The following is a 109,326-nucleotide window of genomic DNA, read 5'->3' as shown; positions in this document are numbered from 1 at the left end:
TTGCTGCCCTCGACCTGGAAGCGATAGCGCATCTCCAGCGTGCGGCTGCCCGGCTCGACCTGAAAGTAGCGGCCGTCATCCAGCGCCTTGCCGTCCACCGCCAACGCCTGCAGCTGCGTTTCGCCATGCGGCTTGAGGTCGACCCAGGCCTGGCTGGGATCGGGCTTGGGCATCCACAGCGAACAACCGGCGAGGGGCGAAAGCAGCAGGGCAACGAGGAGAGCGCGCATCGGGAAGGCTCCGACCGGGCAGCAGGCGCCCGGCTAGCGAAACGAAAGCGAATGCCGGCGTGGGATTGCCATCCGCCGCGCGGCCTTTGTAGGGTGCCGACTGACCCGGCACGACGCCGGTTGCGACTCACCGGTTGATTCCCGATGCCGAAGCCCAACGCCGCCACCATCGACCACCGCGCCCTGCGCTGGGTTCCCCTGCTGCTTGCCGTTGGTCTGAATGGTTGCAGCTATTACAGCCAGCTGGCGGTCGGTCAGCTCGAGCTGCTGCGCCAGCGCGAGCCGGTCGCGCGGGTGATCGCCGATGAAACCCGCGACCCGGCGTTGCGGCAGCGCCTGACCCATGCGCTGCAGGCGCGCCGCTTCGCCAGCAGCGTGCTGGGCCTGCCGGACAACGACAGCTACCGGCTCTACGCCGACATCCAGCGGCCCTACGTGGTGTGGAACCTGTTCGCCACCGAAGCGTTTTCGGTGAAGCCGGTCGAGCACTGCTTTCCGATCGCCGGTTGCGTCGCCTACCGCGGCTATTACCGCCAGGGTGCCGCGCGCGGCGAGGCGGCGCGCCTGCAGGCGCAGGGCCTGGACGCCCACGTGGCGGGCGTCGAGGCCTATTCGACGCTCGGCTGGTTCGCCGACCCGCTGCTCAGCTCGATGCTGCGCCGTGATGACGAGCAGCTCGCCGCGCTGCTGTTCCACGAGCTGGCGCACCAGCGCCTGTACGTGCCCGGCGACACCGCGTTCAACGAGTCGTATGCCACCTTCGTCGAGCGCGAAGGGTTGCGCCAGTGGCGCCGCGCGCGCGGTCTGCCGCCGCTGGACGGCCAGGCGCAGCGGCAGTATCGCCAGCTGGTCGAACTGCTGCTGGCAACGCGTGAGCGGCTGGACGCGCTGTATGCCTCAGGCAAGCCGGAGACCCAGCTGCGGGCACTCAAACAGGCCGAATTCGCCCGGCTGCGGCGTGACTACCGGCAGCTGCGCGACGGCGCCTGGGGCGGCTCGCGGCGTTTCGATGGCTGGTTCGCGCGGCCGCTGAACAATGCCAGTCTGGTGCCGTTCGGCCTGTACGACCGCTGGGTGCCGGCGTTTGCCGCACTGTTCGAGCACAACGAGCGCGACTGGACACGCTTCCACGCGGCGGTCGCGGCGCTCGCGGCGGAACCGGCCGACGAGCGGGAAGCCACGCTTGCGCAACTGGCGGACTGAGCAAGCGCAACGGTGCCGCGTGCTACCGCGGCGCTTTGCGCCGAACGCGGTTCATGTATCTAAAAGTTGCGATATACCGTTCATCGGCGGCGATTCCCTCGACCGCTGAACGGTGCGAATCGTTTGCCGAAGCCTCCGGTCCTCTTTATTAGGTCGCCGATTCATACGGCGGCGATCCCTCATGCCTGATACCCACGCATAACCACGGAGGCTCCATGGAGACCCTATCCGGAATTTTCGACAACAAAGGCACGCCCCTGGAGAAGCAGAAGTTCACCTGGAAGGAAATGGCCGGCAAGCCGATCAGCAAGCTCGATGACGATGCCTTTACCCGTGTGCGCATCATCCTCATGAACGGCGTCGAGACCGATGCCCTGCGCCTTTCCCACGGCATCGCCCGCTTCAACAAGGAACTGCGCCTGCCGCTGGCGCAGATCCGGCGTACCGAGCAGCACCAGGCGACCATGATCAACTGGCTGATCGGCGCCGACCACTCGCCGCTGGAAACCACCGTGGCCTACGAACAGGTCGCCATCGAGGTGACCGCCGCCGTCGCGCAGAACGAGCCCGACCCCTACCAGGCTCAGACCTACCGCTTCGGCCTGCTCGAGGACTTCGACCACCTGTACCGCTACTCGGCGATGCTCGATCGCCTCGAGGGCAAGGATGCCAACAACATCCTGCAGGGCTACACCGACATCGTGCCGGGGCGGAAAACCTCCGAGCACCATCGCCATCCGGAAAACGACATCCGCGACAACTACGAGAAGAACAGCGCCGCGCTGATCACCAAGATCCACGCGGCGCTGATCACCGGCGCGGAATACCAGACCCACGACTACTACATGAACATCGGCCCGCTGTTCGCCGATCCGCTGGCACGCCAGCTGTACGCCGAGATCGCTTCGGTGGAGGAGCAGCACGTGACCCAGTACGGCGCGCTGTCCGATCCCAGCGAGAGCCACATCGAGAAGTGGCTGGTGCACGAGGCGATGGAGGTCTACATGTACGCCAGCTGCGCCGAGCAGGAGACCAATCCGCGGATCAAGGCCATGTGGGAGCGCTTCCTCGACTACGAGCTCGGCCACCTCAACGTCGCCTGCGAGTGGTTCAAGAAACTCGAAGGTCGCGATCCGGCCGAGATTCTCGCCGGCCCGCTGCCGAAGATGGTCGAGTTCAAGAGCCAGCGCGATTTCGTGCGCCAGGTGCTGGCCGCCGAGGTCAACCTGCGTACCGCCGGCCCGGCCTATGTGGACAAGGCCAAGGAGCCGCAGTCCTCGCTCGATTACCGCAACCACCTCGCCTCGGAAGGCCTCGCCTCGGACATCGTCTCGGCGGGTTACCAGTGGGCGCCGGGTGGCGAACTGATGCGCAAGGCTTCCTGAGGAGACGACCATGGCTACTGCAGCGAAAGTAGGAACCAACTTCACCGGCGTGCAGATGTCGCCGAAGGACACCAAGCGCCTGCTCGAGGCGGTCAACGAGATTCATCCGGACGTGCCGGGTGACGAGCACGGCATGCTGGTCGAGCGCGCCGAACGCAACGAAGAGGCCGACCGCATCGGCTCCGTGCCGGTGCCGGGTTCGGCCAAGGGCATGCTCAAGACCGGCTTCGACATGATGAAAGGCAAGAGCCCCGAGGTGTTCATCGACAAGCTCGGCGAGCGCCTGGCGTTCGAGCGCAACGGTGTGCGTCTGTACGAGGCGATGATCGCCAAGGCGCGCAACCTCGATTCCGGCAGCGCACTGGTGGACGAGTTGCAGCACATCCGTGACGAAGAGTTCGAGCACATGATGCTGGTGCACGCGGCGATGGAAAAACTCGGCGCCGATCCCACCGCGCAGACGCCCTGTGCCGATGTGGCCGGGGTCATGGCGATGGGCATCATGCAGGTGCTGACCGATCCGCGGACCAATATCCCGCAGTGTCTGAATGCATTGCTGACGGCGGAGCTGGCGGACAACGCCGCCTGGGAACTGCTGATCGAGCTGGCGCAGGCCGCGGGCCATCCGAACATCGGCGACAGCTTCGTCAAGGCCAAGACCCAGGAGGACGATCACCTGCTGAAGATCAAGACGCTGATGCGCCGCGATCTGATTCTGCAGACCAAGTAAGCGCGGCCCGAATGCAAAGCGCGGCTTTCGCCGCGCTTTGTCGTTTCTGCGGAGAGGAGGGCGCTCAGCGCTGCTGCTGCACCAGCGCGGGCAGCTGCTCGGCGAGCTTCTGCACCCGCAGCGGTGCGCGGATGAAGCCGTGCTGGCGACCGTCCGGGCCGATGATGACCAGATTGCCGCTATGGTCGACGGTGTAGTTTTCCTTGCTGGTGTCCGGCGGAATGAACGGGATACCGACGCCGTTGGCCAGCGTCTGGATGGCCTCCGGCGTGCCGGTCCAGCCGTGAAAACCGGCGTTGAAATAACCCAGGTATTCCTTGAGCTTGGCCGGCGTGTCGCGGTTCGGATCGACACTGACCAGGATCGGCTGGAGCTGCCCGCGCACCGTCTCGGGGAGCAGGCCGGAGAGCTGGCGCAGCTCGGCAAGGGTGGTCGGGCAGATGTCGGGACAGAACGTGTAGCCGAAGAACAGCAGCGTCCAGCTGCCCTTGAGCTGGTCGACCTGCACCGCCTGGCCATTCTCGTCGGTCAGGCTCAGCGTCGGCAGCGGGCGGCTCTGCGGCAGCAGCACGATACCGGCATCCAGCAGCTGGGTCGGGTCGAGCTGGCGCTCGCCATTGAGCACCTTGGAAACCGTCAGCCCGACGACCAGCGCGATCAGCGCAACGAGGATGAAGACGGTTTTCTGGATGCGGGTCATGGGCGTCCTGTGGGCGGCTGGGTGGCCTGTTCGGGCACTAGAAATCGAGCAGCAGATAATGATCAACCAGTAGCGCGATGAACAGCGCGAACAGGTACCAGATGCTGAATTTGAAGGTCTTGATTGCCGCATGTGGCCGGCTGTCGCGGTACAGCGCGATGGCCCAGTAGAGAAAGCGCGCGCCCAGCAACGCCGCGGCGACCAGGTACAGCAGGCCGCTCATGTGGATGGCGAACGGCATGAAGCTGACCGCCAGCAGGATCACGGTGTAGAGCAGGATATGCACCTTGGTGTAGTGCACGCCGTGGGTCACCGGCAGCATCGGAATGTTCACCTTGGCGTACTCGGCGCGGCGGTGGATCGCCAGCGCCCAGAAATGCGGCGGCGTCCAGGCGAAGATGATCAGCACCAGCAGCAGCGGTTCGGCGCTGATCTGGCCGGTCACCGCGACCCAGCCGAGCAGCGGCGGCGCGGCGCCGGCCAGCCCGCCGATGACGATGTTCTGCGGCGTCGCGCGCTTGAGAAAGCCGGTGTAGATCACCGCGTAGCCGATCAGCGAGGCGAGCGTCAGCCAGGCCGCCAGCGCATTGGTGAAGGCCAGCAGCAGCGCGAGTCCGGCGACCCCGAGGGCCAGGGCAAAGGTCAGCGCGGCCGCGGGTGACACCCGGCCCTCGGCCAGCGGGCGCTTGTGGGTGCGCGCCATCACCGAGTCGATGCGGCGGTCCACCACGTGATTGACCGCCGCCGCGCCGCCGGCACACAGCGCGATGCCGAGGTTGCCGAACAGCAGCACCGTCCACGGCACGCCGGCGCGGGTGGCGAGGAACATGCCGACCAGCGAGGTGATGAGCATCAGCAGCACCACCTTCGGCTTGGTCAGCTCCAGGTAGTCGCGCCAGCTGGCCTGGACGCGGCGTTCGCTGAGTACGGTGGCCATGGTGTTCTCCTTATGGTCGGGCGCCGGGCAGGTCGAAGCGGCCGGCCGTGGACGTCATCGATGCGGGATGTCGGGCGCGTGCAGGTTGGCGCAGGCGGTAGTTGATCTGCACCAGTACCAGCAGCAGCGCGGCGCCGCCGCCGTTGTGCGCTACCGCAACCGGCAATGGCAGGTGCAGCACCACGTTGGCGATGCCCAGCCCGACCTGCAGCGCCAGCGCGCCGAGCAGCAGCGCCGCGAGGCGGCCGAGGCCGTTGCGCCGCAGCAGGGCGGCGAGCGCCAGCAGCACCAGCGTCACGCTTAGTGCACCGAGCCGGTGGCTGACGTGGATCGCCGTGCGCGCCTCGCCGTAGAGCAGGCCGCCGAGGTAGTTGGGGCCGATGTCGTGATGGGTGAGGTTGAAGGCGTTGGCGAAATCCATCCGTGGCCACCATTCACCGTGGCAGGTCGGGAAATCGGTGCAGGCCACCGCCGCGTAGTTGCTGCTGACCCAGCCGCCGAGGGTGATCTGGCCGACCACCAGCAGCAGGGCGAATGCCGCGAAGACGCGCAGCCGACCGTCGACCGCGGCCAGCGGCAGCAGCGCGCCGGACAGGCGCAGGCAGAGCAGGAACAGCAGGCTCAGGGTGGTGAAGCCGCCGAGCAGGTGTGCGGTGACGACTTGCGGCCAGAGCTGCAGCGTCACCGTCCACATGCCGAACAGCGCCTGGGCGATCACCACGGCGAGCAGCAGCAACGGCAGCTTCACCGGCTGCCCCTGCTCGTTGCGGCGGCGCAGCGCCTGCAGCGCCAGCGCGAGGATCACCAGCCCGAGGCTGCCGGCGAAATAGCGGTGGACCATCTCGTTCCAGCCCTTGTGCACCTCCACTGGTGCGTCGGGAAAGCGTTCGGCGGCCAGGCTCTGCGCCTGCTCGCTCATCGGCACGCTGAGAAAACCGTAGCAGCCCGGCCAGTCCGGGCAGCCGAGGCCGGCGTGGGTCAGCCGCGTGTAGGCACCGAGCAGCACCACCACCACGGCCAGTGCGGTGGCGAACAGGGCAAGGCGGTAACCGGGGCGGGCCATCGGGTGCTCCTTGTGCCGGCGTCAGCCGATCTGCGAAATCTTCAGCAGGTACTTGAGGTCGTCGAGGATCGCCTTGCCGTCGGCCTTGGCGTCGTAGCGCAGCACCAGATTGCCGTGCGGATCGACGATCCACAGCTGCGGCGCGGCATCGCCGGCCGGCGTCAGTCCGTAGCGCTGCAGCTGCGGGTATTCGCGTGCCAGCCGCTGCTCGGCTTCGGCCGCCAGCGGCGCGCTGCTGGCCAGCGCATGGCCGGCGCGCGCCGCCTCGCGGGCCAGGCCGATATTGATCTGCCGCGCCAGATAGACCAGCCGCAGGCAGTCTTCCGCGCAGCCTTGCGGCGCGGTGACCAGCAGCTCCCAGCGTGTCGCGGCCGCCGGTGCCTGCACGCCGATGGCCGCACGGTTCTGCCCGTCGGCGACCAGCACGCCGTGGTAGCTGCGGCTCTGCGGCACCCAGAAACCGTAGCGGTACATCGCCGAGGCCAGCAGCATCGGCCCCAGCACCACGGCAATGATCAGCAGCAGTTGCAGACGCCCGCGCCCGCGGCGGGGCTCAGTGGCGTTCATGGTCGGATTCGTCGGGTTCATGCCGTGCTCCTCGTGCCTGATGCACGCCGAAATAGATGAACAGCGCCAGCAGCGCCGCGGCCAGGGCGAACCACTGCACCGCATAGCCGACGTGCTGCTGCGGACTCATGCTGGTTACCGGCCAGTCCGCGCGGTAGGCGCTCGGGCCGGGCTCCAGGCGCAGTTCGTGGGCCACGCCGTCGCGGCCGAGCAGCGCCCACAGCGCCGGAACATCGACGTGGCTGATCAGCCGCGGCCAGCCCTCGGCCATGCGCTCGCTGAAAACGAACGGTTTGCCCGGCGGCACGTACAGCCAGGCGGCGAGCTTGAGGGGCTGCTGCGGTGTGTCGAACTGCGGGGCGATGCGCCGGTCCGGCCAGGGCAGCCAGCCGCGGTTGATCAGCAGCCAGCGACCGCTGGGTTCGTCGTAGAAGGGCTGCAGCAGCTCCACGCCGACCTGGCCGTCGCGCGTGCGGCTGTCGAGCAGGAAGCTGTGCGCGGCATCGAAGCGCCCCTGCAGGTACACGCGCGCGTAGGCCTGCCCGGCGCTGCCGTCGAGCTGCTCCGGCGTCAGCGGCGCGGCCTCCTGGCGGGCCTGCTGGCGCTCCAGCAGCTCGCGCTTTTGCTCGCTGCGTTCCAGCTGCCAGAAGCCCAGCCAGACCAGCAGCGGCAGCAGCGCCAACACCAGCAGGGTCGGCAGCAGCCCCGGGCGGAAGCGGCTCATGGCCGGCACCCTGGAAAGTCGATATGGCTGGCTATAATCCACCCCCACTCCCCTCCCATCTAGGGCACCTCTAAAAACTACCTGCGTTGCCCTCGCTGCGTTGGAAACAGGCTCAAAATGCTCATTTACAACTCGTAAACTGCGCTTTTTCGCCTGTTTCCGCCTTGCGCTGGCTGCCTCGTCTACGTTTTTAGAGGTGCCCTCTGGAATCGCTCATGCTCAAGACGGCGATCGTTCTGTCGTTAGTGGCCACGCTGGTCAGTCTGTTCAGTGGCCTGTTCTTCCTGGTGCGCGACGAGGGGCGCCGCTCTCGCGTGGTCGCGGCGCTGTTCGTGCGCGTCTGCCTGGCTGCCCTGACCGTTGCGCTGATCGCCTGGGGCTTCTGGTCCGGCGAGCTGCGCCCAGGGCTGGCGCGCTAGATCACGTAGACGAAGACGAACAGGCCGATCCACACCACGTCGACGAAGTGCCAGTACCAGCTCGCCGCCTCGAAGCCGAAGTGGTGTTCGGCGCTGAAATGCCCGCGCAGGATGCGGATCAGCATTACCGTGAGGATGATCGCGCCCATCGTCACGTGCGCGCCGTGGAAGCCGGTGAGCATGAAGAACGTCGCGCCGTAGATGCCCGAACCGAGCGTCAGCCCCAGCTCGTTGTAGGCATGGATGTATTCCTCGGCCTGCAGGATCAGGAAGGCCGCGCCGAGCAGCACCGTCACCGCCAGACCGATCTTCAGCTGCTGGCGATTGTTCTTGCGCAGCGCGTGGTGCGCCCAGGTCAGGGTGAAGCTGGAGGACACCAGCAGGATGGTGTTGACGAGCGGCAAACCCCAGGCGCTGATGGTGCCTTCCGGCGCCGGGTAGAGTTTGGGATCGGGGTTGTTCAGCAGCGGCCAGCTGTACTCGAAGCCCGGCCAGAGCATGTTGCTGACGCCCTTGTCGCCTTCGCCACCGAGCCAGGGACCGACCCAGTAGCGCACGTAGAACAGCGCGCCGAAGAAGGCCAGGAAGAACATCACCTCCGAGAAGATGAACCAGCTCATGCCCCAGCGGAACGAGCGGTCCATCTGCGCGCTGTACAGCCCGGCGCGGCTTTCCTTCACCACCGCGCCGAACCAGCCGAACATCATGTAGGCGATCAGCAGCGCCCCGATGAAGAAGATCAGCGGGCCGCTGGATTCGGCGCGCTCGGCCTTCAGGTCGTTGAACCAGGTGCCCAGGCCGAAGAAGGTGACCAGCAGGGCGATGGTGGCGATGATCGGCCACTTGCTCTGCGCCGGGACGTAGTACTGCTCGTGGGTCTGGGTGTTCATTGCAGACTCTCCTTGGCCGCGGCCGTCGCCAGGGCGGCGACCGGTGGCTGGCGGGACGTGATGTCGAACAGCGTGTAGGCGAGGGTCAGGTGGCGCACATCGGCCGGCAGGTCGCGATCGACGATGAAGCGCACCGGCATCTCGATGCGCTCGCCCGGCTGCAGCACCTGCTGGGTGAAGCAGAAGCATTCGGTCTTGTGAAAGAACGCCGCGGCCTTCGACGGCGAAACGCTTGGCACCGCCTGGGCGGTCATCGGCTTGTCCGTCGGGTTGAAGGCGACGAAGCGGATTTCCTGACTGGCGCCCGGATGCACCTCCACCTGCGCGGCCAGCGGCTGGAACTCCCAGGCCATGCCCGCGGCGTTGGTGGCGAGGAACTGCACGCGCACCTGGCGCGCCGCATCCACCGTCTGCTTGCCGTCATAGGCGCCGGCGGTCTTGCCGTTGATGCCGAACGCCTGGCACATCACGTCGTAGATCGGCACCAGGGCGAAGCCGAAGGCGAACATCGCCGCCACCACCAGCAACAGACGGCGAACCAGACGCGCGGTGGGCAGTGACTCGCTCATCGACGGCTCCTCGGCAGGCGCCGCCCGCGTGGGCGGCCGGCGGCTGCGCTAGTCATGCTTGGGCCCCGTGCGGTGCTCGTGCAGGGTGTCCATGTCCGGCGGGGTGGTGAAGGTGTGATAGGGCGCCGGCGACGGCACGCTCCATTCCAGCCCTTCGGCGCCGTCCCACGGTTTGGCCGGTGCCGGCACGCCGCCGCGGATGCACTTGATGACGATGAACAGGAACAACAGCTGCGTGGCGCCGAACATGAAGGCCCCGATGCTCGACACCATGTTGAAGTTGGCGAACATCATGTTGTAGTCGGGAATCCGCCGCGGCATGCCGGCCAGACCGACGAAGTGCATCGGGAAGAACGCCATGTTCATTCCGACGAAGCTCAGCCAGAAGTGCAGCTTGGCCAGGGTTTCGTCGTACATGTGGCCGGTCCACTTCGGCAGCCAGTAGTAGGCCGAGGCGAAGATGCCGAAGATCGCGCCGGGCACCAGCACGTAATGGAAGTGCGCCACCACGAAGTAGGTGTCGTGGTACTGGAAGTCTGCCGGGGCGATGGCCAGCATCAGCCCGGAGAAGCCGCCGATGCTGAACAGGATGACGAACGCCACGGCGAACAGCATCGGCGCCTCGAACGTCAGCGAGCCGCGCCACATGGTCGATACCCAGTTGAACACCTTCACCCCGGTCGGCACGGCGATCAGCATGGTGGCGTACATGAAGAACAGCTCGCCGGTCAGCGGGATGCCGACGGTGAACATGTGGTGCGCCCAGACGATGAACGAGAGAAAGGCGATGGCGCCGGTGGCGTAGACCATCGAGGTGTAGCCGAACAGCGGCTTGCGGCTGAACGCCGGGATGATCGAGCTGATCGCGCCGAACGCCGGCAGGATCATGATGTACACCTCGGGGTGGCCGAAGAACCAGAACACGTGCTGGAACAGCACCGGGTCGCCACCGCCGGCGGCGCTGAAGAAGCTGGTGCCGAAGTGGATGTCCATCAGCATCATGGTCACCACGCCGGCCAGCACCGGCATCACCGCGATCAGCAGGAAGGCGGTGATCAGCCAGGTCCAGACGAACAACGGCATCTTCATCAGCGTCATGCCCGGTGCGCGCAGGTTGAGCACGGTGGCGATGACGTTGATCGCGCCCATGATCGAGCTGATGCCCATCAGGTGGATGGCGAAGATGAAGAAGGTCACCGATTCCGGCGCGTAGGTGGTCGACAGCGGCGCGTAGAACGTCCAGCCGAAGTTCGGCCCGCCACCCTCCATGAACAGCGTCGAAACCAGCAGGCCGAAGGCCGCCGGCAGCAGCCAGAAGCTGAAGTTGTTCATCCGCGGCAGGGCCATGTCCGGCGCGCCGATCATCAGCGGAATCATCCAGTTGGCCAGACCGACGAAGGCCGGCATCACCGCGCCGAACACCATCACCAGGCCGTGCATGGTGGTCATCTGGTTGAAGAATTCCGGCTGCACGATCTGCAGGCCTGGCTGGAACAGCTCGGCGCGGATCACCATCGCGAAGGTGCCGCCGAGCAGGAAGGCGCAGAAGCTGAACCACAGGTACATCGAACCGATGTCCTTGTGGTTGGTGGTCAGCAGCCAGCGCGAGAGGCCCTTGGCCGGGCCGTGGTGGTGGTCATGCCCGGCATGCCCATGATCGTCGATCACTGCACTCATCAGCCTGTCCTCTTACTGGGTGGCTTCTTCGGCCTGTTTGAAATCCAGCACGTCTTTCGGCGTGACCATGTCGCCCTTGGCGTTGCCCCAGGCGTTGCGCTCGTAGGTGATGACCGCGGCCAGATCGACTTCCGAGAGCTGCTTGCCGAAAGCCGCCATCGCGGTGCCCGGCTTGCCGTTGACGACGATGTTGAGGTGGCCGCTGACTTCGCCGGTGGCGATGGCCGAGCCCTTGAGCGCCGGGAACATCGGCGGCAGGCCCTCGCCAGTCGGCTGGTGGCAGGACGCGCAGTTGGTCTGGTAGACCTTCTCGCCGCGCGCGGAGAGTTCGTCGAGTGTCCACTCCTTGCCGGTCAGCTCCTTGAGCTTGGCGGCCTCGGCCTTGCGCTCGGCCATCCAGGCGGCGTAGTCCTCCTGCGACTTGACCTCCACCACCACCGGCATGAAACCGTGGTCCTTGCCGCACAGCTCGGTGCACTGGCCGCGGTAGATGCCGGGCTGCTCGACACGGGTCCAGGATTCGTTGACGAAGCCGGGAATGGCGTCCTTCTTCACCGCCAGCTCCGGCACCCACCAGGAATGGATCACGTCCGCCGCGGTGACCAGGAAGCGCACCTTGGCGCCGGCCGGAATGACCAGCGGCTGGTCGACCTCCAGCAGGTAGTGCTCGCCCTTGGGCGCCTGGTTGTTGATCTGCTCGCGCGGCGTGGTGAGGTTGCTGAAGAACTCCACGTCCTCGCCCAGATACTTGTAGTGCCACTTCCACTGGTAGCCGGTGATCTGCACATCGACGTCCGACTCGCTGGAGTCGTAGATGTGGATCAGCGTGCGCGTGGCCGGGACCGCCATGCCGATCAGGATCAGCAGCGGAATGATCGTCCAGAGCGCCTCGACCTTGGTGTTTTCGTGGAAGTTGGCCGACTCCTGCCGGCGTGAGCGACGGTGGGCGATCATCGAATAGATCATCACGCCGAACACCAGCGCGCCGATGACCACGCAGATCCAGAAGATCGCCATATGCAGGTCGAATACCGAGCGACTGACCTCCGTCGCCCCCGAACGCATGTTCACGTCCCAGGCGGCCTGCGCCTGGCTGACGAGCGTCGATAGTCCAAGCCCCATCCAGATGCATGGATGTCGAGACATTGCGGGTTCCCCTTATGATTCTTGTTATCCCGCCGACTGCCATCGCCACCGCCGAAAATCGTCTGGCCGGGTTGCCCCCGGATGCCAGCTACGTTTTCGATCAGTCCGATTTCGCCGCCGCACCGCCGCTATCGCGATGGTTACGCCGACGCCTGCACGCGCAGTCGGAACTTCAATCAGGTACGCCTACGAACGGAGTATAGACAGCCATCCCCGACTGGCAATTCAGGCATCGGGAGCGTCTGCCACGGGGGTTGTGGGGGCATCGTTCTTCTTCACACCACGCAAGTTCATCAGTGCCAGACAGATCTGCAGCACGATCAACGCCCAGGCCTGGGCGTGCCAGCCCCAGATCACCCAGAGCAGATTGCTCAGCAGAAAACAGCAGAAACCGATGAAGCGCCGCCCCGGGCGCAGCGAGCCGATCAGCCACGCGGCGATCACCGTGACGAGCATGGCCGGCCATTGCAGCAGATCGATCCAGTCCACAGCCCACTCCGATACGGGGGATACAGGAATTGGTGCGGCGGCTGCGTCAGTTAGTTCCTCGCCGCCCGGCCCGCGGACGCCGCGTCCGCCGGCGCCTGCACGTCGCCGACTCTGGCTGGCCACCGCCTCGCGTTGGGCAAACCTGTCCCGGCCTTGCCCTTTCGGTGGATAAGCAGAGCGTTATCCACCCTACGCGTACGCGGTCCGCTGGTAGGGTGGAAAACCGCGCAGCGTTTTCCACGCGCTCGCCGGCACCTGCACGTTGCCGGCTCTGGCTGGCCCCACCGCCTCGCGTCGGGCAAACACGCCCCGGCCTTGCTCCTTCGGTGGATAAGCAGAGCGTTATCCACCCTACGCGTACCCGGTCCGCTGGTAGGGTGGAAAACCGCGCAGCGTTTTCCACGCGTCCGCCGGCGCCTGCACGTCGCCGAACCTAGCTGGTCCCGCCGCCTCGCGGTGGGCAAAACGCCCCGGCCTTGCCCTTTCGGTGGATAAGCAGAGCGTTATCCACCCTACGCGTGCCGGTCCGCTGGTAGGGTGGAAAACCGCGCAGCGTTTTCCACGCGTCCGTCGGCGCTGCGCGTCGCCGGGGCGAGCCGTCAAAGCAGATTCATCTGCCGGCCGGGCGGGGCGAAACGGCTGCAGTCCAGACCGTGGTTCTGCTCGCGGCGGTTGAAGCCCAGGCGTCGGCAGGCCAGGCGGAAGCGCTGCGCCAGCAACTCGGCGAACTGGCCTTCGCCGCGCATGCGGCTGCCGAAACGGCTGTCGTTGCTGCGGCCGCCGCGCGACTGGCGCACCAGGCTCATCACATGCGCGGCACGCTGCGGGAAGTGCTCGGCCAGCCAGGCCTCGAACAGCTCCGCCAGCTCGTGCGGCAGGCGCAGCAGCACGTAGCCGGCCGACGCCGCACCGGCCTCGCGGGCGGCTTCGAGCAGGTGTTCCAGCTCCATGTCGTTGATCATCGGGATCATCGGCGCGCACATCACGCTGACCGGCACGCCGGCCTCGTGCAGCGTGCGCAGCACCCGCAGGCGCGCCGCCGGCGAAGCCGTGCGCGGTTCCATGATGCGTTTGAGTTCATCGTCCAGCGTGGTCAGGCTGACCGAGACGCTGACCAGCCGCTGCTCGGCCAGCGGCACCAGCAGATCGAGGTCGCGCAGCACCAGCGAGCCCTTGGTGATGATGTGTACCGGATGGCGGTAGCGCAGCAGGATCTCCAGCGCCTGGCGCGTCAGCCGCTGCTCGCGCTCCAGCGGCTGGTAGGCGTCGGTATTCACCCCTAGCGCGATCGGCTGCGGCACATAGCCCGGCTTGCTCAGCTCCGCTTCCAGGCGCTCGGCGAGGTTGGTCTTGGCGATCAGCTTCGTCTCGAAATCGATACCCGGCGACAGGTCCCAGTAGGCATGGCTGGGCCGCGCGAAACAGTAGATGCAGCCGTGCTCGCAGCCCCGATAGGGGTTCACCGAGCGGTCGAAGCCGACATCCGGCGACTGGTTGCGGGTCAGCACCGACTTGGCGATTTCGCGACGTACCTCGGTGGCGCGGGTCGGCGGCACGTCCTGCTGCCAGCCGTCGTCGTAGGCCTCGCTGCGGGTCGGCGCGAAACGGTTGTCAGGGTTGATCGCGGTTCCGCGACCGCGTGGTGTCTGAGGCAAGCCGGGCATGATTGGTCGCGTCTTTCTACTGTTCATTCGTACAGTATTTTACTCGACCATCCGCCTGCCAGTGCCATCCGATCGACGGTGCGCTGACCATCCGTCATTCGCGCCGGGAACATTTGCGCCGCGCCCGGGACAAACCAGTCTGGTCGGATTCCCCAGGGATGCCGGTACGCGTACCGGCCCGGCAGTACCGGCCAGGCACTCTTCATTTTCATCGGCTGCCGACACCCTCAGGAGCAGACCATGCAGACCTCCTTCCACACGCGGGAGAACAACTTCGACTTCCTGCGCTTCTTCGCCGCGGCGCTGGTGCTGTTCGCCCACAGCTACCCACTGGTCGGGCGACGCGGCGACGAGCCGCTGACCGTGCTGACCGGCTACGAGAAGGGCGGCTCGATCGCGGTCGGCATCTTCTTCGTCATGAGCGGCTACCTGATCGCCTCGTCGTGGCTGGCCAGCAGCAGCCCGCAGAGCTTCCTGCTCAAGCGCGCGCTGCGCATCTTCCCGGCGCTGATCGTCGCGGTGCTGCTGACCACCTTCGTTCTCGGCCCGCTGGTCACGCAGTTCGACCTCGCCCGCTACCTCGCCGCAGACGGCACCTGGACCTACCTGCAGAACATCCTGCTGGTGACCCGCTTCGAGCTGCCCGGGGTGTTCGACGGCAACATCTACCCGGACGTGGTCAACGGTTCGCTGTGGACGCTGCCGCTGGAAGTGCTGATGTATATCGGCGTGATGATCCTCGGGCTGACTGGCTTCCTCACGCGCCGGCTGATCTTCCTGCCGATCGCCGGGCTCGCCGTCGGGCATTTCTGGCTGCTGGGCAAGCTCGGCATCGATTCCTACTTCATCAAGAACATCTTCAAGCTCGGGCTACTCTACTACTCGGGCTCGGCGCTGTTTCTCTATCGCGACGACATCCCCTGGCGCGGCTGGATCGCGACGCTGCTGTTCGCGGCGCTGGTGGCGACGTTCCGCACCGACATCGGACAGCTGGTGTACTTCGTCGCGCTGCCGTACCTGGTGCTCTACCTCGCCTACGCGCCGCTGCCGTGGGTGTCGCGCTTCGGCAAGTACGGTGACTTCTCCTATGGCCTGTACATCTACGCCTTTCCGTTCCAGCAGCTCACCGTCTACCTGTTCGGCCCGCAGATCGGGGTGCTTGGTCTGTCGCTGATCGCGTTCGTACCGACGCTGATCTGCGCGGCGCTGTCCTGGCACCTGGTCGAGGCGCCGGCGATGAAGCTCAAGCGCCTGTTTGCCCGCGCACCACAGCCGGGGCGGGTGGCACGGGGCAGCGAGGGCTGATCCGCCGGCCCCAAGGGGGCATCGCGCTTTCCCTGAGAAAGCAAATATTTGGCGGTATTGAGCTGGCAGGATTGGGTGGGTCTGCCCGCTCGTTTAGGTTTGTGGTCTAGAGATCAGGCCATTACCGCGTGAGCTGGTGGTTCTGGTTTCGGCCACCCGGCCGAGTCACTTTCTCTTTGTTCGCGCGAAAGAGAAAGAAAGCGCGCCCGACATCCGGGTCTGGCCTGCGACCAGACTTCCCTCGCTCCGGCGCCGCTCCGGGGGCACGTCACGAAGGGACGTCCCTGTCCCTTCGTGACTCGCTCGGCGTCCTGCCTTGCGTCCCCCTGCGCGACGCCTCCACTTGGCCTCCTGACGGGATCGGAGCCCGAGTCGCCTGAAGGTTTTTCGTTGTTGCTTTGGCTTTTAGCTGCACGGGCTTTCAGGCGGCACCAACCGCCCCTTTCAGGAGGGTGAGTGGAATCGTTGCGTAAGGGAGCGAGCCGCATGGATGCGGCGAGAGGCTTAAAGGGCCAAGGATGGCCCTTGTAAGCCGGCCCCCTGAAGCGGCGATGGAACGAACGGACCCTGCGCGAAGCGCAGGGCCGGATGCAGGGGCAAGCGGTTTTGGTTACTTTTGTCGGGGCCGGCCGTCCGGCGACTGGCAAAAGTGACTCGCCCAGCAGGGCGAAACCAAGCTTTCAAGCGACTCTGCCGACCGGCGTGACTGCAACGTGCCCAGCAATGCCCGAAAACTGGCAGTTCCCCCCAAACATGAATGAGAAGAAAACAAAAAGCCCGCCATTTGGCGGGCTTTTTAGGTTCAACCGAGCCGCATCACTCCGGCTTCTTCAACTTCGGATTCGGAAAGAACTGCACCGACTGCACCTGCGGATTGGCCGCCTTGGGCTGGACCTTGTTGACCCGCGTGCCGAGTTCCAGCGGCACCGACTGGCCCTGGGCGTTGAGGATGTCGGCATAGCCGCAGACCACGCATTCGCGATGTGGCACGCCGTCGACGTCCCACATCTTGATGCAGTCGCCGGCGCTGCACGCCGGGCACACAGCACCGGCGATGAAGCGCTTGGTGGTGATTCGAGATACGTCGTTGCTCATGCCGCGGCCTCCGCTACCAGCCCGAGGTGGCGCAGCAGGGCGTCGATGGACGGCTCGCGGCCTCGGAAATCGACGAACAGTACCATCGGCTCCTGCGAGCCGCCACGGGCGAGGATCGCCTCGCGGAAGGCGCGGCCGGTCTCGGCGTTGAACACGCCTTCTTCCTCGAAGCGCGAGAAGGCGTCGGACGACAGCACCTCGGCCCACTTGTAGCTGTAGTAACCGGCCGCGTAACCGCCGGCGAAGATGTGCGCAAAGCTGTTGGGGAAGCGGTTGTACGCCGGCGGACACATCACCGAGACCTCGTCACGGATGTGTTCGAGCACCTGCAGCACGCTGCGGCCGTCGCCGTGGGTGGCGTGCAGCTCGAAGTCGAACAGGGAGAACTCCAGCTGGCGCGCCATCATCATGCCGGACTGGAAATTCTTCGCCGCCAGCATGCGGTCCAGCTTGTCCTGCGGCAGGCGCTCGCCGGTCTGGTAGTGGCCGGAGATGTGCGCGAGGCCTTCGGGGTCCCAGCACCAGTTCTCCATGAACTGGCTCGGCAGCTCGACCGCATCCCAGGCCACGCCGTTGATGCCCGAGGCGCCAGCGTGCTCGACCTGGGTCAGCAGGTGATGCAGGCCGTGGCCGAATTCGTGGAACAGCGTGGTGACCTCGTCATGGGTCAGCAGCGCCGGGCGCTCGCCCACCGGCGGGGTGAAGTTGCAGACCAGGTTGGCCACCGGCGTCTGCAGCGTGCCCGCGGCGGTGCGGCGCTTGTCGCGGGCGCCGTCCATCCAGGCGCCGCCGCGTTTGTTCGGCCGCGCGTAGAGGTCGAAGAAGAAGCGCCCGACGTGCTCGCCGTGCTCGCTGATCTCGAACAGGCGCACGTCCGGGTGCCAGCTCTCGAAGTGTTCCAGCTCGCGGATCTCGATGCCGTACAGGCGCTGGACGATGGCGAACAGCCCCGAGAGCACCTTGTCGATCGGGAAGTACTCGCGCAGCTCTTCCTGGTTCAGGCTGTAGCGGCTCTGGCGCAGCTTCTCGGCGTAGTAGCCGAGGTCCCAGCTTTGCAGATCGGCCAGTCCCTGCTCGGCGGCGAAGGCGCGCAGTTCGGCCAGGTCGCGCGCGGCGAACGGCTTGCTGCGCACCGCCAGGTCGCGCAGGAAGCTCAGCACCTGCTCGGTGGATTCGGCCATCTTGGTCGCCAGCGACAGTTCGGCGAAGTTGCCGTAGCCCAGCAGCTGCGCCAGTTCGTGGCGCAGCGTGAGGATTTCTTCCATCACCGGACCGTTGTCGAACTGCCCGGCGTTCGGCCCCTGGTCGGAGGCGCGGGTGGAGTAGGCGGCGTAGACCTCCTCGCGCAGACCACGATCGTCGGCGTAGGTCATCACTGCGTAGTAGCTGGGGAATTCCAGGCTGATCAGCCAGCCGTCAAGGTTCTTGGCCTTGGCCGCCTCGGCCATCTGCGCCTTGGCCGAGTCGGGTATGCCGGCCAGCAGGTTTTCGTCGGTGACGTGGCGGGTCCAGGCCTGGGTGGCGTCCAGCAGCTGGTTGGAGAAGCGGCTGCCCAGTTCGGCGAGCTTCATCTGGATTTCACCGAAGCGCTGCTGTTCGACCGGCGGCAGGTCGATGCCGGACAGGCGGAAGTCGCGCAGCGCGTGGTCGAGAATGGTCTTCTGCGCCACCTCGTAGCCGGCCGCTTCCGGGCGCTTGGCCAGCGCCTGGTAGGCCTCGAACAGCGCGCGGTTCTGCCCGAGTTCCGTCCAGTAGGCCGACAGCTTGGGCAGGCAGGCCTCGTAGGCGGCGCGCAGTTCCGGGCTGTTGCACACCGCGTTGAGATGGCCGACCGGCCCCCAGGCGCGGCCGAGGCGGTCGTTCAGCTCGTCGAGACCGATCACCAGGGTCTGCCAGTCGAGGCTGTCGGCCGGACGGCTGAGCAGCTCCAGGATCGCCACGCGGTTATCGCCGAGGATGCTGTCGATCGCCGGTTCGACGTGCTCCGGGCGGATGGCGGAATAGGGCGGCAGGTCGAAGTCTTGCAGCAGGGGATTGTTCGCGCTCACGGGACACCTTGGGACGAAAAGGGTAGAACTCAGACCACACGGGCCGGACGATGCTCCGGCCGTGCGGCGGCGGCAATGCCGACCATCTTAATTACAATCGACCCTTCCCGCAGCCAGAGAGGTTTCTATCGTGGCGATACGCAGCTACCAAAACAGCACGCCGCAACTGGGCGAGCGCGTGTTCGTCGATGAGTCCGCCGTGGTCATCGGCGATGTGGAGATCGGTGCCGACAGCTCGGTGTGGCCGCTGACGGTGATCCGCGGCGACATGCACCGCATCCGCATCGGCGCGCGCTCGAGCATCCAGGACGGCAGCGTGCTGCACATCACCCACGCCGGGCCGTACAACCCGGACGGCTTTCCGCTGAGCATCGGCGACGAGGTCACCGTCGGCCACAAGGTCACGCTGCACGGCTGCACCCTGGGCAACCGCATCCTGGTCGGTATGGGTTCGATCGTGATGGACGGCGTGGTGGTCGAGGACGAGGTGATCATCGGCGCCGGCAGCCTGGTGCCGCCAGGCAAGACGCTGGAATCGGGCTACCTCTACGTCGGCAGCCCGGTGAAGCAGGCCCGGCCGCTGACCGACAAGGAGCGCAGCTTCTTCAGCTATACCGCCGGCAACTACGTGAAACTCAAGGACCAGCACCTTGCCGAGCGCGGCTGACCCGGCTCACTTGGCGAACAGCTGGCCGATGTCCTTGAATGCCTTGAATTCCAGGGCATTGCCGCAGGGGTCGAGCAGGAACATGGTGGCCTGTTCGCCGACCTGGCCCTGGAAGCGCACGTAAGGCTCGATGACGAAGCGCGTGCCGCGCGCCTTCAGCCGCTCGGCCAGCGCTTCCCATTGCGCCCAGCCGAGCACCACGCCGAAGTGCGGCACCGGCACGTCGTGCCCATCCACCGGATTGCTGTGCGCCGCTTCCTGATGCGGCATCTTCGGCGCCTCGTGGATCACCAGCTGGTGGCCGAAGAAGTCGAAATCCACCCAATGCTCGCTGCTGCGGCCCTCGGCGCAGCCGAACGCCTCGCCGTAGAAGGCGCGCGCGGCGGCCAGATCGTGGACGGGAATGGCGAGGTGGAAGGGCGATAGCGTCATGGGGAGCACTCCGGAAATCACGGGACGTTTCGAGTCTAGAGCGTTTTTTCGCCGATCGGCCTACCCTGCAGCAGAACGGGAGACGAAAGGAGAGCCGTCGATGCGCGCCATGCTGCTGGAAAGAACCGGCGAACCGTTGCACCTGCGTGACATTCCCGAGCCGCAACCCGGGCCCGGTGAGCTGCGCGTCAAGGTGCTGGCCTGCGGCGTGTGCCGTACCGACCTGCACGTGGTTGATGGCGAGCTGCCGGCGGCGCCGCTGCCGATCATTCCGGGCCACGAGATCGTCGGCCGCGTCGATGCGCTGGGCGAGGGCGTGACGGGTTTCGAGCTGGGCCAGCGTGTCGGCATTCCGTGGCTGGGGCATACCTGCGGCACCTGCAGCTACTGCCAGCACGCCGAGGAAAACCTCTGCGACGCACCGCAATTCACGGGTTACACCCGTCCCGGCGGCTATGCCGAATTCGTGGTGGCCGATGCGCGTTTCGCCTTCGCCCTCGGTGAAGCGGGCGACCCCGTCGCACTGGCGCCGCTGCTTTGCGCCGGGCTGATCGGCTGGCGCTCGCTGGTCAAGGCTGGTGACGGCAAGCGCCTGGGCCTGTACGGCTTCGGCGCCGCGGCGCATATCGTCATGCAGGTGGCGCGCTGGCAGGGACGCGATGTCTACGCCTTCAGCCGCCCGGGCGATGTGGCCGCACAGGACTTCGCCTGCTCGCTGGGCGCGGTCTGGGCCGGCGATTCGAACGAGTCGCCGCCGGTGCCGCTGGATGCAGCGATCATCTACGCGCCGGCCGGCGAGCTGGTGCCGGCCGCATTACGCGCCGTGCGCAAGGGCGGCCGGGTGGTCTGCGCCGGCATCCACATGAGCGACATTCCGAGCTTCCCCTACGACATCCTCTGGCAGGAGCGCGAGCTGGTTTCGGTGGCCAACCTGACCCGTCAGGATGGCCTGGATTTCTTCCCGGTCGCCGCCCAGGTCGGCATCCATACCGAAACCCGCGCCTACCCGCTGGAGCAGGCCAACCAGGCGCTCGACGACCTGCGTCACGGGCGCTTTCAGGGCGCGGCGGTGCTGGTGCCGTGAGCCGCCGGGCACGGCTGCCGCACCACTGGCGCCGCGCCGCTGGTTCGGCGCATCGCGGGGCTGTATAACGGCGCCTTGCCCCGCGGTGCATGAACAGGAGGAGCGATGGAAGAAGTCATCGAAGAGCTGCGCGAACGCAACGAGCCGGTGCCGGTGCCGCTGGAGCTGCCGGACGACGAACAACTGGTCGAGGTCGAGGAGCAGCTTTTCATCAACCTGCCGTTCGGCCTGCGCGAGTTCCTGCTGCAGGTCAGCGATGTGATCTACGGACGGCTGGAGCCGGTCACCGCCAGCGATCCGCAGTCGCACACCTACCTGCCGGAAGTGGCGGCCAACGCCTGGGACGCCGGCGTACCGCGCGATCTGCTGCCGATCTGCCAGGACGGTCCCGACTACTATGTGGTCGATCTGGAAGGCGAGGTCACGCTGTTCGACGGCGACAGTCACGAGCTCACCGAGCAGACCTGGGAAACGGTCTGGCACTGGGCGCGCGACGTGTGGCTGGAAAGCGGTGCATGAGCATCGTGATCAGCGTCCGCCGTCGTCCGGGAACCTGCCATGCTGACGCTCGGTAATCTGTTCCTCTTCCTGGTCCTGGCCAGCGTGGCGGCGTGGCTCTGGCACGGCCACGGCATTCGCGAGCGCGCGCTGGTCGCGGCGCGCCGGCATTGCCAGAAGCTGGACGTCGAACTGCTCGACGGCAACGTCGCCTTCAAGCGCCTGGCGCTGCTGCGCGACGGCGCCGGGCATCGTCGCCTGGCGCGCGTCTACGGCTTCGAGTTCACCGTCACCGGCGAGCAGCGGCACGTCGGGCAGATCGTCATGTTCGGCGGGCATGTCGGGCGCATCGAGCTCGAGGCGCATCCATTCCGTGCTCCCGCCGAGCCGCCGAGCGGGCAGGTGATCCAGCTCGACGACTGGCGCCGCCACTAGCAGGCGGTTGAAAACTGCCCACTAACTAGCTGATCCGGCACTCATCGAGCGACTGCTGCAACGCCGCCTGCGCTTGCGGCGCGGCGAAGATCAGTTCCAGTCGCGAATCCTTGCGCCACTCGCTCGCTTGCAGCTGCATCGGCGCGCCATCCAGGGCGTTACCGGACCACCAGCCGCTTTCGCCATGCAGCACCAGCTTGGCGCGCCGCCACGGCCAGCGGTGCAGCCAGTGTTGCAGCCGTGCCATGTCGAAGCGCTGGCTCGGATGCCAGCGCCAGCCGATGCTCCAGCCATCCGCGCCGGCCTGCACCTGGCAGACCGGCTGACGCGGATCGAGCCAGACGCCAGGCAGCGGCGCCGCAGCGGTCGGCAGTGCGGCGTGATCAGCGCCCGCGCACGCTTGCTGGGCGATGCCCGGCAGCTGCGCCAGTGGCAGCGCGCCCTGTTCGGTCCAGTACAGCGGCCGCGCCGGCAGGCGCGCGGCGAGCGCCGTTCGTGTCGCTGCGTCCAGCGCCGCGCTCTTGTTCAGCACCAGCAGGCCGGCGCTGTCCAGCGCCTGCTGCTGGCTGTCCGGTAGCGCTGCGCCGCGCGCCAGCGCCGCGGCATCCAGTACCAGCACGCTGGGCTGCACGGCCAGCACCTCGGTCCACGGCGGCTGGCCGAGCTGACGCAGCAGCTGCGCCGGATGGCCGAGCCCGGAAGGTTCGATCAGCAGGCGCTGCGGCCGGGCCTGGCGCAGCAGGCGGGTCAGGCCGACCTGAAACGGCAGGCCGTTGACGCAGCACAGGCAGCCGCCGGCGACCTCGGCGATGCCGACGCCATCGGCATCGGTGGTCAGCAGGGCGGCATCCAGGCCGATCTGGCCGAATTCGTTGACCAGCACCGCCCAGCGTTCGTCAGCCGGCTTCTGCGTCAGCAGGTTGCGGATCAGGCTGGTCTTGCCGGCGCCCAGCGGGCCGCCGATCAGGTGGGTAGGGATCTGTGTGAGCATGCTGGCATGGTCCGCATTTTGGCATGCGCGGGGAAGCCGTTTTTCCGCGGCGGCGTGCTAGAGTCGCCGCCGTTCGAGGGAGAGGGTCACGCGATGCGTCCGATGTTGCTGCTGCCGCTGCTGCTGGGTCTGGCCGGGGAGGTGCTGGCCGAGGCCTGCATCGTCCATAGCCGGGATGCGCGCATCGAAGTGCGGCTCTGCCAGCAGAACCGCAACATCCCCGCTGAGCTGTTTCGCAGTGGCTTCTGCCAGCCGCAGCTCAAGGACCAGCAGGTGGACGTGCAGTTCGTCGAGAGCTGCCCGAGCGGTGCGTTCGGCATCTGCCGCGACGCCCAGGTGTCCAACCTGCCATACCGCCAGGACATCCACTATTACGGCGTCGCCAGCGACGGCCGCTTCCTCCAGCCGGCCTGCGAGCAGAACAGCGGCGGGCGCTGGGAAAGCGGCGACTGACCCGCGCAGCCCAGTGCGGCCGGGGGTTTCACGTGGAACGGCGGGCTAGCGTGCCGGTTTCAGCGCGCCGCAATCCTCCCCGAGCCAGCGCGCCTGCGACTCCATGCGACTGCTGCCGCGCTCGCCGCCGGCGCTGTACTGGCTTTCCACCACGCTGACGAATTCGCGCTCACTGATGAAGCGGGTTTCGCCCTGGCCGCTGGCGTCCGGGCACTGGAAGCGGAATTTCCACAGGCGGTCGGTGCGCTCGGTGATCTCCTGGGTGCAGTCGGGTCGATCGCTGAACGGCAACTCCTCGGCATTCACCTGCGCCTCGCTGAGGCAGATGCGCACGCCCTGGCCGCCGAGCTGCACGCCCTGCGCGGCGAGCATGTCTTCCATCTGCTGACGCTGCGCGGCCGGCAGGTTCTGCATCTGTTCGAGCATCTCGCTGACACCGGGCATCTGCTCGCCGTCGACCTGGATGTCGCGGCTGGTGAATTCCCACAGGCCAGGCAGGATCGGCGCGGCCTGCACCGGCAGGCTGCAGGACAGCAGGAAGGCGAGGGCGGTCAGGGTACGGTTCATGGTGTGGCTCCGTGGCAACAGGGGTTTACCCAGCGTAGCCAAGCCGTGGGGGGCGCGCGCAAGGCGAATGCCGTGGCGTGAGTTGTTGAGAAGCGTTAGCATTCAGCGCTCAGCATTCGTGAGGTCCTCATGGCCGCCGACGGTTTCATCCGGCAGCAATTCGTCCAGCGGCTCTACGTCGAGCATCACGGCTGGCTGAACGGCTGGCTGCGCCGCCACCTGCAGTGCAGCCAGCGTGCCGCCGACCTGGCGCAGGACACCTTCGTCCGCGTGCTGACCAGGGAACCGCAGGACCTTTCCGCCATCCGCGAGCCGCGCGCCTATCTGCACACCATCGCCAAGGGACTGCTGATCAACCACTGGCGGCGTCGGCAGATCGAGCAGGCCTATCTCGACGTGCTGGCGCTGCAGCCCGAACCGCTGGCGGCGTCGCCGGAAGAGCAGGCGCTGATCATCGAGACGCTGCTGCAGATCGACGCGATGCTCGACCGCCTGCCGCACAAGGCGCGCCGCGCCTTCCTCATGTCGCAGCTGCAGGGCATGACCTACGCCGCCATCGCCGCCGAGCTGGAGGTGTCCGAACGGATGGTCAAGAAGTACATGGCGCAGGCCATGCTGCATTGCCTGATGCTGCTGGATGACGACGCATGAGCCTCGATTACCGCGTGCTGCAGGAGGCTGCCGAATGGTTCGCGCGGCTCGAATCGGATACGGTCGACGCCGTCGAGCGCGAGGCCTGGGCCGCCTGGGTGCGCCAGCCGGAACACGCGCGCGCCTGGCAGAAGGTGCAGCGCATCAGCGGTCGATTCGCGCCGCTGAGCGCGCATCCGGCCGGGCGCGCGGCGGGTGGCATGCTGCAGCAGTGCACGCCGAGCCGCCGGCAGGCGCTCAAGCTGCTGTCGCTGGTGTGTGGCGGTGCGGCGCTGGGGCTGGCGGGTGGCAGGCTGCCCTGGCAGGACTGGAGCGCCGGTCTGCGCACCGGCGTCGGCGAGGTGCGCGAGACGCGGCTCGCCGATGGATCGCGGCTCTGGCTGAACACCGACAGCGCGGCGGATGCCGGCTTCGACGGCGCTATCCGGCGGCTGGCGCTGTATCGCGGTGAAGTGTTGGTCGAAGCCGTGGACGAAGCGCGACCGCTGCTGCTGCGAAGCCGCGAGGGCCAGTTGCGCGTCACGCAGGCGGCGCGCTTCTCGGTGCGCCAGCGTGACGGCAGCACCCGGCTCAGCGTGTTCAGCGGCATGGTGGACATCCAGCCGGATCACGGCGGACTCGGCCGTGGCATCGGCGCCGGGCAGCAGGTCGGTTTCAGTGCCAACCGGATCGGTCCGCCCGCGCCGGTACAGGCCGGGCACCAGGCCTGGTCGCGCGGCATCCTGCTCGCGGACAACCTGCGCCTGGTGGATTTTCTCGCCGAGCTGGCGCGCTACCGCCACGGCTATCTCGGCTGCGATCCGCGCATCGCCGAACTGCGCGTGGTCGGTGCCTTCCCGCTGGACGACAGTGACCGTGTGCTCGATGCGCTGGCGGCGACGCTGCCGGTACGCGTGCAGCGGCGCATGTCCTGGTGGGTCAGCCTGGAGCCTTCCGGCGCGGCGTGATGCGATTGCATCGCCAATGAAAAATAATCGCATATGAGGTTCCCTTTTATCGGTGCTGACGGGCTTCAGCTGCAAAGGCCATGTGCCGGTCCTCACCACTAGGGATTTCTTCATGCGTTCAGCCCCCCATCGTCCGCGCGTGCTTGCGCGCGCCATCCGCGCCACCCTGTTCTGCCTGCCGCTGACGGCCACGCTGCCCGGCCTGGCGAGCGCCGCCGAACCGGCTTCGAGCCAGCAGGCGCAGAGCCGCTACGACATTCCCGCCGGCGCGCTGTCCAGCGTGCTGAGCCGTTTCGCCGGCGAGGCCGGTGTGCTGCTGTCGGTGGATGGCAGCCTGCTGCAGGGCTTGCAGTCGGACGGCCTGCGCGGTCAGTACGGTGTCGACGATGGCTTTGCCGCACTGCTTGCCGGCAGTGGTTTGCAGGCGGTGCGCGACAGCCAGGGCAACTACTCGCTGATCCGCCGCGCCAGCGAAACCGGCGCGGTCGAGCTGCAGCCGATGACGGTGCAGGGCTTCGCCCTGGGCAACGCACTGGGTGAGATGGACGGCTACAGCGCCACCCACAGCAGTGTGGCGACCAAGACCAGCATGCCGCTGGTGGAAACCTCGCAGACCGTCTCGGTGGTCACCCGCCAGCAGATCGAGGATCAGGGCTCGCGCTCCATCGCCCAGGCGGTGCGCTACACGCCGGGCCTTATGAGCACGCCCTACGGCGCGACGACCCGCTACGACTATGTCGCCATGCGCGGCATCACCGATGGTTCGGTGGACAACCTCTACCTCGACGGGCAGAAGCTGCTGGGCGACAGCGGCACCTACAGCAGCCTGCAGGTCGACCCGTATTTCATCGAGCGCATCGACATCCTCAAGGGGCCGTCCTCGGTGCTCTACGGCCGCAGCCTGCCCGGCGGGCTGGTGGCGATGACCACCAAGAAGCCGCAGCGCGAAACCCGCCGCCAGCTGCAGTTCTCCTACGGCAGCCACGACTATAAGCAGACCGCGTTCGATTTCACCGGGCCGCTGGAGGACGAGCGCATCGCCTATCGCCTCGCCGGCGTGGTCAAGGATGCCGACAACCAGGTCGATGGCATCGAGGAACAGCGCTACGCGGTAATGCCGTCGGTGAGCATCGACTTCACCGACGACACCCGCCTGACCCTGCTGGCGATGCTGCAGAAGGACCCCGAGAGCGGCTATCACGGTGGCCTGCCGGCGGACGGCACGGTGACCTCGCACAACGGCCAGCGCATTTCGCGCAGCTTCTTCGAGGGCGACGAGGATTACGAGCAGTTCGAGCGCGACCAGCAGATGATCGGCTATCAGCTGGAGCATCGCTTCAACGACGTGGTTTCGGCGCGGCAGAATTTCCAGTACCTCGACTCGACCGTGGAATCCGGCCAGGTCTACCAGTACGGCTACGCGACGGCCGACGAGCTGGTGCGCTACTACACCGGTGCCGACGAAGCGCTGCACGCCTGGACGATCGACAACCAGCTGCAGTTTCTCTTCGATACCGGCGCGCTCAGCCACACCCTGGTGACCGGCCTCGACTATCAGCGGCGCAAGGCGAAGGTCGCCTACGACGCCGGCTACGGCCTGGCGCCGATCAACCCTTACAGCGGCGCAGTCGGCGTCGGCAGCCCGGTGTTCTACCACCAGTACGACGAGACCCGCGAGCTGGAGCAGACCGGCCTGTATGTGCAGGACCTGATCAGCCTGGGCAACTGGCGCTTCTCGCTGGGCATGCGTCAGGACTGGGTGGATGTGTCGTTCGACCATACCGAGGATGCGAGCTACGGCGATCAGGCCGATAACGCCAAGCTCGAGCAGTTCACCGGCCGCGTCGGCGTGCTCTACGCCTTCGACAACGGCCTGTCGCCGTATGCCAGCTACTCCGAGTCGTTCAACCCCAACGCCACCGCGGCCTACAACGAGGTTTCACCTGGCGTCTACGACATCGCGTTGCTCGATCCCACCGAGGGCGAGCAGGTCGAGGTCGGCCTGAAGTACCAGCCGCTGGGCACCGACGACCTCTACACCATCTCCTGGTTCGACCTGAAACAGTCCAACCTGGCGAACAAGGATTCCAACGAGAACTTCTACCGCGCGGTCGGCGAGCTGACCTCAACGGGCGTGGAAGTCGAGGCGCGCCTGAAGCCGGTGGAGCAGGTCAACCTGATCGCCAGCTACACCTACATGGACGTCGAGTACTCCAAGGACTTCACCGGCGCCGCCGGGGTGAACAACCGCGGCAACCGGCCCAACGCCGTGGCGCGCAACATGGCCTCGCTGTGGGCCGACTACACGTTCGCTCAGGGACCGCTGGCCGGCCTGCAGATCGGTGGCGGCGCGCGCTACTTCGGCAAGAGCTGGGCGGATGCGGAAAATACCCTGCACATCCCGTCCTACACCTTGTACGACGCCATGCTCGGCTACGACCTGTCGCGCGTCGGGCTGCAGGGTGTTGGCGTACGCCTGAACCTGAACAACCTCACCGACGAGAAGTACGTCGCCGCGTGCAACAGCCTCAGCCAGTGCTACTACGGCGAGGCGCGCAACGTCATGGCGACCGTGACCTACGACTTCTGATCGTCCCCAGCGGCCGCCGGCTCCCAAGGCCGGCGGCTTTGTATTTTCTGCAAACGGAGACCGCTGATGCGCCCGATCCTCGTGCTCCTGCACCGCTACATCGGCCTTGCGACCGCGCTATTCCTGTTTCTCGCCGGTATCACCGGCAGCGTGCTGGCCTTCCACCACGAGCTGGACGAGTGGCTGAATCCCGAGTTCTACCACACCGCCAGTGACGGTCCGCTGCTGGCGCCGGGCACGCTGGTGGAGCGGGTCGAGGCGGCCAACCCGCGCCTGCAGGTCTGGTACATGGAGTTCGCGGACGAACCGGGCCACGCCGCGCTGCTGGCCCTGGTGCCGCGCAACGATCCGGCCACCGGCAAGCCCTTTGCCGAGCGCCCGGTGGTGCATTACCTCGACACCGTGACCGGCCAAACGGTGGGCACGCGCTACTGGGGCGAGTGCTGCTTCTCGCGCAAGAATCTGGTGCCGTTCCTGCTCGAGTTCCACTACAACCTGGCGCTGCCCGGCAACTGGGGGCTGTGGCTGATGGGCCTGGTGGCGATCGCCTGGGTGATCGACTGCCTGGTCTCGCTGCTGCTGACCTTGCCGCGCGGGCGGCCGTTCTTCGGCAAGTGGTGGACGGCGTGGAAGATCAAGCGCCAGCGCCTGAACCACGACGTGCACCGGGCCGGCGGCCTGTGGCTGTGGCTGCTGCTGACGCCGGTGGCGGTCAGCAGCGTGGCGATGAACCTGCCGGAGCAGGTGTTCAAGCCGGTGGTTTCGCTGTTCTCCCCCGTGGAGCCGAGCGTCTATGAGGCGCGTGGCCGCCTGCCGGCCGATCAGCTGGGCAGCACCGCCTACGACTTCCATCAGGCCTACGACTACGCCATGCAGCACGCCGCGACGCTGGGCCTGAGCGAGCCGATCACCGAGCTGTACTACAGCTTCGAGTACAACTTCTACGGCGCCGGTTTCGGTGCGCACGACAGCAACCAGGGCAACGCCTGGCTGTTCTTCCACGGCACCGACGGCACCCGTCTGCTCGGCCAGGAGATTCCCGGCCAGGGCACGCTGGGCCAGCAGTTCCACCTGCTGCAACCGGCGATCCACGGCGGACGCATCCTCGGCCTGCCGGGGCGCATCCTGATCGCCGTTCTCGGTGTGGCGATTGCCGTGCTATCGGTGACCGGCGTGGTGATCTGGTGGCGCAAGCGCCGCGCGCGGCAGCACGCGGCGCTTGCGGCGGGAAGTAGAGCTGGCGGTCTGAGCAGGAGCGTCGAGTAGGCAACGCTTTAACGATCCAGCGCCGAGGCTCAGGACTGCGCCGCCACCTCGCAGCTCCACAGCTCCAGCGCCGGCCGGTCGGCGCGCGGCGGGCCGAGCCATTCGCTCAATGCGTGGCATTGCCCGTCGAAGCACAGCTGGTAGTCGCCGGCCTCTGGGGTGCGGCCGACGCGCAGTGGCTGCAGCGCCGGCACCTGGCGCCGGTAGTGCCAGGCGCCGTCGCGCAGTTCGGCACCTTGCGGCGCTTCCATGCCGGCCCCCGAACCCTTGATCCGCGCTTCGCCGAGCAGCAGGCCGTCCGCCGTGACGCGGTAATCCTCCTCCCAGCGGATCTTCTCAATGGTGTGATTCCACGCCAGGGTGAAGGCGGGTGTGGGCAGTTGCGCCCACACCACCCCGGCCAGGCCCAGACAGAGGCCGATCACGCCGTCGCCAGCCGCTCGGTGCGACGGGCACGCCAGATATGCTGCGCCACCAGCGCAATGCCCAGCACGAAGCCGATTTCATCACTGACCGGCATGGCCAGAATCAGCGCGACGCCAGCGGCGAACGCCCACAGGCGCTCCCAGATCGGCATGCGCAGGCTCAGGTGGCCGGTAACCGCCATGCCCCACAGGCACACCGCGAAGACCGTCTTGACCACCATGTACGCCGTGGCCAGCCAGCTGTCGCCCTGCATCATCAGCGCCGGGTCGTAGACGGCCATGAACGGCACCACGAACCCGGCGGCGGCGATGCGGATCGCCCACAGGCTGATCTTGAAGCCGTTCTCGCGCGCGATCGGTGCCGCGGCGAAGCAGGCGAGTGCGACCGGCGGCGTCAGGTCGGCCATCAGCCCGAAGTAGAAGACGAACATGTGCGAGACGATCAGCGGCACGCCCAGCTGCTCCAGCGCCGGCGCGGCGATGGCGCTGGTGATGATGTAGTTGGGAATCGTCGGGATGCCCATGCCCAGCACCAGGCAGGTCAGCATCGTCAGCAGCAGCGAGAGGAACAGGTTGTTCTCGCCGATGGCCAGGATGTAGCCGGCGAAGGTACTGGCGATGCCGGTCAGCGAGACGATGCCGATGATCACCCCCACCAGCACGCAGGCGATGCCCACCGGGATCGCGTGGCGTGCGCCTTCGACCAGGGCGTACAGGCAGGCGCGCAGGGTGTCGTGACCGCCCTTGATGAACCAGCAGGCTACCACCAGCGCACCGATGACGCCGAAGATCACCCCGATGCCGAGCTGGAAGAAGCCGGCGCAGAGCACGCCCAGGGCGATCCAGAACACCGCGCGCAGCCAGAAGCTGTTGGCCTTGAGGATGATCGCCGAGCCGAGGATGACGATGGCCGTCAACGCCAGGCCCACCGTGCCGGAGAACATCGGCGTGCGGCCGGAAAACAGCAGGAACACCAGCACCGCCAGCGGCACCAGCAGGAACCAGCGCTCCTTGACCGACGCCCAGGCGCTCGGGCACTGGTCTTTCGGCAGGCCCTTGAGGCCCTTGCTGCGTGCCTCCAGGTGCACGATCCAGAACACCGCGAAGAAGTACAGCATCGCCGGAATCAGCGCCGCCTTGGCGACTTCCACGTACGGCACATTGATGGTTTCGGCCATGATGAAGGCGACCGCACCCATCACCGGCGGCATGATCTGCCCGCCCATGCTCGCGGTGGCCTCCACCGCGCCGGCGAAGGCTGGCTTGTAGCCGAAGCGCTTCATCAGCGGGATGGTGAACTGGCCGGTGGTGACCACGTTGGCCACGCCCGATCCGGTGATGGTGCCCATCAGCGCCGAGGACACCACCGAGACCTTGGCCGGGCCGCCGGTCTTGTGCCCGAACAGGCCCATCGCGAAGTCGGTGAACAGCTTGATCATCCCGGCCTGCTCGAGGAACGAGCCGAACAGGATGAACAGGAAAATGTAGGTCGCCGAGACGTAGGTCGGCGTGCCGTAGAAGCCCTCGGTACCGAACGACAGCTGGTTGACGATCTGGTCGAAACCATAGCCGCGGTGGGCGAAGTCGCCCGGCAGGTATTCGCCCAACAGGCCGTAGGCCAGGAACAGTGCGCAGATCAGCGGCAGGGCGATGCCCATCACCCGGCGCCCGGCCTCGAACACCAGCACCGTGAGGGTGATGCCGACGATCAGGTCCGCCTGCGTCAGGTCACCGGAGCGCTGCACCAGATCGGCCTCGAAGTACCACTGGTAGAACGCCGTGGCCATGCCGGCCAGGCCCAGCAGCCAGGCCAGCGGCTGCCACGGGCGATTGGTGCCGCGCGCCGGGTAGCAGAGAAACACCATCAGCAGCAGGAAACCGACGTGGCCGGCGCGCAGCACCTGGCTGGACACCGGATGGAAGGCCGCGGTGATGATCTGGTAGGTGGAAAACAGCAGCGCCGTGTAGAACAGCGCCTTCGGCCATTCGCTGGGGCTGGCGTGCAGGCCTTGGGATTCGCTCATGGAGAACTCTCCGGAACAGCGGCTTCAAGCGTCGGGGCTTCAAGCGGACGGTGCGGGGGACGCTGCCCGTGGCGCGGGCAGCGTGTCATTGCGGGTTCCGCAAGTGCCGCCGGCCACCGCCCGCATGGCGCGGTGGCTGGCGGCGGACGTGCTTACTTGAGCACGCCGGCTTCCTTGTAGAAGCGCTCGGCGCCCGGATGCAGCGGGATCGGCAAGCCTTCGGTAGCGGTTTCCAGCTTGATGTCCTTGGCCGCGGAGTGGGCGCTGGACAGGCGGTCGAGGTTGTCGAACATCAGCTTGGTCATCTGATAGGCCACCTCGTCGGACACCTTGTCGTGGCTGACCAGGATGTTGGTGATCGCCGCGGTCGGCACATCGGCGTCCTGGCCGTCGTAGGTACCGGCCGGGATCACCCTGGCCTGATAGGCGCTGCTGCCGATCTTCTCCACCACCTCGGCCGGGATCGCCACGAAGGTGATCGGCACCATCGACGCCAGGTCGCGGATCGCCGCCATGCCCAGGCCCGAGGACTGCAGCGTGGCATCCAGCTGGCGGTTCTTGATCAGCTCGACCGACTCGGCGTAGGGCATGAATTCCACCCGGCCCATGTCCTCGTAGCTCAGCCCGGCGGCCTTGAAGATGGCGCGGGCGTTCAGCTCGGTGCCGGACTTCGGCGCGCCGACGGAGATGCGCTTGCCCTTGAGGTCTTCCAGCGTCTTGATGCCCGATTCCTGGCTGGCGACGATCTGGATGTAGTTCGGATAGGTCGCGGCGATGGCACGCAGGCGCTTGAGCGGCGCCTTGAAGCCGGCATCCTCGACGCCGTTCCAGGCATCGTCCACCGAATCGCCGAGGGCGAACGCCAGTTCGCCACGCCCGGCCTGCAGCAGGTTGAGGTTTTCCACCGAGGCCTTGGTCGCCTGCACCGAGGTCTTGGCGCCGTCGATCTTGTTGTACTGCTGCGACAGCGCCACGCCGATCGGGTAGTACACCCCGCTGGTGCCGCCGGTGAGGATATTGATGAAGGTCGGCGCGGCGACGGCCGCGGTGCTGGCCGTGAAGGCGGCGGCGGCAGCCAGCAGGCTGATGCGCTTGGTCAGTCTCATGGTGTTTCTCCGTGTTGTTATTGGAATCGGGCGCTGTAGACCATAGGCGATCGGCCGCAACCCTGCAGGTTGCCGGCGGACAGGAAAAGACGAGGCGGCGGGCGGAGGCTTCCCGGGGAAGCGGAGCGCGGCGTGCGGCTTTTCTTGTTCGTGTGATCGCAACGGGCATGGGGGGCTTTGCACGTGCTGTGCCAGCTGGCGAAACCGCGCTAGCTCGGGCGTGCGGCGCCGCGACGGAGTTCCGATAAGCGGAGAATCGCTCATGCTGCGTCGGTGATCGGCGGATTCTTGCCGATACCCGGCGCGCCCGGCGGTGCTTGCGTGGCGCCGGCGATGGATTAGAGTGGCGCCATCGCCCCTCCCGAGCCTGCCATGCGCCTGCTTCCGTTGCTCCTCTGCCTGTCGTTGCCGCTGCTGGCCGACGCCGCGCCGGCGCCGTACTACCAGTGGCAGAGCAAGCTCGACGGCACCGTCATCTGCCGCCAGACCTCCCCGGGCGAGGGCTGGCAGCGGCTCAACGAGCGCGCCTTCCGCGACCTCAACTGCACGCTGCCCGCCGCGCGCATCGAGCGGCCGGACAACGTGCCGGGCTTTCGTCCGCAGCCGGGGCGCTGAGCGGTCCAGGGGCTGCTGCCCGCCGACGGTGCGCAGCCTTCGCACGTAGCTCCGGGTTTGCTTGAGGTGCATTGTACTGTGCGTGGGGCCAAGGTGGATAAGCTTCGCGTTATCCACCCTACGCTGGCATCGGCATCGGCATCGGCATCGGCATCGGCATCGGCATCGGCATCGGTAGGGTGGAAAACCGCGCAGCGTTTTCCACGCGCCGTCTAAAGCATCATGCCGTCGTACGCCAGCCGCACGTTGCCCGGCAGTTCCCGTGGCTGTTCCATCAGCCAGGCATCCAGCGCATGACCGACGTGGGTCAGCACGGCCTGCGCCGGCTGCAGTTCGTCGACGCTCTGCAGCGCGCGGGTCAGGTCGTTGTGATTGCGCGGCGGCGGTTCCTGCGGCGGCTGCGAGCAATCGAGCACCAGCACGTCGAGCGCAATGCCCTGCAGGTAGGCGCGGGTGTCGTCCGGCAGGCCGAGGGTGTCGGTGAGATAGGCGATCTTGCGCCCGACGCCTTCTAGCAGGTAGCCGAACGTCGGCTTCGAGTGCTGCAGCGGCAGCGCCGTGACGCGCAGCGTGCCCAGCGCACGGCGCTCGAAGGCGGCGAACGGCTGGCTGAAATCGAGGATGCCCGGGTGCTTGTAGAGATCGGCGAAGCCCGCGGGATCCTCCGGGCCGTGTACCGGAATGCGCAGCCCGGTGCCCCAGCGCAGCTGCAGCAGACCCTGGGCGTGGTCGGCGTGGTAGTGCGTTTGCAGGATGCCGCTGAGGCTGCCGGGGACGAAGCGCTCGCCGAGGTCGGTCAGGCCGCTGTCGAGCAGCCAGCGCTGGCCGGCGCATTCGATCAGCGCGCAGCACGGACCGCGGCGATACGCCGGTTCGCGCCAGGCGCGGGCGCAGGCCGGGCAGTCGCAGTTGTACACCGGCAGCTGCGCGGCATCGCCGGTGCCGAGCAGGGTCAACCGCATTGGCGGTGCTCGTCGAGCAGCTGCAGCAGGCGCTCGACGCTGCTGGTCAGCGAGGCGGAATTGTCCAGGCGGATGTAGTCGTCCAGCTCGCCGGTGAACAGCGCGTTGCGCGCCAGGCGTGCCTCGATCTGCTCCGGGGTTTCCCGGCCGCGGTTCAGCAGGCGCTCGCGCAGCACGTCCTGCTCGACGGTCAGCAGCACCGCCAGCAGGTCCGGGTAGCGCTGGCGCGCCGCGGGCAGAAAGCCGCGCGAGCCATTGACCAGCACATCCTCGCCGGCCGCCAGCCAGGCGTCGATCTCGGCGCGGATGCCGTAGGCCAGCCCGTTGGCGCGCCAGGCGAGGGCGAAGGCCTGCTCGGCTTCCAATCGCGCGAACTCCTCGGCGCTCACCGAATGCGCGGCTTCGCCGACCGCCTCGGCCGAACGGGTGATGACCCGCCGGGCGATGCGCACGCCACGCTCGGCGAGCGGCGCGCGGGCGGCTTCGAGCAGGCTGTCCTTGCCGGCGCCGGAAGGGCCGATCAGGTAGATCAGGCGGCCTTGCATCAGATCACCTCCATCAGCAGAAGAACGCGAACGTGTCGGCATCGTAGCGGTAACCCGCCCGGGATGGGCCAGCATTGCACGCCGCGACTGCATCAGAACACCCTCCGGCCCTGGCGCCAGACCTGGCCGATCACCGGCTGGCCCTTGTGCACTTGCGCCTGCACCAGATCGGCGCGCAGACCAACGGCGATCTCGCCGCGATCATCCAGCCCGGCCGCGCGTGCCGGCGCCAGGCTGATGGTGGCGATGGCGCGCGGCAGATCGTAGCCGTTGTTCTGCTCGGCCAGGCCCAGCGCGGCCTGCAGCAGGCTGGCCGGGTAATAGTCGCTGGAGAGGATGTCCAGCACGCCGCGCTGGGCCAGATCGGCAGCGGCGATGTTGCCCGAGTGCGAGCCGCCGCGAACGATGTTCGGCGCGCCCATCAGCACCTTCAGACCGCGCGCGTGGCTGGCCTCGGCGGCCTCGAAAGTGGTCGGGAACTCGGCGATGGCCATGCCGTAGCCGGCCGATTCCTCGACGTGATCGAGCGTCGCGTCGTCATGGCTGGCCAGCGCCAGCTCGCGGCTGCGGCAGATATCGACGATGGCGGCGCGCTGCTGGTCGCTGTGCCGCGCCGAGTTGGCCAGCTGCTCGGTCACGAACTGATCCATTTCCGCCGGGCTCAGGTGGTACTTGCCCATGTAGTACTCGCGGTACTTCTCCATGCGCGCGAACTGGCGCTGGCCCGGCGCGTGGTCCATCACCGAGACCAGCTGCACCAGCGGCTGCTCGACCAGCTCGCGGAACAGCTCCAGGCACTGCGGGTGGCTGACTTCGCAGCGCAGGTGCAGGCGGTGTTCGGCGCGGGTCTGCCCGGCTGCCTCGGCCTCGGCGATGGCCTCCAGCATCACCCTGAGTTGCTGCATGCGCTTGCCCTTGGGATTGATATCGCCGATCGACAGCGCATCGAACACCGTGGTGATGCCGGCGGCGACGATCTGCGCATCGTGGGTCAGCACCGCCGAGGCGGACGGCCAGTCCACGCCCGGGCGCGGGCTCATGTGCTTTTCCAGGTTGTCGGTGTGCAGTTCGATCAGCCCCGGCAGCAGCAGGGCGCCGTCCAGGTCCTGCGCCTGCGGCAGGCTGCTGGCGCCTGCGCTGATGTCGGCGATCAGGCCATCGCGGATCAGCAGGCTGCCGTGGATCACCTGATCGGCCAGCATCAGTCGGGCGTTGCTGAGTATCTGTTCAGCTGGCATGGGCCAGGTCCTCCTGCGTCATGTCCAGGTAGCGGTCGGCGACTGCCTCGCGGATCGCGCGGTCGTGGAAGATGCCGATCAGCGCGCTGCCGGCGGTCTTGGCTTCGTCGATCAGTTCCAGCACCACGCGGGCGTTGGCTTCGTCCAGCGACGCGGTGGGTTCGTCGAGCAGCATCACTGGCCAGCTCACCATGAAGCCGCGCGCGAGGTTGACGCGCTGCTGCTCGCCGCCGGAAAAGGTGCCGGGGGCCAGCTGCCAGAGCCGCTCGGGAATGTTCAGCCGGGTCAGCAGCGCCTTGGCCCGCGCCTCGGCGTCGGCACGCGTCCAGCCGCGCGCCAGCGCCGGTTCCATCACCACCTCCAGCGCCGGCACCCGCGGGATCACCCGCAGGAACTGGCTGACGTAGCCCAGCGTCTGCCGACGCACGGCGAGTACCTGGCGCGGCTCGGCACCGACCAGCTCCAGCCAGTCGCCGGCATGGCGGATGCGGATGCTGCCGCCGGCGGGCAGGTAGTTGCCATACAGCGTGCGCAGCAGGGTCGACTTGCCGGCGCCGGACTGGCCGTGCAGCACCAGGCACTCGCCGGCGGCGACGGTGAAGTTCAGCCCGCGCAGCACCTGCAGGCGGACGCCGTGCTGCTGGTGCAGGGTGAAGGTCTTGGCGAGGTCACGGACCTCGATCAGGTTCGTCATGACGGATTCCTTCATGGCTGCAGCACCGAGGACACCAGGAGCTGCGTATAGGGGTGCTGCGGGTCGTCGAGGATCTGGTCGGTCAGGCCCGACTCCACCACCCGCGAGCGGCGCATCACCATCAGCCGGTCGGCCAGCAGGCGTGCCACGGCGAGGTCGTGGGTGACGATCACCACCGCCAGGTCCAGCTCGCGCACCAGCCCGCGCAGGAGGTCTAGCAGACGTGCCTGCACCGACACGTCGAGGCCGCCGGTGGGTTCGTCCATGAACACCAGCTTCGGGCTGGAGACCAGGTTGCGGGCGATCTGCAGGCGTTGCTGCATGCCGCCGGAGAAGGTCCGCGGCAGGTCGTCGATGCGCGCCGGGTCGATCTCCACCTGTTGCAGCCAGTCCAGCCCGGCGGCGCGCAGCTGGCCGTAATGCCTGACGCCCTGCGCCATCAGCCGCTCGCCGATGTTGGCGCCGGCGGAAACGCCCATGCGCAGGCCGTCGCGCGGGTTCTGCTCGACGAAGCCCCATTCGGTGCGCAGCAGCGTGCGCCGCTCGGCCTCGCTGGCGGCGTAGAGGTCGAGCCAGTCGCCGCCGCCGTCGCGGTACTGCACGCTGCCGCGATCCGGCGGGCAGCGGCCGCAGAGCAGCGAGAGCAGGGTGGACTTGCCCGAGCCGGACTCGCCGACGATGCCCAGCACTTCGCCGGGGTAGAGGTCGAAGGACACGCCCTGGCAGCCCTTGTCCGGGCCGTACAGACGGGTCAGGTCGCGCACCGCGAACAGCGGCTCGGTGCCGACGCTCGTGGCGGGCAGCAGTTGTTCGGCGGCGCTCATGGGCGGCTCTCCTGTTGCTGGGCGCGCTGCGCGCAATAGTCGGTATCCGAGCAGACGAACTGCTTGCTGCCGGCGTCGTCGACGATCAGTTCGTCGAGGTAGGAATCGCCGCTGCCACAGATGGCGCAGCACTGTTCCCACTGCTGGATCTGGAACGGGTGATCCTCGAAATCCAGGCTGACCACGCGGGTGTACGGCGGCACGGCGTAGAGGCGCTTCTCGCGGCCGGCGCCGAACAGCATCAGCGCCGGGCTGCGGTCCAGCTTGGGGTTGTCGAATTTGGGAATCGGCGACGGGTCCATCACGTAGCGCCCGTCCACCGTCACCGGGTAGGCGTAGCTGGTGGCGATGTGGCCGAAAGTGGCGATGTCCTCGTAGAGCTTCACGTGCATCACGCCGTAGTCGCCCAGCGCGTGCATGGTGCGCGTCTCGGTTTCCGACGGCTCGATGAAGCGCAGCGGCTCGGGGATCGGCACTTGGTAGACCATGATCTGCCCGGCGGCGAGCGGGGTTTCCGGGATGCGGTGGCGGGTCTGGATCACCGTCGCTTCCGGGGTGCGCTCGGTGGTGGCGACCCCGGCGGTGCGGGCGAAGAAGCGGCGGATCGACACCGCGTTGGTGGTGTCGTCGGCGCCCTGGTCGATCACCTTGAGCACGTCGTCCGCGCCGAGAATGGCCGCGGTCAGCTGCATGCCGCCGGTGCCCCAGCCGTAGGGCAGCGGCATCTCGCGGCCGCCGAAGGGCACCTGATAGCCGGGTATGGCGACCGCCTTGAGCAGTGCGCGGCGGATCATGCGCTTGGTCTGCTCGTCGAGGTAGGCGAAGTTGTAGCCCGCCTCGCTGGCGGGAATGGCCTGGGCATTCATGCGCGTTTCTCCTTCGCTGGCGTCGCGGCGTCGTCTTCGGTCTGCTCGGCCTGCGGCTGGCGCAGCTTGCGGATCAGCTCCAGCTCGGACTGGAAGTCGACGTAGTGCGGCAGTTTCAGGTGCGAGACGAAGCCGGCGGCCTCGACGTTGTCGCAGTGCATCAGGACAAATTCCTCCTGTTGCGCCGGGCCCTGCACCTCCTCGCCGTACTCGCCGGCACGCAGCGCGCGGTCGACCAGCGCCATGCCCATCGCCTTGCGCTCGGCGTAGCCGAAGGCCAGGCCGTAGCCGCGGGTGAACTGCGCCTGCGCGGCGCTCTCGCCGACGAACTGGTTGACCATCTCGCACTCGGTCAGCTCGATCTCGCCGAGGCAGACCGGGAAGCCCAGCTCCTGCGGCTCGATCCAGACCTCGGCGGTGCCGATGCGAATCTCGCCGGCGAACGGGTGGTTGCGGCCGTAGCCACGCTGGGTCGAATAGCCCAGCGCCAGGAGAAAGCCCTCGTCGCCGCGCGCCAGCGCCTGCAGGCGTTCGGCGCGGCTCGTCGGCAGCTCCAGTGGCTCGCGGGTGAGGTCCGGCACCGGCTCGCCGCGGTCGATTTCCGGCGTCATCAGGCCTTCCTCGCCGAGCAGGCCGAGTACGCGGGGGCAGTTGCTCAGCGTGGCGTTGGCATCCACCGGCGGGCCGGGGCGTTCGCCTTCGGCGAGCAGGGCGAAATCCAGCAGGCGGTGGGTGTAGTCGAAGGTCGGGCCGAGCAGCTGGCCGCCGGGCACGTCCTTGAAGGTCGCCGAGATGCGACGGCTGAGCTGCATGGCGCCGGTGTCCAGCGGCAGGCTTTCGGCGAAGCGCGGCAGCGTGGTGCGGTAGGCGCGCAGGAGGAAGATCGCCTCGACCAGATCGCCGGCGGCCTGCTTGATCGCCAGCGCGGCGAGTTCTTCGTCATACAGCGAGCCCTCGCTCATCACCCGCGCCACGGCGAGCGGCAGCTGCTGGCGGATCTGCTCGACGCCGAGTTCGGCGATAGCGGTGTCACCGCGGCGCTTCTTCGCCAGCAGCGCGTGGGCGTTGTCGATGGCCTGTTCGCCACCCTTGACCGCGACGTACATCAGGCCACCTCCTTGAGCGAATCGCCGATGCGGGTGCTGCGCGGCAGGCCGAGCACTTCGCCGTCGGCGCAGAACAGCGCATCGAGCCCGCGCGGGAAGTCGTTGCGTGCGGCGCGCTGCTGCCAGAACGTCGGCGTCAGCGGCAGGCCGACCAGGCGGCTGCCGTCGATACCCGGGCCCTGCCAGCTCAGTGCCGGGCCGCGGTCGAGACGGTCGAGCTGGATCAGCAGCGTGCAGGACTGGTCCGGGTAGCGTTCGCTGCCGGCGTAGAAGCCGGAGAGGTCGTCCAGCGCGGCGGCGTCGAGCAGGGCGAACATCGCCTCCTCGCGTGCCTCGACGATCGGGCAGCCACAGTGAAAGGCCAGGTTGGCGCGGATCGCCGGGGTGTCGAAGGCCGGTGCCAGCCACAGCGGCGTGTCGTTATCCAGCAGGCTCAGGCACAGCGCGTAGCTGGCGGTCTGCAGCGGCTCGATGGCGGCGACGCTGACCAGCGGCTGGCGCGTGCCCGGCTCGGACAAGGCCTTGAGCGCGGCGCGGAAGCACTTCTGCGCGTCCAGCACCGGGTCGGCGAAGGCGGCCTGCAACAGGTCGGATGGGGCGCGATTCATCAGTCTTCTCCTCGCAGCAGCGTGAAGAACTCCACGCGGGTAGTGGCGGTTTCGGCAGCTTGTTGCGCGGCGCGTCGGGCCTGCGCGGCGGCCAGCGGTTCGATCAGCTCGGCGAGCCAACGGCTTTGTTGCGGGCCTTGCAGATGGGCATCGGCGAGGGCGGCGAGCTCGGCCTGGCGCTTGTCACGGCCGGCGCGGTAGCTGTAGCCGGTGCTGCCGTCGGCCAGGCGCACCACGCAGCGGGTGACGCTCATCTCGCCGAGGTTGAACGGCGCACCGGTGCCGCCCATGCGCCCGCGCACCAGGGTCATGCCGATTTCCGCGGGACGGATCAGCTGGTAGGTGCAGTCGCGCAGGGCGCTCTCGAAAGGCGCCAGGTCGGCGGCGCTGGCGCGGGCCAGCACGGCCATCCAGCGCTGGCGGGGGGATTGTTCGCGGGTGTGCATGGGGTTCTCCATCAGGTGGCGACCTGGTACTGGAAACGGTCGGAACGGCTGGCCGAGAGGGCGATCTCCACCGGTCGCCCGGCGGCATCGCAGGACAGGGTGAACACCGACAGCAGCGGCATGCGCAGCGGCATCAGCAGCTGTGCGGCCTCGTCGCGATCGGCCAGGCGTGCGCCGATCAGGCTGAAACGACGCGTCAGCGGCAGGCCGCGTTCACCGAGGTAGTGGCGCAGCGAGCCGCCCTGGTAGTCGGCGAGCCGTTCGGCGTGGCTGGCGCAGTAACGGTGGCGGATCAGGCTGACCGGCTCGCCATCGAGCAGGCGCAGGGTGCTCAGCTCGATCAGCGCGGCGCCTTCGGCCAGTTGCAGGTGGCGCGCTTCCTCAGCGCTGGCGCTCAGTTGGCGCCGCTCGAGCAGGCGCGCCTCGGTACGCAAGCCGAGGGCGGCCAGCGATTCGCTGTAGGCGCTGTCGGCCTGCAGCGGGTAGACCAGCGGGCGTTGCAGCACCTGGGTGCCCTTGCCCTGGCGACGCAGCAGGCGGCCTTCCTGGACCAGCTCGTCGACGGCACGGCGCAGGGTGTGGCGGTTGACCGCGAAGCGCCGCGCCAGCTGCATCTCGCCGGGGAGGAAGTCGCCGATGCGGTAGTGGCGCAACTCGCCGCGCAGCACCTGGGCCAGTTCGAGGTAGAGCGGTTCGCTGGGTTGTCTAGACAACTGCATGGTGTTTTCGAGAGGCGCACAGCGCCTCGCTCCGTCAGATGAAGAGCTTGCGCAGGCGCTGGGAGAGCAGGTCGATCAGGCTCACCACGGCGATGATGATCAGCAGCAGGGCGGCGGTCTGGCCGAACTGGAAGCCGCGAATGGCTTCCCAGAGGATCACGCCGATGCCGCCGGCGCCGACCATGCCGACCACCGTGGCCGAGCGCACGTTGGATTCGAAGCGGTACAGCGAGTAGGAAATCCACAGCGGCAGCACCTGTGGAATCACCCCGAAGATGACTTCCTGCAGCGCACTGGCACCGGTGGCACGCACGCCTTCCACCGGGCCCGGCTCGATGGCTTCCACCGCTTCGGCGAACAGCTTGGCGAGCACGCCGGTGGTGCTGATCCACAGCGCCAGCACACCGGCGAAGGGTCCGAGGCCGACGGCGACGACGAAGAGCATGGCGAAGACCATCTCGTTGATCGACCGGCAGGCGTCCATCAGCCGGCGCACCGGCTGGTAGACCCACCAGGGCACGATGTTCTCGGAGCTGAGAATCCCCAGCGGGATGGCGCAGACGATTGCCAGCAAGGTGCCCCATAGGGCGATGTGCACAGTGGTGACCATCTCCTTGAGGTACAGCTGCCAGTTGCTGAAGTCCGGCGGGAAGAAGTCGGCGGCGAAGGTCGCCATGTTGGCGCTGTCGCGGATCAGCAGCAGCGGATTCATCTCCGCGCCCTGCCAGGACCAGGCCAGTACGGCCAGGCACAGGCCCCAGCCGAGCAGGCGCAACCAGCTGCGCTTGTCGTTGCTCGCCAGCGGCGGTGTGGTGCTCAGAGTGGTCATGTTCGGTTCTCGAAAACGGCGCGGATTGGAGCGTGGCGCCAGCGCGCCACGCCCGGCGTTGGTCAGCTGGCCTTGGCGGCGGCGTTCTTCTGCTCGCGCTCGGCCATGCGCTGCTCCAGCTTGGCCAGCTCGTCGTCGATGCCCTGCAGCTGCGCCTGGCGGTCGCTGTCGGAGAGCTTGCTGTCGGCGGCGACTTCGCTGCGCTTCTTGAACAGTTCCAGCTGGCGGATCGGCAGCAGCTGGTCGTTGTCGGAGGCGCGGAACGGTGCCCACTGCAGCGCGGCGAGGATTTCCTTCTCGGCCGGCTGGGCGCCGTAGCTCATGAAGAACTCGCGCAGCTTGTTCTTCTGCTCGTCGCTCAGGCTCTTGCGCCACACCAGCGGGTCGGCCGGGATCAGCGGCGAGGTCCAGACGATCTTCAGTTGCGCGGCCTTGTCCGGCGCGGTGATCTCAAGGCGCTCCATGCCTTCGCTGTTGAAGGTGCCGACATCGACCTGCTTGTTCGCCACCGACAGCGCGTTCACTTCGTGGCTGCCGTTGAGGCTGCGCTTGAAGGCCTGGCTGGCGTCGACCTTGTTCTTGGCGAACACGTAGTAGCCGGGCACCAGGTAGCCGGAGGTGGAGTTCGGGTCGCCGTTGGCGAAGGTCAGGCTCTTGGCGTTCTTCAGCACGTCCTCGACCGAGTTCAGGGCGCTGTCCTTGTGCACGATCAGATGGCTGTAGTAGCCCGGGTTGCCGTTGGCGGCGACGGTCTGGGCGAAGATTTCGCCGCCGGCGCGATCCACCGCCTCCATCGCCGACTTGTTGCCGTACCAGGCCAGATCGACCTTGTCGAAGCGCATGCCCTGGATCACCCCGGCGTAGTCGGGGGCGAAGAAGGCCTTCACCTCGTAGCCGGTCTGCTTGCTCATGTCGGCGAGGAAGGGATCCCAGACGCTGCGCAGGTTCTGCGAGGACTCGGTGGAAATGATGCCGAAGGTGATGGTCTCGGCGGCCTGCGCGGTGCCGAACATCGCACCGGCGAGCAGCGTGGAGGCGGCGAGGGCGCGGCTGAAGCGTTTCAACATGGAGATCACTCCTGGGGTGTGGCGTTGGTTGTCGGGTGGCGGCGGCTCAGCCGTTGACCAGCTGCAGCTGGCGCGGCTCGGCGCTGCGGGCGCGGTCGGAGAACAGCAGGCTGGCGTCCAGATCGGCGCCGTAGAGGTCGTTGAGCAGGCGGTCGCCGAGCGCCGCCGAAGGGCCGTCGTAATGGATGCGGCCATGCTTGAGCGCCACCGCGCGCGGGCAGTAGCGCAGCGCGTAGTCGACCTGATGCAGGGTTACCACCACGGTCTTGCCGTCCTGGCGGTTGATGTCGGCGAGGATTTCCATGACCCGGCGCGCCGACTCCGGATCGAGCGAGGCGATCGGTTCGTCGGCGAGGATCACCTCGGCCTGCTGGGTCAGCGCGCGGGCGATCGCCACCCGCTGCTGCTGGCCGCCGGAGAGGGTGGAGGCGCGCTGCGCGGCACGCTCGGCCAGGCCGACGCGCTCCAGCGCCGTCATCGCCTGGCGCTTCTGCGCGTCGCTGAACATGCCCAGCGAGCCGCGCCAGCGCGGCATGCGGCCGAGAAAGCCGAGCAGCACGTTGTCCAGCACGCTGAGGCGGTTGACCAGGTTGAACTGCTGGAAGATGTAGCCGATGTCGGCGCGCAGACGGCGCACTTCGCCGTGCAGCTGGCCGGTGGCCTGCACCTCGCGGCCGAGCACCTCGATGCGCCCGCCAGCGGTGCGGTCGCAGCAGGCCAGCCCGGCCAGATGGCGCAACAGCGTGGACTTGCCGGAACCGGACGCACCGATCAGCGCCACCATCTCGCCCGGCTGGATCGCCAGGCCCAGGTCGAACAGCGCCTGCTTGCCGGCGAAGGTCTTGTTCAGTCGCTCGACTCGAATAGCCGCATTCATGTCTTGCCCTCTTGTCTGCGCGGCCGGGGAGGTCGGCCAACTTGTCTAGACGAGAAGGTAGTCAGGCTCTGTTGCAGTCCCGCTAAGCGTCCGTGAACCTGGGATGACCGTTCGGTGAAGCTTCGACGGTGAGCGCGGCGGCCAGTCGGCGCACGCAAGACTTTGCCTGCGCGGCGTGCGCCCCTAAGCTGGTCGGCGAGCTGCCGCGTCGCCTACACGACGGTCGGGCCTGTCAGAAAAGAGGAAGAGCATGAAACAGAAGATCGTATTCATCACCGGCGCCACCTCCGGCTTCGGCCGCGCCACCGCCCGCCGCTTCGCCGAGGCCGGCTGGGCGCTGGTCCTCACCGGGCGGCGCAGCGAGCGTCTGGAAGAGCTGCAGAGCGAGCTGTCGGCCAAGGTGCCGGTGCACATCGCCACGCTCGACGTGCGCCATGCCGGCGCGGTGAAGGAGGTGGTCGAGCAACTGCCCGCCGAATTCCGCCAGATCAATTGCCTGGTCAACAACGCCGGCCTGGCACTGGCGCCGCAGCCGGCGCAGCAGGTCGATCTGCAGGACTGGCACACCATGATCGACACCAACATCACCGGCCTGGTCAACGTCACCCATGCGCTGCTGCCGACGCTGATCGCCACCGGCGCCGGCGCCAGCATCGTCAACATCGGCTCGGTGGCCGGCCACTGGCCGTATCCGGGCGGCCACGTCTACGGCGCGACCAAGGCCTTCGTCGAGCAGTTCGGCTACAACCTGCGCTGTGACCTGCTCGGCACCGGCGTGCGCGTCACCGACATCGCCCCGGGCATGGCCGAAACCGAATTCACCCTGGTGCGCACCAAGGGCGATCAGGCCGCCAGCGACAAGCTCTACCGCGGCACCACGCCGCTGAGCGCCGAGGACATCGCCGAGCAGATCTTCTACGTCGCCACGCTGCCGGATCACATCAACATCAACCGCCTGGAAGTGATGCCGACGCGTCAGGCCTGGTCGCCGTTCAACATCGATCGCGACCAGTAAGCGGCCTCCCAAGGCGTGGCGTGCAACGCGCCGCGCCGTCACACCAGATCGGCGTCTTCCTCGGCGGGCAGCTGGTCGGTGACGATCACCCGCGCGTGGCGGCTCTGCTCGTCCTCGATGCGCAGGCCGACGTACTCCGCATCGTGGGCGTCCCAGAAGGCTTCGAGCTGCTGCAGATCGGCCTGGGCGAGCAGGGTCTGCCCGGTGCGTTCGAGAATGACGGAATAGCGGATGTCGGCGTGCATGGAGGTGGACTCGTGGTGGCGCGGGGTAGGGCTGGACAATGATGTCATTGTGACATTGAGGCATGATGCGCTGCCGACCATTCATCGTCCGGCAGATGACAGCCGCCGAACGGCAGGTAAAGCGCATCGCCGGACTGCAAGAAATCCAAGGCGTGCCGATAACCCGCGCAACGGCCATCGGCCAACGCAGTCGCAGGGCAAGACATGAGCAACTCCTACACCGCCGATTCACTGTCGCTTCTTCTCTTCACGCTGCGCAGCGGCAAGCAGATGGCGATCAACCTGCTGAAGGTCAGCGAGATCATCCCGATGCCGCGGCTGACGCGGCTGCCCGAGGCGCATCCGCACATCGAAGGCGTCGCGACCCTGCGCGGCGAGCCGTTGTCGGTGATCGATCTGAGCCAGGCGATCGGCATGGCGCCGCTGGAGGACCCGCGCGGCGGCTGCCTGGTGGTCACCGAGATCAGCCGGCAGAAGCACGGCCTGCACGTGCAGGCGGTGGCGCGGATCGTCAGCTGCGCCACCTCGAAGATCCTGCCGCCGCCCTACGGCGCCAAGGGGCGCTCGTTCATCACCGGCACCGCCGAGGTGGATGGCGAGCTGATCCAGGTGCTGGATATCGAAAAGGTGCTGCATAACATCTCGCCGGCCTCGGCCGAAGCCGATTTGTCTGATCTGGACGTCGAGGATGCGCAGCTGCTCACCGAGACGCGCGCGCTGATCGTCGACGACAGCCAGGTCGCCCGCAGCATGTCGCTGGCCGCGCTGGGCCAGCTGGGCGTGACCTGCCACGCCGTCACCGGCGCGCGCGCCGCGCTGGCCAAGCTCGATGAGCTGCACGGCGGCCCGGAAGAAATCAACGTGGTGGTTTCGGACATCGAGATGCCGGAGATGGACGGCTACGCCTTTACCCAGGCGCTGCGCCAGCACCCGACCTACGCCGGCATTTATGTACTGCTGCACACCTCGCTCGACAGCACCATCAGCACCGACCGGGCGAAGGCAGTGGGCGCCAACGAGATTCTCACCAAGTTCTCGGTGCCGGAGCTGACGCGCTGCATCCTCAACGCCGCGCGGGCGATCCATCGTCGCTGAGCGCAGGCGGCGCGGGCTTGCAGGGCAGCGGTTAATTAATCCGCGGGCGCACTTCGACTACGCCTAATGGATGAGTGGCAGGTGCGTGTCGATCAAGTGCGTCACGGTGGCCTGCCTCTAGAATGCGCATTGTTCCTGCCGCCAGAGTGAAGCCATGAAGGCCATCCCCGATGCAATCTCGCCGCAGCTGCTGCTTCAGGCAGTCGAGCAGGCCTTCAACTCGGTCCTGATCACCGATGCGCAACCGGCCCCGCACGGCCCGCGGATTCTCTATGCCAATGCCGCGTTTTGCGCACTGTCCGGCTACAGCGCCGAAGAGCTGGTCGGGCAGACGCCGCGCATCCTCCAAGGCCCGCTGACCGATCGCGACGTGCTCGACGAGCTGCGCCAGTGCCTGCGCGACGGACGTTTCTTCCATGGTTCGACGGTCAACTACCGCAAGGACGGCGAGCCGTACTGGGTCGAATGGAACATCTCGCCGATTCGCGATGCGCAGGGAGCCGTCAGCCACTACGTGTCGGTGCAGCGCGGCTTCTCCGAACTGGTCGCGGCGCAGCAAACCAGCCAGCTGCTCTTCGAGGCGCTGGCCGCCTCGCATGACGCGGTGCTGATTACCGACGAGAACGGCGTCATCGAGTTCGCCAACCCGGCCTTCGAGGCCATGACCGGCTACTCGGTGGCTGAAGTGCTCGGTCGCACCCCTGCGTTCCTGCGCTCCGGCGAGCACGACGACGCCTTCTACGCCAGCCTCTACGAGAGCCTGCGCGCCGGCCGGCCATTTCATGCGACCTTCGCCGACCGCCACCGCAACGGTCACATCTTTCACGCCGACCAGACCATCTCGCCGGTGCGTGGCCGCGACGACAACCGCACCCACTTCGTCAGCATCATCCGCGACCTGACGGCGCGCGTGCGCCACGAACAGGCGCTGCGTGACGCCGCCTCACTGGACGTGCTGACCGGGCTGTACAACCGCCGCGGCGGCGAAAGCCTGCTCGAGCGCATCTACATCGGCGCGCGCGAGGGTGGCGCGCCCTTTGGGTTGATCCTCGCGGATATCGACCACTTCAAGGCGATCAACGACACCTTCGGCCATCCGGCCGGCGACCGTGTGCTGGAGCGTGTCGGGCGTCTGCTGCGCGCCTGCGTGCGGGCGACCGATGGCGTGGTGCGCTGGGGCGGCGAAGAATTCATGGTGATCCTGCCGCACTGCGAGCTGCGTGCCGCGATGGAACAGGCCGAGCGGATTCGCGCACGCATCGAACGTACGCCGCAACCGGAGGTGGGGCCGATCACGCTGTCGCTGGGCGTCGCGCAGCTGAACGCCGGCGAAACCGTCGCCAGCCTGATCGACCGCACCGACCGCGCGCTCTACGAGGCCAAAGGCCAGGGCCGCAATCGCGTCTGCAGCGTGCAATAAGCGGCACGCAAGGTGAAGCCATGGCACCGCACCGGCGTGCATGAGCGCACCGGCCGCGATGCGACGGGTGATGCGTTCGGAAGCAGGAACGGGAAGAAGTGCTGCTGAGCGCGGCGCTGGCTTCAGGCAAACCAGCGACGGGAGAGATGGCGCATCCGGCGGGATTCGAACCCACGACCCCTGCCTTCGGAGGGCAGTACTCTATCCAGCTGAGCTACGGATGCGTTGCGGGGCGCAATCATACGCATGTCCTCCGCAGGCGTCCATGCCGGCCGGGGCGCCGTTGTCGGCGCGACCGCCGGACGGCTGCCGGCGTTGCGGGCGGCTGTTACCCTTGCGGCCGCACGGCCACGGCGGCCGTGTGGGTTTGGATCGCTGAGGGGGGCATGTGGGTCATATCAAACTGTGGGATGCGCCGCTGCGGATCTTTCACTGGCTGTTCGCCGCGTCGGTGACGGCTGCCATCGTCACCGGCTGGATCGGCGGCAATCTGATGGTCTGGCACGGCCGCCTCGGCCAGCTGGTGCTGGGCTTGCTGGTGTTCCGCCTGCTGTGGGGCTTCGTCGGTTCCACCTATGCGCGCTGGTCGCGGATTCTTGCGGCGACGCTTGGCGTGCGCGACTACCTACAGGACAACTGGCGCGAGGCCGGGCACAACCCGCTCGGCGCATTCTCGGTGCTGGCGATGCTGGGGCTGGTCGGCTTCCAGGTGGCCAGCGGACTGCTGGCGACCGACGACATCGCCTTCCAGGGGCCGCTCTATGCGCTGGTCGACAGCGCGACCAGCGATTGGCTGAGCGGCCTGCATCGCCAGGCCAAGTGGCTGCTGCTGGCGCTGATCGGTCTGCACCTGACGGCGATCGGCTGGTATGGCCTGGTCCGGCGCAAGCCGCTGGTGCGCGCGATGATCGCCGGGCGCGCCCGGCGCGAGCATCCGGCGCAGCAGGATGCCCGCGGTGGCTCGCTGCTGGCGGCCGCGCTGGCGGTTATCGTGGCGCTGGGGAGCGTATGGGCGGTACAGATGGTGGCGGAGCGGATGAAGCCGGCACCCGCCGCGGCGGCGCCCAGTCTGGACTGGTAGGAGGCACGGCCGGTCGCGGCAGGCGACCGGCAGGCCGGAGCGCTTATTCGGCGCGGAATTTGTCGTGGCAGGATTTGCAGCTCCCGCCGACGTCACCGAAGGCCTTCTTGATCGCGGCCTGATCGCCTTCCGCGGCCACCTTGGCGAGCTGGTTGGCGGCGGCGGTGAAGTTGCGGCCGATGCGACCGGCTTCGTCGAGGTTCTGGAAGAACTCCGGCTTCAGGCGGGTCTTGTCGCCCAGCTGCGCGGTGGTGGTGTCCGGGCTGTAGAGGCTGCCCATGCCGGAGTTGGCGATGGCGGCGATGGCGTTGGCGGCGGCGGCGACCTTGGCCTGGTCATAGGTCTCCTCGCCGTCGACCACCTGGGCCTTGATCTTGCCCATGTTCCACGACATGAACTGGTAGCCGGCCTGGCGGGTTTCGACCATTTCTTCCGGTTTCAACTGCGCCTGGGCGGCGGTGCTGAGCAGCAGAACGGCAGTCGCGACGCCTGTCATCAATGCTTTCACGAATAGCTCCATTTATCGGTCAACGGGATGCGGCGGCCTGGCCGCCGGCGCGTGACTATACCGCGCGGGGTGGCTGGCAATGGGTAACAAGGCGTAACAGACGCGCCCGTGTATCAGACCGGTCAATGGCGGGACAACGCCGCGCGCCATGAACTTGCCGGCCGGCGGGCCGCGGTCCTAGCATGACCGTTCGCAGTAACGCCGCGGCAGGAACCGGACGCCCGAGGACGGTTCAGATCATCGTCGCGTTAGCCAAACTTTCCGCAGCGGGCCTGCCGCTACGATGTCCGAGGAGACTGCCATGCAACTCAAAGACCCCGCGCTGTTCCGCCAGCAGGCCTATATCGATGGTGCCTGGCTGGATGCCGACAGCGGCCAGACCATCAGCGTGAACAACCCGGCCACCGGCGAGACGCTCGGCACGGTGCCGAAGATGGGCGCCGCCGAGACCCGCCGCGCCATCGACGCCGCCGAGCGCGCGCTGCCGGCCTGGCGCGAGCTGACCGCCAAGGAGCGCTCGCAGAAGCTGCGGCGCTGGTTCGAGCTGCTGATAGAAAACCAGGACGATCTCGGTCGCCTGATGACGCTGGAGCAGGGCAAGCCGCTGGCCGAGGCCAAGGGCGAGATCGCCTATGCCGCCTCCTTCATCGAGTGGTTCGCCGAGGAAGCCAAGCGTATCTACGGCGACACCATTCCCGGCCATCAGAAAGACAAGCGCATCATCGTCATCAAGCAGCCGATCGGCGTGACCGCGGCGATCACCCCGTGGAACTTCCCCTCGGCGATGATCACCCGCAAGGCCGGCCCGGCGCTGGCCGCTGGCTGCACCATGGTGATCAAGCCGGCTTCGCAGACGCCGTTCTCGGCGCTGGCGCTGGTCGCGCTGGCCGAGCGAGCCGGCATTCCCAAGGGCGTGCTCAGCGTGGTCACCGGCTCGGCCGGCGACATCGGCAACGAGCTGACCGCCAACCCCAAGGTGCGCAAGATTTCCTTCACCGGCTCCACCGAAGTTGGCGCCAAGCTGATGGAGCAGTGCGCACCGGGGATCAAGAAAGTCTCCCTGGAGCTGGGCGGCAATGCGCCGTTCATCGTCTTCGACGATGCCGACCTCGACGAGGCGGTGAAGGGCGCCATGCAGTCCAAGTACCGCAACGCCGGGCAGACCTGCGTGTGCGTCAACCGCATCTACGTGCAGGACGGCGTGTATGACGCCTTCGCCGAGAAATTCCAGGCCGCGGTGGCCAAGCTGCGGGTCGGCAACGGCCTGGAAGAGGGCACCGACGTCGGCCCGCTGATCGACGACCGCGCCGCCGCCAAGGTGCGCGAACACATCGAGGACGCCGTCGCCCAGGGCGCGCGGCTGGTCGCCGGCGGGCAGGCGCATCAGCTGGGCGGCAGCTATTTCGAGCCGAGCGTGCTGGTCGATGTGCCGGACAGCGCCAAGGTGGCCAAGGAAGAGACCTTCGGCCCGCTGGCGCCGCTGTTCCGCTTCAAGGACGAGGCCGAGGTGATCGCCAAGGCCAACGACACCGAGTTCGGTCTGGCTTCCTACTTCTATGCCCGCGACCTGGGCCGGGTGTTCCGCGTCGCCGAGGCGCTGGAGTACGGCATGGTCGGCATCAACACCGGGCTGATCTCCACCGAGGTGGCGCCGTTCGGCGGGGTGAAGTCGTCCGGCCTCGGCCGCGAAGGCTCCAAGTACGGCATCGAGGACTACCTGGAGATCAAGTACCTCTGCATGGCGCTCTAGCCTGCGACAGCCCGTCCCGTCCGACGGGCTGGCTCTTTGCCATCTATACGGTCAGAATCGCTGCCCCGCGCGTCGTTGCCTGTCATCGGCGACGCGCTGCAGCTGCCCGTCCGCTTGCTAGGCTGGCAGTGTCTTCCAGCGAGCAGCGCAGTGAGCATCTCGGCCCAAGTTTCCTTCGTCCTCGTCGCCTACAACGAGCCCTGGCGGGCGGATCAGCTGTGCCAGCTGGTGCGTGCGTTGCGTCCCGGCACGCGCGTGGTGCCGGTGGGTGATGGCCATGCGGCGCTGGCGACCTGCAAGCGTCAGGTGCCGAGCCTGCTGATCATCGATGGCGAACTCGATGGCCTCGACGGCCGCCAGCTGCTGCGTGAGCTGCGCCGGCACGGGCCAACGCAACGGCTGCCCTGCGTGCTGATCAGCGCGCGCACCGATACCGCCAGCGTGCGCACCGTGCTGCCGCTGGCGCCGGCGGCCTATCTCGGCAAGCCCTACGACCTCGACGACCTGCGCCTGCGCCTGGACCGGCTGCTGCCGCGCTCGGCCGGCGGCGGCATGGTGGCTGTGGCCGAGCCGGACAGCCTGGACCACTTCCTCGAACGCATGCGCCAGCACAACCGTGGCGCGCCGCTGCAGCAACCGCTGCTGCAGGCCCTGCAGCGCCTGCAGGGTGGCGATCAGGATCCCGGCGAGCTGGCCGAGCTGCTGGCGCGCGATCCGCAGGCCACCGCGCGGCTGATCAGCCTCGCCAATGCCAGCGACGCCCAGCAGACGGCGCCCTGTCTGAGCCTGGCGCAGGCGCAGCAGCGTCTGGGTACGCTGCGCAGCCAGCAACTGGTGACCGAGCTGGCGCTGCAGCACAACGCCTGGCTGGCCGAGCCGCGACTGGCCGAACTGACCGCGCAGCTCGGCGCCCAGGCGCTGCGCACCGCGCGCCTGGCGAGCTGGCTGGCGCATCAGCTCCGGCTCGATGAGGCGCTGTGCTACACCGCCGGCCTGCTGCAGAACCTCGGCGAGCTGACGCTGCTGCGCAGCCTGCAGGAGTGGCTCGACAGCGGTGGCGAGCTGGACGAGGCGGCCGTGCAACGCAGCCTGCGCGAACGTGCCGCGGGCTTCGGTTCGGCGTTGCGCGCGCACTGGCGCCTGCCGCTGGAGCTGCGCCAGGTGATCAGCGCCTATTACGCGCTGGGCGCCGGCGTGCTGCGCCGCGAGGCGCTGGTCCTCAACCTCACACGCCTGCTGCTCGAACTGCCGGCCGAAGCCGATGCGAGCCGTCTGGCGGACGAACGCAGCGTGCGCCTGCTGCGTCTCGACCCCGCGCTGCTGGCCCGCGCGCCTCGCCACGCCATTCAGGGCTGAGCCTGCGGCGCCGCTGTGGCGCCTTATTCAGTGGGTCAATAACGCTCAGCTTGCTGTCATTGAGCCGCCACGGCGCGCGGTTGCGCGGCTATTTTTCCTGGGCGGCGCGTGCTATCGACACGAATAAATGACTCGCATATTCTGCAGTGCGAAACAAGATTCCGTTAAATAACAAATCCAATCAGTACAGCGGAGGCCAGCATGACGGACGTCGTACGGCTCGAACGACTGGGCGCCATCGCGCTCGTCACGGTCAACAACCCACCGGTCAATGCGCTCGGCGTGGCGGTCCGTCAGGGGCTGCTGCACGCCCTGCGCGCGACCGAGGCGGACGCAGGGGTGCGCGCGGTGGCGCTGGTCTGCGCCGGCAACACCTTCTTCGCCGGTGCCGATATCAAGGAGTTCGGCCAGCCGCCGCAGGCGCCGGCGCTGCCGGAAGTCATCGCCGCCATCGAGGCCTGCACCAAGCCCTGGGTCGCGGCGATCCACGGCACGGCACTGGGCGGCGGGCTGGAAGTGGCGCTGGGCTGCCATTACCGCATCGCCCGTGCGGACGCCAAGGTCGGCCTGCCGGAAGTGAAGTTGGGTCTGCTGCCCGGCGCCGGCGGCACCCAGCGCTTGCCGCGCCTGGCCGGTGTGGCCAAGGCGCTGGAGATGATCGTCGGCGGCCAGCCGATCACCGCGGCCGAGGCGCTGGAGCATCTTATTGTCGATGAACTGTTCGACGGTGATCCGCGCGCGGCCGCGCTGGCCTACGCGCAGCGGCTGCTCGACGAGGGCCGTGGCCCGCGCCGCACCGGTGAGCTGAGCGTGCCCGGCACCGACAGCGCCGAGCTGATTGCCGTCCGGCACGCCGAGGTGGCCAGGCGCACGCCCGGGCTGTTCGCGCCGCTGCGCTGCATCGCCGCGGTGGAAGCCGCGACCCGCTTGCCGCTCGCCGAAGGGCTCGAGCGCGAGCGCCAACTGTTCCTCGAATGCCTGCATTCGCCGCAGCGCGCGGCACTGGTGCATGCCTTCTTCGCCGAACGCCAGGCCGGCAAGATCGCCGATCTGCCGGCCGCGACCCGCCCACGGGAGATCGCCACGGCGGCGGTAATTGGCGGCGGCACCATGGGCGTCGGCATCGCGCTGTGCTTCGCCAACGCCGGCGTGCCGGTGAAGCTGCTGGAAGTGAGCGACGAGGCGCTGCAGCGTGCGCTGCAACGCGCCCGTGACACCTGCGCGGTGAGCGTGCGGCGCGGCAGCCTGAGCGAGGTGGAGATGGAACGGCGCCTCGCGCTGATCGCGGGCGTCACCGATTACGCCGCGCTGGCCGGGGTCGATCTGGTGGTCGAGGCGGTATTCGAAGACATGGCGGTCAAGCAGCAGGTGTTCGAGCGGCTCGATGCGGTGTGCAAGCCCGGCGCGATCCTCGCCTCGAATACCTCGTCGCTCGACCTCAACCAGATCGCCGCCTTCACCCGGCGCCCGGAAGACGTGGTCGGCCTGCACTTCTTCAGCCCGGCCAACGTCATGCGCCTGCTGGAAGTGGTGCGCGGCGCGCGGACCAGTCATGAGGTGCTGGCCACTGCCATGGCCATCGGCAAGCGACTGAAGAAGGTCGCGGTGGTGGTCGGCGTCTGCGACGGTTTCGTCGGCAACCGCATGCTGTTCCAGTACGGCCGCGAGGCGGAATTCCTCCTCGAGGAGGGCGCCACACCGCAGCAGGTCGACGGCGCGCTACGCAATTTCGGCATGGCCATGGGGCCGTTCGCCGTGCGCGACCTGTCGGGCCTGGACATCGGCCAGGCGATCCGCAAGCGCCAGCGCGCGCTGCTGCCGGCGCACCTGGAATTCCCGACGGTGGCCGACCGCCTCTGCGCCGCCGGCATGCTCGGGCAGAAGACCGGCGTCGGCTACTACCGCTACGAGTCTGGCAACCGCACGCCGCTGGAGAACCCGGCGCTGGCGCCGATGCTGGAGGCCGCCTCGCGGGAGAAGGGCCTCGAACGCCAGACGCTGGACGAGCAGTACATCGTTGAGCGCTGCCTCTACGCGCTGGTCAACGAGGGCGCCAAGATCCTCGAAGAGGGCATCGCCCAGCGCGCCAGCGACATCGATCTGATCTACCTCAACGGCTACGGCTTCCCGGCCTGGCGCGGCGGGCCGATGTTCTATGCCGACAGCGTCGGCCTGGCCAAGGTGCTGGCCACGGTGAAGGAACTGCACGCACGTTGCGGCGACTGGTGGAAACCGGCGCCGCTGCTGGAAAAGCTGGCCGCCGAGGGGCGGACCTTTTCGGGCTGGCAGCCCGCGCATCACTCAGGAGAACAGGCATGAACGTCAACTACACGGCCGCAGAGCTCGCCTTCCGCGACGAGGTGCGCGCCTTCCTGAACAGCGAGCTGCCGGCGGACATCGCCGCCAAGACGCGACTCGGCAAGCACCTGAGCAAGGAAGATCACCAGCGCTGGCAGCAGATCCTGGTCAAGCGCGGCTGGTACGCCCCGGGCTGGCCGGTGGTGCTCGGCGGCACCAGCTGGGGCCCGGTGGAAAAGCACATCTTCGACGAGGAATGTTCGGCCTTCGGCGCGCCGCGCACGGTGCCGTTCGGCGTCAACATGGTCGCCCCGGTGATCCTCAAGTTCGGCACCCAACAGCAGATTGACCACTACCTGCCGCGCATCCTCTCCGGCGAGGACTGGTGGTGCCAGGGCTATTCCGAGCCCGGTGCCGGCTCCGACCTCGCGAGCCTGAAGACCCGCGCCGTGCGTGACGGCGACCACTACGTGGTCAACGGCCAGAAGACCTGGACCACCCTCGGTCAGCACGCCAACATGATCTTCTGCCTGGTGCGCACCGATCCCGAGGCCCAGCAGCAGCGCGGCATCAGCTTCCTGCTGATCGACATGCAGAGCCCCGGCATCAGCGTGCGGCCGATCATCACCCTGGATGGCGACCACGAGGTCAACGAAGTCTTCTTCGACAACGTCCGCGTGCCGGTGGAGAACCTTGTCGGCGAGGAAAACCAGGGCTGGACCTGCGCCAAGTACCTGCTGACCCACGAGCGCACGGGCCTCGCCGGCATCGGCTCGTCCAAGGCGGTGCTGGCGCATCTCAAGCGCATCGCCATGCAGGAAGTCTGCGACGGCAAGCCGCTGCTCGAAGACCCGCTGTTCCGCGCCCAGGTCGCGGAAGTGGAGATGCAGCTGATGGCCATCGAGATGAGCACTCTGCGCATCCTCGCGGCGGCGAAGGAGGGCGGTGTGCCCGGCGCCGAGTCGTCGATCCTCAAGATCAAGGGCACCGAGATCCGCCAGGCCATCACCCATCTGCTGCGCAAGGTCATCGGCCCCTATGCGCTGCCCTTCCTCGAGGAGGAGCTGCAGCTCGACTATGACGGCGAGCCGCTGCACGCCGATTACAGCGCAGCGCTGGCCGGTGACTACTTCAACATGCGCAAGCTGTCGATCTTCGGCGGCTCCAACGAAATTCAGAAGAACATCGTCTCGAAGATGATTCTCGAGCTGTAAGGGGGGCACCGCCTTGGACTTCAAACTGAGCGAAGAGCAGCAAATGCTGCAAGACACCGCGGCGCGTCTGGTGCGCGACGCCTACCCGTTCGAACAGCGCGAGAAATTCAGCGCGTCGGAGCTGGGCTTTTCCGCCGAGTTCTGGGGCCAGCTGGGCGAGCTGGGCCTGACTGCCGTGCCCTTTGCCGAAGAGTTCGGCGGTTTTGGCGGCAGCGGCGTGGAAACCATGCTGGTGATGACCGAACTGGGCCGCGGCCTGACGCTGGAGCCCTATCTGCAGTCGGTGATCTTCGCCGGCGGCTTGCTCAGCCAGCTGGGCAGCGAGGCGCAGAAAACCGCTCTGCTGCCGCAGGTCGCCGCCGGGTCGCTGCAACTGGCGGTGGCCTTCGACGAGCCGCAGAGCCACTACAACCTCCACGACGTACAGACCCAAGCCGAGGCGGTCGACGGCGGTTATCGGCTGTCTGGACGCAAGGCCGTGGTGATCGGCGGGCACAGCGCCGGGCAGATCATCGTCTCCGCGCGCAGTGCCGGCGACAGCCGCGATGAAGCCGGCATCAGCCTGTTCCTGATCGACCCGAACGCCGCCGGCGTCAGCCGTCGCGTCTACCCGACCATTGATGGGCGCAAGGGCTGCGAGCTGTTCCTCGACAATGTGCAGGTGGGTGCCGATGCGCTGCTTGGCGAGCTGGGTAATGCGCTGCCGGCGCTGCACTACCAGCAGGGCCGCGCCATCGCTGCGCAGTGCGCCGATGCGCTGGGCAGCATGCAGGAAGCCTGCAAGCTGACCCTCGACTACCTGAAGACGCGCAAGCAGTTCGGCGTGCCGATCGGCAAGTTCCAGGTGCTGCAGCACCGCATGGTGGACATGCAGACCGAGCTGGAACAGGCCACCAGCATGGCGATTCTCGCCGCGACCTTTGCCGATGGCGAAGACACCGATGAGCGCCGTCGCGTGCTTGCCGCGGCCAAGTACATCTGCACCCGCGCGGCGCGCAAGATCGCCGAGGAGGCCATCCAGCTGCACGGCGGCATCGGCATGACCTGGGAATACAACCTCGCCCACCACGCCAAGCGCCTGGTGATGATCGCCCACCAGTTCGGTGACGACGATCATCATCTCAAGGCCTATGCGCAGCTGCTGCAGGTGGCCTGAGGGCGGCGGACGGCCGTAGGGTGGAAAACTCGCGCCGCGATTTTCCACCGGCTCGGTGCAGATCGGTGGAAAAGCCTTCGGCGTTTTCCACCCTACGCCCGGCGAATCAGGCCGGCGCCAGCGTTGGCAGCAGGTGCGGCTCCCACAGCGCTTCGCGCAGCGTCGGCCGGAAGAAGCCGAAGTGGCCAATGCGCTCCACGCCGACATCGCGCGGCGCGATGCGGTGCATGGTCTTCGGCGCTGAGCGGTAGAAGCCGTGCAGCGAGGCAGTGTTCTGCGCCGACATCATCTCGTCGTCGCTGAACGACAGCGACACCAGCGGCGTGGTCACGGCATTGAAGGCGCGCTGCATCGGCTCGCCCTCAGCGCCCACCAGGTACTCCGGGTGCAGACACCAGCGCCGCCACTGGCGGATCACCCCGGCCGGCAGATCGCCGACGGCGCCGATGCGCTTGCCCGGGAAGTAGCCGAACAGCGGCGTCAGCACCGGCGCCAGGCCGTGCCACAGCAGCCAGGCCTGCCGGCGGATCTGCGGGCTGTTGTCGCGCCAGTAACCGCTGCCGGCGGCGATGGTGATGATCCGCGCGATGCGCTGGTGCCCTTCCACCAGCGGCAGGATCTGCGCGCCCAGACTATGGCCGAGCCAGAACAGCGGCAGATCGCCGGCGGCCGCCGCGACCGCATCGAGCACCGCGCTGCCATCATCGCGGCCCCAGTCACTCACGTTCACCTCCAGCGCGCGTAGCGAGCCGGGCAGCGACTCACCGATGCCCAGGTAGTCGAAGGTGACGGTCAGATAGCCGCGCTCGGCCAGCCAGCTGGCGAAGTCACGGTAGAAGCGCTGCGGCACGCCGATGGCCGGCGCGATCAGCACGGCACCCAGCGGCTCGCCGCGCGGCGCGTACCAGCGGCTGGCCAGCGGGCGACCCTTGCGGTTTTCCAGGGTGCGTGGCTGGAATTCGGGTGCGGTCATTGTTGTTCTCCGAGGCGACGGGTGCGTGGCAGTATAGGGCGTTCGGAAAATTGTTCTAGAAAATTATTCTAGTATCGGAGCGCGCATGGCCCGCAGCAGTCGCAAGCAGGAGATTCTCCAGGCCGCCCTGGCCTGTTTCACCGAATCCGGGGTCGACGGCACCACCATCGAGATGATCCGCGATCGCTCCGGCGCCAGCATCGGCAGCCTCTATCACCACTTCGGCAATCGCGAGCGGATCATCGCCGCGCTCTATCTGGAGGGCATCGGCGAGTACGCCGCGCTGCTGGAGGCGGGACTGATCGATACGCTGGACGCCGAGGCCAGCGTGAAGCTGTTCGTCACCAGCTATATCGACTGGGTGGTGGCCAACCCGGACTGGGCGCGCTTTGTCCTGCACAACCGCGGGCGGGTGGAGGCTGGCGAGTTGGGCGACCAGCTGCGCGAGGTCAACCGCAGCCATGGCGAGCGGATCGGCGCAGTCCTGCGCAGGCATCGCGAGGCTGGGGCGTTCAAGGCCATTCCCGGCGAATGCTTCGTCTCGGTGGTGATCGGCCCGGCGCAGGACATGGCGCGCAACTGGCTGGCCGGGCGCAGCAAACGCCCGTTGGCCGATCATCGCGACCTGCTGGCGCAGATCGCCTGGGACAGCGTGCGCGTCTAGCGCCGGCTGGCGGGCCGGTCGAGCGCGGTCAGACGCCCAGGCTCTCGATATCCCGCGCGAGCATTTCCAACTGGCGGGCCAGCGAGGTGCGCAGGGTGTCTTCGGTCAGCTGGAAGGACGGCGCGCCGCAGGTCAGCGCCATGATGCTGCCGTCGGCCAGGCGCAGCGGCACGCCGGCGGCCATGACGTTGCGGTCCCAGTCGCCGAGCGAGAGACAGAAGCCGTGCTGCTCGAACTCCGCGAACGAGCTCAGCAGCGAGGCGTGCATGGCGGGCCAGCCGTCGCCGTACTTGGCGGCCAGCGCGGCGAACAGGTGGTCGCGCTCCTGTTCCGGCGTGGCGGCAAGAAAGGCGCGACCGGCGGCGGTGGTTGCCAGCGGCAGGCGCACGCCGGCATCCATGCGCAGGGTGGTGACGTCGGCCGGGCGGCAGTTCTCCACATAGATCATCGACAACCGGTCGCGGCAGGTCAGGCCGACGGTGGTATTGGTGCGCCGGGCGAACTCGTCCATGTACGGCTTGGCCAGCTGGCGCACGCGCAGGTTGGAGACGTAGGCGTAGCCGAGCGCCAGCACGCCGGAATCCAGCTGGTACTTCTCCAGCTGCTGCGAGTAGCTGAGGTAGCCGAGCCGGGTCAGCGTGTAGGTCAGGCGCGAGACCGTCGCCTTGGGCAGCCCGGTGAGGCGCGCGATGTCCTGGTTGCCGAGCACCACCGAGCCGTGGGTGAAGGCGCGCAGCACTTCCAGCCCGCGCGAGAGGGCCTCGACGAACTTGCGGTCCTTGGGCTGGCTGGAATCTTCGGCGGCGTCGTTCATGGTGGGCTCGTGCGGCGGTGAACAGCGGGTGGCGAACGATAGCAGATCGCCCGACCGTCGCACCCGGTCCTCGGCCCGCTTATACAGGCTGGCGGGGCCATGAAGGCGCTTGTGTTGCGGCCGGCTCCGTCCATCGCAGCCAGGCGGGAAAAACCATCCCGCGCTTGTTGCTCTGGGGGCTTTCTGATATAAAGCAGCGCTCTTTTCTAGGGGCCCGGTATCTTTGTGCGCAACGTGACCGGTAAGACCCCCATGAAACGTGGCGCTGAGCGCCGAACTGACAAGTGAATTCAAGCGGCCAACCCATGCCGGGTTGGGCATGTGGTTTAGAGGGCTGAGGCATGTCGAGAGTCTGTCAAGTTACCGGTAAGGGTCCGGTAACCGGGAACAACATTTCCCACGCGAACAACAAAACCCGTCGTCGTTTCCTGCCGAACCTGCAGCATCACCGCTTCTGGGTCGAGTCCGAGAAGCGCTTCGTGCGTCTGCGCGTTTCCGCCAAGGGCATGCGCGTCATCGATAAGCGTGGCATCGACGCCGTTCTGGCCGAGCTGCGCGCCCGCGGCGAAAAGGTTTAAGGAGAAAATCATGCGTGACCTGATCCGTTTGGTGTCCAGCGCCGGTACCGGCCACTTCTACACCACCGACAAGAACAAGCGCACCACCCCCGACAAGATCGAGATCAAGAAATTCGATCCGGTCGTGCGTAAGCACGTGATCTACAAGGAAGCCAAGATCAAGTAATTGATCGGCCCTTGAAGAAAAACCCGCCTTTCGGCGGGTTTTTTCATTTCCGGGCGGGTGTTTTATCCGGCCGTGCGGATGGCATCGGCGAAGCGCGAGATCATCGCGTCGATCTGCGGCTTGTCGACGATCAGCGCCGGCGACAGCGCGATGGTGTCGCCGCTGGCGCGCACCAGCAGGCCGTTCTCGAAGCTCTGGCGGAACACCTCGTAGGCACGCTTGCCGACGCCGTCGGCATGGGGCGCGAACTGCAGGCCGCCGACCAGCCCGACGGTGCGGATGTCGATCACGTTGGGCAGGCTGCGCAGGCTGAACAGCGCATCCTGCCAGTAGTCCTCCAGCGCGATGGCCTTCTCGAACAACTGCTCGTTGCGGTAGATCTCCAAGGTCGCCAGGGCCGCGGCGCAGGCCACCGGGTGGCCGGAGTAGGTGTAGCCATGGAAGAACTCGATGGCGCTCTCCGGACCGCTCATGAAGGCCTCGAACAGGTGATCGGCGACGCACACCGCGCCCATCGGCACCGCGCCGTTGGTCAGGCCCTTGGCGCAGGTGAGGATGTCCGGTGTCACGCCCCAGCGCTCGGCGGCGAAGGCCTTGCCGATGCGGCCGAAGCCGGTGATCACTTCGTCGAAGATCAGCAGGATGCCGTGCCGGGCGGTGATCTCGCGCAGACGCTGCAGGTAGCCCAGCGGTGGCAGGATCACCCCGGCCGAGCCGGACATCGGCTCGACGATCACTGCGGCGATGTTTTCCGCGCCATGCAGCGTTACCAGCCGCTCCAGCTCATCGGCGCGCTCGACGCCGTACTGCGGCAGGCCGCGACTGAAGGCGTTGCGCTGCAGATCGAGGGTATGCGGCAGGTGATCGACGCCTGGTAGCAGGGCGCCGAAGGCGCGGCGATTGTTCGGCATGCCGCCGACCGAAATGCCGCCGAAGCCGACGCCGTGATAGGCCAGTTCACGGCCGATCAGGCGTGTGCGGGTGCCCTGGCCGATGGCGCGCTGGTACGCCAGGGCGACCTTCAGCGCGGTATCCACCGATTCGGAGCCGGAGTTGGTGAAGAACACCCGGTTCAGCCCCGGCGGGGTGATGCGGCTGAGCTGTTCGGCCAGCTCGAACGGCAGCGGGTGGCCCATCTGGAAGGTCGGTGCGAAGTCCATCTTGGCGATCTGCCGGCTCACCGCTTCGCTGATCTCACGCCGGCCGTGACCGGCGTTGCAGCACCACAGCCCGGCCGTGCCGTCGAGGATCTGGCGGCCGTCGCTGGCGGTGTAGTACAGCCCCTCGGCACTCTCCAGCAGTCGCGGGCCGGCCTTGAACTGGCGATTGGCGGTGAAGGGCATCCAGAAGTGCTCGGGCGATGCGGTCGGATGAAGATCGTTGGCCATGACGGGCTCCGGCAGGCGACAGTGCGACGATGGGCGTGAACCGGCGAGAGGCCGTGTGCACGGCGAAGGTCGTTCGAGTCTATGTTTAATAAAACGAACAAAACAAGGCGCAAACCGCGTCGCCCGTAAAAAATATTGATAGCCCCCGCGCCGCTGGTTTAGGGTGCCTTTTCCCGCAGCCGAATAACCACAAGAGGATGCCTCATGACCACCCTGACCCTCGCCGACTGGCAACAGCGTGCCCGTGACCTGCGCATCGAAGGCCGTGCCTTCATCCAGGGCGAATACACCGCGGCGGCGGACGGCGCCCAGTTCGACTGCATCAGCCCGATCGACGGTCGGCTGCTGGCGCAGGTGGCCAGCTGCGCCCAGGCCGATGCCGAGCGTGCCGTGACCAGCGCGCGGGCCGCGTTCGACGCCGGTGTCTGGGCACGGCTGGCGCCGGCCAAGCGCAAGGCGGTGATGATCCGCTTCGCCGAGCTGCTGGAGGCGCACGCCGAAGAGCTGGCGCTGCTGGAAACCCTCGACATGGGCAAGCCGATCGGCGATTCGCTGGCGGTGGACGTCCCCGGCGCGGCGCGGGCGCTGCGCTGGAGCGGCGAGGCGATCGACAAGGTCTATGACGAAGTCGCGCCGACGCCGCACGACCAGCTCGGTCTGGTGACCCGCGAGCCGGTCGGCGTGGTGGCGGCCATCGTGCCGTGGAATTTCCCGCTGATGATGGCCTGCTGGAAGCTCGGCCCGGCGCTGGCCACCGGCAACTCGGTGGTGCTCAAGCCGTCGGAGAAATCGCCGCTGACCGCCATCCGCATCGCCCGGCTGGCGATCGAGGCGGGCATCCCGGCCGGCGTGCTCAACGTGCTGCCGGGCTACGGCCACACGGTCGGCAAGGCGCTGGCGCTGCACATGGACGTCGACACCCTGGTGTTCACCGGCTCCACCCGCGTGGCCAAGCAGCTGATGATCTATGCCGGCGAATCCAACATGAAGCGCGTCTGGCTGGAGGCCGGCGGCAAGAGCCCGAACATCGTCTTCGCCGATGCGCCCGATCTGCAGGCGGCCGCCCAGGCCGCGGCCGGCGCCATCGCCTTCAACCAGGGCGAGGTCTGCACCGCCGGCTCGCGGCTGCTGGTGGAGCGTTCGATCAAGGAGCGCTTCCTGCCGCTGGTGGTCGAGGCGCTCAAGGCCTGGAAGCCTGGCAACCCGCTGGACCCGGCGACCAACGTCGGCGCGCTGGTCGATACCCAGCAGCTCAATACCGTGCTCGGCTACATCGAGGCCGGCCGCGCGGCGGGTGCGCAGGTGCTGCTTGGCGGCCAGCGCACCCTGGAGGAAACCGGCGGGCTGTACGTCGAGCCGACCATCTTCGACGGCGTCGGCAACGCGATGAAGATCGCCCAGGAAGAGATCTTCGGCCCGGTGCTCTCGGTGATCACCTTCGACAGCGCCGAGGAAGCGCTGGCGATCGCCAACGACACGCCCTACGGCCTAGCCGCGGCGGTGTGGACCGCCGACCTGTCCAAGGCACACCGCACCGCGCGGGCGTTGCGCGCCGGCAGCGTGTGGGTCAACCAGTACGACGGTGGCGACATGACCGCGCCGTTCGGTGGCTTCAAGCAGTCCGGCAACGGCCGCGACAAGTCGCTGCACGCCTTCGACAAGTACACCGAGCTGAAGGCCACCTGGATCAAGCTCTGACGGCGATGACGCAGGGTCGGCCGCGTGCCGGCCCTTCGCCTACTGCCCCCAGCGCCCGCTGCGGCGCATCGCCCCCCAGTGGTGCTTGCGCCGCGAGAACCACTGCCAGAGTCCGCGGCAGCGCCAGAGCGTGTTGAGCTGGCGATAGCCGAAATTCTCCAGCACCGCCATCAGGAACAGCCGCAGCATGTCGCGGCGCCGTTCGTAGACGCGAAACGACAGGGTTTCCAGCAGAAGCCCGTTGACCGACAGCAGGATGCCCATGCCGATAGCCACCAGCAGGAACGCCGCCAGCGCCGCATAGGACACCGCACCGACGGCGAAACCGCCGAGCATGAAGGCGTAGCCGGCCAGCTCGATCAGCGGCCCCAGCCACTCGAACAGCGCCATGAACGGCCAGGCCAGCCAGCCGGCGGCGCCGCCGCGCAAGCTGAAGGCCAGCCGTGCGTGCCGGCTCAGGCTTTCGGCCAGTCCGCGTTGCCAGCGGCTGCGCTGGCGACCGAGGGTGCCGGGGTCTTCGGGGCATTCGGTCCAGCAGATCGGATCGGGCAGGTAGCGGATGCGATAGGGCAGGCGCCGTTCGCGATGGTAGCGGTGCAGGCGTACCACCAGTTCCATGTCCTCGCCGACGGTGTCGGTGCGATAGCCGCCGACGGCCATCACCCGTTCGCGGTCGAATAGACCGAAGGCGCCGGAAATGATCAGCACCGCATTGAGCGGCGACCAGCCGAGGCGCCCGAAGAGAAAGGCGCGCAGATACTCGACGATCTGCAGACGCGCCAGCCAGTTGTGCGGCAGGCCGGCCTGGATCAGGAAGCCGCCACGCACCTGCGAGCCGTTGGCGATGCGCACCGTACCGCCGGCGGCGACGGTGCGTTCGTCCTCGAGAAACGGCTGCACCACGCGCAGCAGACTGTCGCGCTGCAGGATGGAGTCGGCATCGACGCCGCAGAACAGGCCGTGGCGCGCGGCATTGATGCCGGCGTTCAGCGCATCGGCCTTGCCGCCGTTGAGCTTGTCGATGACCCGCAGGTTGGCGTAACGGCGCGAGCGGTAGACCGCCTCGATGGGTTGGTGGGGCACGCTCTGGCGCAGCGGGGCGGGGTGCGCCACCAGATCGAACTCCTCGATCAGCAGCGCCAGCGTGGCGTCCTTCGAGCCGTCGTTGATCACCAGCACTTCGAACTCCGGGTACTGCAGCTGCAGCATCGAGCGCACCGAGGTGCGGATCGTCGCCTCTTCGTTGAAGGCCGGCATCAGCACGGAAACCGGCGGCTCGACGCCGAGATAAGGCGTGATCTCGCCGACTTCGGCGCGCTGGCGCATGTAGCCGGTGAGGCTCGCCATCGACAGCACGTTGAGCAGCAGGTACATGCCGTTGAGCAGCAGGAAGTAGAGGATGAAGCCCAGCTGCAGCCACCACAGCCAGTCGATACTCATCGGCGTACCTCTGCGATGGCGCGGCGCAGGGCGTCCTGGCCGTAGCGGTCCGGCACCTGGGCAAGCAGTGCCTGCAGGCGCTCGAGGCTGGTGCCGGGCAGCGCGGCCAGGCCATCGGCGGCTGCCTGTCGGACGCCCCAGTTTTGGTCGGCGAGCAGCGGCAGGAAGAGTTCTGCATCATCGCTGCGTGCCTGCCGGCCCAGCGCCTGCAGCGCGTGAAGGCGCACATCCGGCTCGCTATGGGCGAGCGCCAGCAACAGGCGCGGGCGGTCACGCGGATCGCCCAGCTCGGTCAGGCAGCGCAGCGCGACCTGCTGGTGCTCGGCCGCGGCACCTTCGTCCAGCTGCGCCCGTGCCCAGGGCGCGACCTGGCGTGGCTCGCCATGCGGCAACAGTGCGATCAGCCGCTCGCGGCCAGCAATCACCGGATCGGCCAGGGCCGCCAGCAGCGGTTCGGTCACCGCCTGCTCGCCGGCCTGCTGACAGAGGCCCGCCAGACGCGGCAAGGCCCAGTCGGTACGCGCCGCGGCGGCCGGCAGGATCAGTTGCATGGCGCGCGCCGGCTGCATGGCGATCAGCGTGTAGGCGCTGGCCAGCGAGACGCTGGCATTGCGGCTGAACAGCAGCGGCTGCACCGCGTCCCAGTGCGCCGGGTCGGCGAGGTGGCGCAGACAGGTGAGGCCGATCAGCTTGCTGCGCACCCGCCCGCGCAGCAGCTCCAGCGCGTGCCGATCCATGCCCAGCGCCAGCAGTGCGCGGTTCATCCGCTCGCGGGCGCTGCCGCGCAGCTGCAGCTGGGTGCGGTTCCATTGCAGCAGGAACCACAGGCGTTGCCGACGCGGCAGCGCCGGCAACGGGTCGGGCAGCTCCTCGCCGAGGCTGCAGAGGGCGAACAGCGGGCGCCATTGTTCGTTGAACTGCTGGCGGCGCGCGGCGCGACGGCGCGCCAGTTCGCCGAGCAGCAGAACCTGCAGCATCACCAGCAGGGTCAGCGCGCTCAAGGCCAGCGCCGCCTGCAGAGCCAGCTGCAGCATGCGGTCCTGCGGCCAGAGGTCGAGCAGCGGGGCGCACAGCCAGCTCGGGCAGCCGGCGAGCCACTCAGAAGGCATGGCGCAGCCCCAGCTGCAACCAGCGGCGCTGGTAGTAGTCGCCCTGGCGATGCTGGCCGAATTCCCAGGTCAGCGCCCAGCCACTGTTGAGCCAGTGGCGCCCCTGTAGGCCGATGGCGCGCACATCGCTGGTGATCAGTCGCTGCTCCTCGACGGCTTCTTCCTCGCCGACGGTCAGGCGCAGGCCGGCGTAGCTGAGGTTGTCGTAGTAGTAGTCCAGCGCCAGGTCGTGGCCGACCGGCGTGCCGGCGTTCTGCACGTCGGTCAGGTTGAGCGTGTAGCTGGCGCGCCAGGCATTCCAGTAGCGCTCGCCGCTGAGCGCCAGACGATCGACGCGGGTGGTTTCGTACTCGGTACGACGGATGCTCGCCGCGCCGAGAAAGCCCGCCGGCAGGCGCCGCTGTAGACGCAGGTCGGCATGCCACTGCGGCAGGAAATGCGGCGAAGGCTGGTAGCCGACTTCCGACTGGAGGGTCCAGTTGGCGTCCAGCGGCAGCACACCGCCGAGTTCGGCGCCGCGATCCCACTCGCCGAAGCGCTGTTCGCGCAGCAGCGCGGCGTACCAGCCGAGCCCTTCGGGCTGGGTCGAGGCGTAGTCCAGGCGCTGGCTGCGCCAGTCGTCGTAGCCGCTGTCGAGCCAGTCGCGGCGGGTCGACAGTTCCAGCTCGTGGCGTCGCCGCGGCGGCTCGGCGAGGGCCGGTGCGGTAGCGGTGGCCGGCGAGGTCAGTGTGGCACGGGCCTGCTGCATGAGCTGCTGCACCTCGGCATACTCCGGCGCGTGGCGCGCGGCGCGTTCCAGCACCTCCAGCGCGGCGCGCGGCCGGCCGGCCCAGAGCAGCGCCTGACCCTGGCCGAGCAGGTAGTCGGCATTGTCCGGTTCGCGTTGCAGCAGCTGTCGATAGCGTGCCAGTGCCTGTTGCGTGCGGCCCTGCCAGGCCAGCACGCGCGCCAGCAGGAACTGCGCCTCGGCGTCTTCCGGCTGGCGCGCCAGATGCGCTTCGAGCGTCGCCTGCGCGGCGCCGAGCTGCTGGGCTTCGACCTGGCGCTGCGCGGTGGCGACATCGGCCTGCGCCAGCGGCGTGCAGAGTGCCAGCGCCAGCCAGAGCCACCGTTTCATCGCGGCCTCCGCAGCAGGCGGCGGATGCGCGCCAGCAATTCCTCCGGCTGGAACGGCTTGGTCACGTAGTCGTCGGCGCCCAGCTCCAGCGCGCGGACGATGTCCACCTCGCGGGCCTTGGCGGTCAGCATCAGCACCGGCACCCGTTCCCAGCCAGGCTGCGCGCGCAGGCGTTCGATCAGTTCGAGACCGTCGTGGTACGGCAGCATGATGTCCATCAGGGTCAGGTCGGGCGGCGGCGAACCGGCGATCAGGTCCAGTGCCTCCCGCCCGTTGGCTGCGTGATCGACGCTGAAGCCGTGGCGCTCGAGCATGAAGCGCACCAGGAAGGAAATGTCTTCTTCGTCCTCCACCATCAGGATGCGTTGGCCGCTGGATTCACTCATGCATCGTCCTCGTCTGCCTCGGTTGCGGGGGTACGGTGGTGCAACAGGTGCTGGATCAGCGCCCCCAGCTCACGGCCGTCGTGGCGGGATTTGACCAGCTGGCGCAGGACCAGCCGGCTGTCGTGCACGGGCGCATCCAGCGCGGAAAAGATGATCACCGGCGGCGGCGGTACGGCCTGCGCCAGCTGGTCGAACAGCTCGCTGCCGTCGCCGTCGGGCAGCATCAGGTCGACGATCGCCAGCTGGTAGCTCTGCGCGCCGAGCAGGCGGCGCGCCTCGGCCAGGCTGGCGGCGCCCTGCAGTTCGATGTCCAGCGGCTCGATCTGCCGCGCCAGCAGCAGGCGCAGGTCCTGGTCGTCCTCGACATGCAGGATGCGCGGCCGTGCCGGGTGCTCGGTCAGGCAGGCGTTGACCACATCCAGCAGCCGCGCCGGGTCGACCGGCTTGGGCAGCCAGTCGATCACGCGCACCGCGCCGCCGCGCAGCTGGCCGTCGTCTTCGTCGCGGCGCTGCGGCTGCAGGCCAACGATCAGCACCGGCAGATGGCGGTAGGCCGGCTGGCTGCGCAGGCTCTGGAGAAAGGCGCCGACGTCCTCGTCGGCGAGCGCCGGGCTGAGCGTCAGCGCCTGGACGCGGTATTCGGCCAGCAGCTCGCGGGCGTCCAGCGCCGTGGCGGCCAGCAGCGTGGCGTAGCCCTGCTCATGCAGTGTCTCGGCCAGCCGCGCGGCCGCGGCGCAATCCGGTTCGACGATGAGGATGCGGCTCTGCCCGGTTGCGGCTGGCGGTGCGAGCGCAGGGGCCGGCGCGGGTGCCGGCGCGGCCGCCAGCGGCAGGCGCAGCCAGAAGCGCGTGCCACGGCCTTCCTGGCTGTCGAAGCCGATGCTGCCGTGCAGCTGCTCGACCAGCGAGCGGGTGATCGCCAGGCCGAGGCCGGTGCCGCCGCGGCGGCGGGCGTCGGAGGCGTCGGCCTGGGCGAAGCGCTCGAAGATGCGCCCGCGAAAGCTTTCCGGGATGCCCGGCCCCTGATCCTGCACGCCGAGTTCGAGGCCGTTGTCGCCACTGCGCAGGTCGACGCTGACGCAGCCGCCGGCGGGCGAGTGCTTGATCGCGTTGGACAGCAGGTTGGCCATGATCTGGGCGAAGCGGTCCGGGTCGAGGTTGGCCTCGACGCGTGCGGCGGCGTCCGGCGGCACCTGCTGCAGGTGCACGTCGAAGCTGCGCGCATAGGGTTCGATGTCGTGCAGCGCCTGCGCGACCAGCGCGCGCACGTCGCACAGGCGCAGGTCGAAGGTCAGGCGGCCGGCCTCGAGCTTTTCGATGTCGAGGATGTCGTTGATCAGGCGCACCAGGCGCTCGCTGTTCTTGTGGGCGATTTCCAGCAGCGGCTGTGCCTCGGCCGTGCCGGGCGCGACGAAACCGCTGGCGAGCATGCCCAGCGCGCCGCGGATCGCGGTCAGCGGCGTGCGCAGCTCGTGGCTCACGGTGGAAATGAACTCGGTCTTCATCTGTTCCATGCGCCGGCGCAGGGAGATGTCCACCGCCACGGTGACCACGTGGCAGATGCTCGGCGACAGCCGCAGCGGCCGCTTGACCAGTTGCAGCCAGCGTTCCTGGCCGAAGGCGTCGATGAGGCTGACATCGCTGCTGCGCAGTTCGCCGCCGGCGAGCAGTTCGCTTTCGCCCTGCAACAACGGCAGCAGCCGTTGCGCGCCCGGCAGCTCGTCGAGGCGGCGCTGCTCGATGTGCTGCGGCTGGCAGTCGAGCAGGGCGGCGAAGGCGGTGTTGCAGAGCAGGAAGCGGCCGTGGGCGTCGCGCACGAAGATCAGGTTCTCGTCGGTGTCGACCACCTTGCGCAGGAACGCCTGCTGCTGCTGCAGGCTGTCACGGTTGCGCTGCAGCTCGGTGATGTCGCGGGCGATGGCCAGGTGGTCGCCGAGCCCGGTGGGCAGCAGGCGGACCTCGAACATGCGCCGGCTGGCCACCTCGCACCAGATGTTCTGCCGCGGGTAGTCGGCATCCGGCTGCGCCAGCAGGTCGAGCAGCAGCGGTTCGATGGCCTGCGGCGCCGGGCCGCGGATGCTGCGCGGCTGCGACAGGCTGGAAACCTGCCGCTGGGCGTCGATCGCATACAGCTGATCGGGAATGGTCTGCAGCAGCGCATCCAGTCGTGCCTCGCCGGCCTGTGCCTGACGGGCCAGCGCCTGGCGCGTGGCCAGGTTGCGGCGCACCGCCCACAGCGCGGCGAAAAACAGCGCGGCCACCAGCAGGCTGCCGATCAGCGCCACGCGGCGGCTGTGGGCGATGGTCTCGCGAACCGCCCGGTTGGCATCGAAGAGCTGTTGCCGCTCGCGGTTTTCGACATCGTCGAGCAGTGCGCGCAGGCGGTCCATGAGCTGTTTGCCGCCGGCCTGGTGCAGGTGCGTGGCGGCGACGGCCAGGCCGCTCTCGCGGCGCACGCGGATATTGCTGGCCGCGATGGTCAGGCGCTCGGCGGCGGTGCTGTCGAACTGCTCGAACCAGCGCTGCTGCGGGTAGCCGCGCGCGTCGGCGAGCTCCTGCAGCTGGCGGCGGTGGGCTTCCAGTTCGATCAGGCCGCTGGCATAGGCGTCGAGATAGGCCTCGTCGGCGGTGATGACGAAGCCGCGCGTGCCGGTTTCGATGTCCTGCAGCGCGGAGCGAATCGCCTGGATCGCCGTGATGGTTTCGAGGCTCTGGCTGACGGCCTGGTTGGTCTGCAGCACCGCTTCCTGGGTGCGCTTGCCTTGCCAGCCGAGGGCGACCAGTAGCATGAACGCAACGACAAAGGCGAACGGATGCCAGCGTATGGCGGGCCGGGTATGCAAACTGGACTCCTTGTGCCGCTGGACGAGCGCGCATGGCATGGCCGTCCGGATTCGGGCTATGGAGTTGGACTCGCGAGGTGCGCGGTGGTTCGGCGGTCAGCCGGCGCTGGCGATGCGGACCTGGTTGCGGCCGTCGCGCTTGGCGATGTACAGCGCCTGATCGGCCTGTTCGAGCAGCACCGCCGGCGGGGTCTCGCCGTCCGTGGCGCTGATGCCGGCGCTGAGCGAGACGGTGAAGCTGCGCGCGTCGCTGGCGTTGAAGGTCAGCGTGGCAAAGCGCTCGCGGATCTCGTCGAAGATGCGCCGCGCCTCCTCGGCGGTGCATTCGGGCAGCACCGCGACGAATTCCTCGCCGCCGTAGCGGCCGAGGCTGTCGATCCGCCGCAGGCGCTGCCGCAGCAGATTGGCCAGCGCGCGGATGACGCTGTCACCGGCGGCGTGGCCGTAGCGGTCGTTGACCTGCTTGAAGTGGTCGAGGTCGAGCATCACCACGCTGGTCGGCTTGCTGGCCCGGCTGGCGCGCTGCACTTCGATGGCCAGCTGGTCCTTGATGTCGGCGTGCTTGAGCAGGCCGGTCAGGCTGTCGCGCGACAGCGCGGTGCTCAGCGAGCGGGCGCGCTGGGCGTGGGAGTACACCGCGGCGATCAGTTCGCTGTCGCCCAGCGGCTTGCTGAGGAAGTCGTCGCCGGCCTTGAGCAGCGCGGCCATCTGCCGGTTGATGTCGGTCTCGGCGGACAGGTAGATGATCGTCACCCGCAGCCATTCGTCGTGCAGGCGAATCATCTGCGCCAGCTCCGGACCGCTGCAGCCGGGCATGTCGACATCCAGCACCAGCACCTCGGGATTGAAGGTGTGCATCAGCTCCAGCACGCGTTGCGGCTCGCTGAGCGTCTGCACCTGCATCTGCGAGTTGCGCAGCACCAGGCCGTAGCGCTCGGCCAGGGCGTGGTCGTCGTCGACGATCAGCACCCGATAGGGTTCGCCCTGCTGGCGGTTCAGGCAGCGCTCCAGGCTGTTCTCCAGCTGGGCGAGGTCCAGCGGACGGGAGAAGAAGCCTTGGGCGCCGGCACGCACGGCGGCCAGCTGGCTGGCGAAGCCGGCGTCCGCATGGATCGCCAGCAGCGGCAGCGGGGTGCCCAGGCGCTGCTGCAGCGCGGCGATCGGCAGCAGCTCGTCGTCGCGCCTGACGCTGACGATCAGCGCATCCGGTAGCTGCTGCTCGACGGCCTGCTGCAGCGTGGGGAAATCGCGGCACAGCAGCGTTTCGTAGCCGAAGTTGTCCAGCGTCTGCGCCATGCCGGCGCCGGCGACGGCATCGCTTTCCAGCAGATAGATACGGCAGCCCGGCAGCGGCTCGTCGTGCAGATCGCCGGGACCTAGGTCGGGTACCGCATGGCTGTCGTGCCAGGCGAACTCGGCGAACTGGCGCACGGCGCGGGCGAACGCACCGAGCGCCTGCGCGCTCGGCTTGCTGCTGTCGAGCCAGCGGTTTGCGCGTTGTTCGAGCACGCGCGCGCGCTCGCCGAGCGGACCGAAGCCGAAGCTGCCTGCCGCGCCGGCCAGCTTGTGCAGTTGCTCGCGGATCCGCCGGACCTGCTCGCGGCGTTGCGCCGGCCTGCCGCTGTGCTGCAGTTCGCCGGCCAGCTCGCCGAGTGCCGGCAGCTCGTGGCGCAGGCGCTCGGCGAACTGCTCGTTCTGCAGTTGCAGCTGGCGCTGCAGTTCGGCGAGTGCGCCCTCAGACAGCATGGTGACGCTCCTCCCAGATGGTGCGCAGTTGGGTGGCCAGCTGCAGCGGGTCGAACGGCTTGTGCAGCACGGCGCGCATGCCCAGTCGGGACAGCTCGTCGTGTTCCTCGAACTGCAGGTTGCCGGTCAGGAACACCACGGGCACGTCGCTCAGGTCGATGCGTTCGGCGAGTTGGCGCAGCAACTCGACGCCGTCCATCTGCGGCAGCATCACGTCCAGCAGGATCAGCTGCGGAGCGAATGCCTCGACCTGCTCCAGTGCGGCCTGACCGGAGGGGCAGCTGAGCACCTCGAAACCGCCGAGCTTTTCCAGCGCGATGCGGGTGATCACCTGGATCGACGGTACGTCCTCGACATGCAGAATGCGTTTGAGCTCTCTCATCGGGCGCCTTCCTCGGCCGTCGCGGATGGCTCGCAGGGCAGTTCGAACCAGAAACAGGCGCCCTCGCCTTCGACCGAATCGAAGCCGATGCGTCCGCCCATGTGCTCGATCAGCTCCTTGCTGATCGCCAGACCCAGGCCGGTGCCGCCCTGCTGGCGACTGTCGGACGAGTCGGCCTGGGCGAACTTCTGGAAAACCCGCTCGCGAAAACCGGCGGGGATTCCCGGACCCCGGTCTCGGACGCTGACGCGTACCCGGTCGTCACGTCGCTCGGCACGCAGCTCGACGGTTTCCCCGGGCGGCGAGAATTTCGCCGCATTGGCCAGCAGGTTGCTCAGCACCTGATGCAGGCGGCGGTCGTCGACGCGCGCCCGCAGGGCCTCGCCGGGCTGTAGCCGAAAGTGCACGCCGTGGCGTTCGGCGTAGCCGCGATTGCCGCTCAGCGCCTGCTGCAGCAGCGGTTGCAGCGCCTGCACGCGTGGGACGAAGCGCATCTTGCCGGCGGCCAGCTTGTCCATGTCGAGCAGGTCGTCGATCAGCGCGCCGAGCCGCTGGCTGTTCTGGTAGGCGATGTCCAGCAGCTCGCGCATCTCGCCCGGCACCACGCCCATGACATCGGAGCCGAGCAGCGCCAGCGCGCCGGTGATGGAGGTCAGCGGGGTGCGCAGTTCGTGGCTGACGGTGGAGATGAACTCGCGCTGCAGCCGTTCGATGCGCTTGCGTTCGGTAATATCGTGCAGCACCGCCACCGCGCCCATCGGCTCGCCGGCGGAGGTGTACAGCGGGTCGGCGTTGACCAGCACTTGGCGCGGCGCGTCGCCGGCGATCAGGGTCATTTCCTCGTTGCTGATGCGCTCGCCGTGCAGCGCGCGCCACAGCGGAATCCGCTCGGCCGGCATCGGCGTCACGCCGTCGGGCAGGCACAGCCGGTAATGCGCGCTCCACTCCTGCACGTGGATCGGCAGCACATCGGCGCGGTGCCACTGCTTGGCCTTTTCGTTGAACAGCGTCAGGTTGCCGGCCGCGTCGCAGGCGATGACGGCTTCGGACAGCGCTTCGAGCAGGCGGCGGTTCATTTCCTGCTGCTTGTCCAGCTCGAGCTGCTCGGCCTTGCGTGCGGTGATGTCGGTGACCAGGCCGTGCCAGAGCACCGAGCCATCGGCCTGCGGCAGCGGCGTGGCGCGCGCTTCGATCCAGATCAGGCCCTTGCGCGGGTGATCGATGCGATGTTCGGCATGCCAGCTGCTCAGGCTGGAGGTGGCCTGACGAATGCTGCGCAGCAGGGCCGGGCGGTCCGCAAGCGGCACCCGCGCGAAGATCGGCGCGATGCTGGTGCTCAGCTCGGCGGGCGTCAGCGCGTAGATCGCCTCGACACCCTCGCTGACGTAGAGGAAGCGTCCCGGTGCGTTCGGCCGCCACTGGAACTGGAAGAGCATGCCAGGCACCTGCGCGGCGATCTGCTGCAGACGCAGGCGCAGCTGCTCCTGATAGGCCAGGTCGTAGGCGCTGATCAGGTAGCCGCGCGGCGCATCCTGATCGTCGCGGATCGGCGCGACGCTGAGCAGCACCGGCACCTCGGCGCCGTTGCGATGGCGCAGCTGCCAGCGCGACATTTCCCGCCGGCAGTTGGGCAGCGGCGTGGTGAGCGCGGCGAAGTCGCTAGCCAACGGCCGGCCCAGTTCGGCGCTCAGTACCGCGGCGTGCCGCTGCAGCGCGCGCGGGTCGAACAGCCCGACCAGCGGCTGGCCGAGCAGCTCCTGCTGGCTGAAGCCGAGCAGTCGCTCGGCGGTGGGGGTGAGGCTGGCGATATGGCCGTCGACATCGGTGACCAGCACCGCCGAGGTGGCGCTGTCGAGCATCGCCTGCTGCAGCGCGGCCTGTTCGGCGTGCCGGTGTGCCAGCAGGCGCGCCTCGAACAGGCGCATGACCTGGCGGCTCAGACGCGCCAGGGTGTCGCGCTGCTCGGCGTCGAGCTGGCGCGGCTGGCGGTCGATGACGCAGAGCGTGCCGAGCTGGTAGCCATCCGGGGTATTCAGCGGCGCGCCGGCGTAGAAGCGGATGTGCGGCTCGCCGGTGACCAGCGGGTTGTTGGCGAAGCGTGGGTCCTGCTGCGCATCGGCGACTTCGAAGATGCCGCTGCCGGCGATGGTGTGCGTGCAGAAGGAGATTTCCCGCGGGGTTTCGCTGACCCCCAGGCCCACCCGGCTCTTGAACCACTGGCGGCGCTCGTCGACCAGCGAGATCAGCGCGATCGGCGTCCCGCACAGGCGCGCGGCGAGCACGGTGAAGTCGTCGAACTGGTCTTCCTCCGGCGTATCGAGGATCTCGTAGCGCAGCAGCGCCGCCAGCCTCGACAGCTCGCGGGGCGCGGAGGGCGCCGGGGGTGACGCTGGGCTCGGTGGCGTTGACTGCATGGAAGCCTGCACGGTTGCTTGGGTCGGGTGGCTAGCGCCCCAGGGGCTGTCGAGGTTTCGTCGCGAGCCGCGTTGCCGCGCCGAATGTCGCCAGCCCGACGCGGGACGACGGTGACTCAACAGACCCTAGTATCGGCCAGCCGCCCAGATGCTGCGAATCTGATCGGCCAGGCGCATCGGATCGAACGGTTTGATGATCACGTCGCGGGCGCCGAGGCTGCGCAGGTGCTCGATCTCGCGCGGCTGCACCTTGGCGGTCATGAAGGCCACCGGCACCTGCGTCAGATCGATGCGTTCGCTCAGGCACCGCAGTGTCTGCGGACCGTCCATGCCCGGCATCATAACGTCCAGCAGGATGAAGTCGGGGGCGAAGGTCTCGACTTCGTCCAGGGCCTGCGTGCCCGAGGCGCAGGAGAGCACCTGAAAGCCGCCAACCACTTCGAGCGCAAGGCGGGCCACGGCCTGGATGGACGGATCGTCCTCGACGTGGAGGATGCGTCGTAGCTCACTCATGCGATGTTCTCCGGTGGTTGCCAATCGGTTCGTTGGGGCGCTCGAACGGTGCGGGGGTGGCGACGGGCAGTTCGAACCAGAAGCAGGCGCCCTGGCCGGCCACGGAGTCGAAGCCGATGCGCCCGCCCATGTGCTCGATCAGCTCCTTGCTGATCGCCAGGCCCAGGCCGGTGCCGCCCTTCTGCCGGGTATCGGACGAATCGGCCTGGGAAAATTTCTCGAAGATCCGCGCGCGAAACGCCTCCGGCACGCCGGGGCCCTGGTCGCGCACGCCGACCCAGACCCGCTCGCCGCGCCGTTCGCTGCTCAGTTCGACCACGCCGTCGGCCGGCGAGAACTTGATGGCGTTGGTCAGCAGGTTGGCCAGCACCTGCTGCAGACGATCCTCGTCGACATTGACCAGCGGGTCCGCCTCACCGCGCAGAACCAGCCGCACATTCTGCTGCCCGGCATAACCGCGGTTGCTGGCCAGCGCCTGTTCCAGCAGCGGGCGCAGCGGTTGTATGCGCAGGGCAAAGGTCATCTTGCCGGCGACCAGCTTGTCCATGTCCAGCAGGTCGTCGATCAGCCGGCCCAGGCGCAGGCTGTTCTGCTGGGCGATGGCGAGCATGTCGCGCATCGGCGCCGGCGCCTCGCCGAGTGCGCCGCCGGTGATCAGCCCGAGCGCGCCGGCAATGGAGGTCAGCGGCGTGCGCAGTTCGTGACTAACGATGGAGACCAGCTCGCTCTTCAGTCGTTCGATGCGCTTGCGCTCGGTGATGTCGCGCACCAGGCCGATGAACTTGCATTCGCCGTGGTGGGTGATTTGCGATACGCGCAGTTCGATGGTGAAGGTTTCGCCATTGCTGCGCAGCGCGGTCAGCTCGCGGTTCTGCTCCAGCGCGCGGGGGATGCCGCGCCGGGCGTAGGTGTCGAGGTAGCCGTCATGCGCCGAGCGATCGGGCTCGGGCATCAGCATCGACAGGTTGCGCCCGAGCACCTGCGCGGCGCTGTAGCCGAACACGGTCTCGGCGGCGTGGTTGAAGGTTTCGATAATGCCGCGCTGGTCAATGATGATGATCGCGTCGATGACGTTGGCGATCAGCATGCTCAGGTAGCGCTCGCGCTCCTGCATGTCCTGCTGGGCGCGGCGGTGCGCGGTGATGTCCCAGATGAAACCTTCGCACCACGCTTCGCCGCTGTCGGCGTCGTGCAGCAGCCGGCCGCGCTCGCGCAGCCAGAGCCCGCGACCGCTGGCGTCGCGGATGCGGTAGGTGAGTTCGTAGACGTCCTGGCCCGCCGGGCGCCGCGCCTGTGGCCGGTCGTCGGGATGGACCAGGCTCAAATAGCTGCGCGCGTGCTCGCCGATCAGGTCGTCCGCCGGGTAGCCGGTCAGGCGTTCGATGCCATCGCTCAGGTAGTGCATGCGGCGTTCGGCGTCGTCGCTGCAGCGATAGACCGCGCCGGGCAGGTTGCTGACCATGCCGCGGTAGCGACTCTCGCTCTGCTGCAGCGCGCGGGTGGCCTGCATCAGTTCGGTGATCTCGGTGACGACGCCGTGCCAGAGCACCGAGCCATCGGCGAGCGTCTCGGCGCTGGCGCGGCCCTCCAGCCAGAGCGTGCCGCGCTGCGGGTTGTCGAGGCGGAATTCGGTGGCTGCGCTGCCTTCGCGGATCGCGCGGGTGAGCGTGTGGCGCAGGCGCGGCAGATCGTCGGGGTGCACGCTGCGCATCGCCAGGCGCGGATCGCCGATCAGCTCGGTGGCGTTCTGACCATACAGCGCACTGGCGCCTTCGCTGATATAGAGGAAGGCGTAGCGACCGCCGGCGTAGCGCTTGAGCTGGAAGACCATACCCGGCAGCAGGCTGGCGATCTTCTGCGCGCGTTCGAGCATGCGCTGGTGGCTGCGGGCCTGTTGCTGCTGGCTGAGGCGGTGCTGTTCCTGGACGATCAGGCGCCGTTGCAGCAGGAACACCAGCAGCCACAGCAGCAGCTCGGCGATCAGCCAGGCCATGCCCCATTTCAGCAGTACCAGCTCCTCGGCCCGCACGCGCTCGGCGACCAGTGCGCTGATGTCGCGCCAGACCAGCGCGGCGGCCACTGGCGCGCGCACCGCCTGCTGCTGCCGGGTATCGTGCAGCGGAATCTGGTTGACCAGAAAGCTGCGCCCGTCCGCCTCCAGCACGCGCTGCGCCATGCCGCTCGCCGGTGCCGGCAGCAGCTCCCGCTGCGCCCAGTGCAGCACCTGCGTAGCCGAGTGGCCGACCAGCAGCCAGTCGCTGTCGCGGCCCAGCTGGGCGCCGACCGGCGGCGGCACCTGTGCGGCGAGCAACGCCTTGCGATCGACGATCAGCGCCAGGCCGGCGCGCAGCTGCTCGCCCAGCTCGTCCAGTCGGGGCAGGGCGTCGAAGCCGACCTCCAGCGCGCCGATGACCTCGCCGGCGGCCTCACCCTCACCGCGTAGCGGCACGATGCTGCGATTGCTGGCGCCCTGGCGGCCGATGTCCAGGCCGACCTGGGGATGCCCTTCACGCAGCGCCGCAGCGAGCAGCGGGCGCTGTGCGGCCTGGGGATCTGCATAGGCATCGGGGCGCTGCATGCGCAGCACGTTGTAGCCGTCCGTACCCCAGAACAGCTGCAGTTGCGTGCCCTGCTGGGGCTGCATGGCCTGCCACGCCGGCAGCAGGTAGTCGCTCAGCCGCAGCCGCAGGACGCGTACCCGCGAATCGCTCCACGGCGTGCCGGTACGCAGCAGCTGGTCGAGCTGGCGCATCGCCGCGAGCACCCGCGGATCTTCCGCCAGCGTGGCGGCGAGCGTCTGCGCCTGACGTTCCTGGCCGCGCTGCGCGCTTTGCAGCGCGAGGCTTTGCAGGTTGCCCTGGTTGCTGACTTCCAGTTTCCAGAGTGCCGCGCGGCCGAAATGGTCGTTGAGCGCCAGTGCGCCGAACAGCAGCACCAGCAGCAGGCTGCCGAGGCCGAACAATCGCCGGGGCTTGGGCAGACGCAGAAAGGTCATGCGCATGGAGCGTTCCGGCAGCAGCGGTGTGCGGCCGCACGGCACACGGGAGAGGGAGCGTCAGACAGATGCTGCATCGCCGGCAGATTCCAGAAACGAACGGGTGATGGCGTACTGACATCATGAGGGCGCGAATTGTAGACCAACTCGTGCGGCGGTTTGCAGGGGCCGGCGCCAACATGTTGGTCATCACACCCCAAGGGCGACGGAAAATCAGCTGCCAGGCGACGGTCGGTCTTGTTCGCGGTCTCTGCGAGATGCGCCGCCCGCGTTGCTTGCTCATGACCTTTCGGACGGCGCAAGCGACCGTTGGGTGCCGCCCCGGAACTTTGTCGGTTGCCGACTCTCTGAACAGCTTCTTGAATCATTGAAGCTGCTGCGGCAGACGGTTGCGGCGGGTTGGGACGAGCACATGCAGTTGGCGAGCAAGCGAAGCGAAAAGGGGATAGGGATGCTGCCGGGCGTAGATGCGCAGACGCTGATGGCGCTGATGCATGCGCGCGGCGAGGTGGCGCGCCTGAGCGCGCGCGATCAGCTGTTCAGCACCCTGCTCGGCGGCGTCAACGCCGTGCTCTGGGCCTTCGACTGGCAGGCGCAGCGGATGGTCTACGTCAGCCCGGCCTACGAGCAGATCTTCGGCCGCTCGGCGGCGCTGCTGCTGGCCGACTACGGCGAGTGGCGCAACAGCATCTACCCGGATGACCTGGACTATGCGCAGAAGAGCCTGCTCGAGGTGCTCGACGAGGGCGCCGTCGAAACCCGCGAGTACCGCATCATCCGCGGCGACGGCCAGCTGCGCTGGTTGAGCGACAAGTGTTTCCTCGGCCGGCGTGCCGAGAAAGGCCAGGGGCCGATCATCGTCGGTATCGCCGAGGACATCACCGAGAAGAAGCAGCTCGAAGGTGAACTGCAGCGCCTGGCGACCACCGACGTGCTGACCCAGAGCAGCAACCGCCGGCACTTCTTCGACTGCGCGCAGCGCGAATTCGAACATGCCCAGCAGTTCGCTTCGCCACTGGCGTTCCTGCTGCTGGATATCGATGACTTCAAGCGCATCAACGACACCCACGGCCACCCGATCGGCGACCAGGTGTTGCAGCGCGTGGCGCAGTGCGGCGCCTCGGTGCTGCGCCGTGGCGATGTGTTCGGCCGCATCGGCGGTGAGGAATTTGCCGCGGTGCTGCCCGGCTGCCAGCCGGACCTGGCCGAGCAGATCGCCCAGCGCCTGCAGCGCGAGATCCAGCGTCTGTCGTTCGCCCTTCCGAACGGGACGCGCTTCAGCGTCACCGCGAGCTTCGGCCTGACCTACCTGCGGGCCGACGACGCCGAACTGGCGTCGGTATTCGCCCGCGCCGATGCGGCGATGTACAAGGCCAAGCGACTGGGCAAGAACCAGGTCATCGTCGCCTAGCCGGCGCGCACCTTGCCGCGACCTACGGTTGCGGCTGTTGCTGGGTGATGCAGTGGATGTTGCCGCCGCCCAGCAGAATCTCCCGCCCCGGCACCATCACCACCTCACGCTCGGGAAACAGCCGGCGCAGAATGGCCTCGGCCTCGCTATCGTGCGGGTCGTCGAAACTGGGCGCAACGATGCCACCGTTGACGATGAGGAAGTTCACGTAGCTGCCGGCCAGGCGGATCGTTGCGGCGCGTATCTGGCTGCCTTCGGCCGGCTGTACGCCGGCGCATTCTTCCTCGGTCGCATACAGCGGGCCGGGAATCGGCATCTTGTGCACCTTGAGCGCGCGACCGCGGGCATCGCGCGCCTGGTCGAGGCAGCGCAGCGCCTGTTGGCAGCGCTCGAAGTTGGGGTCGTTGACATCGTCGGTCCAGGCCAGCAATACCTCGCCGGGCCGCACGAAGCAGCAGAAGTTGTCGACGTGGCCGTCGGTCTCGTCGTTGTACAGGCCCCACGGCAGCCAGATCACCTTGTCGATGGCCAGGTGCTCGGCGAGCACCGCCTCGATTTCCTCGCGTGACAGCTGCGGGTTGCGGTTGCGGTTGAGCAGGCATTCCTCGGTGGTGATCAGCGTGCCTTCGCCGTCGACGTGGATCGAGCCGCCTTCGAGCACGAAACCTTCGGTGCGGTAACGGTCGCAGCGCTCAATCTCGAGGATCTTCTGTGCCACCTCGTCATCGCGCTGCCAGTCGGCATACAGCCCGCCATCCTCGCCACCCCAGGCGTTGAAGCTCCAGTCGACGCCGCGCAGGCCGCCCTTGCCGTCGATGACGAAGGTCGGCCCGGTGTCGCGCACCCAGGCGTCGTCGCTGCTGATTTCCACCACGCGGATGCGCGGATCGTCGAGCTGCTCGCGGGCGGCCAGGTATTGCGCGGCCGAGGCGCACACGGTCACCGGCTCGAAACACGCGATGGCCTTGGCCACGGCGGTGAAGGCCTGCTGCGCCGGGCCGGCGTCGTTGCGCCAGTTGTCCGGGCGCTCCGGCCAGACCATCCAGGTCTGGCTGTGCGGCGCCCATTCGGCGGGCATGTGGAAGCCGTCTTGGCGGGGCGTGGAGGTGAGGGTGGTCATCGCGATCTCTCTCGTAGGGTGGAAAACCGCGCAGCGTTTTCCACCGAGGGTGCAACCGGTGGAAAAGGCCGTTGGCCGTTTTCCACCCTGCGTTCATTCCGACGGCGTCTGGCCGTCGAGGGTGCGGATCGGGCCGTAGAGGTTCGGCCGGCGGTCGCGGAACACGCCCCAGGCGCTGCGGATGTGCTCCAGCTGGTCGAGATCGAACGGATGCACCAGCACGCCCTCGCTGGTTTCGTCCATTTCCTCGACCTTGGCGCCGAACTGGTCGGCGATGAACGACGAGCCGTAGAAGGTGATGTCGTAGCCGTCCTGCTCCTCTTTACCGACGCGGTTGCTGGCGATCAGCGGCATTAGGTTGGCTCCGGCATGGCCCTGCTGCACGCGCTGCCAGTGGTCGCGCGAGGTGATGTTCGGGTCGTGCGGTTCGCTGCCGATGGCGGTGGGGTAGAACAGCAGCTCGGCACCCATCAGCGCCATGCTGCGGGCGGTCTCGGGGAACCACTGGTCCCAGCAGATGGCCACGCCGATGCGTGCATAGCGGGTCTGCCAGACCTTGAAGCCGCTGTCGCCGGGATTGAAGTAGTACTTCTCGTGGTAGCCGGGGCCGTCCGGGATGTGGCTCTTGCGGTAGACGCCGAGCAGCGCGCCGTCGGCGTCGATGATGGCGATGCTATTGAAGCGCGCGCGGCCGGCCAGCTCGAAGAAGCTGATCGGCAGCACCACCTTGAGTTCGGCGGCGACTTTCTGGAAATGCCGGATCGCCGGATTGTCCTCGATCGAGGTGGCCAGCTGCAGGTATTCGGGGTTGGGCTTCTGGCAGAAGTAGGGGGTCTCGAACAGTTCCTGAATCAGGATGATCTGCGCGCCCTTGGCGGCGGCTGCGCGCACCAGCTTCTCGGCGTTGGCGATATTCGCCTGGCGATCCCAGGAGCAGGCCATCTGAGTGGCGGCGACAGTGACGGTACGGGACATGGGCTGGCCTCGCGGAAAAATGATGATTCGGTCAGGAATGGAGTGATTCTAGGCGAGATTGTTCGGCGCCGGGCAGGGGGCGGCCGCTCACGGCGCCGCGCTGCACGCCCGTTCGGGCGCGCGGCAGCGGGGCCGGTGGATCAGACGGTATGCAGGTACCAGTTGTATTCGAGGTCGGAGATCGAATGCTCGAACTCGGCCAGTTCGCTTTCCTTGCAGGCGACGAAGATGTCGATGTAATCCGGGCTGATGTAGCGCGCCATGATCTCGCTGTCGTCGAGCTGGCGCAGCGCGTCGCGCAGGTTGGACGGCAGGCTCGGTTCCACCTGTTCGTAGGAGTTGCCCTCGATCGGCGCGTTCGGCTCGATGCGGTTGGTCAGCCCGTGGTGGATGCCGGCCAGTACGGAGGCGAGCAACAGGTAGGGGTTGGCATCGGCGCCGGCGACGCGGTGCTCGATGCGTACGGCGTCCGGGCTGTCGGTCGGCACGCGCAGCGCCACGGTGCGGTTGTCCAGGCCCCAGCACGGTGCATTGGGTACGTAGAACTGCGCGCCGAAGCGGCGATAGGAGTTCACGTTGGGGCAGAGGAAGGCCATCGATGCGGCCATCGTCTCCTGCACGCCGCCGATGGCGTGACGCAGGGCCTGGCTTTCCAGCGGGTTGTCGGTGGCGAAGATATTGTTACCGTCCTTGTCGAGCAGCGAGATGTGCACGTGCAGCCCGTTGCCGGCCTGGCCCGGATAGGGCTTGGCCATGAAGGTGGTGTCCATCTCGTGGTCGTAGGCGATGTTCTTGATCAGCCGCTTGAGCAGCACCGCGTAGTCGCAGGCCTTGATCGGGTCGGCGACGTGATGCAGGTTCACCTCGAACTGCGCCGGGGCGCTTTCCTTGACGATGGCGTCGGCCGGGATGCCCTGTTCCTTGGCGCCTTCGAGAATGTCCTGCAGGCAGTCGACGTACTCGTCGAGGTCGTCGATCAGGTAGACCTGGGTCGACTGCGGGCGCTTGCCGGAAATCGGCGAGCGCGGCGGTTGCGGCCGGCCGTTCACGTTCTCCTGGTCGATCAGGTAGAACTCCAGCTCGAACGCGGCGCAGATGGTCAGGCCCAGTTCGTCGAAGCGGCTCACCACCTGGCGCAGCACCTCGCGCGGGTCGGCGAAGAACGGCTCGCCATCGCGCTCGTGCATGGTCATCAGCAGCTGTGCGGTGGGGCGACGCTGCCAGGGTTCGCGGCTGAGCGTGTTGGGAATCGGGAAGCAGGTGCGGTCCGAATCACCGATGTCCATGCCCAGACCGGAGCTTTCCACGGTGATGCCGTTGATATCCAGGGCGAACAGCGAGGCGGGCAGATTGATGCCTTTCTCGTACACCTTGTGCAGGCTGGCGCGTTCGATGCGCTTGCCACGCACGACGCCGTTCATGTCTGCAATGAGGAGGTCGATGTAAAGCACCTCCGGGTGTTCCTTGAGAAACGCGTTCGCTTCGTTGAGCTGAACGGCACGCGGCGGGGGAAGCATGATGAAGCACCTTAATTGTTAAAAATTTCAATCATCAGACTGCTCGATTAGGAGTCAATCCGAAAGCCTGTTGCCTGTCAATAGCCCTCCCGGACGCCCCATGATGGCCCAGAGTGGGCACTTGCGGGGCATTTTCGTCTCCGGCGTGCGATGTTGAAAAAACCACGAGATCGCCGCTCCGTTCGGCTATTGTCTATAAAAATGAACAAGACTACTCTCCGGTAGGCCATCAACCGGAAGACGAGCATCCCATGTCGCGCAAGCCCCTGATCGGCGTTTCCGCCTGCACCCGCATGATCGGCCAGCACGGTTTTCATATTGCCGGCGACAAATATCTGCGCGCCGCCGCGGTCGCCGGTGTGCCGCTGATCATCCCCGCGCTGGACGAACTGATCGACCAGGCCACGCTGCTGGAAAGCCTTGATGGCCTGCTGTTCACCGGCTCGCCGTCGAACGTCGAGCCGCAGCATTACGCCGGGCCGCAGAGCGCGCCCGGCACTCCGCACGATCCGCCGCGCGACCGCCTGACCCTGCCGCTGATCCGCGCGGCCGTGCATGCCGGTATTCCGGTGTTCGGCATCTGTCGCGGCTTCCAGGAAATGAACGTGGCCTTCGGTGGCAGCCTGTTGCAAAAAGTGCACGAGGTCGAGCCCTACCAGGACCACCGCGAGAACCCCGAGGCACCGCTCGATGACCAGTACGGTCTCAGCCATGACCTGCACGTACAACCCGGCGGCCTGCTCGATCGCCTCGGCCTGCCGCCGCTGGTACGCGTCAATTCGGTGCATGGCCAGGGCGTCGAACGCCTGGGCGAGGGCCTGCGCATCGAGGCGTTGGCGCCGGACGGTCTGATCGAGGCGTTCTCGGTGGAGGATGCCCGCAGTTTCGCCCTCGGCGTACAGTGGCATCCGGAATGGAAGGTGCACGAGCACCCGCATTACCTGGCGTTGTTCCAGGGCTTCGCCGAAGCCTGTCGGGAACGCGCGAGACAGCGCTGATCGGACGCGGCGCCAACACCCAACCCGAGGTCATCATGACTACCCAGCTCGACCAGCTCACCAGCTGGCTCAAAGAACGCAAGATCACCGAAGTGGAATGCCTGATCAGCGACCTGACCGGCATCGCCCGCGGCAAAATCTCCCCGACCAGCAAGTTCCTCGGCGAGAAGGGCATGCGCCTGCCCGAGAGCGTGCTGCTGCAGACCGTCACCGGCGACTACGTCGAGGACGACATTTATTACGAACTGCTCGACCCGGCCGACATCGACATGTTCTGCCGCCCCGATCCCAATGCGGTGTTTCTCGTGCCCTGGGCCATCGAACCGACCGCCCAGGTGATCCACGACACCTACGACAAGATGGGCAACCCCATCGAGCTGTCGCCGCGCAACATCTTGAAGCGCGTGTTGAAGCTGTACGCCGACCGTGGCTGGCAGCCGATCGTTGCGCCAGAGATGGAGTTCTACCTGACCAGCCGCTGCGAGGACCCGGACCTGCCGTTCCAACCGCCGATCGGTCGTTCCGGTCGCCAGGAGACCGGCCGCCAGTCGTTCTCCATCGACGCGGCCAACGAGTTCGATCCGCTGTTCGAGGACATGTACGACTGGTGCGAGGCCCAGGGCCTGGACCTCGATACGCTGATCCACGAGGAAGGCACCGCGCAGATGGAGATCAACTTCCGTCATGGCGAGGCGCTGCATCTGGCCGATCAGATTCTGGTGTTCAAACGCACCATGCGCGAGGCCGCGCTCAAGCACAACGTGGCAGCCACCTTCATGGCCAAGCCGATGACCGGTGAGCCGGGCAGCGCCATGCACCTGCACCAGAGCGTGGTGGACCTGGAAAGCGGGCGTAACGTGTTCTCCAACCCGGACGGCTCGATGAGCCAGCTGTTCCTGCATCACGTCGGCGGTCTGCAGAAATACATCCCCGAACTGCTGCCGCTGTTCGCCCCCAACGTCAACTCGTTCCGCCGTTTCCTGCCCGATACCTCGGCGCCGGTGAACGTCGAGTGGGGCGAGGAGAACCGCACCGTCGGCCTGCGCGTGCCGGATTCCGATCCGCAGAACCGTCGCTTGGAAAACCGCCTGCCAGGCGCCGACGCCAACCCTTACCTGGCCATCGCCGCCAGCCTGCTGTGCGGTTACATCGGCATGGTCGAGGGCATCAACCCGAGCCCGCCGGTCAAGGGGCGCGGCTACGAGCGCCGCAACCTGCGCCTGCCGCTGACGCTGGAAGCGGCGCTGGAGCGCATGGAGAACTGCCGCGAGCTGCGCAAGTACCTGAGCCCGAAGTTCATCACCGGCTACGTCGCGGTCAAGCGTACCGAGCAGGAGAACTATCACCGGGTCATCAGCTCCTGGGAGCGCGAGTTCCTGATGCTCTCTGTGTAACGAACAGCCGTAGGGTGGATGACGCGCTGTTCATCCGCCGTTGACGCCCCGCAACAACAACTGGGAGGTGACCGATGAGCGATTCGCAAACCCTGCACTGGCAAGCCCTGAGCCGCGACCACCACTTGCCGCCGTTCACCGACTACAAGGCGCTGAACGCCAAGGGCACGCGCATCATCACCAAGGCGTCCGGCGTCTACCTGTGGGACAGCGAGGGCCACAAGATCCTCGATGCCATGGCCGGCCTGTGGTGCGTCAACGTCGGTTACGGCCGTGAGGAGCTGGTCGAGGCCGCGGCGAAGCAGATGCGCGAGCTGCCCTACTACAACCTATTCTTCCAGACCGCGCACCCGCCAGCGGTGGCGCTGGCCAAGGCGATCGCCGATATCGCCCCGCAGGGGATGAACCACGTGTTCTTCACCGGCTCCGGCTCGGAAGCCAACGACACCGTGCTGCGCATGGTGCGCCATTACTGGGCGATCAAGGGCCAGCCGCAGAAGAAGGTGGTGATCGGCCGCTGGAACGGCTACCACGGCTCCACTGTAGCCGGCGCCAGTCTCGGCGGGATGAAGGCCATGCATGAGCAGGGCGACGGGCCGATCCCGGGCATCGAGCACATTGACCAGCCGTACTGGTATGGCGAAGGCGGCGAGCTGTCGCCGGAGGAGTTCGGCGTGCGCGTCGCCGAGCAGCTGGAGCAGAAGATTCGCGAGGTGGGCGAGGACAAGGTCGCCGCGTTCATCGCCGAACCGATCCAGGGCGCCGGTGGGGTGATCATTCCGCCGGATAGCTACTGGCCGAAGATCAAGGAGATTCTTGCGCGCCACGACATCCTGTTCGTCGCCGACGAAGTCATCTGCGGCTTCGGCCGCACCGGCGAATGGTTCGGCAGCGATTACTACGGCCTCGCGCCGGACCTGATGCCCATCGCCAAGGGGCTGACCTCCGGTTACATCCCCATGGGCGGCGTGGTGGTGCGCGACGAAGTGGTGCGCACGCTCTACGAGGGCGGCGAGTTCTACCACGGCTTCACCTATTCGGGGCATCCGGTGGCCGCCGCGGTGGCGCTGGAGAACATCCGCATCCTGCGCGAGGAGAAGATCGTCGAGCGGGTGAAGACGAAGACGGCACCCTATTTGCAATCTCGCTGGCAGGAACTCGCCGAGCATCCGCTGGTGGGCGAGGCGCGCGGCGTCGGCATGCTCGGCGCGCTGGAACTGGTGAAGAACAAGAAAACCCGCGAACGCTTCGCCGAGGTGGGGGTGGGCATGCGCTGTCGCGAGCACTGCTTCCGCAACGGCCTGGTGATGCGCGCGGTCGGCGACACCATGATCGTTTCGCCGCCGCTGGTGATCGCCGAGGAGGAAATCGACGAGCTGATCGGCAAGGTCCGGCTGTGTCTGGATGCCACCGCGCGTGACGTGCTGGGCTAAGGTTCACCGGGCAGCGTACGGTCTGTTGAAAAAGCGTCCCCGACCTTGCCAGACTGCGCGCTGCGCGCTGCGCGCTGCGCGTGGCCGGAGCCAACCGAAGATGCGCCGATACGGTGCACCGCCAGACCGCCGCGCTGTGCATGGTCTGTTCCACTGCCCCGACATAAATGACGACAACAGGAGCTGCACGGATGAATCCCTTCGCCAAGACCCTACTTGCCATGACGCTGGCCGGCGCTGTCGCCGGGGCTGCGCAGGCCCAGGAAAAGGTACTGCACGTCTACAACTGGTCCGACTACATCGCCGAAGACACCCTGGAGAACTTCACCAAGGAAACCGGCATCAAGGTCGTCTACGACGTCTTCGACAGCAACGAAGTGCTGGAAGCCAAGCTGCTCGCCGGTAGCTCCGGCTACGACGTGGTGGTGCCGTCCAACCCGTTCCTCGCCAAGCAGATCAAGGCCGGGGTATTCCAGAAGCTGGACAAATCCAAGCTGTCGAACTGGGAAAACCTCGACAAGAGCCTGCTCAAGGCGCTGGACCCGAGCGATCCGGGCAACCAGTACGCGATTCCCTACATGTGGGGCACCATCGGCATCGGCTACAACGTCGACAAGGTCAAGGCCGTGCTCGGCGACAACGCGCCGGTGGATTCCTGGGACCTGGTGTTCAAGCCGGAAAACATCGAGAAGCTGAAGGCCTGCGGCGTCTCCTTCCTCGACTCGCCGACCGAGATCCTGCCGGCCGCCCTGCATTACCTGGGCTACGCGCCGGACAGCGGCAAGGCCGATGAGCTGAAGAAGGCCGAAGAACTGTTCATGCAGATTCGCCCGCACGTGGCCTACTTCCACTCGTCCAAGTACATCTCCGACCTGGCCAACGGCGAGACCTGCGTGGCCATCGGCTACTCCGGCGACATCTATCAGGCCAAGGCGCGCGCTGAGGAAGCCAAGAACGGCGTCAACGTCGGCTACAAGATTCCCAAGGAAGGCGCCGGCAGCTTCTTCGACATGGTCGCCATTCCCGCCGATGCGAAGAACGTCGAGAACGCTCACGTCTTCATCAACTACCTGATGAAGCCGGAAGTCATGGCGTCGATCACCGACTACGTGCAGTTCCCCAACGCCAACGCCGCGTCGACCCCGCTGGTGGCCGAGGCCATTCGTACCGACCCGGGCATCTACCCGAGCCAGGAGGTGCTGCAGAAGCTCTACACCTTCCCCGACCTCGATCCGAAGACCCAGCGCGCCATGACCCGCAGCTGGACCAAGATCAAGTCGGGTCGCTGAAGCCTGACGTGCCGGCCCGGCAGCCGTCGTGCTGCCCGGTCGCTATAAGGCGAGGGAGTGCCGAGCCGACGGGAGTTGCGCCAGTCTGTAGTCCGCTGGCGCAGCATTTCCTCTCGCAACACTCGGTTTTTGTTGCGTCACCTGTTGATTTTCAGAGGTTTTTCCAATAAACAGCCCGGCTTTCCCCTCGGGGCAACGCACGGCCTGAAACCAGAGGACTCATCCCATGCGCTCGACCCTCACGTCGCTGATCATCGCCGCCGCGTTCGCTGGCGCCGCCACGGCCCAGGCTGCCACGGTGCACATCTACAACTGGTCGGATTACATCGGCGAAACGACGCTGGAAGAGTTCGAGAAGGAAACCGGCATCAAGCCGGTCTACGACGTCTTCGACTCCAACGAAACCCTCGAGGGCAAGCTGCTGGCCGGTCGCACCGGCTATGACGTGGTGGTGCCGTCCAACCACTTCCTCGGCAAGCAGATCCGCGCCGGCGCCTTCCAGAAGCTCGACAAGTCCAAGCTGCCGAACTGGGAGAACCTCGATCCCGCGCTGCTCAAGCAACTGCAGAAGAACGATCCGGGTAACGCCCACGCCGCGCCCTACCTGTGGGGCACCAACGGCATCGGCTACAACGTGGAGAAGGTCAAGGCGGCGCTCGGCGTCGACACCATCGACTCCTGGGCGGTGCTGTTCGAGCCGCAGAATGCGGAGAAGCTCGCCAGCTGCGGCATCGCCATGCTCGACTCGGCCGACGAGATGATTCCGGCCATGCTCAACTATCTGGGCCTGGACCCCAACAGCGAGAATCCCGCCGACTACCGCAAGGCCGAGGAGAAGCTGCTGGCAGTGCGCCCGCACGTGCGCTATTTCCACTCCTCCAAGTACATTTCCGATCTCGCCAATGGCAATATCTGCGTCGCCGCCGGGTTCTCCGGCGATGTGTTCCAGGCCGCCGCCCGTGCCGAGGAAGCTGGCAAGGGCATCGAGATCGCCTACGCCATTCCCAAGGAAGGCGGCAACCTCTGGTTCGACATGCTCGCCATCCCCGCCGATGCCGGCAACGTCGAACAGGCCCATGCATTCATCGACTACCTGTTGCGCCCCGAGGTGATCGCCTCGGTGAGTGACTACGTCGGCTATGCCAACCCCAACCTCAAGGCGGGCGAACTGATGGATCAAGAGGTACGCAACGATCCTTCGATCTATCCGCCGCAGGAAGTGCTGGACCGCCTGTACGTCTCGGCCGAGCTGCCGGCGAAGATCCAGCGGCTGATGAATCGCAGCTGGACCAAGGTGAAGTCCGGCAAATAGATACCCGGGCGGTTGCCGCCCGCTGCAACGACCATCGATATCCGGCGCTGACCGGCCAACCTACATTTTCGGGAGTTCGCGCATGGCCGTTGCCTCCAGCGCCTACAAGAAAGCCCTCACCGGCGAGAGCAAGAACAAGCAGGTGCTGCTGAAGATCGACCGCGTCACCAAGAAGTTCGACGAAACGGTGGCGGTCGATGACGTCTCGCTGAACATTCATCAGGGCGAGATCTTCGCCCTGCTGGGCGGTTCCGGATCGGGCAAGTCGACCCTGCTGCGCATGCTCGCCGGCTTCGAGCGGCCGAGCGAGGGGCGTATCTTCCTCGACGGTCAGGACATCACCGATCTGCCGCCCTACGAGCGGCCGATCAACATGATGTTCCAGTCCTACGCGCTGTTCCCGCACATGACGGTCGAGCAGAACATCGCCTTCGGCCTCAAGCAGGATGGCCTGTCCAAGGACGAGATCGCCGGGCGCGTCAGCGAGATGCTCGGCCTGGTGCAGATGACCCAGTACGCCAAGCGCAAGCCGCACCAGCTCTCCGGCGGCCAGCGCCAGCGCGTGGCTCTGGCGCGTTCACTGGCGAAAAGACCCAAGCTGCTGTTGCTCGACGAGCCGATGGGCGCGCTGGACAAGAAGCTGCGCTCGCAGATGCAGCTGGAGCTGGTGCAGATCATCGAGCGCGTCGGCGTGACCTGCGTGATGGTTACCCATGACCAGGAAGAGGCCATGACCATGGCCGAGCGCATCGCCATCATGAGCCAGGGCTGGATCGCCCAGGTCGGCAGCCCGATGGACATCTACGAGACCCCGGCCAGCCGGCTGGTCTGCGAATTCATCGGCAACGTCAACCTGTTCGACGGCGAGCTGGTGGAAGACCTCGAAGACCACGCGGTGATCGCCTGCCCGCAGCTGGAGCGGCCCATCTACGTCGGCCACGGCATCAGTACCCGCGCCCAGGACAAGCGTGTGACCTACGCCCTGCGCCCGGAGAAGCTGCTGATGAGCCTGGAGAAGCCGGTGCTGGAAATGGCCGACTACAACTGGGTCGAGGGCGTGGTGCATGACATCGCCTACCTCGGCGGCCATTCGGTCTACTACATCAAGCTGGAGTCCGGGATGCTGCTGCAGGCGTTCGTCGCCAATGCCGAGCGCCACGTCAAATGGCCGACCTGGGAGGAGCGGGTCTACCTGCACTGGCTCAGTGACAGCGGCGTGGTGCTGCAGGCATGAGCCGCCGGCCCGCGCTGAATAACGGCCGCCGGCTGGTCATCGGCGTTCCGTTCCTTTGGCTGATGCTGTTCTTCCTGCTGCCGTTCGCCATCGTGCTGAAGATCAGCTTCGCCGAGGCCGACGTGGCGATTCCGCCGTACACGGAAATCTTCCGCTACGCCGAGCAGCAGCTGCAGGTGCTGATCAACCTGGGCAACTACATCTTCCTCAGCGAGGACGAACTGTACCTGGCCGCCTACCTCGGCTCGCTGCGCATCGCCTTCTTCAGCACGCTGCTGTGCCTGCTGATCGGCTACCCGATGGCCTACGCCATCGCCCGCGCGCGCAAGGACCTGCAGACGGTCCTGCTGCTGCTGATCATGATGCCGACCTGGACCGCGATCCTGATCCGCGTCTACGCCTGGATGGGCATCCTCAGCAGCAACGGCCTGCTCAACGGCCTGCTGCTCGACCTCGGGCTGATCGACACGCCGCTGCAGATCCTCAACACCGACATCGCGGTGTACATCGGCGTGGTCTATTCCTACCTGCCGTTCATGATCCTGCCGCTCTACGCCAATCTGGTGAAGCACGACCCGAGCCTGCTGGAGGCGGCGTCCGACCTCGGCGCACGCAACCTCACCAGCTTCTGGAAGATCACCGTGCCGCTGTCGAAGAACGGCATCATCGCCGGCTGCATGCTGGTGTTCATCCCGGTGGTCGGCGAGTTCGTCATCCCTGAGCTGCTCGGCGGCCCGGAGACGCTGATGATCGGCAAGGTGCTCTGGCAGGAATTCTTCAACAACCGCGACTGGCCGGTGGCCTCGGCGCTGGCGGTGGTGATGCTGGCAATCCTCCTGGTGCCGATCATCCTCTTCAACAGAAACCAGGCTAAAGAGCTGGAGGGCAAGCTATGAAACGCTGGAGCTTCTCCAACCTGATCCTGGTGCTCGGCCTGCTGTTCATCTACCTGCCGATGGTCATCCTGGTCATCTACTCGTTCAACGACTCGCGACTGGTGACCGTGTGGGGCGGCTGGTCGGTGAAGTGGTACCTGGGCCTGCTCGATAACAGCCAGCTGATGGGCTCGGTGATGCGCTCGCTGGAGGTGGCCTTCTACACCGCCATCGCCGCGGTGGCGCTGGGTACGATGGCGGCCTTCGTGCTCACCCGCATTCCGGTGTTCCGCGGCCGCACGCTGTTCGGCGGGCTGGTTACCGCGCCGCTGGTGATGCCCGAGGTGATCACCGGCCTGTCGCTGCTGCTGCTGTTCGTGGCCATGGCGCAGCTGATCGGCTGGCCGGGGCAGCGGGGGCTGGTGACGATCTGGATCGCCCACACCACCTTCTGTTCGTCCTACGTGGCGGTGGTGGTAATGGCGCGTCTGCGCGAGCTGGACCTGTCCATCGAGGAAGCGGCGATGGACCTCGGTGCGCGGCCGTGGAAGGTGTTCTTTCTGATCACCATGCCGATGATCGCGCCCTCGCTCGCCGCCGGCGGCATGCTGTCGTTCGCGCTCTCGCTGGACGATCTGGTACTGGCCAGCTTCGTCTCCGGGCCGGGTTCGACCACGCTGCCTATGGAGATTTTCTCCGCCGTGCGTTTGGGCGTGAAGCCGGAAATCAACGCCGTAGCCAGTCTGATTCTGCTCAGCGTGTCGCTGGCGACGTTCTTCGCCTGGTACCTGAGCCGTCGCGCCGAGAAGCGTCGGGTGCGCGCCATGCAGCAGGCGATGGACGAAAGCGTTGCGTGGCAGCCACGGGCGGTCAACAGTCAGGCGCTGGTGCCTCCCTCGGCCCACAGCTGATGTACGAACAAGGGCGCCCGGCGGCGCCCTTGTTCGTTTCCGGGCTCAGCGCTGCCAGTCGCAGAAGCACGCCACTGCCAGCGAATGGGTGGCGCGTACCGTGCGGCCGGCGAGCACGGCCTCGACGATCGGCTCGACGAAGCTGTTGTCCGAGCTGCACACCGCGCCCTCGCTGTAGGGGCCGATATAGACCAGCTCGCCGTTGCGATCCCAGATGCCCACGGCCGGGCTGGCGGGCAGTTCGGCGGCGCCTTCGAGGTGGGTCAGCGGCTTCAGCGCAGCTAGCGACGGCGGCAGCCGGCCCTTGCTGCCGGGTTTGCGCACCTCGTAGAACTCCACCGGCTGGCCGGCGAAGCGCTTGAGCAGCTCTTCCAGATGCTGCTGGTTGCCAACGTTGCACGGGCAGCCCGGATCCCAGAAGTGCACGAAGCGCACCGGCCCCGGGCCTTGCAGTTCGGCGGGCAGCCTGAGGTCGTCGCCGGAAAACAGTTCGGCGCGCTCGCCCTCGAAGGTGCGCAGGTAGCGCCCCTCGAACCACTTGAACGCGGCCAGCAGGGCGCCAGCCACGAGCAGGGTGAGCAGGGAGGCAAGCAGGAGTTTGCGGCGCGGGTGCATGGCGGGTCTCGGCGGCGGGGGCGTCAGCTTGCCATGCCCCGCCACAGAGCGGAATATGCCGCCATGCCGCGCCGCTGCGGCGGTTTTCCGCACAGGACCTTATGACGTCCGCTGTTTCGACGAACTGAACGGCCATGCCCCAGCGAATCCAACCCGACCTGCTGCGCGCGCAGCTTGGCGAGCTGCACGCCCCCACCGAGCTGAGCCCCGAAGCCCGGCACTACCAGGCCTATTACGGCCTCGACCTGCCACAGCGGCGTGACATTCACAGCCGCCTCGGGCGTTTTCGCGTGGGCGACTACGACGTGGTGGCCCAGGCCTGGTGGCCGCCGCAGCCACACGCCAGCCTGCTGGTGATGCATGGCTACTACGATCACATGGGGCTGTACCGCCATGTCGTCGAATGGGGCCTGGACATGGGCTTCGCCGTGCTCGCCTGCGACCTGCCGGGGCACGGTCTGTCCAGCGGGCCGCCGGCCAGCATCAACGAGTTCGAGGAATACCAGGCGGTGCTTAACGGCCTGTTCGAGCAGGCGCGCCAGCTCGATCTGCCACGGCCGTGGCACCTGCTCGGGCAGAGTACCGGCGGCGCGATCCTGCTCGATCATCTGCTGCATCAGCCGCAGAATGCCGAGCGCGGTCGCACCATCCTGCTGGCGCCGCTGGTCCGCCCGCGCGCCTGGCTGCGCTCGAGGCTCAGCTACGAGCTGGTGCGCCGCTTCGTCCAGCAGATCCCGCGCAGCTTCAGCGACAACTCCGGCGACACGCGCTTCCTGCAGTTCGTGCAGACCGAGGACCCGCTGCAGGCGAATATCTTGCCGACGGCCTGGGTCGGCGCGCTGTCGCGCTGGATTCCGCGCATCGAGAAGGCGACGGGCAGCGGCGAGTCGCCGTTGATCATCCAGGGCGAGGCGGACATGACGGTGGACTGGCAGTACAACCTGCCAGTGCTGCAGAGCAAGTTTGCCGCGCCGGAGATCCTGCGCCTGCCGGCCGCGCGCCATCACTTGGTCAACGAGAGCGAGGCGCTGCGCCAGCGTTATTTCGCCTTCCTGCGCGAGCGCCTGAAATGAGCGCGGGTGGCGCTCAGCGCTGCTGCGCCTGGACCGCCGCCGAATCCGGCCCTACCGCCAGACTCGCGCGCAGCGCCTGTAGCGCCGCCGCGTAGTACGCCTTGCCCTCGGCGGATTGGGCGAACTGCAGGTACTCCTCCAGTTCGGCATCGGACAGCGAGCGATAGACATACAGCAGGGTGTTGTCCAGATCGCCCTCGATCTGCTGCACCAGCCGTTCGCGCTGGCTGTTCAGCAGCCCCTGCGCCTGACCGCCGCCGAGAATGCCGGGTAGCATCTGGCTGAGGCTGTCGGCGGCCACGCCGGCCAGCGCCAGGCTGACTTCGGCCCCGGCGGCGCTGGCCGGAATGGCCTGCGCCAGATGGCGGATCAACAGCTGGCGATTGCTGCCGGCGTCCATGCGCGGCAGGCCGTTGACATGCTGTGCGAGCTGTTCGCGGCGCGCCGCCAGTACCTCGGCAGCGACGACCTTGCGCCCCAGCGGAGTCTGGAAGAACTGCAGCGCCGGCTGCGGCTCGGCCAGGTGCTCGCGTAGCGCCTGCAGGGCGCGCCGATCCACGGCGTCGCTGGCGAAGCGGCGGTTGCTGTTGTCGACCAGCGCCTGGAATACCGCCGGCGGCAGGCTGTCCTTGTAGCGCTGCTGGGCGGCGGTCAGCGCGTCGCTGAAATTGGCGCGCTGCTCGGTCCAGCCGGCGGTTTCGTAGAGTTCTTCGTAGACATCCGCCTGGCTGGCGAAGCTGATGACCAATAGGGCAAGGGCAAGAAAGGCGCGCATGGGATCTCCTGTACGGGGTCAGGCATTGTCGACGCCGCCTGGCCGACTGTCGAGCGGGGCTGGCGCGGTCGGGAGGCTGGACGAATTGCCACAGTCCGGCCGCCATGTGGGCATTTCCCGATGCCACCCGGCGGGCGCAGAATACGCCACCGGGCGCATGATCGTGCGCCTCTTCCCCAGATCATCTTGAATGTCAGCTGCGCGCATCGTTCCCCGTTGCGCCGCATGGCCCGCCGTGGCGGTTTGATGATCCCGATCTCTCGGAGCCCTGATCTTGCAGTTTTCGACTCTCATCGATGACCTGGCCGTGCGTGGCTGGTCGGTACAGCGTGCGTTCATCCCAGGCCATGACTCCCTCCGCCTCGCCGAAGAATGTCGCCGCCGCGAGGCGGAGGGTGTCATGGTGCCAGCCGCGATCGGACGCGGCGGAAGCCAGGCGGTGCATGAAGGCATACGCAGCGACCGCATTCTCTGGCTGGAACCCGGCCAGTCGGCCGCCAGCGATCTCTACCTGCAGCTGATGGATGCGCTGCGCGAGCAGCTCAACCGCGAGCTGTACCTCGGCCTGGAGGAGTTCGAGTGTCACTTCGCTTTCTATCCGCCGGGCGCGTTTTACAAGACTCATCTCGACCGTTTTCGCGACGATGACAGCCGCAGCGTGACCGCCGTGCTGTATCTCAATCCGGACTGGCAGCCCGATCACGGCGGCGCCCTGCGCCTGTATCTGGCCGACGGTGAGAGCCTCGATGTCGCCCCGGAGGCGGGCACTCTGGTGGTGTTCATGGCTGGCGAGTTCCCGCATGAAGTGCTGCCGACGCAGGTCGACCGCCTGTCGGTCACCGGCTGGTTCCGTCGCCGCGCCGCGCTACCGCTGTCGGCCTGAACGGCAGGCAAAAAAAGCCCGGCACTAAGGCCGGGCAAAAAAGGAAAGCAGAGAGGTCGAACGCTACATGCCCAGGGCTTCGGGCAGCGCCAGGGAAATCCACGGCACGTAGGTGATGATCACCAGGAAGCTCAGCAGCAGCATCAGCCACGGCATGGCGGCGCGGATCACCTGGGTGACGGTCATGCCGGTCACCGCCGAGGTGACGAACAGGTTCAGACCCACCGGCGGCGTGATCAGGCCGATCTCCATGTTCACCACCATGATGATGCCCAGGTGGATCGGGTCGATGCCCAGTTGCACAGCGATCGGGAAGAGGATCGGCGCGAGGATCAGGATGATCGCCGACGGCTCCATGAAGGCACCGGCCACCAGCAGCACGATGTTCACCACCAGCAGGAACATCCACGGCTGCAGGCCGGCGTCCATTACCCAGGCGGTGATGGTCTGCGGGATCTGCTCGGTGGTCAGCACGTGGGCGAACAGCATGGCGTTGGCGATGATGAACATCAGCATGATGCTCAGCTTGGCCGACTCCAGGATCACCTTCGGGCACTCGCGGATGGTCATGTCCTTATAGACGAACAGCGCGACGAAGGCCGAGTAGACCGCAGCCACGGCGGCTGCTTCGGTCGGGGTGAACATTCCCGAGTAGATGCCGCCGAGGATGATCACCATCAGCAGCAGGCCCCAGACCGCCTTGCGTGCAGCCGATAGCCACTCGCGGAAGGTCGCGCGCGGCAATGCCGGCAGATTCTTCTTCACCGCGATGATGTAGATCGCCACCATCAGCACGCCGCCAAGCAGGATGCCCGGCACCACGCCGGCCATGAACAGCTTGCCGACCGAGGTCTCGGTCGCGGCGGCATAGACCACCATCACCACCGACGGCGGGATGAGGATGCCCAGCGTACCGGCGTTACAGACGATGCCCGCGCCGAAGGCCTGCGGGTAGCCGGAGCGCACCATGCCGGCGATGGCGATGGAGCCGACCGCGGCCACGGTGGCCGGCGAGGAGCCGGACAGTGCGGCGAACAGCATGCACGCCAGCACCGCGCCGATGGCCAGGCCGCCACGGATATGGCCGACACAGGCGTTGGCGAAGTCGATCAGGCGCCGCGCCACGCCACCGGTGGTCATGAAGGCACCGGCAAGCAGGAAGAACGGGATCGCCAGCAGGGTGTAGTGCTCGGAGGTCTCGAACAGCTTGATCGCCAGCGAGCGCACCGAGTCTTCACTGAAGATCATGATGGTCAGCGAGCCGGCCAGGCCCAGCGACACGGCGATCGGCACTCCGAGGAACATCAGCAGGAAGAGCAGGACGAACAGGAACAGGATGGTCATTACTTGTGCTCCTCGTGCTCGGTCAGCTTGACCGCATCGGCGGCTTCATCAGCAAGCCCGAGGCCGGTCTGCTGGTTACGCAGGATGCGCACGAAAATCTCGGCGAAACGGATGAACATCAGCGCAAAGCCGAACGGCACGATCAGGCCGATGTGCCACTGCTTGATGCCGACGTGGCCCAGGTCCTCGGCGCCGATGTTGGCGTCGAACAGGGTGTGGATCCACTCGAAGCTGGCGACGCTCAGCAGCCCGGTGTAACCCAGGCAGACCAGGCAGGCGATGATGCCGATGTAGCGCTGGACGTGCTTGGGCGCCAGCTTGACCAGCGCATCGACGCCGATATGACCGGCGGTGCGCACGCCATAGGCCAGACCGAAGAAGATCAGCCAGGCGAACAGCGCCTTGGTCAGTGCGGTACTCCAGGTCATGGCCTGTGCCAGGCCGATGATGAAGTCGCCGATGGCGAACCAGAAATCGGCGCTGCCCTCGAACCGGTCGCCCAGGTCGTAGAACAGCGTGTAGAGGTTGTTGAGGATGACGTAGACGAACGTCACCAGTGTCATGGCCGCCAACAGGAAAGCGATGAAGCTCTCCTCGAAGTGGTCCCAGACGCGCCGCAGGGCGTTCATGGATGACATCTCCCGATGGACTGCAAGTTTACGGTGGGCGAACACGGAACGTGCGCCATGAACCAGCCGGGGCGGCTGGAGTAACAGCACAATGAAAACTCTTGTTGTCGCCAGAAAAGCGGTGTGGCCGGGATCGCCTGGGCCTCTGCCGTCCTGCCCTTGGTGCGGGCGTCGTCTTCGCTAGCTGCTGTGTTTTTTCACTGGGCTGTCGGTACTTCCGGAATTACAGCAGGGGCGGGCGGGTAGCCCGCCCCTGGTACAGCTTATTTCGCCTGGTTGGCGGCTTCGGCGGCCTTGATCAGGTCAGCACCGATCTCGCCCTCGAACTTCTTCCACACCGGCTTCATCGCATCGCGCCACATGCCGCGCTGCTCCGGGGTGAGGGTGATGATTTCGGTGGTGCCCGCATCGAGGATGCGCTGCTTGTCGCCCTGGTTCAGCGCATCGGCCTGCTTGTTCACCTCGACGGTGACCTCGGCCAGGATGCTTTCCAGTTCGCCGCGGATGTCAGCCGGCAGACCGTTCCAGAACTTGGTGTTGGTGATCACCATGTAGTCCAGCAGACCGTGGTTGGACTCGGTGATGTACTTCTGCACTTCGTGCATCTTCTGCGAGTAGATGTTCGAGTACGGGTTCTCGGCACCGTTCACCACGCCAGTCTGCAGGCCTTGGTAGACCTCGGCGAAGCTCATCTTGCGCGGGTTGGCGCGTACGGCCTTGAACTGCTCGTCCAGTACGGCGGAAGCCTGTACGCGGAACTTCAGACCACGGGCGTCCTTCGGCTCGACCAGCTTCTTGTTGGCCGACAGCTGCTTCATGCCGTTGTGCCAATAGCCCAAACCGGTGATGTTCTTGTCTTCCATCGAGCGCAGCAGCTTCTGGCCGGCCTCGCCCTTCTGGAAGCGGTCAACCGCGGCGATGTCATCGAACAGGAACGGCAGGTCGAAGACCTGGACGCCCTTGGAGTAGTGTTCGAACTTGGCCAGCGACGGCGCGATCAGCTGCACGTCACCCAGCAGCAGGGCTTCCATTTCCTTGCCGTCACCGAACAGCGAGGAGTTCGGGTAAACCTGAACCTCGACCTTGCCCGGCAGGCGCTCTTCCACCAGCTTCTTGAACAGCAGGGCGCCCTGGCCTTTCGGCGTGTTCTCGGCGACCACGTGGGAGAACTTGATGGTGATCGGGTCGGCCGCATGGGCCAGGCCGGCGATGCTCAGCGACAGGGCGCAAGCCAGCGCCTTGGCAGTCAGTTTGAACATTGGTGTTTCCCTCTTGTTGTGAAGAATCGCCGCGCGACGATTCGGCAGTGACCTGCGATGAGTCTAGGCAGCATTTGGCGATGCCTCCTGCCGTCGAGCGACATGTCCCGCAAGGCTTCAGTAGGTTAGCAATGCCTGTGCCAGCCGGCGGCTGCAGCCTCGCGTGGGCAAAGCTTGTACCAGCTGCGCATGACGCTTTGAATCGGCAGATGCCAGGAAAGCCGTCTGGGTCGCAGCTTTGCGGGTTGCGCGCGGCGCGGCTGGCGGCGCCGCGGGGAGGATTCGAGGCAATTCGTCGCAGGCGAGGCGTGTTCGGGCGGGATGGCGGAAAACCGCCAATTATTCCCCGTCATCGGGCGGACTTCCGCCAGCCTCGGCGAAACTCAGGCCGTGTTTGCGCAGTTTGTCGTGCAGGGTCTTGCGCGGCAGGCCGAGCGCCTCGGCGGCGCTGCGCAGCGAACTGTGCGGGCGCGCCAGTTCGGCGGCGATCAGCGCGCGCTCGAAGGCGTCGACCTGCTCGCCCAACGTGCCGCCGCCCGGCATCGGTGCGCCGGCGGCGGCCTGCTCCAAGCCCAGACCGAGGCCGAGAGCGAAGCGCTCGGCAGTGTTCTGCAGCTCGCGCACGTTGCCGGGCCAGTCGTGGCGCAGCAGCAGGGCGCGCTGCTCCGGCTGCAGATCGCGTATCGGCAGGCCGTGGCGCTGGGCGGCGGTTTCGGCGAAATGCTGGAACAGCAGGAGGATGTCCTCGTTGCGTTCGCGCAGCGGCGGAATGCGCAGCGGCGCGACGTTCAGGCGGTAATAGAGGTCGGCGCGAAAGCGTCCCTGATCGGCGGCGACGCGCAGGTCTTCCTTGGTCGCGGCGATGACGCGGATGTCCAGCGCGATCGACTGGTTGCCGCCGAGCCGCTCGACCACGCGCTCCTGCAGCAGGCGCAGCAGCTTGACCTGCACGTCCAGGCTCATGCTCTCGATCTCGTCGAGGAACAGCGTGCCGCCGTTGGCGAACTCGAACTTGCCGATGCGTCGCTTCTGCGCGCCGGTGAAGGCGCCGGGCTCATGACCGAACAGTTCGCTCTCGACCACCGATTCGGCCAGCGCACCGGCGTTGATCGCCACGAACGGGCCGTTGCGCCGGCTCGACAGGTCGTGCAGCGCGCGCGCGACCACCTCCTTGCCGGCGCCGGTTTCGCCGAGGATCAGCACGTCGGCCTGGGTGCCGGCCAGCGCGCCGATCTGCTCGCGCAGGCGCAGCATCGCCGGTGAATGGCCGAGCAGGCGCGCAGTCAGTTGCTGACGATCGGCCAGCGCCAGGCGCAGGCTGCGGTTGTCCAGCACCAGCCGGCGCAGCGCCAGGGCACGGCGCACGCTGTCGAGCAGTGCTTCGCTGGGGAAGGGCTTCTCGAGGAAATCGTAGGCGCCAGCGCGCATCGCCTGCACCGCCAGCTGGATGTCGCCGTGGCCGGTGATGAGGATGACGGGCAGCTCGGCGTCGCGCCCGCGCAGCTGCTGCAGCAGCTCCAGGCCGTCTATGCCGGGCATGCGAATGTCGCTAACCACCACGCCCGGCCAGTCGGCCGGCAGCCGTGCGCCCACCTCGCGCGCATCGCCCAGGCTGACCACCCGCAGGCCGGCCAGGTCGAGGGTCTGGCTCAGCGCCTTGCGCAGGTGCGGGTCGTCGTCGATCAGCAGCACCTGGGCGTCGGCGCTGATCAGGTTGTCGCTGCTCATTGCAGATGATCCTCGGTCGGGAAGGCGGCGCCGGGGTCGGCGCTGCGCAGGAACAGGCCCAGCTGGGCGCCGCCGTCAGGATGGTTGGCGAGGCTCAGCTCGCCGCCCAGCGCGCGCACCAGCGTATCGCAGATCGCCAGGCCGAGGCCGAGACCCTGGGCGCTGGTCTTGGTGGTGAAGAACGGCTCGCGCGCGCGGCGCAGCGCCTCGGCGGAAAATCCCGGGCCGTTGTCGCGCAGGGTCAGCAGCACGCCGTTGCCCTGCTGTTCGGCGCGCAGCCAGATGCGCCTGACCGGCGGGCGCTCGGCGAGGGCGTCGAGGGCGTTGGCCAGCAGGTTGGCGAGGATCTGCCGCAAGCGCGTCTCGCCAGCCTGCACCCACAGCGTGGCTTCCGGCAGGTCGCGCACCAGCTCGACGCCCATCGCCTGGCGACGCTTGGCCAGCAGCGCCAGCGCATCATCCAGCGCCGGCTGCAGGGCAACGCGCTCGGGCGCGTGCTGGTCGCGGCGGGCGAAGGCGCGCAGGTGCGCGATGATCGAGGCCATGCGCGCGGTCAGTTCGCTGATCAGCCTGAGGTTGTCGCGCGCCTCGGCATTGCGCTGCTGGTCGAGCAGCACGCCGGCGTTGTCGGCATAGCTGCGGATCGCCGCCAGCGGCTGGTTCAGCTCGTGGCTGATGCTGGCGCTCATGGTGCCCAGCGCCGACAGCTTGCCGGCCTGCAGCAGCTCGTCCTGGGCGCGCACCAGCTCCTGCTGGGCCTGTTCGCGTTCGAGCACCTCGACCTTGAGGCGGCTGTTCAGCGCTTCGAGGTCGCGAGTGCGTTCCTGCACGCGCTGCTCCAGCTCGCGGCGGGCCTGCACGTCGAGCGCCAGACGGTCGAGAAAGTGCCGCCGGCGCTGCATCAGCAGGCCGAGCAGCAGCAGCAGCGCGAGCAGGGTGGCGCCGCCGATGGCAACCACGGTGCGCACCGGCCGCTCGACCAGCGCGATCGGCGCGAGGATGCGCACGCTCCAGCCGGTCTCCTTCAGTTCACGGCTCTGGATCAGCCAGGCGTCGATGTTCAGCGTCAGGTCGCGCGGTTCGAGGGTGGTGTAGGGCTGGTCGAAGGCGATCTGCTCGCGCTCCTCGGCGCTGAGTGCGCGGCTGGCGCGAAAACGCCAGTCCGCGCGCGAGGTGAGGATCACCACGCCGAAGGCGTCAGTCACCATCAGCTGCTCCGGGGTGTTGCCCCACAGCGTTTCGGTATGGTCCAGATCGACCTTCACCACCAGCACGCCGAGAATCTGATCGCCATCGCGTACCGCCGAGCCGAAGTAATAGCCGCGCTTGCCGGAGGTGTTGCCGAGGCCGAAGAAGCGTCCCAGACGGCCTTCCATCGCCTGGCGGAAGTACGGGCGGAAGGCGAAGTTGCGCCCGATGAAGCTGTCCTCGGCGTCCCAGTTGGAGGTCGCCAGGGTGGTGCCCGCGGTATCCATCAGATAGATCACGTCGGCCCCGGTGCGTTGCTGCAGCTGTCGCAGCAGGCGGTTGGCGCGATCGCGGACCAGCGGCACCTCGGCATTGTGCAGCGCCGAGCGCAGCTCCGGCAGCTCGCCGAGGATGCGCGGCAGCACCTCGTAGCGGTTGAGCGTGCCGAGCAGGTTGGCGACGTAGAGGTCGAGGGTCTGACGGTTCTGTTCGGTCAGCTCGCTGCGGTAGTAGCGGTCGGCCAGTTGCTGCAGCGGCCACAGCAGCGGCGCCAGCAGTACGGCGAGCAGCGCGAGGTTGCGCCAGCGGGGGCGGTGAGTGAGTGCGGATGCGGTCATGGGGGCGCCTGTGAGTCCGGCGCATTATGCACGTTCGGTGGCGTGAGATTCAGCGCCGCGCCGTTGCCCGGTCCGTGGGCGGGGCGGTCAGAGGCTTTGCTGCAGCGCGGCGTGGCGCGCCAGCTGGATTGCGCAGGGGGCGTTCAGGCATTCGTGCAGCGCGCTTTCCCAGTCCGGCAGCTGCAGGTCCCAGTCCTGCTGCAGACGCGAACAGTCGAGTCGTGAATTGAGCGGGCGCTGGGCGGCGGTGGGGTAGTCACAGGAGCGGATCGGCGCGATGCGCGCGCGCAGCGTGCCCTCGTTCTGCAGGTGCTCGGCGATGCTGCAGGCGAAACCGTACCAGGACGTCTCGCCCTCGGCACTCATGTGATAGAGGCCGTCGAGCGGGCGTTGGCCGTCGCGCCAGCGGCGGATCATCGCCGCGGTGGTGCGGGCGATGCTGCGCGCCCAGGTCGGTGCGCCGATCTCGTCGGCTACCACCGAGATCTCGTCGCGCTCCTGCAGCAGGCGCTGCATGGTCAGCAGGAAGTTCTTGCCGTGCAGGGAGTAGACCCAGCTGGTGCGCAGGATCAGCTGCTCGCCGGCCACCGCCCGGACCGCCTGTTCGCCGGCCAGCTTGCTGGCGCCGTACACGCCCAGCGGGTGCGGCGTGTCCTGCTCGGTGTAGGCGCTGGTCTTGCGCCCGTCGAAGACGTAATCGGTGGAGTAGTGGACCAGCGGTACGCCGAGCCGTGCCGCCTCCTCGGCGAGCACGCCGGGGCCGCGCGCGTTCACCGCGAACGCCTGTTCGCGTTCGCGCTCGGCCGGGTCGACCGCCGTGTAGGCGGCGGCATTGATGATCAGGTCAGGGCGCAGCAGGCGCACCTGCTCGCGGATCTGCGCCGGATCGGCCAGGTCGAGGACGTTGTGCCCGAGGGCGAGCACCTTGCCGTCGCCGGCCAGCTCCAGCTGCAGTTCACGGGTGAGCTGGCCGCGGCTGCCGGTGATCAGAATCTTCATGGGAACAGCTCCGCATCGCGCAGCAGCTTGCCGGCCTGATCCTTGGCGGACAGCTGCGGTGGGGTGTCGAGCGGCCAGTCGATGCCCAGCTCCGGGTCGTTCCACAACAGGCTGCGCTCATGCTCCGGCGCGTAGTAGTCGGTGGTCTTGTAGAGGAACTCGGCGGTCTCGCTGAGCACCACGAAACCATGCGCGAAGCCCTCGGGAATCCACAGCTGGCGCTTGTTCTCGGCATTCAGCAGCACGCCGGCCCAGCGGCCGAAGCTCGGCGAACTCCGGCGCAGGTCGACGGCGACGTCGAACACCTCGCCGGCCACCACGCGCACCAGTTTCCCCTGCGGCTGCTGGATCTGGTAATGCAGGCCGCGCAGCACGCCGCGCTGGGACTTGGAGTGGTTGTCCTGGACGAACTGGCGCTTGAGCCCGGTGGCCGCCTCGAAGGCGGCCGCGTTGAAGCTCTCGTAGAAGAAACCGCGTTCGTCGCCGAACACCTTCGGCTCGATGATCAGTACGTCGGGAATGCTGGTTTCGATGATCTTCATGCGTCTTCACCCGCCAGCTTGAACAGGTACTGGCCGTAGCCGGTCTTGCCCAGCGCATCGGCGCGGCGCAGCAGCTGCTCGCGGTCGATCCACTTGTGCTGGTAGGCGATTTCTTCCAGGCAGGCGACCTTCAGGCCCTGGCGGTGCTCGATGGTCTGCACGTACTGCGAGGCTTCCAGCAGACTGTCGTGAGTACCGGTGTCGAGCCAGGCGAAGCCGCGGCCGAAGCGCTCGACGTTGAGGTCGCCGCGCTTGAGGTAGGCCATGTTGACGTCGGTGATCTCCAGCTCGCCGCGCGGCGAGGGCTTGATCGACTTGGCGATCTCGATCACGTCGTTGTCGTAGAAGTACAGGCCGGTCACCGCGTAGCTGGACTTGGGCTTCTTCGGCTTCTCCTCGATGGACAGCGCCTTGCCGTTCTCGTCGAAGTCGATCACGCCGAAGCGCTCCGGGTCCTTGACCCAGTAGCCGAACACCGTGGCGCCCTTTTCCTGGCGCGCGGCGCGTTGCAGCTTCTCGGTGAAGTGCTGGCCGTGGAAGATGTTGTCGCCGAGGATCAGGCACACCGGGTCGCTGCCGATGAATTCCTCGCCGATCAGGAACGCCTGCGCCAGACCGTCCGGCGAGGGCTGCTCGGCATACTGCAGGCGGATGCCGAACTGGCTGCCGTCACCGAGCAGGTTCTGGTACTGCGGCAGGTCGTGCGGGGTGGAGATGATCAGCACGTCGCGGATGCCGGCGAGCATCAGCACCGACAGCGGGTAGTAGATCATCGGTTTGTCGTAGATCGGCAACAGCTGCTTGGACACGCCGAGGGTGATGGGGTGCAGGCGCGTGCCGGACCCGCCGGCGAGGATGATTCCCTTCATGCGATGTTCTCCAGGGCGCCGAGGCGCTCGCGTTGATAGCTGCCGTCCTGGACGCGACGGCACCATTCGAGATTGTTCAGGTACCACTGCACGGTCTTGCGCAGGCCGCTCTGGAAGGTTTCCTGCGGCACCCAGCCAAGCTCGCGTTCGATCTTGCTGGCGTCGATGGCGTAGCGCAGGTCATGGCCCGGGCGATCCTTGACGAAGGTGATCAGGTCCTCGAAGCGTGCCACGCCGGCCGGCTTGTGCGGCGCCAGCTCTTCGAGCAGCGCGCAGATGCCGCGCACCACGTCGATATTCTTCTGCTCGTTGTGGCCACCGATGTTGTAGGTCTCGCCGACCTCGCCCTTGCTCACTACCGTGAGCAGCGCGCGGGCGTGATCCTCGACGAACAGCCAGTCGCGAATCTGCGCGCCGTCGCCGTAGACCGGCAGCGGCTTGCCGTCCAGCGCGTTGAGGATCACCAGCGGGATCAGCTTCTCGGGGAAGTGGAACGGCCCGTAGTTGTTCGAGCAGTTGGTGATCAGCACCGGCAGGCCGTAGGTGCGCTGCCAGGCGCGCACCAGGTGATCGGACGCGGCCTTGCTCGCCGAGTACGGCGAGCTGGGCGCGTAGGGTGTGGCTTCGGTGAACAGATCGTCGGTGCCGTGCAGGTCGCCGTACACCTCGTCGGTGGAGATGTGGTGGAAGCGGAAGGCCTCGCGGCGCTCGGCCGGCAGGCTCTGCCAGTAGGCGCGCGCGGCTTCGAGCAGCTGATAGGTGCCGACGATGTTGGTCTGGATGAATTCGGCCGGGCCGTCGATGGAACGGTCGACGTGCGATTCGGCGGCCAGGTGCATGATGGCGTCCGGCTGGAAGTCCAGCAGCGCCTCGCTGACCCGCTCACGATCGGCGATGTCGGCCTGGAGGAACTGATAGCGCGGATGGTCTTCCACGGCGGCCAGCGACTCGAGATTGCCGGCGTAGGTCAGTTTGTCCAGGTTGAGCACGCTGTGCTCGGTATCGTGGATGAGGTGGCGAATCAGTGCCGAGCCGATGAATCCGGCCCCGCCAGTTACGAGAATGCGCATAGTGATCGGGCTTCCTTGGCGTGCTCTGGAGCGTCAGGCTCTGAGCGTGTGTCGGCTGGATAGACCGGGCAGCGATGCAAAAATTCCCGGGGAAGCCGGGTGCCGGCCATGACCGTTTGGTTACGGTGAGGAGTATAGGGTGCTGGCCTGATGCCAGTCCGGCGGCGGGCTGCAGGCGCTGCCAGCGGACCTCCAGCCAAGCCCCGCGCGATGTTCGAGGCGATCCGCGGGCCAGCCTGGCGCGAGTCCTGATGCCTGGCATCGCCTGCCTGGATCAGGACGAACGGCACTAGCGCAGCGACTTGCGCAGCCGCGACAGCGCACCGATGAAGAACACCGCGCCGATCGCCGCCAGGGCCAGCAGCTGCGGCCAGACCACCGCGGCGCCGGCGCTGCGGAACAGGATGGCCTGCGCCAGTTCGACGAAGTGCGTGGTCGGGGCGAACAGCATCACCTGCTGCACCAGCTCGGGCATGCTCTCGCGCGGGGTCACGCCGCCGGAGAGGATCTGCAGCGGAATCAGCGTGAGGATCACCAGCAGCCCCAGCTGGGGCATCGAGCGCGCCACCGTGCCGAAGAAGATGCCCATCGAGGTGGCGGCGAACAGGTGCAGCGCGGCGCCGCCGGCGAACAGCAGCAGCGAGCCCTGGATCGGGATGTCCAGCCAGCCCTCGACGACGAAGCGCAGGGCGAACGCCGATGCCGCCAGCACCACCAGCCCCATCGCCCAGACCTTGCCGACCATGATCTCGAACGGCGTCACCGGCATCACCAGCAGGTGCTCGATGGTGCCGTGCTCGCGCTCGCGGATCAGCGCAGCGCCGGTGAGGATGATCGCCAGCATGGTGATCTGGTTGATCACCTCGTTCACCGCGCCGAACCAGGCGCGGCTGAGGTTGGGGTTGAACGCCGTGCGCACCACCGCTTCGACCGGCAGCGCTTCGCCGCCGCGGTAGCGCCGGACGAACTCGCCGGTCTCGCTGGCGATGATCTGCTGGATGTGTCCGGCACCGGTGAACGCCTGGCTGACCTGGGTGGCATCGACGTTGAGCTGGATACTCGGCTGGCGCCCGGCGAGCAGGTCTTCCTGGAAGCCCGGCGGAATGTTCAGCGTGAAGGTGTAGAGGCCGGCGTCCATGCCGCTGTCCATCTGCGCCAGATCGATGGCCTTGGGCTGGATGAAATACGGCAGCTGGAAGGCGTTGATGATGCGCAGCGAGGCCTGCGAGCGGTCCTCGTCGACCACCGCGATGCTCGCCCGGTGCGGCGCTTCCGGCACCGCGGTGGCGCCTTCGTAGATGGCCACGGTGAACGAATAGATGATCAGCACCAGCATCGCCGGGTCGCGGTAGAGGCTGCGCAGCTCCTTGAGGCCGAGCTGGAGGATGTTGCTGAGCTTGCGTGCGGTGTGGCCCATGTCATTTCTCCTGCTTGCGCAGACCGGCGACGCTGAGCGCCGTCAGCAGCGGAATGGCGAGCAGCATGGGGATGAAATACGGGTACAGCTCGACCAGCCCGAGCGCCTTGGAGAACACCCCGCGGCTGATGATCAGGAAGTGGCTGGTCGGGTAGAGCTTGCCGACGAAGGCGCCGACGCCTTCCATCGCCGAGACCGGGTGGATCAGCCCGGAGAACTGGATCGCCGGCAGCAGCGTGACGATGGTGGTGCCGAAGATCGCCGCGATCTGGCTGTTGAGGATCGACGACATCAACAGGCCGAGGCCCGTGGCGCAGGCGACGTAGAGCAGTGCGCCGAGGCACAGGGTGAGGATGCTGCCCTTGATCGGAATGCCGAAGACGAACACCGCCAAGAGCGCCAGGGTGGCGAAGTTGAACATGCCCAGGGCGATGTACGGCAGCTGCTTGCCGAGCAGGAACTCCAGGCGGGTGGTCGGCGTGACGTAGAAGTTGGTGATCGAGCCCAGCTCTTTCTCGCGCACCACGCCGAGCGCGGTGAGCATCGCCGGAATCATCATCAGCAGCAGCGGGATCATCGCCGGCACCATCGCCGGCAGGCTCTGCACGTCCGGGTTGTAGCGGTAGCGGATGGCCACGTCGGCCGGCGACAGCTGCGCCTCGACGCCGGCCTCGCGCGCCAGTTGCTGCAGGTAGGTGAGGTGGATGCCCTGCGCGTAGCCCTTGATGGTGTCGGCGCGCATCGGCATGGCACCGTCGATCCAGAACGCCACCTGCGGCACCGCCCCGCGCTTAAGGTCGCGGCCGAAGTTCGGCGGAATCTCGATCGCCAGGCTGATGTCGCCACTGCGCAGGCGCCGGTCCAGTTCGTCGTAGCTGGCCAGCGGCGCCTTCTCGATGAAGTAGCGCGAGCCGGCGATGTTCAGCAGGTAGCCCTGGCTGGTGGTGGTCTGGTCGCGGTCGAGCACGGCGTAGCTCAGGTTCTCCACGTCGAAGCTGACCCCGTAGCCCATGATGAACATCAGGATCACCGTGCCGAGCATCGCCAGCGTGGCGCGGATCGGATCGCGACGCAGCTCCATCGCCTCGCGGCGGCTGTAGCTGAGCAGCCGG

The 109,326-nt window shown here is 67.3% G+C and carries 103 protein-coding genes and 1 tRNA gene (2 of these 104 cut by a window edge); 39 read left to right on the top strand and 65 right to left on the bottom strand.

Translation table 11 applies throughout. The annotated features are described in order from the left end of the window. Positions 1–230, bottom strand: the 5' portion of a protein-coding gene (locus AC0ZJQ_RS18880; RefSeq protein ID WP_008569163.1) for a PA0061/PA0062 family lipoprotein. It extends 196 nt beyond the left edge of the window; 230 of the gene's 426 nt are visible here — the first part of the coding sequence; the start codon lies at positions 228–230; the stop codon falls past the left edge of the window. 144 nt (positions 231–374) lie between these two features. Between AC0ZJQ_RS18880 and AC0ZJQ_RS18875 the strand changes: the two genes are divergently transcribed. From AC0ZJQ_RS18875 to AC0ZJQ_RS18865, 3 genes are all read left to right on the top strand, one after another. Continuing rightward, entirely contained in the window at positions 375–1,433 is a 1,059-nt protein-coding gene (locus tag AC0ZJQ_RS18875) for an aminopeptidase (protein WP_008569164.1), read from the top strand. Positions 1,434–1,648: 215 nt separating this feature from the next. Next, positions 1,649–2,818 (top strand): hypothetical protein, encoded by a 1,170-nt coding sequence (locus AC0ZJQ_RS18870; protein ID WP_008569165.1) that lies wholly within the window; start codon positions 1,649–1,651, stop codon positions 2,816–2,818. 10 nt (positions 2,819–2,828) lie between these two features. After that, positions 2,829–3,548: a ferritin-like domain-containing protein gene (locus AC0ZJQ_RS18865; RefSeq protein ID WP_008569166.1), complete on the top strand. Its 720-nt coding sequence runs from the start codon at positions 2,829–2,831 to the stop codon at positions 3,546–3,548. Between the two features lie 64 nt (positions 3,549–3,612). On the opposite strand, the gene AC0ZJQ_RS18860 is transcribed toward AC0ZJQ_RS18865, so the two are convergent. Genes AC0ZJQ_RS18860 through AC0ZJQ_RS18840 form a run of 5 tightly spaced genes read right to left on the bottom strand, consistent with a single transcriptional unit; the run spans position 3,613 to position 7,539 of the window. Further along, positions 3,613–4,248: an SCO family protein gene (locus AC0ZJQ_RS18860; RefSeq protein ID WP_008569167.1), complete on the bottom strand. Its 636-nt coding sequence runs from the start codon at positions 4,246–4,248 to the stop codon at positions 3,613–3,615. A gap of 37 nt (positions 4,249–4,285) precedes the next feature. Next, the gene (cyoE, locus tag AC0ZJQ_RS18855; protein ID WP_008569168.1) at positions 4,286–5,185 is read right to left on the bottom strand and encodes a heme o synthase; all 900 of its coding nucleotides are present in this window, start codon (positions 5,183–5,185) and stop codon (positions 4,286–4,288) included. Between the two features lie 10 nt (positions 5,186–5,195). Next, complete coding sequence (locus tag AC0ZJQ_RS18850) at positions 5,196–6,248, bottom strand: COX15/CtaA family protein (RefSeq protein WP_008569169.1); 1,053 nt, start codon at positions 6,246–6,248, stop codon at positions 5,196–5,198. Between the two features lie 21 nt (positions 6,249–6,269). Next, positions 6,270–6,836 (bottom strand): hypothetical protein, encoded by a 567-nt coding sequence (locus AC0ZJQ_RS18845; protein WP_037020335.1) that lies wholly within the window; start codon positions 6,834–6,836, stop codon positions 6,270–6,272. Next, entirely contained in the window at positions 6,802–7,539 is a 738-nt protein-coding gene (locus AC0ZJQ_RS18840; protein ID WP_476477121.1) for an SURF1 family protein, read from the bottom strand. The genes AC0ZJQ_RS18845 and AC0ZJQ_RS18840 overlap by 35 nt, the downstream gene beginning before the upstream one ends. Before the next feature lie 215 nt (positions 7,540–7,754). Between AC0ZJQ_RS18840 and AC0ZJQ_RS18835 the strand changes: the two genes are divergently transcribed. Further along, the gene (locus tag AC0ZJQ_RS18835; protein WP_008569173.1) at positions 7,755–7,958 is read left to right on the top strand and encodes a twin transmembrane helix small protein; all 204 of its coding nucleotides are present in this window, start codon (positions 7,755–7,757) and stop codon (positions 7,956–7,958) included. On the opposite strand, the gene AC0ZJQ_RS18830 is transcribed toward AC0ZJQ_RS18835, so the two are convergent. The 6 genes from AC0ZJQ_RS18830 to AC0ZJQ_RS18805 form a co-directional block, all read right to left on the bottom strand. Further along, complete coding sequence (locus AC0ZJQ_RS18830; RefSeq protein WP_458989029.1) at positions 7,955–8,848, bottom strand: cytochrome c oxidase subunit 3; 894 nt, start codon at positions 8,846–8,848, stop codon at positions 7,955–7,957. The two genes, AC0ZJQ_RS18835 and AC0ZJQ_RS18830, sit on opposite strands and share 4 nt — an antisense overlap. After that, the gene (locus tag AC0ZJQ_RS18825) at positions 8,845–9,417 is read right to left on the bottom strand and encodes a cytochrome c oxidase assembly protein (RefSeq protein ID WP_043295002.1); all 573 of its coding nucleotides are present in this window, start codon (positions 9,415–9,417) and stop codon (positions 8,845–8,847) included. The genes AC0ZJQ_RS18830 and AC0ZJQ_RS18825 overlap by 4 nt, the downstream gene beginning before the upstream one ends. 48 nt (positions 9,418–9,465) lie before the next feature. Next, a complete protein-coding gene (gene ctaD / locus AC0ZJQ_RS18820) occupies positions 9,466–11,094 on the bottom strand; it encodes a cytochrome c oxidase subunit I (protein ID WP_476477120.1) in 1,629 nt (542 codons plus the stop codon). Positions 11,095–11,106: 12 nt separating this feature from the next. Beyond that, positions 11,107–12,240 (bottom strand): cytochrome c oxidase subunit II, encoded by a 1,134-nt coding sequence (coxB, locus tag AC0ZJQ_RS18815; RefSeq protein ID WP_102828135.1) that lies wholly within the window; start codon positions 12,238–12,240, stop codon positions 11,107–11,109. A gap of 225 nt (positions 12,241–12,465) precedes the next feature. Beyond that, positions 12,466–12,696, bottom strand: a complete 231-nt coding sequence (locus AC0ZJQ_RS18810) for a hypothetical protein (protein WP_155551072.1) — start codon at positions 12,694–12,696, stop codon at positions 12,466–12,468. Between the two features lie 632 nt (positions 12,697–13,328). Then, entirely contained in the window at positions 13,329–14,393 is a 1,065-nt protein-coding gene (locus AC0ZJQ_RS18805) for a PA0069 family radical SAM protein (protein WP_476477119.1), read from the bottom strand. A 240-nt stretch (positions 14,394–14,633) separates the two neighbouring features. Here AC0ZJQ_RS18805 and AC0ZJQ_RS18800 point away from each other — a divergent pair, with 240 nt between their 5' ends. After that, complete coding sequence (locus tag AC0ZJQ_RS18800; protein WP_476477118.1) at positions 14,634–15,698, top strand: acyltransferase family protein; 1,065 nt, start codon at positions 14,634–14,636, stop codon at positions 15,696–15,698. 816 nt (positions 15,699–16,514) lie between these two features. On the opposite strand, the gene AC0ZJQ_RS18795 is transcribed toward AC0ZJQ_RS18800, so the two are convergent. Further along, positions 16,515–16,793 (bottom strand): YheV family putative zinc ribbon protein, encoded by a 279-nt coding sequence (locus AC0ZJQ_RS18795; RefSeq protein ID WP_008569183.1) that lies wholly within the window; start codon positions 16,791–16,793, stop codon positions 16,515–16,517. Continuing rightward, a complete protein-coding gene (gene prlC / locus AC0ZJQ_RS18790; protein ID WP_165594265.1) occupies positions 16,790–18,841 on the bottom strand; it encodes an oligopeptidase A in 2,052 nt (683 codons plus the stop codon). The genes AC0ZJQ_RS18795 and prlC overlap by 4 nt, the downstream gene beginning before the upstream one ends. A 130-nt stretch (positions 18,842–18,971) precedes the next feature. On the opposite strand from prlC, the gene AC0ZJQ_RS18785 reads away from it, so the two are divergent. Beyond that, the gene (locus AC0ZJQ_RS18785; RefSeq protein ID WP_476477117.1) at positions 18,972–19,508 is read left to right on the top strand and encodes a gamma carbonic anhydrase family protein; all 537 of its coding nucleotides are present in this window, start codon (positions 18,972–18,974) and stop codon (positions 19,506–19,508) included. A gap of 6 nt (positions 19,509–19,514) precedes the next feature. On the opposite strand, the gene AC0ZJQ_RS18780 is transcribed toward AC0ZJQ_RS18785, so the two are convergent. Then, a complete protein-coding gene (locus tag AC0ZJQ_RS18780; protein ID WP_165594267.1) occupies positions 19,515–19,940 on the bottom strand; it encodes a VOC family protein in 426 nt (141 codons plus the stop codon). Between the two features lie 100 nt (positions 19,941–20,040). Here AC0ZJQ_RS18780 and AC0ZJQ_RS18775 point away from each other — a divergent pair, with 100 nt between their 5' ends. From AC0ZJQ_RS18775 to AC0ZJQ_RS18765, 3 genes are all read left to right on the top strand, one after another. Further along, positions 20,041–21,024, top strand: a complete 984-nt coding sequence (locus AC0ZJQ_RS18775) for a zinc-dependent alcohol dehydrogenase family protein (RefSeq protein ID WP_213662187.1) — start codon at positions 20,041–20,043, stop codon at positions 21,022–21,024. A 105-nt stretch (positions 21,025–21,129) separates the two neighbouring features. Then, on the top strand, positions 21,130–21,543 hold the full coding sequence (locus AC0ZJQ_RS18770; RefSeq protein WP_008569188.1) for an SMI1/KNR4 family protein: 414 nt from the start codon (positions 21,130–21,132) through the stop codon (positions 21,541–21,543). A gap of 39 nt (positions 21,544–21,582) precedes the next feature. Continuing rightward, entirely contained in the window at positions 21,583–21,957 is a 375-nt protein-coding gene (locus AC0ZJQ_RS18765) for a DUF3301 domain-containing protein (RefSeq protein ID WP_165594269.1), read from the top strand. A gap of 25 nt (positions 21,958–21,982) precedes the next feature. Here the strand turns inward: AC0ZJQ_RS18765 and AC0ZJQ_RS18760 are convergent, their stop codons facing one another. Further along, positions 21,983–22,948: a CobW family GTP-binding protein gene (locus AC0ZJQ_RS18760; protein ID WP_476477116.1), complete on the bottom strand. Its 966-nt coding sequence runs from the start codon at positions 22,946–22,948 to the stop codon at positions 21,983–21,985. 93 nt (positions 22,949–23,041) lie between these two features. Here AC0ZJQ_RS18760 and AC0ZJQ_RS18755 point away from each other — a divergent pair, with 93 nt between their 5' ends. After that, a complete protein-coding gene (locus AC0ZJQ_RS18755; protein WP_213662184.1) occupies positions 23,042–23,401 on the top strand; it encodes an NADH:ubiquinone oxidoreductase in 360 nt (119 codons plus the stop codon). 45 nt (positions 23,402–23,446) lie between these two features. Here AC0ZJQ_RS18755 and AC0ZJQ_RS18750 read toward each other — a convergent pair whose 3' ends face one another. Then, entirely contained in the window at positions 23,447–23,968 is a 522-nt protein-coding gene (locus AC0ZJQ_RS18750) for a DUF3617 domain-containing protein (protein ID WP_476477115.1), read from the bottom strand. Between the two features lie 129 nt (positions 23,969–24,097). Here AC0ZJQ_RS18750 and AC0ZJQ_RS18745 point away from each other — a divergent pair, with 129 nt between their 5' ends. The 4 genes from AC0ZJQ_RS18745 (at position 24,098) to AC0ZJQ_RS18730 (ending at position 29,422) form a co-directional block, all read left to right on the top strand. Beyond that, positions 24,098–24,619, top strand: coding sequence for a sigma-70 family RNA polymerase sigma factor (locus tag AC0ZJQ_RS18745; RefSeq protein ID WP_314018405.1), 522 nt, complete (start codon positions 24,098–24,100; stop codon positions 24,617–24,619). Continuing rightward, on the top strand, positions 24,616–25,566 hold the full coding sequence (locus AC0ZJQ_RS18740; RefSeq protein ID WP_476477114.1) for a FecR domain-containing protein: 951 nt from the start codon (positions 24,616–24,618) through the stop codon (positions 25,564–25,566). The genes AC0ZJQ_RS18745 and AC0ZJQ_RS18740 overlap by 4 nt, the downstream gene beginning before the upstream one ends. Before the next feature lie 112 nt (positions 25,567–25,678). Next, positions 25,679–28,156, top strand: a complete 2,478-nt coding sequence (locus tag AC0ZJQ_RS18735; protein ID WP_476477113.1) for a TonB-dependent siderophore receptor — start codon at positions 25,679–25,681, stop codon at positions 28,154–28,156. A gap of 66 nt (positions 28,157–28,222) precedes the next feature. Beyond that, positions 28,223–29,422: a PepSY-associated TM helix domain-containing protein gene (locus AC0ZJQ_RS18730; RefSeq protein ID WP_476477112.1), complete on the top strand. Its 1,200-nt coding sequence runs from the start codon at positions 28,223–28,225 to the stop codon at positions 29,420–29,422. A gap of 29 nt (positions 29,423–29,451) precedes the next feature. Here AC0ZJQ_RS18730 and AC0ZJQ_RS18725 read toward each other — a convergent pair whose 3' ends face one another. From AC0ZJQ_RS18725 to AC0ZJQ_RS18715, 3 genes are all read right to left on the bottom strand, one after another. Then, positions 29,452–29,847: a DUF1850 domain-containing protein gene (locus AC0ZJQ_RS18725; protein WP_008569198.1), complete on the bottom strand. Its 396-nt coding sequence runs from the start codon at positions 29,845–29,847 to the stop codon at positions 29,452–29,454. Then, positions 29,844–31,871 carry a TRAP transporter permease gene (locus AC0ZJQ_RS18720; protein WP_476477111.1) on the bottom strand — a complete coding sequence of 676 codons (2,028 nt, stop codon included), beginning with the start codon at positions 31,869–31,871 and terminating at the stop codon, positions 29,844–29,846. The genes AC0ZJQ_RS18725 and AC0ZJQ_RS18720 overlap by 4 nt, the downstream gene beginning before the upstream one ends. 152 nt (positions 31,872–32,023) lie before the next feature. After that, positions 32,024–32,977 (bottom strand): TAXI family TRAP transporter solute-binding subunit, encoded by a 954-nt coding sequence (locus tag AC0ZJQ_RS18715; RefSeq protein WP_476477110.1) that lies wholly within the window; start codon positions 32,975–32,977, stop codon positions 32,024–32,026. A 372-nt stretch (positions 32,978–33,349) separates the two neighbouring features. Between AC0ZJQ_RS18715 and AC0ZJQ_RS18710 the strand changes: the two genes are divergently transcribed. Continuing rightward, positions 33,350–33,592 carry a hypothetical protein gene (locus AC0ZJQ_RS18710; RefSeq protein ID WP_155550974.1) on the top strand — a complete coding sequence of 81 codons (243 nt, stop codon included), beginning with the start codon at positions 33,350–33,352 and terminating at the stop codon, positions 33,590–33,592. 212 nt (positions 33,593–33,804) lie between these two features. Here the strand turns inward: AC0ZJQ_RS18710 and phnP are convergent, their stop codons facing one another. The 13 genes from phnP to phnC all read right to left on the bottom strand — a co-directional run bounded on the left by phnP (position 33,805) and on the right by phnC (position 44,373). After that, a complete protein-coding gene (gene phnP, locus AC0ZJQ_RS18705; protein ID WP_476477109.1) occupies positions 33,805–34,554 on the bottom strand; it encodes a phosphonate metabolism protein PhnP in 750 nt (249 codons plus the stop codon). Then, on the bottom strand, positions 34,545–35,099 hold the full coding sequence (gene phnN, locus AC0ZJQ_RS18700) for a phosphonate metabolism protein/1,5-bisphosphokinase (PRPP-forming) PhnN (RefSeq protein WP_476477108.1): 555 nt from the start codon (positions 35,097–35,099) through the stop codon (positions 34,545–34,547). The genes phnP and phnN overlap by 10 nt, the downstream gene beginning before the upstream one ends. 92 nt (positions 35,100–35,191) lie before the next feature. After that, a complete protein-coding gene (locus AC0ZJQ_RS18695; protein WP_476477107.1) occupies positions 35,192–36,337 on the bottom strand; it encodes an alpha-D-ribose 1-methylphosphonate 5-triphosphate diphosphatase in 1,146 nt (381 codons plus the stop codon). Next, positions 36,327–37,031, bottom strand: a complete 705-nt coding sequence (gene phnL, locus AC0ZJQ_RS18690; protein WP_476477106.1) for a phosphonate C-P lyase system protein PhnL — start codon at positions 37,029–37,031, stop codon at positions 36,327–36,329. The genes AC0ZJQ_RS18695 and phnL overlap by 11 nt, the downstream gene beginning before the upstream one ends. Positions 37,032–37,042: 11 nt before the next feature. Further along, a complete protein-coding gene (gene phnK, locus AC0ZJQ_RS18685; RefSeq protein ID WP_476477105.1) occupies positions 37,043–37,855 on the bottom strand; it encodes a phosphonate C-P lyase system protein PhnK in 813 nt (270 codons plus the stop codon). After that, the gene (locus AC0ZJQ_RS18680; RefSeq protein WP_312465412.1) at positions 37,852–38,721 is read right to left on the bottom strand and encodes an alpha-D-ribose 1-methylphosphonate 5-phosphate C-P-lyase PhnJ; all 870 of its coding nucleotides are present in this window, start codon (positions 38,719–38,721) and stop codon (positions 37,852–37,854) included. Before AC0ZJQ_RS18680 ends, phnK begins: the two co-directional genes overlap by 4 nt. Beyond that, positions 38,718–39,827 carry a carbon-phosphorus lyase complex subunit gene (locus tag AC0ZJQ_RS18675; RefSeq protein ID WP_476477104.1) on the bottom strand — a complete coding sequence of 370 codons (1,110 nt, stop codon included), beginning with the start codon at positions 39,825–39,827 and terminating at the stop codon, positions 38,718–38,720. Before AC0ZJQ_RS18675 ends, AC0ZJQ_RS18680 begins: the two co-directional genes overlap by 4 nt. Further along, a complete protein-coding gene (phnH, locus tag AC0ZJQ_RS18670) occupies positions 39,827–40,435 on the bottom strand; it encodes a phosphonate C-P lyase system protein PhnH (protein WP_476477103.1) in 609 nt (202 codons plus the stop codon). The genes AC0ZJQ_RS18675 and phnH overlap by 1 nt, the downstream gene beginning before the upstream one ends. Beyond that, a complete protein-coding gene (gene phnG, locus AC0ZJQ_RS18665; protein ID WP_125860486.1) occupies positions 40,435–40,881 on the bottom strand; it encodes a phosphonate C-P lyase system protein PhnG in 447 nt (148 codons plus the stop codon). Before phnG ends, phnH begins: the two co-directional genes overlap by 1 nt. Positions 40,882–40,892: 11 nt before the next feature. Further along, positions 40,893–41,600 carry a phosphonate metabolism transcriptional regulator PhnF gene (phnF, locus tag AC0ZJQ_RS18660; protein ID WP_476477102.1) on the bottom strand — a complete coding sequence of 236 codons (708 nt, stop codon included), beginning with the start codon at positions 41,598–41,600 and terminating at the stop codon, positions 40,893–40,895. 34 nt (positions 41,601–41,634) lie between these two features. Next, a complete protein-coding gene (gene phnE / locus AC0ZJQ_RS18655) occupies positions 41,635–42,429 on the bottom strand; it encodes a phosphonate ABC transporter, permease protein PhnE (protein ID WP_102833586.1) in 795 nt (264 codons plus the stop codon). A gap of 62 nt (positions 42,430–42,491) precedes the next feature. Then, on the bottom strand, positions 42,492–43,496 hold the full coding sequence (gene phnD / locus AC0ZJQ_RS18650) for a phosphonate ABC transporter substrate-binding protein (RefSeq protein ID WP_476477101.1): 1,005 nt from the start codon (positions 43,494–43,496) through the stop codon (positions 42,492–42,494). A 46-nt stretch (positions 43,497–43,542) separates the two neighbouring features. After that, positions 43,543–44,373, bottom strand: a complete 831-nt coding sequence (gene phnC / locus AC0ZJQ_RS18645) for a phosphonate ABC transporter ATP-binding protein (RefSeq protein WP_476477100.1) — start codon at positions 44,371–44,373, stop codon at positions 43,543–43,545. A 250-nt stretch (positions 44,374–44,623) separates the two neighbouring features. Between phnC and AC0ZJQ_RS18640 the strand changes: the two genes are divergently transcribed. Further along, complete coding sequence (locus tag AC0ZJQ_RS18640; RefSeq protein ID WP_476477099.1) at positions 44,624–45,388, top strand: SDR family oxidoreductase; 765 nt, start codon at positions 44,624–44,626, stop codon at positions 45,386–45,388. A 38-nt stretch (positions 45,389–45,426) separates the two neighbouring features. Here AC0ZJQ_RS18640 and AC0ZJQ_RS18635 read toward each other — a convergent pair whose 3' ends face one another. Further along, a complete protein-coding gene (locus tag AC0ZJQ_RS18635; RefSeq protein ID WP_237262905.1) occupies positions 45,427–45,633 on the bottom strand; it encodes a hypothetical protein in 207 nt (68 codons plus the stop codon). 204 nt (positions 45,634–45,837) lie between these two features. On the opposite strand from AC0ZJQ_RS18635, the gene AC0ZJQ_RS18630 reads away from it, so the two are divergent. Continuing rightward, complete coding sequence (locus AC0ZJQ_RS18630; RefSeq protein WP_476477098.1) at positions 45,838–46,728, top strand: chemotaxis protein; 891 nt, start codon at positions 45,838–45,840, stop codon at positions 46,726–46,728. A 154-nt stretch (positions 46,729–46,882) separates the two neighbouring features. Beyond that, complete coding sequence (locus AC0ZJQ_RS18625; protein WP_476477097.1) at positions 46,883–48,148, top strand: sensor domain-containing diguanylate cyclase; 1,266 nt, start codon at positions 46,883–46,885, stop codon at positions 48,146–48,148. A 147-nt stretch (positions 48,149–48,295) separates the two neighbouring features. Here the strand turns inward: AC0ZJQ_RS18625 and AC0ZJQ_RS18620 are convergent. Then, positions 48,296–48,372: transfer RNA gene (locus AC0ZJQ_RS18620), tRNA-Arg, on the bottom strand. Between the two features lie 164 nt (positions 48,373–48,536). Here AC0ZJQ_RS18620 and AC0ZJQ_RS18615 point away from each other — a divergent pair. After that, positions 48,537–49,229 (top strand): cytochrome b/b6 domain-containing protein, encoded by a 693-nt coding sequence (locus AC0ZJQ_RS18615; RefSeq protein ID WP_165594303.1) that lies wholly within the window; start codon positions 48,537–48,539, stop codon positions 49,227–49,229. Between the two features lie 43 nt (positions 49,230–49,272). Here the strand turns inward: AC0ZJQ_RS18615 and AC0ZJQ_RS18610 are convergent, their stop codons facing one another. Next, the gene (locus AC0ZJQ_RS18610) at positions 49,273–49,725 is read right to left on the bottom strand and encodes a c-type cytochrome (RefSeq protein ID WP_476477787.1); all 453 of its coding nucleotides are present in this window, start codon (positions 49,723–49,725) and stop codon (positions 49,273–49,275) included. 313 nt (positions 49,726–50,038) lie between these two features. Between AC0ZJQ_RS18610 and gabD the strand changes: the two genes are divergently transcribed. The 5 genes from gabD to AC0ZJQ_RS18585 all read left to right on the top strand — a co-directional run bounded on the left by gabD (position 50,039) and on the right by AC0ZJQ_RS18585 (position 57,511). Continuing rightward, complete coding sequence (gene gabD, locus AC0ZJQ_RS18605) at positions 50,039–51,487, top strand: NADP-dependent succinate-semialdehyde dehydrogenase (protein ID WP_476477096.1); 1,449 nt, start codon at positions 50,039–50,041, stop codon at positions 51,485–51,487. Positions 51,488–51,637: 150 nt separating this feature from the next. Then, a complete protein-coding gene (locus AC0ZJQ_RS18600; RefSeq protein ID WP_476477095.1) occupies positions 51,638–52,843 on the top strand; it encodes an HDOD domain-containing protein in 1,206 nt (401 codons plus the stop codon). A 201-nt stretch (positions 52,844–53,044) separates the two neighbouring features. After that, positions 53,045–55,162: a 3-hydroxyacyl-CoA dehydrogenase NAD-binding domain-containing protein gene (locus tag AC0ZJQ_RS18595; protein ID WP_476477094.1), complete on the top strand. Its 2,118-nt coding sequence runs from the start codon at positions 53,045–53,047 to the stop codon at positions 55,160–55,162. Further along, entirely contained in the window at positions 55,159–56,355 is a 1,197-nt protein-coding gene (locus AC0ZJQ_RS18590; RefSeq protein WP_476477093.1) for an acyl-CoA dehydrogenase family protein, read from the top strand. The genes AC0ZJQ_RS18595 and AC0ZJQ_RS18590 overlap by 4 nt, the downstream gene beginning before the upstream one ends. 13 nt (positions 56,356–56,368) lie before the next feature. Then, positions 56,369–57,511: an acyl-CoA dehydrogenase family protein gene (locus tag AC0ZJQ_RS18585; RefSeq protein WP_476477092.1), complete on the top strand. Its 1,143-nt coding sequence runs from the start codon at positions 56,369–56,371 to the stop codon at positions 57,509–57,511. Between the two features lie 106 nt (positions 57,512–57,617). On the opposite strand, the gene AC0ZJQ_RS18580 is transcribed toward AC0ZJQ_RS18585, so the two are convergent. After that, the gene (locus AC0ZJQ_RS18580) at positions 57,618–58,484 is read right to left on the bottom strand and encodes an alpha/beta hydrolase family protein (RefSeq protein WP_476477091.1); all 867 of its coding nucleotides are present in this window, start codon (positions 58,482–58,484) and stop codon (positions 57,618–57,620) included. An 85-nt stretch (positions 58,485–58,569) separates the two neighbouring features. Here AC0ZJQ_RS18580 and AC0ZJQ_RS18575 point away from each other — a divergent pair, with 85 nt between their 5' ends. Beyond that, the gene (locus AC0ZJQ_RS18575) at positions 58,570–59,148 is read left to right on the top strand and encodes a TetR/AcrR family transcriptional regulator (RefSeq protein WP_167133926.1); all 579 of its coding nucleotides are present in this window, start codon (positions 58,570–58,572) and stop codon (positions 59,146–59,148) included. Between the two features lie 28 nt (positions 59,149–59,176). Here AC0ZJQ_RS18575 and AC0ZJQ_RS18570 read toward each other — a convergent pair whose 3' ends face one another. Next, positions 59,177–59,962 (bottom strand): IclR family transcriptional regulator, encoded by a 786-nt coding sequence (locus tag AC0ZJQ_RS18570; RefSeq protein ID WP_476477090.1) that lies wholly within the window; start codon positions 59,960–59,962, stop codon positions 59,177–59,179. Between the two features lie 341 nt (positions 59,963–60,303). On the opposite strand from AC0ZJQ_RS18570, the gene rpmB reads away from it, so the two are divergent. Both rpmB and rpmG read left to right on the top strand, forming a co-directional pair. Then, entirely contained in the window at positions 60,304–60,540 is a 237-nt protein-coding gene (gene rpmB, locus AC0ZJQ_RS18565; protein WP_003290799.1) for a 50S ribosomal protein L28, read from the top strand. Positions 60,541–60,550: 10 nt separating this feature from the next. Next, positions 60,551–60,706: a 50S ribosomal protein L33 gene (gene rpmG / locus AC0ZJQ_RS18560; RefSeq protein ID WP_003284185.1), complete on the top strand. Its 156-nt coding sequence runs from the start codon at positions 60,551–60,553 to the stop codon at positions 60,704–60,706. 62 nt (positions 60,707–60,768) lie between these two features. On the opposite strand, the gene aptA is transcribed toward rpmG, so the two are convergent. Continuing rightward, positions 60,769–62,094, bottom strand: a complete 1,326-nt coding sequence (gene aptA / locus AC0ZJQ_RS18555) for an omega-aminotransferase AptA (protein ID WP_008569234.1) — start codon at positions 62,092–62,094, stop codon at positions 60,769–60,771. A 204-nt stretch (positions 62,095–62,298) separates the two neighbouring features. On the opposite strand from aptA, the gene AC0ZJQ_RS18550 reads away from it, so the two are divergent. After that, a complete protein-coding gene (locus tag AC0ZJQ_RS18550) occupies positions 62,299–63,792 on the top strand; it encodes an aldehyde dehydrogenase (protein ID WP_008569235.1) in 1,494 nt (497 codons plus the stop codon). A gap of 39 nt (positions 63,793–63,831) precedes the next feature. Here AC0ZJQ_RS18550 and AC0ZJQ_RS18545 read toward each other — a convergent pair whose 3' ends face one another. The 10 genes from AC0ZJQ_RS18545 to AC0ZJQ_RS18500 form a co-directional block, all read right to left on the bottom strand. Beyond that, positions 63,832–65,232, bottom strand: a complete 1,401-nt coding sequence (locus AC0ZJQ_RS18545) for a glycosyltransferase family 2 protein (RefSeq protein WP_476477089.1) — start codon at positions 65,230–65,232, stop codon at positions 63,832–63,834. Next, positions 65,229–66,341 carry a HEAT repeat domain-containing protein gene (locus tag AC0ZJQ_RS18540; RefSeq protein WP_301619395.1) on the bottom strand — a complete coding sequence of 371 codons (1,113 nt, stop codon included), beginning with the start codon at positions 66,339–66,341 and terminating at the stop codon, positions 65,229–65,231. Before AC0ZJQ_RS18540 ends, AC0ZJQ_RS18545 begins: the two co-directional genes overlap by 4 nt. Beyond that, complete coding sequence (locus AC0ZJQ_RS18535) at positions 66,331–67,458, bottom strand: YaiO family outer membrane beta-barrel protein (protein ID WP_314018223.1); 1,128 nt, start codon at positions 67,456–67,458, stop codon at positions 66,331–66,333. The genes AC0ZJQ_RS18540 and AC0ZJQ_RS18535 overlap by 11 nt, the downstream gene beginning before the upstream one ends. Continuing rightward, positions 67,455–67,844 (bottom strand): response regulator transcription factor, encoded by a 390-nt coding sequence (locus AC0ZJQ_RS18530; RefSeq protein ID WP_054093881.1) that lies wholly within the window; start codon positions 67,842–67,844, stop codon positions 67,455–67,457. The genes AC0ZJQ_RS18535 and AC0ZJQ_RS18530 overlap by 4 nt, the downstream gene beginning before the upstream one ends. Next, the gene (locus tag AC0ZJQ_RS18525) at positions 67,841–70,726 is read right to left on the bottom strand and encodes an ATP-binding protein (protein WP_476477088.1); all 2,886 of its coding nucleotides are present in this window, start codon (positions 70,724–70,726) and stop codon (positions 67,841–67,843) included. The genes AC0ZJQ_RS18530 and AC0ZJQ_RS18525 overlap by 4 nt, the downstream gene beginning before the upstream one ends. Positions 70,727–70,783: 57 nt before the next feature. Beyond that, positions 70,784–72,433: a diguanylate cyclase gene (locus AC0ZJQ_RS18520; protein WP_476477087.1), complete on the bottom strand. Its 1,650-nt coding sequence runs from the start codon at positions 72,431–72,433 to the stop codon at positions 70,784–70,786. Next, positions 72,423–72,815 (bottom strand): response regulator, encoded by a 393-nt coding sequence (locus AC0ZJQ_RS18515; protein ID WP_165594313.1) that lies wholly within the window; start codon positions 72,813–72,815, stop codon positions 72,423–72,425. Before AC0ZJQ_RS18515 ends, AC0ZJQ_RS18520 begins: the two co-directional genes overlap by 11 nt. Continuing rightward, the gene (locus AC0ZJQ_RS18510) at positions 72,812–75,229 is read right to left on the bottom strand and encodes an ATP-binding protein (protein ID WP_476477086.1); all 2,418 of its coding nucleotides are present in this window, start codon (positions 75,227–75,229) and stop codon (positions 72,812–72,814) included. Before AC0ZJQ_RS18510 ends, AC0ZJQ_RS18515 begins: the two co-directional genes overlap by 4 nt. A gap of 126 nt (positions 75,230–75,355) precedes the next feature. After that, the gene (locus tag AC0ZJQ_RS18505; RefSeq protein ID WP_003290789.1) at positions 75,356–75,742 is read right to left on the bottom strand and encodes a response regulator; all 387 of its coding nucleotides are present in this window, start codon (positions 75,740–75,742) and stop codon (positions 75,356–75,358) included. After that, a complete protein-coding gene (locus AC0ZJQ_RS18500; protein WP_476477085.1) occupies positions 75,735–78,743 on the bottom strand; it encodes a PAS domain S-box protein in 3,009 nt (1,002 codons plus the stop codon). The genes AC0ZJQ_RS18505 and AC0ZJQ_RS18500 overlap by 8 nt, the downstream gene beginning before the upstream one ends. Positions 78,744–79,149: 406 nt before the next feature. On the opposite strand from AC0ZJQ_RS18500, the gene AC0ZJQ_RS18495 reads away from it, so the two are divergent. Next, a complete protein-coding gene (locus tag AC0ZJQ_RS18495; protein WP_155550951.1) occupies positions 79,150–80,148 on the top strand; it encodes a GGDEF domain-containing protein in 999 nt (332 codons plus the stop codon). Positions 80,149–80,170: 22 nt separating this feature from the next. Here the strand turns inward: AC0ZJQ_RS18495 and aguA are convergent, their stop codons facing one another. The 3 genes from aguA to AC0ZJQ_RS18480 all read right to left on the bottom strand — a co-directional run bounded on the left by aguA (position 80,171) and on the right by AC0ZJQ_RS18480 (position 83,760). Next, positions 80,171–81,268 carry an agmatine deiminase gene (gene aguA, locus AC0ZJQ_RS18490; protein WP_476477084.1) on the bottom strand — a complete coding sequence of 366 codons (1,098 nt, stop codon included), beginning with the start codon at positions 81,266–81,268 and terminating at the stop codon, positions 80,171–80,173. Between the two features lie 93 nt (positions 81,269–81,361). Then, positions 81,362–82,243 carry an N-carbamoylputrescine amidase gene (aguB, locus tag AC0ZJQ_RS18485; RefSeq protein WP_476477083.1) on the bottom strand — a complete coding sequence of 294 codons (882 nt, stop codon included), beginning with the start codon at positions 82,241–82,243 and terminating at the stop codon, positions 81,362–81,364. A 140-nt stretch (positions 82,244–82,383) separates the two neighbouring features. Beyond that, positions 82,384–83,760 carry a glutamine synthetase family protein gene (locus tag AC0ZJQ_RS18480; RefSeq protein WP_008569247.1) on the bottom strand — a complete coding sequence of 459 codons (1,377 nt, stop codon included), beginning with the start codon at positions 83,758–83,760 and terminating at the stop codon, positions 82,384–82,386. A 251-nt stretch (positions 83,761–84,011) separates the two neighbouring features. Here AC0ZJQ_RS18480 and AC0ZJQ_RS18475 point away from each other — a divergent pair, with 251 nt between their 5' ends. From AC0ZJQ_RS18475 to AC0ZJQ_RS18440, 8 genes are all read left to right on the top strand, one after another. Then, positions 84,012–84,758 carry a gamma-glutamyl-gamma-aminobutyrate hydrolase family protein gene (locus AC0ZJQ_RS18475; protein WP_008569248.1) on the top strand — a complete coding sequence of 249 codons (747 nt, stop codon included), beginning with the start codon at positions 84,012–84,014 and terminating at the stop codon, positions 84,756–84,758. Positions 84,759–84,793: 35 nt separating this feature from the next. Then, entirely contained in the window at positions 84,794–86,152 is a 1,359-nt protein-coding gene (locus AC0ZJQ_RS18470; RefSeq protein ID WP_043295134.1) for a glutamine synthetase family protein, read from the top strand. A gap of 74 nt (positions 86,153–86,226) precedes the next feature. After that, positions 86,227–87,585, top strand: a complete 1,359-nt coding sequence (locus tag AC0ZJQ_RS18465; protein ID WP_476477082.1) for an aspartate aminotransferase family protein — start codon at positions 86,227–86,229, stop codon at positions 87,583–87,585. A gap of 191 nt (positions 87,586–87,776) precedes the next feature. Beyond that, entirely contained in the window at positions 87,777–88,874 is a 1,098-nt protein-coding gene (locus tag AC0ZJQ_RS18460) for a polyamine ABC transporter substrate-binding protein (protein WP_008569251.1), read from the top strand. Between the two features lie 226 nt (positions 88,875–89,100). Further along, a complete protein-coding gene (locus AC0ZJQ_RS18455; RefSeq protein ID WP_314018214.1) occupies positions 89,101–90,186 on the top strand; it encodes a polyamine ABC transporter substrate-binding protein in 1,086 nt (361 codons plus the stop codon). An 82-nt stretch (positions 90,187–90,268) separates the two neighbouring features. Continuing rightward, on the top strand, positions 90,269–91,420 hold the full coding sequence (locus tag AC0ZJQ_RS18450) for an ABC transporter ATP-binding protein (protein WP_008569253.1): 1,152 nt from the start codon (positions 90,269–90,271) through the stop codon (positions 91,418–91,420). Continuing rightward, the gene (locus AC0ZJQ_RS18445; RefSeq protein ID WP_008569254.1) at positions 91,417–92,316 is read left to right on the top strand and encodes an ABC transporter permease subunit; all 900 of its coding nucleotides are present in this window, start codon (positions 91,417–91,419) and stop codon (positions 92,314–92,316) included. The genes AC0ZJQ_RS18450 and AC0ZJQ_RS18445 overlap by 4 nt, the downstream gene beginning before the upstream one ends. After that, positions 92,313–93,206: an ABC transporter permease subunit gene (locus tag AC0ZJQ_RS18440; protein ID WP_314018213.1), complete on the top strand. Its 894-nt coding sequence runs from the start codon at positions 92,313–92,315 to the stop codon at positions 93,204–93,206. Before AC0ZJQ_RS18445 ends, AC0ZJQ_RS18440 begins: the two co-directional genes overlap by 4 nt. A gap of 45 nt (positions 93,207–93,251) precedes the next feature. Here AC0ZJQ_RS18440 and AC0ZJQ_RS18435 read toward each other — a convergent pair whose 3' ends face one another. Then, positions 93,252–93,821 carry a DUF6436 domain-containing protein gene (locus AC0ZJQ_RS18435; RefSeq protein ID WP_314018212.1) on the bottom strand — a complete coding sequence of 190 codons (570 nt, stop codon included), beginning with the start codon at positions 93,819–93,821 and terminating at the stop codon, positions 93,252–93,254. A gap of 134 nt (positions 93,822–93,955) precedes the next feature. On the opposite strand from AC0ZJQ_RS18435, the gene bipL reads away from it, so the two are divergent. Next, a complete protein-coding gene (gene bipL / locus AC0ZJQ_RS18430) occupies positions 93,956–94,894 on the top strand; it encodes a phospholipase BipL (protein WP_314018211.1) in 939 nt (312 codons plus the stop codon). Between the two features lie 13 nt (positions 94,895–94,907). Here the strand turns inward: bipL and AC0ZJQ_RS18425 are convergent, their stop codons facing one another. Further along, positions 94,908–95,669: a hypothetical protein gene (locus AC0ZJQ_RS18425; protein WP_476477081.1), complete on the bottom strand. Its 762-nt coding sequence runs from the start codon at positions 95,667–95,669 to the stop codon at positions 94,908–94,910. A gap of 274 nt (positions 95,670–95,943) precedes the next feature. Here AC0ZJQ_RS18425 and AC0ZJQ_RS18420 point away from each other — a divergent pair, with 274 nt between their 5' ends. Next, a complete protein-coding gene (locus tag AC0ZJQ_RS18420) occupies positions 95,944–96,552 on the top strand; it encodes a 2OG-Fe(II) oxygenase (protein WP_167133984.1) in 609 nt (202 codons plus the stop codon). Between the two features lie 63 nt (positions 96,553–96,615). Here AC0ZJQ_RS18420 and dctM read toward each other — a convergent pair whose 3' ends face one another. The 11 genes from dctM to rbbA all read right to left on the bottom strand — a co-directional run. Then, positions 96,616–97,896, bottom strand: a complete 1,281-nt coding sequence (dctM, locus tag AC0ZJQ_RS18415; RefSeq protein WP_008569267.1) for a C4-dicarboxylate TRAP transporter large permease protein DctM — start codon at positions 97,894–97,896, stop codon at positions 96,616–96,618. Continuing rightward, positions 97,896–98,525: a TRAP transporter small permease gene (locus tag AC0ZJQ_RS18410; RefSeq protein ID WP_008569268.1), complete on the bottom strand. Its 630-nt coding sequence runs from the start codon at positions 98,523–98,525 to the stop codon at positions 97,896–97,898. Before AC0ZJQ_RS18410 ends, dctM begins: the two co-directional genes overlap by 1 nt. A gap of 263 nt (positions 98,526–98,788) precedes the next feature. After that, positions 98,789–99,784 carry a C4-dicarboxylate TRAP substrate-binding protein DctP gene (gene dctP, locus AC0ZJQ_RS18405; RefSeq protein WP_008569269.1) on the bottom strand — a complete coding sequence of 332 codons (996 nt, stop codon included), beginning with the start codon at positions 99,782–99,784 and terminating at the stop codon, positions 98,789–98,791. 339 nt (positions 99,785–100,123) lie between these two features. Continuing rightward, positions 100,124–101,512, bottom strand: coding sequence for a sigma-54-dependent transcriptional regulator (locus tag AC0ZJQ_RS18400; protein ID WP_476477080.1), 1,389 nt, complete (start codon positions 101,510–101,512; stop codon positions 100,124–100,126). Then, on the bottom strand, positions 101,509–103,317 hold the full coding sequence (locus AC0ZJQ_RS18395; protein ID WP_476477079.1) for a sensor histidine kinase: 1,809 nt from the start codon (positions 103,315–103,317) through the stop codon (positions 101,509–101,511). The genes AC0ZJQ_RS18400 and AC0ZJQ_RS18395 overlap by 4 nt, the downstream gene beginning before the upstream one ends. An 87-nt stretch (positions 103,318–103,404) precedes the next feature. After that, positions 103,405–104,316, bottom strand: a complete 912-nt coding sequence (rfbD, locus tag AC0ZJQ_RS18390; RefSeq protein ID WP_476477078.1) for a dTDP-4-dehydrorhamnose reductase — start codon at positions 104,314–104,316, stop codon at positions 103,405–103,407. Then, positions 104,313–104,858: a dTDP-4-dehydrorhamnose 3,5-epimerase gene (gene rfbC, locus AC0ZJQ_RS18385; RefSeq protein ID WP_476477077.1), complete on the bottom strand. Its 546-nt coding sequence runs from the start codon at positions 104,856–104,858 to the stop codon at positions 104,313–104,315. The genes rfbD and rfbC overlap by 4 nt, the downstream gene beginning before the upstream one ends. Continuing rightward, a complete protein-coding gene (gene rfbA / locus AC0ZJQ_RS18380; RefSeq protein WP_008569273.1) occupies positions 104,855–105,727 on the bottom strand; it encodes a glucose-1-phosphate thymidylyltransferase RfbA in 873 nt (290 codons plus the stop codon). The genes rfbC and rfbA overlap by 4 nt, the downstream gene beginning before the upstream one ends. Continuing rightward, positions 105,724–106,797, bottom strand: a complete 1,074-nt coding sequence (gene rfbB / locus AC0ZJQ_RS18375) for a dTDP-glucose 4,6-dehydratase (protein ID WP_458988972.1) — start codon at positions 106,795–106,797, stop codon at positions 105,724–105,726. The genes rfbA and rfbB overlap by 4 nt, the downstream gene beginning before the upstream one ends. 289 nt (positions 106,798–107,086) lie before the next feature. Continuing rightward, on the bottom strand, positions 107,087–108,214 hold the full coding sequence (locus AC0ZJQ_RS18370) for an ABC transporter permease (RefSeq protein ID WP_165594329.1): 1,128 nt from the start codon (positions 108,212–108,214) through the stop codon (positions 107,087–107,089). A 1-nt stretch (position 108,215) separates the two neighbouring features. After that, positions 108,216–109,326 carry the end of a ribosome-associated ATPase/putative transporter RbbA gene (rbbA, locus tag AC0ZJQ_RS18365; RefSeq protein WP_458988971.1) on the bottom strand. 1,634 nt of this gene lie beyond the right edge of the window, so only the last 1,111 of its 2,745 coding nucleotides appear in the window; its start codon lies beyond the right edge, outside the window; the stop codon is at positions 108,216–108,218.

The organism is Stutzerimonas sp. 21-1 (assembly GCF_056336065.1).
Note: the sequence above shows the minus strand (reverse complement) of the source record. Positions and strands in the feature narration are given on the sequence as shown.

Excerpts from the sequence above, each read along its gene's own strand:
- AC0ZJQ_RS18875 (WP_008569164.1), top strand. The coding sequence starts at position 375 with ATGCCGAAGCCCAACGCCGCCACCATCGACCACCGCGCCCTGCGCTGG.
- AC0ZJQ_RS18870 (WP_008569165.1), top strand. The coding sequence starts at position 1,649 with ATGGAGACCCTATCCGGAATTTTCGACAACAAAGGCACGCCCCTGGAG.
- AC0ZJQ_RS18865 (WP_008569166.1), top strand. The coding sequence starts at position 2,829 with ATGGCTACTGCAGCGAAAGTAGGAACCAACTTCACCGGCGTGCAGATG.
- AC0ZJQ_RS18860 (WP_008569167.1), bottom strand. The coding sequence starts at position 4,248 with ATGACCCGCATCCAGAAAACCGTCTTCATCCTCGTTGCGCTGATCGCG.
- cyoE (WP_008569168.1), bottom strand. The coding sequence starts at position 5,185 with ATGGCCACCGTACTCAGCGAACGCCGCGTCCAGGCCAGCTGGCGCGAC.
- AC0ZJQ_RS18850 (WP_008569169.1), bottom strand. The coding sequence starts at position 6,248 with ATGGCCCGCCCCGGTTACCGCCTTGCCCTGTTCGCCACCGCACTGGCC.
- AC0ZJQ_RS18845 (WP_037020335.1), bottom strand. The coding sequence starts at position 6,836 with ATGAACCCGACGAATCCGACCATGAACGCCACTGAGCCCCGCCGCGGG.
- AC0ZJQ_RS18840 (WP_476477121.1), bottom strand. The coding sequence starts at position 7,539 with ATGAGCCGCTTCCGCCCGGGGCTGCTGCCGACCCTGCTGGTGTTGGCG.
- AC0ZJQ_RS18835 (WP_008569173.1), top strand. The coding sequence starts at position 7,755 with ATGCTCAAGACGGCGATCGTTCTGTCGTTAGTGGCCACGCTGGTCAGT.
- AC0ZJQ_RS18830 (WP_458989029.1), bottom strand. The coding sequence starts at position 8,848 with ATGAACACCCAGACCCACGAGCAGTACTACGTCCCGGCGCAGAGCAAG.
- AC0ZJQ_RS18825 (WP_043295002.1), bottom strand. The coding sequence starts at position 9,417 with ATGAGCGAGTCACTGCCCACCGCGCGTCTGGTTCGCCGTCTGTTGCTG.
- ctaD (WP_476477120.1), bottom strand. The coding sequence starts at position 11,094 with ATGAGTGCAGTGATCGACGATCATGGGCATGCCGGGCATGACCACCAC.
- coxB (WP_102828135.1), bottom strand. The coding sequence starts at position 12,240 with ATGTCTCGACATCCATGCATCTGGATGGGGCTTGGACTATCGACGCTC.
- AC0ZJQ_RS18810 (WP_155551072.1), bottom strand. The coding sequence starts at position 12,696 with ATGCTCGTCACGGTGATCGCCGCGTGGCTGATCGGCTCGCTGCGCCCG.
- AC0ZJQ_RS18805 (WP_476477119.1), bottom strand. The coding sequence starts at position 14,393 with ATGCCCGGCTTGCCTCAGACACCACGCGGTCGCGGAACCGCGATCAAC.
- AC0ZJQ_RS18800 (WP_476477118.1), top strand. The coding sequence starts at position 14,634 with ATGCAGACCTCCTTCCACACGCGGGAGAACAACTTCGACTTCCTGCGC.
- AC0ZJQ_RS18795 (WP_008569183.1), bottom strand. The coding sequence starts at position 16,793 with ATGAGCAACGACGTATCTCGAATCACCACCAAGCGCTTCATCGCCGGT.
- AC0ZJQ_RS18780 (WP_165594267.1), bottom strand. The coding sequence starts at position 19,940 with ATGACGCTATCGCCCTTCCACCTCGCCATTCCCGTCCACGATCTGGCC.
- AC0ZJQ_RS18775 (WP_213662187.1), top strand. The coding sequence starts at position 20,041 with ATGCGCGCCATGCTGCTGGAAAGAACCGGCGAACCGTTGCACCTGCGT.
- AC0ZJQ_RS18770 (WP_008569188.1), top strand. The coding sequence starts at position 21,130 with ATGGAAGAAGTCATCGAAGAGCTGCGCGAACGCAACGAGCCGGTGCCG.
- AC0ZJQ_RS18765 (WP_165594269.1), top strand. The coding sequence starts at position 21,583 with ATGCTGACGCTCGGTAATCTGTTCCTCTTCCTGGTCCTGGCCAGCGTG.
- AC0ZJQ_RS18760 (WP_476477116.1), bottom strand. The coding sequence starts at position 22,948 with ATGCTCACACAGATCCCTACCCACCTGATCGGCGGCCCGCTGGGCGCC.
- AC0ZJQ_RS18755 (WP_213662184.1), top strand. The coding sequence starts at position 23,042 with ATGCGTCCGATGTTGCTGCTGCCGCTGCTGCTGGGTCTGGCCGGGGAG.
- AC0ZJQ_RS18750 (WP_476477115.1), bottom strand. The coding sequence starts at position 23,968 with ATGAACCGTACCCTGACCGCCCTCGCCTTCCTGCTGTCCTGCAGCCTG.
- AC0ZJQ_RS18745 (WP_314018405.1), top strand. The coding sequence starts at position 24,098 with ATGGCCGCCGACGGTTTCATCCGGCAGCAATTCGTCCAGCGGCTCTAC.
- AC0ZJQ_RS18740 (WP_476477114.1), top strand. The coding sequence starts at position 24,616 with ATGAGCCTCGATTACCGCGTGCTGCAGGAGGCTGCCGAATGGTTCGCG.
- AC0ZJQ_RS18735 (WP_476477113.1), top strand. The coding sequence starts at position 25,679 with ATGCGTTCAGCCCCCCATCGTCCGCGCGTGCTTGCGCGCGCCATCCGC.
- AC0ZJQ_RS18730 (WP_476477112.1), top strand. The coding sequence starts at position 28,223 with ATGCGCCCGATCCTCGTGCTCCTGCACCGCTACATCGGCCTTGCGACC.
- AC0ZJQ_RS18720 (WP_476477111.1), bottom strand. The coding sequence starts at position 31,871 with ATGAGCGAATCCCAAGGCCTGCACGCCAGCCCCAGCGAATGGCCGAAG.
- AC0ZJQ_RS18715 (WP_476477110.1), bottom strand. The coding sequence starts at position 32,977 with ATGAGACTGACCAAGCGCATCAGCCTGCTGGCTGCCGCCGCCGCCTTC.
- AC0ZJQ_RS18710 (WP_155550974.1), top strand. The coding sequence starts at position 33,350 with ATGCGCCTGCTTCCGTTGCTCCTCTGCCTGTCGTTGCCGCTGCTGGCC.
- phnP (WP_476477109.1), bottom strand. The coding sequence starts at position 34,554 with ATGCGGTTGACCCTGCTCGGCACCGGCGATGCCGCGCAGCTGCCGGTG.
- phnN (WP_476477108.1), bottom strand. The coding sequence starts at position 35,099 with ATGCAAGGCCGCCTGATCTACCTGATCGGCCCTTCCGGCGCCGGCAAG.
- AC0ZJQ_RS18695 (WP_476477107.1), bottom strand. The coding sequence starts at position 36,337 with ATGCCAGCTGAACAGATACTCAGCAACGCCCGACTGATGCTGGCCGAT.
- phnL (WP_476477106.1), bottom strand. The coding sequence starts at position 37,031 with ATGACGAACCTGATCGAGGTCCGTGACCTCGCCAAGACCTTCACCCTG.
- phnK (WP_476477105.1), bottom strand. The coding sequence starts at position 37,855 with ATGAGCGCCGCCGAACAACTGCTGCCCGCCACGAGCGTCGGCACCGAG.
- AC0ZJQ_RS18680 (WP_312465412.1), bottom strand. The coding sequence starts at position 38,721 with ATGAATGCCCAGGCCATTCCCGCCAGCGAGGCGGGCTACAACTTCGCC.
- AC0ZJQ_RS18675 (WP_476477104.1), bottom strand. The coding sequence starts at position 39,827 with ATGTACGTCGCGGTCAAGGGTGGCGAACAGGCCATCGACAACGCCCAC.
- phnH (WP_476477103.1), bottom strand. The coding sequence starts at position 40,435 with ATGAATCGCGCCCCATCCGACCTGTTGCAGGCCGCCTTCGCCGACCCG.
- phnG (WP_125860486.1), bottom strand. The coding sequence starts at position 40,881 with ATGCACACCCGCGAACAATCCCCCCGCCAGCGCTGGATGGCCGTGCTG.
- phnF (WP_476477102.1), bottom strand. The coding sequence starts at position 41,600 with ATGCAGTTGTCTAGACAACCCAGCGAACCGCTCTACCTCGAACTGGCC.
- phnE (WP_102833586.1), bottom strand. The coding sequence starts at position 42,429 with ATGACCACTCTGAGCACCACACCGCCGCTGGCGAGCAACGACAAGCGC.
- phnD (WP_476477101.1), bottom strand. The coding sequence starts at position 43,496 with ATGTTGAAACGCTTCAGCCGCGCCCTCGCCGCCTCCACGCTGCTCGCC.
- phnC (WP_476477100.1), bottom strand. The coding sequence starts at position 44,373 with ATGAATGCGGCTATTCGAGTCGAGCGACTGAACAAGACCTTCGCCGGC.
- AC0ZJQ_RS18640 (WP_476477099.1), top strand. The coding sequence starts at position 44,624 with ATGAAACAGAAGATCGTATTCATCACCGGCGCCACCTCCGGCTTCGGC.
- AC0ZJQ_RS18635 (WP_237262905.1), bottom strand. The coding sequence starts at position 45,633 with ATGCACGCCGACATCCGCTATTCCGTCATTCTCGAACGCACCGGGCAG.
- AC0ZJQ_RS18630 (WP_476477098.1), top strand. The coding sequence starts at position 45,838 with ATGAGCAACTCCTACACCGCCGATTCACTGTCGCTTCTTCTCTTCACG.
- AC0ZJQ_RS18625 (WP_476477097.1), top strand. The coding sequence starts at position 46,883 with ATGAAGGCCATCCCCGATGCAATCTCGCCGCAGCTGCTGCTTCAGGCA.
- AC0ZJQ_RS18610 (WP_476477787.1), bottom strand. The coding sequence starts at position 49,725 with ATGACAGGCGTCGCGACTGCCGTTCTGCTGCTCAGCACCGCCGCCCAG.
- gabD (WP_476477096.1), top strand. The coding sequence starts at position 50,039 with ATGCAACTCAAAGACCCCGCGCTGTTCCGCCAGCAGGCCTATATCGAT.
- AC0ZJQ_RS18595 (WP_476477094.1), top strand. The coding sequence starts at position 53,045 with ATGACGGACGTCGTACGGCTCGAACGACTGGGCGCCATCGCGCTCGTC.
- AC0ZJQ_RS18590 (WP_476477093.1), top strand. The coding sequence starts at position 55,159 with ATGAACGTCAACTACACGGCCGCAGAGCTCGCCTTCCGCGACGAGGTG.
- AC0ZJQ_RS18580 (WP_476477091.1), bottom strand. The coding sequence starts at position 58,484 with ATGACCGCACCCGAATTCCAGCCACGCACCCTGGAAAACCGCAAGGGT.
- AC0ZJQ_RS18575 (WP_167133926.1), top strand. The coding sequence starts at position 58,570 with ATGGCCCGCAGCAGTCGCAAGCAGGAGATTCTCCAGGCCGCCCTGGCC.
- AC0ZJQ_RS18570 (WP_476477090.1), bottom strand. The coding sequence starts at position 59,962 with ATGAACGACGCCGCCGAAGATTCCAGCCAGCCCAAGGACCGCAAGTTC.
- rpmB (WP_003290799.1), top strand. The coding sequence starts at position 60,304 with ATGTCGAGAGTCTGTCAAGTTACCGGTAAGGGTCCGGTAACCGGGAAC.
- rpmG (WP_003284185.1), top strand. The coding sequence starts at position 60,551 with ATGCGTGACCTGATCCGTTTGGTGTCCAGCGCCGGTACCGGCCACTTC.
- aptA (WP_008569234.1), bottom strand. The coding sequence starts at position 62,094 with ATGGCCAACGATCTTCATCCGACCGCATCGCCCGAGCACTTCTGGATG.
- AC0ZJQ_RS18550 (WP_008569235.1), top strand. The coding sequence starts at position 62,299 with ATGACCACCCTGACCCTCGCCGACTGGCAACAGCGTGCCCGTGACCTG.
- AC0ZJQ_RS18545 (WP_476477089.1), bottom strand. The coding sequence starts at position 65,232 with ATGAGTATCGACTGGCTGTGGTGGCTGCAGCTGGGCTTCATCCTCTAC.
- AC0ZJQ_RS18540 (WP_301619395.1), bottom strand. The coding sequence starts at position 66,341 with ATGCCTTCTGAGTGGCTCGCCGGCTGCCCGAGCTGGCTGTGCGCCCCG.
- AC0ZJQ_RS18535 (WP_314018223.1), bottom strand. The coding sequence starts at position 67,458 with ATGAAACGGTGGCTCTGGCTGGCGCTGGCACTCTGCACGCCGCTGGCG.
- AC0ZJQ_RS18530 (WP_054093881.1), bottom strand. The coding sequence starts at position 67,844 with ATGAGTGAATCCAGCGGCCAACGCATCCTGATGGTGGAGGACGAAGAA.
- AC0ZJQ_RS18525 (WP_476477088.1), bottom strand. The coding sequence starts at position 70,726 with ATGCCATGCGCGCTCGTCCAGCGGCACAAGGAGTCCAGTTTGCATACC.
- AC0ZJQ_RS18520 (WP_476477087.1), bottom strand. The coding sequence starts at position 72,433 with ATGCTGTCTGAGGGCGCACTCGCCGAACTGCAGCGCCAGCTGCAACTG.
- AC0ZJQ_RS18515 (WP_165594313.1), bottom strand. The coding sequence starts at position 72,815 with ATGAGAGAGCTCAAACGCATTCTGCATGTCGAGGACGTACCGTCGATC.
- AC0ZJQ_RS18510 (WP_476477086.1), bottom strand. The coding sequence starts at position 75,229 with ATGCAGTCAACGCCACCGAGCCCAGCGTCACCCCCGGCGCCCTCCGCG.
- AC0ZJQ_RS18505 (WP_003290789.1), bottom strand. The coding sequence starts at position 75,742 with ATGAGTGAGCTACGACGCATCCTCCACGTCGAGGACGATCCGTCCATC.
- AC0ZJQ_RS18500 (WP_476477085.1), bottom strand. The coding sequence starts at position 78,743 with ATGCGCATGACCTTTCTGCGTCTGCCCAAGCCCCGGCGATTGTTCGGC.
- AC0ZJQ_RS18495 (WP_155550951.1), top strand. The coding sequence starts at position 79,150 with ATGCAGTTGGCGAGCAAGCGAAGCGAAAAGGGGATAGGGATGCTGCCG.
- aguA (WP_476477084.1), bottom strand. The coding sequence starts at position 81,268 with ATGACCACCCTCACCTCCACGCCCCGCCAAGACGGCTTCCACATGCCC.
- aguB (WP_476477083.1), bottom strand. The coding sequence starts at position 82,243 with ATGTCCCGTACCGTCACTGTCGCCGCCACTCAGATGGCCTGCTCCTGG.
- AC0ZJQ_RS18480 (WP_008569247.1), bottom strand. The coding sequence starts at position 83,760 with ATGCTTCCCCCGCCGCGTGCCGTTCAGCTCAACGAAGCGAACGCGTTT.
- AC0ZJQ_RS18475 (WP_008569248.1), top strand. The coding sequence starts at position 84,012 with ATGTCGCGCAAGCCCCTGATCGGCGTTTCCGCCTGCACCCGCATGATC.
- AC0ZJQ_RS18470 (WP_043295134.1), top strand. The coding sequence starts at position 84,794 with ATGACTACCCAGCTCGACCAGCTCACCAGCTGGCTCAAAGAACGCAAG.
- AC0ZJQ_RS18465 (WP_476477082.1), top strand. The coding sequence starts at position 86,227 with ATGAGCGATTCGCAAACCCTGCACTGGCAAGCCCTGAGCCGCGACCAC.
- AC0ZJQ_RS18460 (WP_008569251.1), top strand. The coding sequence starts at position 87,777 with ATGAATCCCTTCGCCAAGACCCTACTTGCCATGACGCTGGCCGGCGCT.
- AC0ZJQ_RS18455 (WP_314018214.1), top strand. The coding sequence starts at position 89,101 with ATGCGCTCGACCCTCACGTCGCTGATCATCGCCGCCGCGTTCGCTGGC.
- AC0ZJQ_RS18450 (WP_008569253.1), top strand. The coding sequence starts at position 90,269 with ATGGCCGTTGCCTCCAGCGCCTACAAGAAAGCCCTCACCGGCGAGAGC.
- AC0ZJQ_RS18445 (WP_008569254.1), top strand. The coding sequence starts at position 91,417 with ATGAGCCGCCGGCCCGCGCTGAATAACGGCCGCCGGCTGGTCATCGGC.
- AC0ZJQ_RS18440 (WP_314018213.1), top strand. The coding sequence starts at position 92,313 with ATGAAACGCTGGAGCTTCTCCAACCTGATCCTGGTGCTCGGCCTGCTG.
- AC0ZJQ_RS18435 (WP_314018212.1), bottom strand. The coding sequence starts at position 93,821 with ATGCACCCGCGCCGCAAACTCCTGCTTGCCTCCCTGCTCACCCTGCTC.
- bipL (WP_314018211.1), top strand. The coding sequence starts at position 93,956 with ATGCCCCAGCGAATCCAACCCGACCTGCTGCGCGCGCAGCTTGGCGAG.
- AC0ZJQ_RS18425 (WP_476477081.1), bottom strand. The coding sequence starts at position 95,669 with ATGCGCGCCTTTCTTGCCCTTGCCCTATTGGTCATCAGCTTCGCCAGC.
- dctM (WP_008569267.1), bottom strand. The coding sequence starts at position 97,896 with ATGACCATCCTGTTCCTGTTCGTCCTGCTCTTCCTGCTGATGTTCCTC.
- AC0ZJQ_RS18410 (WP_008569268.1), bottom strand. The coding sequence starts at position 98,525 with ATGAACGCCCTGCGGCGCGTCTGGGACCACTTCGAGGAGAGCTTCATC.
- dctP (WP_008569269.1), bottom strand. The coding sequence starts at position 99,784 with ATGTTCAAACTGACTGCCAAGGCGCTGGCTTGCGCCCTGTCGCTGAGC.
- AC0ZJQ_RS18400 (WP_476477080.1), bottom strand. The coding sequence starts at position 101,512 with ATGAGCAGCGACAACCTGATCAGCGCCGACGCCCAGGTGCTGCTGATC.
- AC0ZJQ_RS18395 (WP_476477079.1), bottom strand. The coding sequence starts at position 103,317 with ATGACCGCATCCGCACTCACTCACCGCCCCCGCTGGCGCAACCTCGCG.
- rfbD (WP_476477078.1), bottom strand. The coding sequence starts at position 104,316 with ATGAAGATTCTGATCACCGGCAGCCGCGGCCAGCTCACCCGTGAACTG.
- rfbC (WP_476477077.1), bottom strand. The coding sequence starts at position 104,858 with ATGAAGATCATCGAAACCAGCATTCCCGACGTACTGATCATCGAGCCG.
- rfbA (WP_008569273.1), bottom strand. The coding sequence starts at position 105,727 with ATGAAGGGAATCATCCTCGCCGGCGGGTCCGGCACGCGCCTGCACCCC.
- rfbB (WP_458988972.1), bottom strand. The coding sequence starts at position 106,797 with ATGCGCATTCTCGTAACTGGCGGGGCCGGATTCATCGGCTCGGCACTG.
- AC0ZJQ_RS18370 (WP_165594329.1), bottom strand. The coding sequence starts at position 108,214 with ATGGGCCACACCGCACGCAAGCTCAGCAACATCCTCCAGCTCGGCCTC.